Origin of the sequence: Streptomyces xiamenensis, from assembly GCF_000993785.3 — a bacterium.
In the GTDB taxonomy this organism is placed as follows: domain Bacteria; phylum Actinomycetota; class Actinomycetes; order Streptomycetales; family Streptomycetaceae; genus Streptomyces; species Streptomyces xiamenensis.
In genome coordinates this window covers 1591700-1707042 of the sequence record NZ_CP009922.3, presented here as the reverse complement: position 1 = coordinate 1707042, position 115343 = coordinate 1591700, and the positions used below count along the sequence as shown (strand labels likewise).

At 72.1% G+C, this 115343-nt stretch carries 93 protein-coding genes and 3 tRNA genes (2 of these 96 running past the window's edge); 75 read left to right on the top strand and 21 right to left on the bottom strand.

What is annotated here, in order from left to right; translation table 11 throughout:
- The 9 genes from SXIM_RS07760 to SXIM_RS07720 all read left to right on the top strand — a co-directional run.
- On the top strand, positions 1-22 hold the 3' end of the coding sequence (locus SXIM_RS07760) for a hypothetical protein (RefSeq protein WP_030725551.1). 302 nt of this gene lie to the left of the window's left edge; the window shows 22 of its 324 coding nt (coding positions 303-324); its start codon lies off the left edge, out of view; it ends in the stop codon at positions 20-22.
- A 93-nt stretch (positions 23-115) separates the two neighbouring features.
- Positions 116-430, top strand: a complete 315-nt coding sequence (locus SXIM_RS07755; RefSeq protein ID WP_030725553.1) for a pore-forming ESAT-6 family protein — start codon at positions 116-118, stop codon at positions 428-430.
- A 20-nt stretch (positions 431-450) separates the two neighbouring features.
- Positions 451-831: a DUF6507 family protein gene (locus tag SXIM_RS07750; protein ID WP_052384968.1), complete on the top strand. Its 381-nt coding sequence runs from the start codon at positions 451-453 to the stop codon at positions 829-831.
- Between the two features lie 28 nt (positions 832-859).
- Positions 860-2407: a hypothetical protein gene (locus SXIM_RS07745; RefSeq protein ID WP_046723398.1), complete on the top strand. Its 1548-nt coding sequence runs from the start codon at positions 860-862 to the stop codon at positions 2405-2407.
- 64 nt (positions 2408-2471) lie between these two features.
- Positions 2472-3494, top strand: coding sequence for a hypothetical protein (locus SXIM_RS07740; protein WP_030725562.1), 1023 nt, complete (start codon positions 2472-2474; stop codon positions 3492-3494).
- Positions 3495-3497: 3 nt separating this feature from the next.
- Entirely contained in the window at positions 3498-3755 is a 258-nt protein-coding gene (locus SXIM_RS07735; RefSeq protein WP_046723397.1) for a hypothetical protein, read from the top strand.
- Positions 3752-5107 carry a type VII secretion integral membrane protein EccD gene (eccD, locus tag SXIM_RS07730; RefSeq protein WP_046723396.1) on the top strand — a complete coding sequence of 452 codons (1356 nt, stop codon included), beginning with the start codon at positions 3752-3754 and terminating at the stop codon, positions 5105-5107. The genes SXIM_RS07735 and eccD overlap by 4 nt, the downstream gene beginning before the upstream one ends.
- Positions 5108-6234: 1127 nt before the next feature.
- Entirely contained in the window at positions 6235-10536 is a 4302-nt protein-coding gene (eccCa, locus tag SXIM_RS07725) for a type VII secretion protein EccCa (protein ID WP_246156851.1), read from the top strand.
- Complete coding sequence (locus tag SXIM_RS07720) at positions 10533-11993, top strand: DUF6177 family protein (RefSeq protein WP_046723392.1); 1461 nt, start codon at positions 10533-10535, stop codon at positions 11991-11993. The genes eccCa and SXIM_RS07720 overlap by 4 nt, the downstream gene beginning before the upstream one ends.
- 103 nt (positions 11994-12096) lie before the next feature.
- Here the strand turns inward: SXIM_RS07720 and SXIM_RS07715 are convergent, their stop codons facing one another.
- On the bottom strand, positions 12097-13185 hold the full coding sequence (locus SXIM_RS07715; RefSeq protein WP_234306719.1) for an acyltransferase family protein: 1089 nt from the start codon (positions 13183-13185) through the stop codon (positions 12097-12099).
- Between the two features lie 296 nt (positions 13186-13481).
- Between SXIM_RS07715 and SXIM_RS07710 the strand changes: the two genes are divergently transcribed.
- Positions 13482-13697, top strand: coding sequence for a hypothetical protein (locus SXIM_RS07710; RefSeq protein WP_030725579.1), 216 nt, complete (start codon positions 13482-13484; stop codon positions 13695-13697).
- Between the two features lie 47 nt (positions 13698-13744).
- Here SXIM_RS07710 and SXIM_RS07705 read toward each other — a convergent pair.
- Positions 13745-13815 (bottom strand) — tRNA-Gly (locus SXIM_RS07705).
- Between the two features lie 147 nt (positions 13816-13962).
- Here SXIM_RS07705 and SXIM_RS07700 point away from each other — a divergent pair.
- The 5 genes from SXIM_RS07700 to clpX all read left to right on the top strand — a co-directional run bounded on the left by SXIM_RS07700 (position 13963) and on the right by clpX (position 18711).
- Positions 13963-14039 (top strand) — tRNA-Pro (locus tag SXIM_RS07700).
- 145 nt (positions 14040-14184) lie between these two features.
- Positions 14185-15591 carry a trigger factor gene (gene tig / locus SXIM_RS07695; protein ID WP_030725582.1) on the top strand — a complete coding sequence of 469 codons (1407 nt, stop codon included), beginning with the start codon at positions 14185-14187 and terminating at the stop codon, positions 15589-15591.
- A 252-nt stretch (positions 15592-15843) separates the two neighbouring features.
- Positions 15844-16446, top strand: coding sequence for an ATP-dependent Clp protease proteolytic subunit (locus SXIM_RS07690; protein WP_030725585.1), 603 nt, complete (start codon positions 15844-15846; stop codon positions 16444-16446).
- A gap of 76 nt (positions 16447-16522) precedes the next feature.
- Positions 16523-17182, top strand: coding sequence for an ATP-dependent Clp protease proteolytic subunit (locus SXIM_RS07685; RefSeq protein ID WP_030725588.1), 660 nt, complete (start codon positions 16523-16525; stop codon positions 17180-17182).
- A gap of 224 nt (positions 17183-17406) precedes the next feature.
- A complete protein-coding gene (gene clpX / locus SXIM_RS07680) occupies positions 17407-18711 on the top strand; it encodes an ATP-dependent Clp protease ATP-binding subunit ClpX (RefSeq protein ID WP_030725591.1) in 1305 nt (434 codons plus the stop codon).
- Between the two features lie 105 nt (positions 18712-18816).
- Here the strand turns inward: clpX and SXIM_RS07675 are convergent, their stop codons facing one another.
- A complete protein-coding gene (locus SXIM_RS07675; RefSeq protein WP_030725603.1) occupies positions 18817-19872 on the bottom strand; it encodes a hypothetical protein in 1056 nt (351 codons plus the stop codon).
- Positions 19873-19970: 98 nt separating this feature from the next.
- Positions 19971-20831, bottom strand: coding sequence for a hypothetical protein (locus SXIM_RS07670; RefSeq protein WP_030725605.1), 861 nt, complete (start codon positions 20829-20831; stop codon positions 19971-19973).
- A gap of 169 nt (positions 20832-21000) precedes the next feature.
- Here SXIM_RS07670 and SXIM_RS07665 point away from each other — a divergent pair, with 169 nt between their 5' ends.
- Positions 21001-23634 (top strand): valine--tRNA ligase, encoded by a 2634-nt coding sequence (locus SXIM_RS07665; protein WP_046723388.1) that lies wholly within the window; start codon positions 21001-21003, stop codon positions 23632-23634.
- On the opposite strand, the gene SXIM_RS07660 is transcribed toward SXIM_RS07665, so the two are convergent.
- From SXIM_RS07660 to SXIM_RS07640, 5 genes are all read right to left on the bottom strand, one after another.
- The gene (locus SXIM_RS07660; RefSeq protein ID WP_030725612.1) at positions 23594-24058 is read right to left on the bottom strand and encodes a S26 family signal peptidase; all 465 of its coding nucleotides are present in this window, start codon (positions 24056-24058) and stop codon (positions 23594-23596) included. The two genes, SXIM_RS07665 and SXIM_RS07660, sit on opposite strands and share 41 nt — an antisense overlap.
- A 68-nt stretch (positions 24059-24126) precedes the next feature.
- Positions 24127-25914, bottom strand: a complete 1788-nt coding sequence (locus SXIM_RS07655) for an ABC transporter ATP-binding protein (protein WP_046723386.1) — start codon at positions 25912-25914, stop codon at positions 24127-24129.
- Entirely contained in the window at positions 25911-26408 is a 498-nt protein-coding gene (locus SXIM_RS07650) for a TlpA family protein disulfide reductase (RefSeq protein ID WP_046723384.1), read from the bottom strand. Before SXIM_RS07650 ends, SXIM_RS07655 begins: the two co-directional genes overlap by 4 nt.
- Entirely contained in the window at positions 26405-26935 is a 531-nt protein-coding gene (locus tag SXIM_RS07645) for a MauE/DoxX family redox-associated membrane protein (RefSeq protein ID WP_046723383.1), read from the bottom strand. Before SXIM_RS07645 ends, SXIM_RS07650 begins: the two co-directional genes overlap by 4 nt.
- A gap of 54 nt (positions 26936-26989) precedes the next feature.
- Complete coding sequence (locus SXIM_RS07640) at positions 26990-27763, bottom strand: AfsR/SARP family transcriptional regulator (RefSeq protein ID WP_158707961.1); 774 nt, start codon at positions 27761-27763, stop codon at positions 26990-26992.
- A 280-nt stretch (positions 27764-28043) separates the two neighbouring features.
- Between SXIM_RS07640 and SXIM_RS27305 the strand changes: the two genes are divergently transcribed.
- From SXIM_RS27305 to SXIM_RS07535, 22 genes are all read left to right on the top strand, one after another.
- Positions 28044-28244, top strand: a complete 201-nt coding sequence (locus tag SXIM_RS27305) for a hypothetical protein (RefSeq protein WP_030725627.1) — start codon at positions 28044-28046, stop codon at positions 28242-28244.
- Between the two features lie 30 nt (positions 28245-28274).
- The gene (locus tag SXIM_RS07635; RefSeq protein ID WP_046723381.1) at positions 28275-31082 is read left to right on the top strand and encodes an FtsX-like permease family protein; all 2808 of its coding nucleotides are present in this window, start codon (positions 28275-28277) and stop codon (positions 31080-31082) included.
- A gap of 46 nt (positions 31083-31128) precedes the next feature.
- On the top strand, positions 31129-31896 hold the full coding sequence (locus SXIM_RS07630) for an ABC transporter ATP-binding protein (protein ID WP_046723380.1): 768 nt from the start codon (positions 31129-31131) through the stop codon (positions 31894-31896).
- Between the two features lie 29 nt (positions 31897-31925).
- On the top strand, positions 31926-33521 hold the full coding sequence (folC, locus tag SXIM_RS07625; RefSeq protein WP_046723377.1) for a bifunctional tetrahydrofolate synthase/dihydrofolate synthase: 1596 nt from the start codon (positions 31926-31928) through the stop codon (positions 33519-33521).
- The gene (locus tag SXIM_RS07620) at positions 33521-33868 is read left to right on the top strand and encodes a DUF4233 domain-containing protein (RefSeq protein ID WP_030725643.1); all 348 of its coding nucleotides are present in this window, start codon (positions 33521-33523) and stop codon (positions 33866-33868) included. Before folC ends, SXIM_RS07620 begins: the two co-directional genes overlap by 1 nt.
- 83 nt (positions 33869-33951) lie before the next feature.
- A complete protein-coding gene (gene ndk / locus SXIM_RS07615) occupies positions 33952-34365 on the top strand; it encodes a nucleoside-diphosphate kinase (RefSeq protein WP_030725646.1) in 414 nt (137 codons plus the stop codon).
- A 349-nt stretch (positions 34366-34714) separates the two neighbouring features.
- Complete coding sequence (locus tag SXIM_RS07610; RefSeq protein WP_030725649.1) at positions 34715-35734, top strand: rod shape-determining protein; 1020 nt, start codon at positions 34715-34717, stop codon at positions 35732-35734.
- Between the two features lie 168 nt (positions 35735-35902).
- Positions 35903-36991 (top strand): rod shape-determining protein MreC, encoded by a 1089-nt coding sequence (mreC, locus tag SXIM_RS07605; protein WP_046723375.1) that lies wholly within the window; start codon positions 35903-35905, stop codon positions 36989-36991.
- A gap of 7 nt (positions 36992-36998) precedes the next feature.
- Positions 36999-37712 (top strand): rod shape-determining protein MreD, encoded by a 714-nt coding sequence (gene mreD / locus SXIM_RS07600; RefSeq protein WP_030725655.1) that lies wholly within the window; start codon positions 36999-37001, stop codon positions 37710-37712.
- Positions 37709-40027 (top strand): penicillin-binding protein 2, encoded by a 2319-nt coding sequence (gene mrdA, locus SXIM_RS07595; RefSeq protein WP_078846864.1) that lies wholly within the window; start codon positions 37709-37711, stop codon positions 40025-40027. Before mreD ends, mrdA begins: the two co-directional genes overlap by 4 nt.
- 61 nt (positions 40028-40088) lie before the next feature.
- Positions 40089-41219, top strand: a complete 1131-nt coding sequence (rodA, locus tag SXIM_RS07590) for a rod shape-determining protein RodA (RefSeq protein WP_425473483.1) — start codon at positions 40089-40091, stop codon at positions 41217-41219.
- 34 nt (positions 41220-41253) lie between these two features.
- Positions 41254-42690 (top strand): CYTH and CHAD domain-containing protein, encoded by a 1437-nt coding sequence (locus SXIM_RS07585; protein WP_046725507.1) that lies wholly within the window; start codon positions 41254-41256, stop codon positions 42688-42690.
- A gap of 43 nt (positions 42691-42733) precedes the next feature.
- Positions 42734-44662 (top strand): TIGR03960 family B12-binding radical SAM protein, encoded by a 1929-nt coding sequence (locus SXIM_RS07580; protein ID WP_030725666.1) that lies wholly within the window; start codon positions 42734-42736, stop codon positions 44660-44662.
- 3 nt (positions 44663-44665) lie between these two features.
- Positions 44666-45220, top strand: coding sequence for a GNAT family N-acetyltransferase (locus SXIM_RS07575; protein ID WP_046723372.1), 555 nt, complete (start codon positions 44666-44668; stop codon positions 45218-45220).
- Between the two features lie 139 nt (positions 45221-45359).
- Entirely contained in the window at positions 45360-46163 is an 804-nt protein-coding gene (locus SXIM_RS07570; protein WP_046723370.1) for a TIGR03936 family radical SAM-associated protein, read from the top strand.
- A gap of 207 nt (positions 46164-46370) precedes the next feature.
- Entirely contained in the window at positions 46371-51200 is a 4830-nt protein-coding gene (locus SXIM_RS07565) for an Rne/Rng family ribonuclease (RefSeq protein ID WP_078846863.1), read from the top strand.
- Between the two features lie 284 nt (positions 51201-51484).
- Positions 51485-51808 carry a 50S ribosomal protein L21 gene (gene rplU, locus SXIM_RS07560; protein WP_030725678.1) on the top strand — a complete coding sequence of 108 codons (324 nt, stop codon included), beginning with the start codon at positions 51485-51487 and terminating at the stop codon, positions 51806-51808.
- Between the two features lie 14 nt (positions 51809-51822).
- Positions 51823-52086 (top strand): 50S ribosomal protein L27, encoded by a 264-nt coding sequence (rpmA, locus tag SXIM_RS07555; protein ID WP_030725681.1) that lies wholly within the window; start codon positions 51823-51825, stop codon positions 52084-52086.
- A 163-nt stretch (positions 52087-52249) separates the two neighbouring features.
- Positions 52250-53707, top strand: a complete 1458-nt coding sequence (obgE, locus tag SXIM_RS07550; RefSeq protein ID WP_030725684.1) for a GTPase ObgE — start codon at positions 52250-52252, stop codon at positions 53705-53707.
- Between the two features lie 211 nt (positions 53708-53918).
- Complete coding sequence (locus SXIM_RS07545) at positions 53919-55424, top strand: bifunctional cytidylyltransferase/SDR family oxidoreductase (protein WP_107046925.1); 1506 nt, start codon at positions 53919-53921, stop codon at positions 55422-55424.
- 49 nt (positions 55425-55473) lie between these two features.
- Entirely contained in the window at positions 55474-57555 is a 2082-nt protein-coding gene (locus SXIM_RS07540; protein WP_046723368.1) for a hypothetical protein, read from the top strand.
- Between the two features lie 149 nt (positions 57556-57704).
- On the top strand, positions 57705-58334 hold the full coding sequence (locus SXIM_RS07535; protein ID WP_046723366.1) for an alpha/beta hydrolase family protein: 630 nt from the start codon (positions 57705-57707) through the stop codon (positions 58332-58334).
- A gap of 4 nt (positions 58335-58338) precedes the next feature.
- On the opposite strand, the gene SXIM_RS07530 is transcribed toward SXIM_RS07535, so the two are convergent.
- Complete coding sequence (locus SXIM_RS07530; RefSeq protein WP_046723365.1) at positions 58339-59850, bottom strand: cryptochrome/photolyase family protein; 1512 nt, start codon at positions 59848-59850, stop codon at positions 58339-58341.
- Between the two features lie 218 nt (positions 59851-60068).
- Between SXIM_RS07530 and SXIM_RS07525 the strand changes: the two genes are divergently transcribed.
- On the top strand, positions 60069-60425 hold the full coding sequence (locus SXIM_RS07525) for a hypothetical protein (RefSeq protein ID WP_030725699.1): 357 nt from the start codon (positions 60069-60071) through the stop codon (positions 60423-60425).
- 10 nt (positions 60426-60435) lie between these two features.
- Complete coding sequence (locus tag SXIM_RS07520; RefSeq protein ID WP_046723362.1) at positions 60436-61944, top strand: bifunctional phosphatase PAP2/diacylglycerol kinase family protein; 1509 nt, start codon at positions 60436-60438, stop codon at positions 61942-61944.
- 69 nt (positions 61945-62013) lie between these two features.
- Here the strand turns inward: SXIM_RS07520 and SXIM_RS07515 are convergent, their stop codons facing one another.
- Positions 62014-63945, bottom strand: coding sequence for a glycosyltransferase family 2 protein (locus tag SXIM_RS07515; RefSeq protein ID WP_053116128.1), 1932 nt, complete (start codon positions 63943-63945; stop codon positions 62014-62016).
- Positions 63946-64238: 293 nt separating this feature from the next.
- On the opposite strand from SXIM_RS07515, the gene SXIM_RS07510 reads away from it, so the two are divergent.
- From SXIM_RS07510 to SXIM_RS07485, 6 genes are all read left to right on the top strand, one after another.
- Positions 64239-67217 (top strand): RHS repeat domain-containing protein, encoded by a 2979-nt coding sequence (locus SXIM_RS07510; RefSeq protein WP_053116127.1) that lies wholly within the window; start codon positions 64239-64241, stop codon positions 67215-67217.
- Between the two features lie 368 nt (positions 67218-67585).
- The gene (proB, locus tag SXIM_RS07505; RefSeq protein WP_078846861.1) at positions 67586-68704 is read left to right on the top strand and encodes a glutamate 5-kinase; all 1119 of its coding nucleotides are present in this window, start codon (positions 67586-67588) and stop codon (positions 68702-68704) included.
- A 128-nt stretch (positions 68705-68832) separates the two neighbouring features.
- Positions 68833-69237, top strand: a complete 405-nt coding sequence (locus SXIM_RS07500; RefSeq protein ID WP_078847071.1) for a hypothetical protein — start codon at positions 68833-68835, stop codon at positions 69235-69237.
- A 54-nt stretch (positions 69238-69291) separates the two neighbouring features.
- The gene (locus tag SXIM_RS07495; protein ID WP_046723356.1) at positions 69292-70566 is read left to right on the top strand and encodes a glutamate-5-semialdehyde dehydrogenase; all 1275 of its coding nucleotides are present in this window, start codon (positions 69292-69294) and stop codon (positions 70564-70566) included.
- A gap of 50 nt (positions 70567-70616) precedes the next feature.
- Positions 70617-71171 (top strand): SCO2584 family spore wall biosynthesis protein, encoded by a 555-nt coding sequence (locus SXIM_RS07490; RefSeq protein ID WP_046723354.1) that lies wholly within the window; start codon positions 70617-70619, stop codon positions 71169-71171.
- Positions 71172-71220: 49 nt separating this feature from the next.
- On the top strand, positions 71221-72306 hold the full coding sequence (locus tag SXIM_RS07485; RefSeq protein WP_046723352.1) for an SCO2583 family membrane protein: 1086 nt from the start codon (positions 71221-71223) through the stop codon (positions 72304-72306).
- Here the strand turns inward: SXIM_RS07485 and SXIM_RS07480 are convergent.
- Positions 72275-73471 (bottom strand): M48 family metallopeptidase, encoded by a 1197-nt coding sequence (locus SXIM_RS07480; protein ID WP_234389892.1) that lies wholly within the window; start codon positions 73469-73471, stop codon positions 72275-72277. The two genes, SXIM_RS07485 and SXIM_RS07480, sit on opposite strands and share 32 nt — an antisense overlap.
- A 152-nt stretch (positions 73472-73623) precedes the next feature.
- On the opposite strand from SXIM_RS07480, the gene SXIM_RS27300 reads away from it, so the two are divergent.
- The 13 genes from SXIM_RS27300 (at position 73624) to SXIM_RS07420 (ending at position 87857) form a co-directional block, all read left to right on the top strand.
- Complete coding sequence (locus SXIM_RS27300) at positions 73624-73779, top strand: hypothetical protein (RefSeq protein WP_168222754.1); 156 nt, start codon at positions 73624-73626, stop codon at positions 73777-73779.
- 33 nt (positions 73780-73812) lie between these two features.
- On the top strand, positions 73813-74448 hold the full coding sequence (nadD, locus tag SXIM_RS07475) for a nicotinate-nucleotide adenylyltransferase (protein WP_078846860.1): 636 nt from the start codon (positions 73813-73815) through the stop codon (positions 74446-74448).
- Positions 74449-74478: 30 nt separating this feature from the next.
- A complete protein-coding gene (locus SXIM_RS07470; protein WP_046723349.1) occupies positions 74479-76263 on the top strand; it encodes an LCP family protein in 1785 nt (594 codons plus the stop codon).
- A 146-nt stretch (positions 76264-76409) separates the two neighbouring features.
- Positions 76410-76859, top strand: a complete 450-nt coding sequence (rsfS, locus tag SXIM_RS07465; RefSeq protein WP_030725733.1) for a ribosome silencing factor — start codon at positions 76410-76412, stop codon at positions 76857-76859.
- Positions 76856-77506, top strand: coding sequence for a histidine phosphatase family protein (locus tag SXIM_RS07460; RefSeq protein ID WP_030725736.1), 651 nt, complete (start codon positions 76856-76858; stop codon positions 77504-77506). Before rsfS ends, SXIM_RS07460 begins: the two co-directional genes overlap by 4 nt.
- Before the next feature lie 281 nt (positions 77507-77787).
- A complete protein-coding gene (locus SXIM_RS07455) occupies positions 77788-78021 on the top strand; it encodes a hypothetical protein (protein WP_030725739.1) in 234 nt (77 codons plus the stop codon).
- Positions 78022-78151: 130 nt separating this feature from the next.
- A tRNA-Ala gene (locus SXIM_RS07450) sits at positions 78152-78224 on the top strand.
- A 224-nt stretch (positions 78225-78448) separates the two neighbouring features.
- Positions 78449-81310 carry a leucine--tRNA ligase gene (gene leuS, locus SXIM_RS07445; protein WP_030725742.1) on the top strand — a complete coding sequence of 954 codons (2862 nt, stop codon included), beginning with the start codon at positions 78449-78451 and terminating at the stop codon, positions 81308-81310.
- A 134-nt stretch (positions 81311-81444) separates the two neighbouring features.
- Positions 81445-82044, top strand: coding sequence for a hypothetical protein (locus SXIM_RS07440; protein ID WP_030725745.1), 600 nt, complete (start codon positions 81445-81447; stop codon positions 82042-82044).
- A gap of 23 nt (positions 82045-82067) precedes the next feature.
- Positions 82068-82913 carry a DegV family protein gene (locus SXIM_RS07435; RefSeq protein WP_030725748.1) on the top strand — a complete coding sequence of 282 codons (846 nt, stop codon included), beginning with the start codon at positions 82068-82070 and terminating at the stop codon, positions 82911-82913.
- 141 nt (positions 82914-83054) lie between these two features.
- Complete coding sequence (locus tag SXIM_RS07430) at positions 83055-84014, top strand: ComEA family DNA-binding protein (protein ID WP_107073911.1); 960 nt, start codon at positions 83055-83057, stop codon at positions 84012-84014.
- Complete coding sequence (locus SXIM_RS07425; protein ID WP_246156849.1) at positions 84001-86724, top strand: ComEC/Rec2 family competence protein; 2724 nt, start codon at positions 84001-84003, stop codon at positions 86722-86724. The genes SXIM_RS07430 and SXIM_RS07425 overlap by 14 nt, the downstream gene beginning before the upstream one ends.
- Before the next feature lie 89 nt (positions 86725-86813).
- On the top strand, positions 86814-87857 hold the full coding sequence (locus tag SXIM_RS07420; RefSeq protein WP_030725760.1) for a zinc-dependent alcohol dehydrogenase: 1044 nt from the start codon (positions 86814-86816) through the stop codon (positions 87855-87857).
- 102 nt (positions 87858-87959) lie between these two features.
- On the opposite strand, the gene SXIM_RS07415 is transcribed toward SXIM_RS07420, so the two are convergent.
- Complete coding sequence (locus SXIM_RS07415; protein WP_030725762.1) at positions 87960-88187, bottom strand: hypothetical protein; 228 nt, start codon at positions 88185-88187, stop codon at positions 87960-87962.
- 74 nt (positions 88188-88261) lie between these two features.
- Here SXIM_RS07415 and holA point away from each other — a divergent pair, with 74 nt between their 5' ends.
- A complete protein-coding gene (gene holA / locus SXIM_RS07410) occupies positions 88262-89251 on the top strand; it encodes a DNA polymerase III subunit delta (protein WP_148236079.1) in 990 nt (329 codons plus the stop codon).
- A 129-nt stretch (positions 89252-89380) separates the two neighbouring features.
- Here the strand turns inward: holA and SXIM_RS07405 are convergent, their stop codons facing one another.
- On the bottom strand, positions 89381-90124 hold the full coding sequence (locus SXIM_RS07405) for a hypothetical protein (protein WP_053116125.1): 744 nt from the start codon (positions 90122-90124) through the stop codon (positions 89381-89383).
- 235 nt (positions 90125-90359) lie between these two features.
- On the bottom strand, positions 90360-90626 hold the full coding sequence (gene rpsT / locus SXIM_RS07400; RefSeq protein ID WP_030725771.1) for a 30S ribosomal protein S20: 267 nt from the start codon (positions 90624-90626) through the stop codon (positions 90360-90362).
- A 252-nt stretch (positions 90627-90878) separates the two neighbouring features.
- Here rpsT and lepA point away from each other — a divergent pair, with 252 nt between their 5' ends.
- Together lepA and SXIM_RS07390 are read left to right on the top strand one after the other, a co-directional pair.
- On the top strand, positions 90879-92735 hold the full coding sequence (gene lepA / locus SXIM_RS07395) for a translation elongation factor 4 (RefSeq protein WP_030725774.1): 1857 nt from the start codon (positions 90879-90881) through the stop codon (positions 92733-92735).
- Between the two features lie 106 nt (positions 92736-92841).
- The gene (locus SXIM_RS07390; RefSeq protein ID WP_375877879.1) at positions 92842-94755 is read left to right on the top strand and encodes an AMP-dependent synthetase/ligase; all 1914 of its coding nucleotides are present in this window, start codon (positions 92842-92844) and stop codon (positions 94753-94755) included.
- A 26-nt stretch (positions 94756-94781) separates the two neighbouring features.
- Here the strand turns inward: SXIM_RS07390 and hemW are convergent, their stop codons facing one another.
- Genes hemW through SXIM_RS07375 form a run of 3 tightly spaced genes read right to left on the bottom strand, consistent with a single transcriptional unit; the run spans position 94782 to position 97568 of the window.
- Positions 94782-96023 (bottom strand): radical SAM family heme chaperone HemW, encoded by a 1242-nt coding sequence (gene hemW, locus SXIM_RS07385; protein ID WP_030725780.1) that lies wholly within the window; start codon positions 96021-96023, stop codon positions 94782-94784.
- A 16-nt stretch (positions 96024-96039) separates the two neighbouring features.
- The gene (locus SXIM_RS07380) at positions 96040-96882 is read right to left on the bottom strand and encodes a DUF3097 domain-containing protein (RefSeq protein ID WP_046723344.1); all 843 of its coding nucleotides are present in this window, start codon (positions 96880-96882) and stop codon (positions 96040-96042) included.
- A 5-nt stretch (positions 96883-96887) separates the two neighbouring features.
- Positions 96888-97568, bottom strand: a complete 681-nt coding sequence (locus tag SXIM_RS07375; protein ID WP_030725784.1) for an MBL fold metallo-hydrolase — start codon at positions 97566-97568, stop codon at positions 96888-96890.
- 189 nt (positions 97569-97757) lie between these two features.
- Between SXIM_RS07375 and hrcA the strand changes: the two genes are divergently transcribed.
- Genes hrcA through SXIM_RS07360 form a run of 3 tightly spaced genes read left to right on the top strand, consistent with a single transcriptional unit; the run spans position 97758 to position 100685 of the window.
- A complete protein-coding gene (gene hrcA, locus SXIM_RS07370; RefSeq protein WP_030725787.1) occupies positions 97758-98774 on the top strand; it encodes a heat-inducible transcriptional repressor HrcA in 1017 nt (338 codons plus the stop codon).
- Positions 98775-99917, top strand: a complete 1143-nt coding sequence (dnaJ, locus tag SXIM_RS07365; protein ID WP_030725791.1) for a molecular chaperone DnaJ — start codon at positions 98775-98777, stop codon at positions 99915-99917. It abuts the gene before it with no gap.
- Positions 99918-99938: 21 nt separating this feature from the next.
- Complete coding sequence (locus tag SXIM_RS07360; RefSeq protein ID WP_046723342.1) at positions 99939-100685, top strand: 16S rRNA (uracil(1498)-N(3))-methyltransferase; 747 nt, start codon at positions 99939-99941, stop codon at positions 100683-100685.
- 66 nt (positions 100686-100751) lie between these two features.
- Here the strand turns inward: SXIM_RS07360 and SXIM_RS07355 are convergent, their stop codons facing one another.
- Positions 100752-100862, bottom strand: a complete 111-nt coding sequence (locus tag SXIM_RS07355; protein WP_078846859.1) for a methionine/alanine import family NSS transporter small subunit — start codon at positions 100860-100862, stop codon at positions 100752-100754.
- Positions 100859-102394, bottom strand: coding sequence for a sodium-dependent transporter (locus SXIM_RS07350; RefSeq protein WP_046723340.1), 1536 nt, complete (start codon positions 102392-102394; stop codon positions 100859-100861). The genes SXIM_RS07355 and SXIM_RS07350 overlap by 4 nt, the downstream gene beginning before the upstream one ends.
- 133 nt (positions 102395-102527) lie before the next feature.
- Between SXIM_RS07350 and SXIM_RS07345 the strand changes: the two genes are divergently transcribed.
- From SXIM_RS07345 to SXIM_RS07330, 4 genes are read left to right on the top strand one after another with little or no spacing between them, the layout of a single operon-like run.
- Positions 102528-105695 (top strand): S41 family peptidase, encoded by a 3168-nt coding sequence (locus tag SXIM_RS07345; protein WP_046723338.1) that lies wholly within the window; start codon positions 102528-102530, stop codon positions 105693-105695.
- 44 nt (positions 105696-105739) lie between these two features.
- The gene (locus SXIM_RS07340; RefSeq protein ID WP_046723336.1) at positions 105740-106120 is read left to right on the top strand and encodes a histidine triad nucleotide-binding protein; all 381 of its coding nucleotides are present in this window, start codon (positions 105740-105742) and stop codon (positions 106118-106120) included.
- Complete coding sequence (locus SXIM_RS07335; protein WP_030725806.1) at positions 106107-107012, top strand: ribonuclease Z; 906 nt, start codon at positions 106107-106109, stop codon at positions 107010-107012. Before SXIM_RS07340 ends, SXIM_RS07335 begins: the two co-directional genes overlap by 14 nt.
- A 19-nt stretch (positions 107013-107031) precedes the next feature.
- Positions 107032-108558: a glycoside hydrolase family 43 protein gene (locus SXIM_RS07330; RefSeq protein WP_030725809.1), complete on the top strand. Its 1527-nt coding sequence runs from the start codon at positions 107032-107034 to the stop codon at positions 108556-108558.
- 110 nt (positions 108559-108668) lie between these two features.
- On the opposite strand, the gene SXIM_RS07325 is transcribed toward SXIM_RS07330, so the two are convergent.
- A complete protein-coding gene (locus SXIM_RS07325; RefSeq protein ID WP_046723335.1) occupies positions 108669-109994 on the bottom strand; it encodes a 6-phospho-beta-glucosidase in 1326 nt (441 codons plus the stop codon).
- A gap of 51 nt (positions 109995-110045) precedes the next feature.
- Between SXIM_RS07325 and SXIM_RS07320 the strand changes: the two genes are divergently transcribed.
- The 6 genes from SXIM_RS07320 to SXIM_RS07295 form a co-directional block, all read left to right on the top strand.
- Positions 110046-111218 carry a carbohydrate kinase family protein gene (locus SXIM_RS07320; RefSeq protein ID WP_078635111.1) on the top strand — a complete coding sequence of 391 codons (1173 nt, stop codon included), beginning with the start codon at positions 110046-110048 and terminating at the stop codon, positions 111216-111218.
- An 89-nt stretch (positions 111219-111307) separates the two neighbouring features.
- Positions 111308-112354, top strand: a complete 1047-nt coding sequence (locus tag SXIM_RS07315) for a PhoH family protein (protein ID WP_030725818.1) — start codon at positions 111308-111310, stop codon at positions 112352-112354.
- A 13-nt stretch (positions 112355-112367) separates the two neighbouring features.
- Complete coding sequence (gene ybeY / locus SXIM_RS07310; protein WP_030725821.1) at positions 112368-112865, top strand: rRNA maturation RNase YbeY; 498 nt, start codon at positions 112368-112370, stop codon at positions 112863-112865.
- A gap of 20 nt (positions 112866-112885) precedes the next feature.
- Positions 112886-114205: a hemolysin family protein gene (locus tag SXIM_RS07305; protein ID WP_030725830.1), complete on the top strand. Its 1320-nt coding sequence runs from the start codon at positions 112886-112888 to the stop codon at positions 114203-114205.
- A gap of 289 nt (positions 114206-114494) precedes the next feature.
- Positions 114495-115145, top strand: a complete 651-nt coding sequence (locus SXIM_RS07300) for a hypothetical protein (RefSeq protein WP_148236078.1) — start codon at positions 114495-114497, stop codon at positions 115143-115145.
- Positions 115146-115173: 28 nt separating this feature from the next.
- A protein-coding gene (locus tag SXIM_RS07295; RefSeq protein WP_030725836.1) for a cytidine/deoxycytidylate deaminase family protein crosses the window boundary here: on the top strand, positions 115174-115343 show its 5' portion. 175 nt of this gene lie beyond the right edge of the window; the window shows 170 of its 345 coding nt (coding positions 1-170); its start codon is at positions 115174-115176; its stop codon lies beyond the right edge, outside the window.

The following is a 115343-nucleotide window of genomic DNA, read 5'->3' as shown; positions in this document are numbered from 1 at the left end:
CTTCGACGCCGCGAAGTTCTGAGGCCCGGAGCATCCACACACCATCAGGCGTCGCGCGTCCGCACGCGCCGACGCGGCAGCACAGCACGGACCACAGGGGAGAGGACACACAGCGATGAGTGGATTTCTGGACCGGCGCAGCTACGACTCGGCCGCCTCGGCGGAGGCCGAACTGAACATCAGCACCATCGTGGGGCTGCTGGAGACGCTCACCACGGACCGCACCGGGTCCGTCAACCAGGCGATGTCCAACTTCCAGGCGGACGGGGTCTCCGAGGAGTACCACGGCCTGGAGATCGACTGGGAGCAGGTCTCCGTCAACGTACGGATCATCGTCGACGAACTGCGCCGGGTGCTGGAGGAGAACGACAGCATCGCCCAGTCCACCGGCCAGCGCGCCGCGGCGGCCGTCGCCGCGATCCGCCGCTGACCGGGGCGGCACACCACACCATGAGCACATGGGACATCGACATCGGCGAGGTCGCCCGCATCCAGGAACTGGCCACTCCCATCGCCGAGGACCTCGCGGAGCACGCGTCGGATCTGGGCGAGAGCCTGGGCACGGCCATCCCGAACTCCGGGGCCCTGGCCTGGGACGGCGATGACGGCGGGCCGGGGCTGGTCGGCGCGGCACTGACCGCGTTCGTCCAGCACGCCGCCGACCGGCTGGAGTCCGTGGCCGAACGCCACGGACGGTCCTGGCAGGGGGCGGCCGGCGCCACCAGCGCGTACGCCGCCGGCGACCTGGACATGGCGGCGGCGGCCCAGCGCGCCGGGACGCTCGGCATCGACTTCGACAGCACGCCCTTCGAGAAACCAGGGCGACGGTGAGCGGCCCGGCGGGAAAGGAGGACACGCCATGGCCACCCTGAACGTCCTGAAGATCCCCCGGTTCACCGGCAACCTGGAGGGCCTCACCGACGACTACCTGTCCATCACCGCGCTGGCCGGGTCGATCAGCACCACGGCCAAGTCGCTGCACGACAACTTCCAGCTGCTGCGCGCGTACTACCAGGCGCCCGAGGGGGAGGACCTCTTCCTCAGCACGCTGGAGGTGACCACCGAGGGCGACGAGTTCAAGGAGGAACTGAGCGAGGTCAGCAACGCCCTGTCCGAGTACGTGTGTTCGGTGCAGGGCGTGGTGGCGCGGCTGGCGAGCGTACGCGAGCGCGCCGCCCCGTTCCTGGTCTGCTCGGTGGACGACGACACGAGCGGGGAGCAGGAGCTCAAGGACGAACTGGTCCGCGAGATCAACTCCATCGTCTCCGAGTTCCAGCGCGCGGAGATGGCGGCCTACAACCGCATCGCCGTGCTGTACGGCGGCCCGATGGCCATCCCGTACGGCGCGGACAAGGCGCTCATCCCGGCCGGACACCAGGGGCAGCCCTTCGAGTACGGGCTGAGCGCCGACCAGCTCAACGCGATGGAGGACGTGCCCTGGGGCACCCCGAGCGAGCCCAGCCGGGCCTGGTACGAACATGCCGGGAGCTTCTTCTCCGGCTTCTTCTACACCGGGCTGTGGGGCACGGTCGACAGCTTCTTCACCCTCATCCCCCTCAACCCGCTGATCGGGCGCGCCGAATGGAGCGACACGGGGGCGGCGTGGAAGCAACTGGGCCTGGTGGGCGTGGGCGCGGCGACGTACATCCCGCCGTTCGGCTTCCTGCCGGACGACTGGATCGCCCCGCTGGGGCAGGACGGCCGGCAGGCGTTCCGCAACTTCGGCAAGGAGTTCCTGGCCTGGGACACCTGGAGCGATGAGCCGGGCCGGGCGGTGGGCGTCGTGCTGTTCAACGGCCTGACCATCGGCTCCGGCACCCTGCTCAAGCTGGGCAAGGGCGGCACGACCGTCTCCGGCGCCTCCAAGGGCGCCCGTGGCGCGCTGACCGCGCTCGGCACCATCGGCAAGTTCTCCGACCCGATGCTGTACGTCGGCAAGGGCATGACCGGGGCCACCAACCTGGGCGGCAACCTGGCCAGGCTCGGTGAACTCAACGCCGGCTCCCGGATGCTGCCGGACGGCTCGATCCGGCTGCACGACGGCACCACCCACCGGATCGACGGCACCGTGGAGCACGCCAACGGCACCACCGTCCTGCCGGACAACACCATCCGGATGCCCCAGGGTTCCGGCCCGATCCAGGAGATCAAGCCGGACGGCACGATGAAGATCGACGGCACCGAGATACGGCCCGACCCGCCGCTCTCCGCCGCCGAACTCGACCGGCTCTTCAGCAGCCCGCGGGAATTCCGCGACCGTTACCCGACCATGTCGCCCACCGAGGTGGAACGCGCCCTGGGCACGGCCGCGGACAACCTGGGCAAGGTTCCCTGGGGCCAGATCAACGATTCCAAGTACAAGGCGGACGCCCCGGCCCCCGAGCCGGAACCGGCGCTGCCCCGATAAGGAGAGAAGGGACGCACGGCCGGTTTCCGGGCTCCGGCCCGGGAACCGGCCGGCCGGCGCTTCCATGACCGATCTCACCAACGGGCCACCACCGCCACCCGAACCCGAACCCGAACCGCGACCGACACCGCCCACACCGCTGCCCGGCGCCGTCCGTGCCCTGCGGGTCCTGCTCTGGATCCAGACCGGCTACGCGGCGCTGGCCATCCTGCTGCTGACATCCCAGGTCCGCCCCGTGGACGGCGCCCTCACGCTCACGCTGGCCCTGCTCGCGCTCTCCGGGCTGATGGCCGGCCTGCTGGCGGCCGGCCCGGTGGTCCTCGGCGGCCCCTGGACGCGCTGGGTCCTCGTCGCGTCCGCGCTGCTCGGCCTGGTGGCCGCACTCGCGGGCCTCACCCACGAACAGGCCGTCCCCCAGCACGGGATCATCCCCGCCCTGGTCAGCTCCGCGCTGCTGTTGCTGCCCTGGGCGCCGACCGCCGAGAGCTGGTACGGGCGTGGCGACCCGGACCGCGAGCCCCAGAGCCCACCGGCCGCCGACCCGCGCTGGGTGGAATGGCAGGCCCGGCGCGCCGGTGTCTGCGCCTCCTGCGAGGCGGGCCCCGTCGCGGACCGCCAGCTGCACGCGGTCAAGGGATTCCTGCTGTTCCACGCCACCACGCGCAGCCCGGCCCCGCTGTGCCGTGACTGCGGGCTGGCGCACTACCGCCGCCACACGCTGCGCACCCTGGGACAGGGCTGGTGGGGATTCGTCTCCTTCCCGCTCACGGTCGTCGCCCTCGTACGGAACCTCGCCGCCTACCTGACCTACCGGCGGCTCCCCGCACCGCCCCCGCATCCCGAACGGGACGTGGCACCGCGCGGGGCCGGGCTGGTCGCGGTCGGATCGGTGCTGCTGATCGCCGTGATGGTGACCGCACTCGCGGCGGGAATCCGGTACGCCGCCGCCGAGGCCGACCGGCAGCGCGACCAGCCACCGTCCCCCACCGCCCCGCCCGGCCCCGGCACCACCGTGCCCGGCTCCGGTACCGACCTCGACGACAACCTCGGCCGGCTGGACGACCTCAACGGCGCGGGAGAGGGCTGACCCATGGCCAAGGACTACGACAGCCAACTGCTGGAATCCGTCACCGTGCGCCGCCGCCGGCTGCGGGACGCCCTGCTGTTCGGGCCCGGCCGGCTGCGGCGCGAAGCCGAGGAGAACACCAAGGTGCTGCTGGGCAGCATCGTCATCGCCGCCCTGCTGTGCGCCGGATGCGTCGGCTGGGCCTACATCTCGGACGTGATCGCGGACGGCGGCTTCGGCCGCTCCCACCGCAGCGCCGCCGTGGAGGAACCCGCCCCATGAGCGTGGAGTTGCAGACCCGAGGCCCGGCCAACACCCGCCGCGTCACCCTCGTCGGCGAGTACCGCCGCGTCGATGTGGTGCTGTCCGCCGACGAACCCGTCGGCGTCCTGCTGCCCGAGATCCTGCGGCTGCTCGGCGACCGGCCCGGCCCGTACCCGCTGGCCCGGCGGCTCACCACCCCCAGCGGGCGGGTCCTCGCGCCGGAGAGCAGCCTGGCCTTCGCCGCCGTGCAGGACGGCACCGTCCTGCGGCTCATCAAGGAGACCGAGGCCCCCGTCGCACCGGTCGTGCACGACGTCACCGACGAGGTCGCCGACGACCTGCCGCCCCGCGCCTGGCGATGGGGCGACCGCAGCCGCGTGTGGACCTCCACCGCCGCCCTCGCCGTCCTGGTGCTCACCGCCGCCCTGCTCACCCAGCGGACGTACGGCGTCGAACCCGCCGCGCCCTATCTGGCCGGCGCCGCCCTGCTGGCGATGGCGCTCGGCGCCGTCGCCTCACTGGCCCGCGCCGAGGCCACCGGCGGGGCGCTGATCGGCACCGGCGCGGCGCTCGGCGTGCTGCTCGCCGGGCGGATGGGCGCCGCGGGACTGTGGCAGGAGGGCCAGGTGCTCGCCCTGTCCGCCGCCGTCGTCGCCGTGGCGCTGCTGCTGCTCGGCCTCGTCACCCCACTCGGCAGGGGCGGCTGGATCGGCGCGGCGGCGGTGGCCGTCACGGCCGGGATCTGGCTCGCCAACGGCGCGCTGATCGGCACCACCGACAGCACCGGCCAGGCGCGGCTCGGCGCGGTCATGATCGCCGTCACCGTCTGCGCGCTCGGACTGCTGCCCCGGCTCGCCCTGATGACCGCAGGACTGACCCGGCTGGACGACCAGCACGCGGCGGGCCGGCCCACCGCCCGCCGGGAGGTGACGGCGGCGATCACCGCCGCGCACCGCGGACTCGCCCTGACCACGGTGGTGATGGCGGCCTCGGCGGTGGCGGCCGGGTTCTTCGCGCTGCGGGTGTGGGGACCGTGGAGCGTGGCGCTGACCTGCGCGCTGATGGCCGTCCTGCTCTCCCGCTCGCGCGAGACGCCGCTCGCCGTCTCGGCCATCGCCCTCCAGACGGCGGCCGGCGCGCTGGCGCTGCGGCTGGCCTGGGAGTGGGACACCGATGGCCCGGCGGCGGTCGCGGCGCTGCTGCTCGCCGCGCTGATCCCGGTCCTGGCCCTGTCCGTACGCCCCGCCGAACACGTACGGGTCCGCACCCGGCGTGCCGTCGCCGCACTGGAATCCCTCGCGGTCCTGGCCACGCTGCCCCTGGTGGTGGGCGCCTTCGGCGTCTACGGGCAGCTGCTCAACACCTTCTGACCCCCCATCGGGCCCCGGTCCGATGCACCCGAACTCAAGCACGGAGGCCCCCCGGTGACGGGCGAGGACTGGCAACAGGAGATCCTGCGGCAGATACGGGAGGCCGAACGGTCCGCCCCGGTGGCGGACGCGGCGGACGCGGCGGCGCCGGCCGAACCCGCCGACGCGGCGCCGGCCGAACCCGTCCAACCCGCCGAACCCGTCCCGAACGCCGCGCCCACGGCCGTGGACGAGCCGCGACACGGGCGGAACGAACCGGCTCCGCCGGTGCCCCGCCCCGACCCACGGCTGACCGTGGCCAGACCCCTCGACGGCACCGCCTCGCCGGCCACCCGACCCGGGACGGATGCCCCGCGCCGTCCCGGACGGGGTTCCTCCGACGCCGCGCCCCCGGCGCCGGGCTCCCCGGCGGTGCCCGCCCGCGAACCGGACCGCGCCGGTGCGGCAGCACCGCCCGACGCGGGCCCACCGGCGACGCGCCCCACCGCCGCGGGGGACATCCCGCCCGTGGCTCCCGCCCCGGGCCGGGGCACCGTTCCGGGGGAGTCCGGCGGCCCGGTGCCGGGCGCTGCGGATGCCCCCGCCGCACCGGCCGGATCTCCCGTCTCCCCGGTGCGACCCGGCACCGACGATCCGCGCCGTCCGGGGCCGGGCACCTCCGACACCGGGCCCGGTGCGACGGATACGGCGCCGCCCGCACGCCGCACCGCCGGGACGGCCGGCCCGTACCCGGCTGTCCCCGGACCGCAGGGTGCGAGCACCACCGGAACCCCCCGGCCGCCGTCCGGGTGCTCCGCCGCGTCTGCCGCGTCCGGAGTTGCGCCCGAGTCCTCCGGTGCGGCACCGGCGGCGCCGCCCGCACGCCCCGCCGCCGGGGCGGCCAGCCCGCCCCTGGCCCCCGGCCGCAGAACCGGAACGCGCCCGGGCCCGGGGGCGCGCACCGGCCGGGGGACGGCCCGCCCGGTACGGGGGCCGCGCCGGCGGCGGGAACGCCCACCGGCGCGCCGGCCGCACCCGCCGCCGGCTCCCCGGCCGCCTCGGCGCCCCGGCCCCCCGCCGGGGACGGCGGCCACGACGGGACCGTCGAACTGCGGTCCGGCACCGCCTCCGCGGCCTGGCCGTCCGCCGTGGAGAGCACCCACGACGGCACCATCCAGTTGCGCTCCGGTGGCGCCCCCGACTCCTTCGGGGGAACGCTCGAACTGCGCCACCGCGGCGCCGTCGTGGCCGGGATGGTGGGGCTCGCCCAGGCGGCCGACCCCTCGCTCACCGTCGAACTGCGCCGCGCCGACCTGCCGCACCCCGACGCACCGGCCGTGGCAGCGGCCCCCGCACCGCCTCCGGCACCAGGAGCGACAGCGACCCCCGTACCGCCCCCGGGCCCCGCCGGGACCCACGAGCCCGTCTCGCCCGCCGCCCCCCTCAACAGCCCGCACCTCGTGCACCGCCCGGCCCGCACCACCCGCCCGCTCGCCGAACCCGCCCCGCGCGGGATCGAGGCACCGCCCAACCTCCCCGACGGGGAGACCGGTTCGGCCGCCACCGCCATGCTCCCCATGGCCGGCATCGCCGGCTCCGTGCTGATGATGACCCTGCTGCGCGGCAGCCAGTTCGCCGTCATCGGCGTCGCCGTCCTCACCATCTCCCTGCTCGGCGGCGCCGCCCTGTTCTTCTCGCAGCGCGGCCGGGCCCGCCGCACGCGCCGCACCCAGCGCCGCCGCTACCTCGAATACCTGGAGGCCCAGCGCGAGGAACTCGACCGCGAGGACACCGCCGACCGCGACACCGCCCGGCTGCTGCACCCGCCGCCCGACGCGCTGTACGACCTGGTCGCCGACCCCGCCCGGCTGTGGGAACGCCGCCGCACCGACGCCGACTTCCTCACGGTGCGGCTCGGCTCCGGCGCCGTCCCGCGCCGCCTGCTGCGCATGGACCGCGACCAGTCCACCGCCGTCTCCCCGCCGGACCCCTTCATGGTCAACGAGGCGGCCGAACTGCGCCGCCGCTTCGCCCGTACCGCCGGGATGCCGCTCACCGCACCACTGGACCGGGCCGGACACGTCAGCGTCATCGGCCCGCGCGCCGACACCCTGCGCGTCATCCGCGCCCTGCTCGCCCAGGCGGCCGTCGCCCACGCCCCCGACGACCTCGGCATCGCCGTCGCCGCCCCGCCCCACCGGCTGCCCGAGTGGGAATGGGCCAAGTGGCTGCCGCACACCGCCGACCCCGAGCAGTGGGACGCCGTCGCCCCGGCCCGCCGCGTGGCCACCGACCCCTCCGCGCTCGCCGCGATCCTCGGACCGCTGCTGCGCGCCCGAGCCACCCGCGCCTCCGAGAGCCGGCGCGGCCACGCCACCCGCGACGCCGCGCAGCGCGCCGCCCGCCTCCTCGTCGTCCTCGACACCGCGGACGGCCCGGCCTCCGAACTCCCGCTCCCGGACCGTACGGTTCCCCTGGCCGAACTCGGGCTCACCGTCCTGCACCCCGTCACCCGGCGGCTCGACGAGCCCGGCCAGGTCGGCGTGCGCATCACGGTGGACGGCGACACCGTCACCGTCGAGGACCTGCGCAACACCACCGCGCCCACCGTCCTCACCGGCACCCCCGACGCCTGCCCGCTCGCCTGGAGCGAGGGCCTCGCCCGGCTGCTGGCCCCGCTGCGGCTCTCCCTCGAACCCGGCGCCGCCGCCGACACCGACGGCGACCGGCAGGGCTTCCCCGAACTCCTCGGCCTCACCGACCGGAACGGCCTCGCCGCCGACTGGTCCCCGCGCGGCATCCGCGACTTCCTGCGCGTCCCCATCGGCACCGACGACTCCGGCGAACCCGTGCTGCTCGACCTCAAGGAATCCGCCGAACTCGGCATGGGCCCCCACGGCCTGTGCGTCGGCGCCACCGGCTCCGGCAAGAGCGAACTGCTGCGCACCCTGGTACTGGGCCTGGTCGCCACCCACCCGCCGCAGGACCTCGCGATGGTGCTGGTGGACTACAAGGGCGGCGCCACCTTCGCCCCGTTCGGCGCCCTCCCGCACGTCGCCGGGATCATCACCAACCTGGAGAACAAGGCGGGACTGGTCGAACGCGTCCACGCCAGCCTCGCCGGGGAGGTCAAACGCCGCCAGCAGGTCCTCAAGGACGCCGGCCATCTGCCCGGCATCGCCGAGTACGCCGTCGCCCGCGCCACCCGCCCGGACCTCGAACCCCTGCCCCACCTGTTCGTCGTGATCGACGAGTTCGGCGAACTCCTCACCGCGAAGCCCGACTTCATCGACCTCTTCCTGTCCATCGGGCGCATCGGCCGCTCCATCGGCGTCCATCTGCTGCTCGCCAGCCAGCGCATCGAGAGCGGCAAGCTGCGCGGCCTGGAGACGTACCTCTCCTACCGCCTGGGCCTGCGCACCTTCTCCGCCGACGAGTCCCGCACCGTGCTCGACAGCAAGGACGCCTTCGAACTGCCGCCCGTCCCCGGCTTCGGCTACCTCAAGGTCGACACCAGCGTCTACCAGCGGTTCAAGGCCGCCTACGTCTCCGGCCGCCACCACGGCCCCACCCCGCCCCGCGAGGAGACCGCCACCACCGGCGACCGGCCCCTCGTCGCCCCGTTCCCCGCCCTCAACACCGCCCCGGAGCCCGCCCCCGGCACCGACCTCGCCACCACCGCACCCGCCCCGCGCACCGCGGGCAGCGGCGGCCCCACCCTCCTGTCCACCCTCGTCGACGGCATCAGCGACGCCGCCGAACCCGTCCGCCAGATCTGGCTGCCCCCGCTCCCCGAAGCCGTCCCCCTCGACCGGGTCGCCGCCCCCGCCGGCCAACTGCGCGTCCCCATCGGCGTGCTGGACGACCCCGCCACCCAGTGGCAGGGCCCGTGGATCCTCGACCTCACCCGGGCCGGCGGCCACGCCGCCGTCGTCGGCGGACCCCAGTCCGGCAAGACCACCCTGCTGCGCACGCTCATGCTCTCCCTCGCAGTCACCCACACCCCGAACGACGTGGCGCTGTACGGCATGGACCTGGTCGGCGGCGGACTGCGTGTCATGGACGGACTCCCGCACACCGGCGGCATCGCCCCGCGCACCGACCCCGAACGCGTCGCCCGCACCGTCGAGGAACTGCGCGGCATGCTCGCCGAACGCGAGGACCTCTTCCGCGCCCACGGCATCGACTCCCTCGAAGCGCTGCGCACCGCCCGCGCCGCCGGTCGCCACCCGCAGCTCGGCTCCACCGAGATCGTCCTCGTCATCGACGGATTCGGCGCCCTGCGCGAGGAGTTCACCGACGTGGACGACAAGGTCGCCGACCTGCTGCGGCGCGGCGGCGGCTACGGCATCCACGTGGTGGCGGCCATGAGCCGCTGGAACGACGTCCGCATGAACCTCCAGTCCACCTTCGGCACCCGCGTCGAACTGCGGCACACCGACCCGCACGACAGCGCCATCGACCGCAAACTCATGGAGACCGTCGGCGACGACGAGCCCGGCCGCGTCCTCACCACCGACAAGCTCTTCGCCCACACCGCCCTGCCCCGCCTCGACGGCCTGGCAACCGCCGACGGGCTCCCCGAGGCGCTCACCGCCGCCGTCGACCGCGTCCGCGCCGAACGCCCCGGCGAAGCGGTCCGGCGCATCCGCGTCCTGCCCGCCCGCCTCACCGCCGACCGGCTGCCCACCCCGGCCACCGAACCGCTCCGGGTCCCCTACGGCCTGGAGGAGACCGCCCTGGACCCCGCGCTGCTCGACCTCGCCGCCCGCGACCAGCACCTCCTCGTCCTCGGCGACAGCGAATGCGGCAAGACCAACCTCCTCACCCTCATCGCCCAGGGCCTGCTCGCCCGCCACACCCCCCAGGACCTGGTCTTCGCCGTCATGGACCCGCGCCGCGGGCTGCGCACCGCCATCCCCGAGGCGTACCGCGGCGGCTACGCCCACACCCCCGACCTCGCCCAGCGCCTGGCCACCGGCATCGCCGGCAAGCTCGCGGACCGGCTGCCCAAGGAGATCATCGACCCGGACGCGCCCGCCCCCGAGGGCTTCACCGGGCCACGCGTCGTCCTGCTCGTCGACGACTACGACATCCTCGCCACCGCCGGCCAGCGCCCCCTGGCCCCGCTGCTGCCGCTGATCCCCTCCGCCCCCGACATCGGGCTGCACGTCATCCTCACCCGCCGGGTGGCCGGCGCCTCGCGCGCCATGTACGAGCCGTTCGTCCAGGCCCTCAAGGAGAACGGCGCCACCGCCCTGCTGATGACCGGCGACCGCATGGAGGGCCAGCTCTTCCCCGGCCTGTACCCGCGCGCCCAGCCGCCAGGCCGCGGCACCCTCGTACGGCGCGGCGAGCCGTACCGGCTGGTGCAGACGGCCCTGCACACCGGCCACCGCACCACGACCGACGCGACCGGCACGACACCAGAACGGCGGGACCGACCATGACCACCGACGCGACAGCCCTCACCGAGCGCCGCCCCGACGACGACGCCCTGCGGTACGCCCTGTCCGCCGCCGGGCCGGGCCGGGCCCTGGACGCCACCGAGGGCGGCGGGCTGCTGCGGGTCCGCGACGCCGCCGGGCACCCGCTGCTCGCGATCGGGGCCCCCACCGAGATCGCCGTCCCCGGCGAAGCGCGCCGCCTGCTGGGCCCCGGCGCCCCCACCGGCCCGGTGTGGTGGACGGAGGTACGCACCACGCTGCCCGGCGCCCGGGGCGCGGCGCTGGCCGGCCGCTTCACCGCCCGCCTCGCCGAACGCCTGGGCGGCACCGCCTGGCCCGACCCCACCCGCCACGACCCGGGCGGGCCGGCGGACACCGGCGCGGCCCCAGTCCCGGCCGCCGCGCACCCCGCCATCGACGCGCTCACGGCCACCTCCGCCGTCCTCCTCCAGGACCGTCCCGTCGTCGGCGTATCGCCCTGGCTCCAGGACGCCCTGCGCGCCGTGCACAAGACCGGACGCACGCTGTATCTCGTCACCCCCGAACACACCCGGCTGACCCTGCCGCTGTACGAGCTGCTGCCGACCCAGCCGCTGCGCTGGGTGGTGCGGTACGGCGAGACGTTCTACGACGGGTTCACCGGCGCCGCCCTCACCTGGCGCGACGGCGGGTACGCCGAGCGCACCGGGCCCGACGGGCAGCCGGTGCTCGCCGCCGCCTGGCACGACTCGCGGCTGCCGTACCTGGACGACCCGCACGGCCCGGAGCCGGTCTCCAGGCACAAGGCGCTGGCCGGCAGCGCGGAGCGCCGGATCACCTTCCACGTCCGCACCCGGCACGCCGCCCGGGAGGATCTGGTGCTGGGCGGGGCGCTGGAGGCGGTGTGGCGGGCGGTCACCGGCGGCCCGCCGGCCGGCTGGGGCCCGGCCGAGCCCGCCGGGCGGCCCTGGTCACGGGCGGAGCTGACGGCGATGGCGCGCGAGCGGGCCCCGGAACCGAGCTATCTGCTGGTGACCGGGGGCGACGCCGCCGCCTCGGCCGCGCTGCGGATCGCCCGCACCACGGCGGGGGTGGAGGAGGAAGCCACGCTGACCTTCGGTTTCGCGTCGGCCGACGCCGTACCGCTTCAGGCGCTGCCCGGGATCGCGGCGGAGCTGGCGGCGGGCCACGGCCTGCGGACGCTGCGGGTCACCTGGCGGGCGACGGACGCCGCGCCCGCCTGCGCGCCGCTGTTCCCTGGGCTGCCGGCCCCGCTCGGCTTCGCGCTGGGCGCGGGTGAGCCGACCGCGCCGCGCGGCGGCGAGCCGCTGCCGGTCACCGCGCTCCCGCTGGGCCCGGCGGGCCGGGACGGCCAGTGGTATCCGTTCGGCGGGGGAGTGGAGCACTGGCGGGACTTCCGCACGCTCATCGGCCGGCTCTCCCGTCCGATGACCGACTGGAGTGACGGGATGACCGGCTGACCCGGCCCCGCCCGGTCCCGCCCCGCGCGGCCCTGGAAGGGCAAAGGCGGAGGGGGACGGCCGCCCGGCCGTCCCCCTCCGCCCTCGTCCTCCGCGCGGTCCGCTACTTGGCCGCCGGCACCCGTTCCGGCTTGGCCGCCGGGTCGTCCTTCTTGAACGCCCAGTCCATGGGCGGTTCGACCACCCAGCGGAACATCTTCTGCACCGGGGTGGTGCACAGCAGCGTGACCACGGCGGCGCCGATCAGGGTGATGGCCACGTACCCGGCCGGGGTCTGCACCCAGTCCAGGTCGTACCAGCCCCACCAGCGCGAGCCCTTGGCCAGAAAGCCGTGCAGCAGGTAGCCGTAGATGGAGCCGGCGCCCAGCGCCGTGAACCACAGGTGGCGCCGGGGCACGAACGCCAGGAAGCAGGCGGTCAGCACCAGGCCGCAGCCGAACAGCGCCAGCGACATGATCACGCCATAATCCCAGGTGAATCCGAGACCCTGGGCGCTGTGGCTGCGGTAGAACCAGTGGTAGTCCATCCGCGGCGCCACCCAGTACGTGAAGACCAGCGTGACCGGCGCGATCACCGCCGCCGCGATCCTGGCCTCGCGCCGCACCAGCAGCGTGAAATGCTCACGCCGCAGCAGCATCCCGAGCACGAAGAACGGCAGGAACTGCAACACCCGCATGATGTTGAAGTCGTTGCCCAGATCGGGGGAGACCGAGGCGATCGCCGCGATCGCCAGCGAGATCGGCAGCGGCCAGCGCAGCACCCGCCACAGCGGCGCGGAGAGCCGCCAGCAGAAGAGCGCGATCAGGAACCAGGTGAGGTAGTACGGGTCGAGCAGGCTGAACGGCTCCAGCAGCGGCTTGTCCGTGTTGTTCACCCAGCGGTCGAACAGGGTGTACCCGACGACGAAGATCAGGTACGGCACCAGCACACCGGAGATCAACCGCCCTATCTGGGCGGGTTTGCCGGTGAAGCTGCGCGAGAAGTATCCGGCCAGCATGATGAAGGCCGGCATGTGAAAGGCGTACACGAACATGTACAGCGCGGTGGCGGCCCGGGAGTCGGGCATCAGCGGGGCCCAGACGTGCCCCATCGCCACCAGCACGATCGCCAGGTACTTGGCGTTGTCGAAATAGGGATCGCGGGGCTTGCCCTTCGGTGGGCCGTCCGTGGCCTCCGGTGGGGGATCAGCCATCCGCGCCCGGGCAGTGGGCAAGGGGGCTTGTGGATTACGGACGCGCAACATTGACCGCACGATAGCGCCTCCGGGTCCGGGTTGTCCGGTAGGGGGGTGGGGTTCCGGCCCGGCCGCGGCACGTACGGACACCCGGGGTGGACGGAGCGAACAAGTCAACGCCCCGAACCTGTCGCTCATCAACCCCCATGTGCCACCCGGTTGATGGCACGATAGGTGCCCAGCGGGGGTAGGACAGCCGTGGTCAAGCTCCCGCTGGAGCGCAGGCGTACCGTCCGAAGGTGATGTGATCAGTCGTGGTTATCTCGTTCTCTCTGACGCTGCTGCTGGGTGTCGTGCTGTTCTTTCTCGCCCGCAGCGGCAACCTCAAGTGGGGACCGGCCATCGTGGCCATCCTCTTCGGCTTCTCACTCGCCTCCACCGGCGCCGCCGACCCCATACGGGACTTCCTGGAGTCGATCTCCAACTCCGTCAGCTCCGTGGACGATTCCATCAATTCGAGCGGTCCCTGAGCAACGCGGCGGCCCGGCCCCCGAGGGAGCCGGGCCGGGCCTCACGGAGCGGGCGACGGGAATCGAACCCGCGTAGCTGGTTTGGAAGACCAGGGCTCTACCATTGAGCTACGCCCGCGCGCCGGGGATACGGGCCACCCGGTCGTTCCCGACCGCGGCGACGATCACCGTGCGGACAGCATCGTACCAGCGCCGCGCCGCCCGGAGGCGGGGGAGCCGGGAGGCGACCGGACCTGTACGCTACGTGTCGCGTCATGAGCGACCACGGGGTGTGGCGCAGCTTGGTAGCGCGTCCGCTTTGGGAGCGGAAGGCCGTCGGTTCGAATCCGGCCACCCCGACCACGTACTATGAAGAGATCGTGCGCCTGTGGCGTGCCCGCAACCGGGTACCGGGTACCAGCGGCCAGACCGGCACCCATAGGCTCGGCCACGCAGCATCACAGCAGCACCGCATACCTCCCAGAAGTCAGCCCCAAGGAGACCGACCGTGAAGAGCGCCGTGGAGACCCTGAACCCCACCCGGGTTCGGCTCACTGTCGAGGTGCCCTTCGAGGAGCTCAAGCCCAGCCTCGACGCGGCGTACCGGAAGATCAACCAGCAGGTCACGGTGCCCGGATTCCGCAAGGGCAAGATCCCGGCCCGCATCATCGACCAGCGTTTCGGCCGTGGCGCCGTGCTGGAGGAGGCCGTCAACGACGCGCTGCCGAAGTTCTACAGCGAGGCCGTCTCCGAGGGCGATCTGAACCCGCTGGGTCAGCCCGAGGTGGACATCACCGAGCTGAAGGACAACGAGCTGCTCACGTTCACCGCCGAGGTGGACATCCGGCCCGAGATCACGATCCCCGACTACACGGGCATCGAGGTCACCGTCGAGGCCGCCGAGGTCACCGACGAGGACGTGGCCGAGGCCGTCGAGCAGCTGCGTGAGCGCTTCGCCTCGACCTCCGTCGTCGAGCGCGCCGCCGCCGAGGGCGATGTCCTCAAGCTCGACCTGGAGGCCAAGGTCGACGGCGAGGTGCTGGAGGACGGCGTCGCCGAGGGCCTGGACTACACCGTGGGCTCGGGCCAGCTGCTCGACGGCATCGACGAGGCCGTCACCGGCCTGGAGGCCGGCGGCACCGCCACCTTCACCAGCACGCTCAAGGGCGGCTCGGCCGCCGGCCAGGAGTCCGAGGTCACCGTCAAGGTGATCAGCGTCTCGGCCCGTGAGCTGCCCGAGGCGGACGACGAGTTCGCGCAGCTCGCCAGCGAGTTCGACACCTTCGAGGAGCTCCAGGCGGACAGCCGCCGCCGGCTCGCCGACCAGAAGAAGTACCAGCAGGCCACCGAGGCGCAGGAGAAGGTCCTCGACGCGCTGCTGGAGCTGGTCGAGGTCCCGATGCCGGAGAAGCTGCTCAAGGACGAGGTCGAGACCCGCAAGCACAACCTGGAGCACCACCAGCTGGGCCAGCTCGGCATGGACCTCGAGGCGTACCTGAAGATCCAGGACAAGACGGTCGAGGAGTTCGAGGACGAGCTGAAGGAGCAGGCCGAGAAGGGCATCCGCACCCAGTTCGTCCTGGACCAGATCGCCAAGTCGGAGAACCTCACCGTCAGCCAGGAGGAGCTCACCGAGCACCTGGTGCGCCGGGCGCAGTCCTCCGGCATGTCCCCCGACCAGTTCGCGAAGGCGGTCGTCGAGGGCGGTCAGGTGCCGATGCTGGTCGGCGAGGTCAGCCGCGGCAAGGCGCTGGCGACCGTCGTGGAGTCGGTGAAGGTGACCGACACCAACGGTGAGCCGGTCCACCTCGACGACGAGGACGAGGAGGGCGCCGAGGCGGCCGCCGAGGTCGTCGAGGAGACCACCGAGGCCGGCAAGGGCGAGGACAAGGCCGAGAAGGCCGAGAACGCCTGATTCACCCTCCCGCGCGGGTCAGCGCGGAAGCGTCAAGGACGGGGCCGGATATGACAATGTCCGGCCCCGTCGCGCACCCCGGCCGCCCCACCCCGCGGGCACCCTGCGCTCACAGCGAACAGTTCCCTGGCCGGGACGGGTCCGGCGGCGCCGCGCGTTAGGGTCCGTAAGAAGTACAACGCTTAAGCCATGCGACGGCCTGGCGACAGTGCCGCCGTCCCACAACGAGCAGGTGGATACGTGACGCTCCCGATGCCTTCCGCCGCCGCTGAACCCTCCAACGGCGGTCTCGGCGACCAGGTCTACAACCGGCTGCTCAACGAGCGCATCATCTTCCTCGGCCAGCCGGTCGATGACGACATCGCCAACAAGATCACCGCGCAGCTGCTGCTGCTCGCCGCGGATCCCGACAAGGACATCTTCCTTTACATCAACAGCCCCGGCGGCTCGATCACGGCTGGCATGGCGATCTACGACACCATGCAGTACGTGAAGAACGACGTGGTGACCATCGCCATGGGCATGGCCGCCTCGATGGGTCAGTTCCTGCTCACCGCCGGTGCACCCGGCAAGCGCTTCGCGCTTCCGAACGCGGAGATCCTGATCCACCAGCCGTCCGCGGGCCTGGCCGGCTCCGCCTCGGACATCAAGATCCACGCCGAGCAGCTGCTGCGCACCAAGCGCAAGATGGCGAAGCTCTCGGCCCTGCACTCGGGCCAGTCCGAGGAGCAGTGGGACCGCGACGCGGACCGCGACCGCTGGTTCAACGCCGAGGAGGCCCGCGACTACGGCCTGCTGGACCGGGTCATCACCAGCGCGGCCGACATCGAAGGCGGCGGCGGCACGGGCGCCTGAGCCGGTCTCTTACGCCCTCCCTCGAACGTTCAGGCAGGCCGGCTCAGCGGGCCCTTCCCAAGGCGGTAGACACCACATGACTTCATCCCAGCGGTTCCCCGGCTCCGGCATCTACGACCGGCTCCCGGCCGAGTCCCGTTACATCGTCCCGCGCTTCGTGGAGCGCACCTCGCAGGGCGTGCGCGAGTACGACCCGTACGCGAAGCTCTTCGAGGAGCGGGTCATCTTCCTCGGCGTGCAGATCGACGACGCGTCGGCCAACGACGTCATGGCGCAGCTGCTGTGCCTGGAGTCGATGGACCCGGACCGGGACATCCAGATCTACATCAACAGCCCCGGTGGCTCCTTCACGGCGCTGACCGCCATCTACGACACGATGGACTTCGTCAAGCCGGAGATCCAGACCGTGTGCATGGGCCAGGCCGCCTCGGCCGCGGCCGTGCTGCTGGCGGCGGGCACCCCGGGCAAGCGGCTGGCGCTGCCCAACGCCCGGGTGCTGATCCACCAGCCGTACTCCGAGACCGGTCGCGGTCAGGTCTCCGACCTGGAGATCGCCGCCCGTGAGGTGCAGCGGATGCGTGACCAGCTGGAGGAGATGCTGGCCAAGCACTCCACCCGGCCGATCGAGCAGATCCGTGACGACATCGAGCGGGACAAGATCCTCACCGCCAAGGAGGCGGTGGACTACGGTCTCATCGACCAGATCGTCACCACCCGTTCCACCGTCTCGGTCTGAGCCGGCCGGGACCGGGCAGCAGTACCCAGCAACATCCAGCAGTAGCCAGGCAGGCAAGAGGCAGTACAAGGCTGTAACTGGCCGCCCCTTTTGGACGGGAAGGCCCCCGAGCCGGGGGATTCCCGCCAAGGGGGGCCATTCCGTCGGGGCGACAAGGTACCGTCGTCTAAGCAAGCACCAGGCACCGTCTCCCCGGCGGTGCGCAGGCGAAGGGGAAGCACCTCGTGGCACGCATCGGTGATGGCGGCGATCTGCTCAAGTGCTCGTTCTGCGGCAAGAGCCAGAAACAGGTGAAGAAGCTCATCGCGGGTCCGGGGGTCTATATCTGCGATGAATGCATCGACCTGTGCAACGAGATCATCGAGGAAGAGCTGGCGGAATCGCCCGGTTCGGAGCTGAGTGAGCTTCCGAAGCCGCGCGAGATCTACGACTTCCTGGAAAGCTATGTGGTCGGCCAGGACGACGCCAAGCGCGCCCTGTCGGTGGCCGTCTACAACCATTACAAGCGGGTGCGGGCCAGCGAGACCGAGGCGGGCGCGGCGCGCGACGAGGAGATCGAGCTCGGCAAGTCCAACATCCTGCTGCTGGGCCCGACCGGCTCCGGCAAGACACTGCTGGCGCAGACGCTGGCCCGGATGCTGAATGTGCCGTTCGCCATCACCGACGCCACGGCGCTCACCGAGGCGGGATATGTCGGCGAGGACGTCGAGAACATCCTGCTGAAGCTGATCCAGGCCGCCGACTACGACATCAAGAAGGCCGAACAGGGCATCATCTACATCGACGAGATCGACAAGGTCGCCCGCAAGAGCGAGAATCCGTCGATCACCCGCGATGTGTCCGGTGAGGGCGTGCAGCAGGCGCTGCTGAAAATCCTGGAGGGGACGACCGCGGCGGTGCCGCCGCAGGGCGGGCGCAAGCACCCGCACCAGGAGTTCCTCCAGATCGACACCTCGAATGTGCTCTTCATCGTGGGCGGCGCGTTCGCGGGTCTCGACGAGATCATCCGGGCCCGTTCGGGCGGCCGCGGCATCGGCTTCGGCGCCGACATCCGTTCCAAGCGGGAACGGGACACGGCGGAGCTGCTGTCGGACGCGCTGCCCGAGGATCTGGTGAAGTACGGGATGATCCCCGAGTTCATCGGCCGGCTGCCGATCATCACCTCGGTGCACAACCTCGACCGCGAGGCGCTGCTGCGGATCCTGGTGGAGCCGCGCAACGCGCTGGTCAAGCAGTACCAGCGGCTGTTCGAACTGGACGGCGTCGAGCTGGAGTTCGACCTCCCCGCGCTGGAGGCGATCGCCGACCAGGCGATCCTGCGCGGCACCGGGGCGCGCGGGCTGCGCGCCATCATGGAGGAGGTCCTGATGTCGGTGATGTACGAGGTCCCGTCCCGCCAGGACGTGGGCCGCGTGGTGATCACCGAGGACGTGGTCCGCTCCAACGTGAACCCGACGCTGGTGCCGCGCTCGCGCCTGGCGAAGCAGCGGGGCGGCAGCGGCGTTCCGCCGCAGGAGAAGACGGCCTGAGCACCCGTACCCGGCACGCACGGATACGACAGCGGCACGCACGACGGCGGGGCCCGGACACCGAGTGATGTGGTGTCCGGGCCCCGCCGTTCGACGCGTGAACCGTCAGCTCTCGCTGGGGGCGACGAGCGAGTCGGAACGCAGCTGGGCGGTGGCGTTGGCCGCTTCGTCGATGGGCATCTCCATCGCGGTCTCCGGCCCCTGCTGCTTCTGGAAGGCGGCGAAGCCCATGGTGCTGTTGTCCGCCCAGACACAGACCGGGACCTGTACGGTCTCGCCGATGAAGGCGTCCTCGACCTCCGCGTACTGGCACTTCATCGTGGCGCCGTTCAGGCCACTGGGTGTGACCTTCTCCGGGCTGCCCACCAGCTCGCCGTCCTCGCTGTTGGTCGCCTCTTCGGCGGCGTAGGCGAGCAGGGCGTCGACGGTGGCCTCGGGGTTCTCGATCTCGCCCCACAGCCCCACGCCGACCATGGAGGTCAGGACCGTGTTGCTCAGTTCGGTGGGGTCCATGCTCTCCAGCTGGGTGGGATCGGCGCCGGCGAGGTAGTTGGCGCTGGCACCCTGGGCATCCGGGCCGAGCCCGAACTGGGCCAGCTCCTCCTCCGTCATGCCGGAGCTTTCCTGGGACTCGATCTGGACGAACTCACCGGACAGCTCGGGGAAGCTCAGCGAGTACCCGACGAGCGTCTCGCTCTTCTCGTCGTCACCGCCGAGCAGCACCACACCGCCGACCGCCAGCGCGGCGACCACGGCCAGGGCGCCCACGATGATCCCGGCCTTCTTGCCGTTGCCGCCGCCGGAGGGCGGGGGCGGCATCTGGCCGTAGGGCGGCTGGCCCGGGTACTGGCCGGGCGGGCCCTGCGGGGGCTGCTGGCCGTACGGGCCCGGTGCCTGGGGCTGGCCGTAGGGGGCACCCTGCGGCTGACCCGGCTGCCCGGGGTACGCGCCGGGCGGCGGGGGCGGGCCCGGCTGTCCCGGCTGCTGCTGCGGGTAGCCGTAGCCCGGCCCGCTGGGAGCTCCCGGAGCGCCGCCCTGCGCGTACGGGTTGGGCGCGCCACCGGGCGGACCCGGCGGCGGCGGTGCCCCGTACGGGCCGGGCTGGCCGGGCTGGCCCTGCGGGGGCTGCTGCCCGTACGGGCCCGGCTGGTACTGACTCATGGGTTTTTCCCCTTATCACTGCGACAAGCGTTACCGCTCATCCTGTCCGACGAAATGCCCCCGTGTACATCCGCCCCCGTGCGCTCTTGCGGCGGCGATCAGTCCTCGCCCGGAGCGCCGTCCCCGGCCGGAACCTCGACCAGCGCGAAAGCGCGCAGCTCGGAGGCGAGTTCCGCAGTCCGTTCCAGATTCAGCGGGACGGTGCCCTCGGCGGTGCCGGGAATGCCGTACACCACACCGATCGTGCTGTAGTCGCTCCAGATGCAGACGAAGGAGACCTCGGGCTCGCCGGATTGCGGCTGGACCGGCCTCATCTCCTGGCAGGAGAGCGCCGCGTTGTGCAGGCCGCCGGGGCTCATGGAAGAGGGCGAGCCGACGAGTTCCACCCGGTCGTCCTCGTCCGCGTCCTCGTTCAGGTCCTCGGCGATCATCGCGAACATCTCGCCGGGGGCGTTCGCCGGATCCGTCACCGTGCCCCAGGAACCCTGGAAGAAGAGGACGTTGGAGTCCTCGGACGACTCGTCCTGGGCGTAGGCGGCCATGGCCGCGCCCTCCTCCGTGAAGCCCACCCGGCGCGCTTCCTCCGAGGTGAAGAAGTCCTCGGTCTCGTCGCCGTACGTCAGCGTGTAGCCGCCGACCTCCTCGGGGGTGGCCAGCGTGTACCGCGTGCCGTCGTCCTTGAGCGAGGGGCCGTCGTCGCCGTTCAGGACCAGCACCAGCCCGACGCCGAGCGCGGCGGCGAGGGTGAGCACACCCGCGGTGATGCCGATCAGCTTGCCGTTGCCGCCGCCGGAAGCGGGTCCGGCGGGCTGCGGCGGGACCTGCCCGTACGGCGCGCCCCCATACTGCGGACCTCCGTACTGCGGGCCCCCGTACGGTGCGGAGGGTGGCTGCGGCGTGCCGTACCCGTGCGGGGGCGGCGGCTGCGATCCGTACGGTCCGGGCGGTGGCTGCGTCATGGTGATCCCCGTGTGGCCGGCATCTCATCTGACCGGATGCCTCATGTACCCGGCATTGTGCCGCAGATGGGGAGGCGGCCCGCGCCCGTGCCGTCCGCCACCGGCGCCCCGGCCCACCGCCCCGCAACCGATTCGAGGAGCGGCCCACCCCGCCCGTAGACTGGGCTCCGTGACCGAGAACACTCAGCCGCCCGCCACCCCCGGGCCCCACAGCGCCGCCACCGAACTCCCGACGCAGTACGCGCCGGCCGAGGTAGAGGGGCCGTTGTACGAGCGCTGGGTAGAGCGCGGTTACTTCGAGGCGGATGCCTCCAGCGACAAGCCCCCGTACACCATCGTCATCCCGCCGCCGAATGTCACCGGCACGCTCCACCTGGGCCACGCCTTCCAGCACACCCTCATGGACGCCCTCACCCGCCGCAAGCGGATGCAGGGGTACGAGGCGCTGTGGCTGCCCGGCATGGACCACGCCGGCATCGCCACCCAGAACAAGGTCGAGCAGCAGCTCGCCGAGGAGGGCAAGTCCCGCCACGACGTGGGGCGCGAGGAGTTCGTCGAGCGGGTCTGGAAGTGGAAGCAGGAGTACGGCGGGCGCATCCTGGGCCAGATGCGGCGGCTCGGCGACGGCGTCGACTGGTCCCGTGAACGCTTCACCATGGACGACGGGCTCTCCCGCGCCGTCCTCACCATCTTCAAGCGGCTGTTCGACGACGGGCTGATCTACCGCGCCGAGCGCATCATCAACTGGTGCCCGCGCTGCATGACGGCGATCTCCGACATCGAGGTCGACTACCAGGAGGACGCCGGCGAGCTGGTCTCCATCCGCTACGGCGACGGCGAGGACTCCCTCGTGGTGGCCACCACCCGCGCCGAGACGATGCTGGGCGACACCGCCGTGGCCGTCCACCCGGACGACGAGCGGTACGCCCACCTCATCGGGCGGCGGATCAAGCTGCCGCTGACCGACCGCAGCATCCCGGTCGTCGCCGACGCCCACGTCGACCCGGAGTTCGGCACCGGCGCGGTCAAGGTCACCCCGGCCCACGACCCCAACGACTTCGCCATCGGCCAGCGCCACGGCCTGCCCTCGTTCACCGTCATGGACGAGCGCGGTGTGATCACCGTGCGCGGCCCGTTCGAGGGTCTGGACCGCTTCGAGGCGCGCTCCACGATCGTGGCGGCGCTGCGTGAACAGGGCCGGATCGTCGCGGAGAAGCGCCCCTACATGCACTCCGTGGGCCACTGCTCGCGCTGCAAGACCACGGTCGAGCCGCGGCTGTCCATGCAGTGGTGGGTCAAGGTCGAGCCGCTGGCCAAGGCCGCCGGTGACGCGGTGCGCGACGGCCGGGTCGCCATCCACCCGCCGGAGCTGTCGAAGCGCTACTTCGACTGGGTCGACAACATGCACGACTGGTGCATCTCGCGCCAGCTGTGGTGGGGCCACCGCATCCCCGTCTGGTACGGCCCCGACGGCGAGACGGTGTGTGTCGGGCCCGACGAGCAGCCGCCGAGCGGCGAGGGCTGGACCCAGGACAGCGACGTCCTGGACACCTGGTTCTCCTCCGGCCTGTGGCCGTTCTCCACCCTGGGCTGGCCCGAGCAGACGCCGGACCTGGAGAAGTTCTACTCCACCGACGTCCTGCTGACCGGCCACGACATCATCTTCTTCTGGGTCGCCCGGATGATGATGTTCGGCCTGTACGCGATGGACGGCAAGGAGCCGTTCCACACCATCGCGCTGACCGGGCTCGTGCGCGACGAGTTCGGCAAGAAGATGTCCAAGTCCAACCCCAACTCGGTGGACCCGCTGGACTGGATGGACAAGTACGGTGCCGACGCCGTCCGCTTCACCCTGGCCCGCGGCGCCAACCCCGGCGCGGACGTGCCGATCGGCGAGGACTGGGTCCAGGCCTCCCGCAACTTCGCCAACAAGATCTGGAACGCCACCCGGTTCGCGCTCATCAACGGCGCCACCGTGGAGGGCCCGCTGCCGGAGACCGCCGAACTGTCGGCCACCGACCGCTGGATCCTGTCCCGGCTGAACACCGTCATCGCCGAGGCCGACGCCGCCTACGAGAGCTACGAGTTCGCCAAGGCCAGCGATCTGCTGTTCCACTTCGCGTGGGACGAGGTCTTCGACTGGTACGTCGAACTGTCCAAGACCGTCTTCGCGGCCGGCGGCCGCCCCGCCGAGGCATCCCGGCGGGTGCTCGGCGAGGTCCTGGACGCCACGCTCCGGCTGCTCCACCCGGTGATCCCGTTCGTCACCGAGGAGCTGTGGACCACCCTCACCGGCGGCGAGTCGCTGGTCATCGCCTCCTGGCCGCAGGACAGCGGCTTCCGCGACGCGGCGGCCGAGGACGAACTCGCCACTGTCCGCAAGCTGGTCACCGAGGTCCGCCGGTTCCGCGCGGACCAGGGTCTCCAGCCGGGGCAGCGGGTGCCGGCCACCCTGGACCTGTCCGGCACCGGCCTGACCGCGCACGAGGAGGCCGTGCGGGCGCTGCTGCGCCTCAACCCGGCAGGCGAGGGCTTCGCGGCCACCGCCTCGCTGCCGGTTGCGGGCGCCGTCGTGTCCCTGGACCTGTCCGGTGCCATCGACTTCGAGGCCGAGCGCAAGCGGCTGACGAAGGACCTGGGCGTGGCCGAGAAGGAGCTGAAGCAGGCCACGGCCAAGCTGGGCAACGAGGGCTTCCTGGCCAAGGCTCCGGCCGAGGTGGTCGAGAAGATCAAGACCCGCAAGGCGGCGGCCGAGGCCGACATCACCCGCCTGACCGCGCAGCTGGCGAACCTCCCCGGCTGACCCCGGCCCGCCACACCACCCGTCCCAGCACCGGCCCCAGGGGGACGGGGCCCACGGCCCGCGAGTCGGTACTGGCCGCCGGGTTGTCGCCGAGCAGCACGGCGGCACCCGGCGGTACCGTCCCGTTGTATCCGGCGGCCACCATGCCCGGCGGCATCGGATCACCGGCCAGCGCGGCCAGCCGCTTCACCCACAGCCGGGGGAGGGTCTCCCTGGGCGGGGCAAGGAACACGGCGCCACCGGGCAACTGCACGGGGCACACCACGAGATCACCCACCCGCAGCCGCTTCGCCGACACCCGCCGCACCAGCAGCCGGTCACCGGCGTACAGGGTGGGCTCCATGCTGTGCCCCTCGACGGTGCTGTACAGGAACGCCCGGCGTGCCCACACGACCAGTGCGCCGCCGGCGATGACCGCGGGCACAGCAGCCTTCCCCGGACGTCGTCCGCGGGTACCCCCAGCCCACCGTCCCCGCCTGCCCCGGCGCCCGGTCACACGCCGTCCAGCTGGAAACCGGCGGCCTGGCTGCGGAAGGCCGCCGCGTAATGGCCGCCGACCGCCAGCAAGTGCTCGTGGGTGCCGAGTTCGGCGATCCGGCCGTCCGCCAGCACCGCGATCCGGTCGGCGTCGCGGATCTCGCTCAGCCGGTGCGAGACGAGCACCCGGGTGCGCCCCGCGCCGTGGTGGTGGATCAGCCGGCCGACCTCCGCCTGGGCGAGCGGGTCGAGGCCGGACGTCGGCTCGTCCAGGACGAACAGGTCCCGGTCCTCGCGCATCATGGACCGGGCCAGGGCCAGGCGCTGGAACTGCCCGCCCGACAGCACCACGCCGTCGTCCTTGCCGCTCTCCCCGAAGTAGCCGCGGCTGAGCATGGTCCGGTACCCGGCCGGCAGCGCCGCCAGCACGTCGTGGATGCCCGCCCGGCGTGCCGCCTCCGCCACGCGCCGCTGGTCGTGGGCGCGCTCCGGGTCGCCGAGCCCGATGTTCTCGGCCGCCGTCATCTCGTAGCTCATGTGGTCCTGGTAGACGACGCTCAGCCGCTCGCGCAGCGCCTCCGGCCGGATGTCGCGCAGATCGGTGCCGTCCCAGCGGACACTACCGCGCTCCGGGTCGTAGAACCGGCACAGCAGCTTGATCAGCGTGCTCTTGCCCGCGCCGTTCACCCCGACCAGGCCCAGGGACTCGCCGGCCGCGATGCGCAGGTTCACGCCCCGGAGAATCCACGGGTGGTCCGGCCCGTACCGGAACCACACGTCGCGCAGTTCCACGGCCCCGCGCAACGGGCCGATCGGCCGGGCCGGTTCGCGCGTCGTGAGGACGGGCGGCGCCGTCACCAGCTCCGTGTAGGCGCGGAAGACCAGCAGGTGCTGGTGCCCGTTCGCGACGGCCCCGACGAGGGTGCCCAGCGTGCTCTGCACGGCGGCGATCGCCGTGACGACCAGCGTCAGTTCGCCGACACTCAGCGCTCCGTCCCGGACCCGGCCCACCGCCCACAGCAGGCCACCCGCCGCCACGCCCGCCGTGATCACCGTCGGCAGCCCGTTCAGCAGCAACGCGCGCACATCGAGCCGCAGCCGCTCCCGGTCGGCGGCGTGCCGCTGCGCCATCATCCGGCGACGCAGCAGATCGCCGATGCCGAACAGCCGAACCTCCTTGGCGCCCGGTGCGTCCGCCAGCAGCATCATGTAGAAGACCTCGCGCCGCTGGTGCGCGGTCAGTCCATGTACGGCGCCCGCCCTGGCCCGGGCCACCCGGATTTCGGCGAGCAGCTTGGGTACGGTGCCCACTGCCACCAGCACGGCCAGCAGCGGATGGATGCCGATCAGCACGGCGGCGAAGCCGAGCAGCGTGAGTGCCGAGCGCACCAGCGCCATCGCGCAGTCCAGCAGATCGGTCGGGGCGTGCTGACCGCAATCCTGGGCCTGGCGCAGCTGGGTGAGCCGGTCGGGGTTCTCGTACCAGGCGAGGCCGGGCTGGGCGGTGACGGCGCGGAAGAGGCGGTTCTGCGCCTGCCGGGCGACGGCGCGCGCGAGTTCGCCCTGGGCGAGCCGCTGGAGGTACGGCAGCAGGGCGGCCAGGATCCCGCAGGCGGCGAGTGCGGACGCGTACCCGGTCAGGGTGCTCTCGCCGCGCGTCAGCCCGTCCACGAGGCGTGCGGTGAGCCAGGCGGCGGCCACCGGGATCAGCGCCTCCACGACCGTGAGGAAGAGGGTCGCGGCGAGCACCGCGGGGCGGGCGCGCAGTGCCAGCGAGAACGCGGTACGGGCGGACTCCCTCATCCCGTGAGCCGCCGTTCGAGGTCGGACGGGCCCACGGCGGACCAGCGCAGCGCGCCGTCCTCGGTAAGGGCGTGCACACGGGGAAAGCCGTCCACGCCGAAAGCGGAGACCCAGGGTGAGTTCAGTGGGACCCGTAGCACCTCGGCGACGGGTGACAGCACGTCCAGGTAGGTCCGGCTGTCGGAGTCCGGGTCCACCTCGACGACCACGGCGGTGACCTTCTTCGTACCGCCCGGATGCGCCTCGGCGGCCCGGGTGAACGCCGGCAGCAGGTCCTCACAGGCGCCGCAGCCCGGGGAGAAGAAGCCGACGAGGGTGGGTGACCCGGCGGGCAGCACGATGGGGACGCCGACGGGTGGGCCGGTGACCGTGTCATCGGTGGCAGACGGGCCGTGGGCCGGTTCGGCGCGCAGCCGGCGGATGATGCCGTAGCACAGCAGCAGATTGAGCGCGGTGACAGCCAGCGCGAGGACGGACAGCACCAGGGCGATCACGTGCGCCTCCTGATCGTGGACGGGAAGAACAGCTCCGTGATGTCGTCCAGCCCGATGAGCACCAGCGCGGCCACCGAGCCGACCGCGACCGCCACGGCCAGTACCTCGGCGTTCGCCGGCCCGGCGGCGGGCAGCAGCACCAGGCCGCACCCGGCGGCGAGCAGCAGCAGCCCGTTGCGCACCAGATGGACGCCGCGCAGCGGCCGGACACTCGGCCCGAAACAGGCGCAGCTGACCGCACGCCGCCCGATCACCACCCGGGCCACTCCGGCGGTGAGAGCCGCCAGCAGCAGCGCGGCGAGTACCAGGCCGTAGGGGGCGGTGGGGGTCGGCAGCACCAGCAGACCGGCGGCGGCCTCGGCGGTGATGACAGCGGTGGCGGTGAGCGGGATCAGGCGGGCTGGCAGGCCGAGTTCGCGCAGGGTACGACGCAGGGCGCGGACCCCGGCCGGGCGCAGCTTGCCGGTCGCGGACACCAGGAAGACCACGGCCAGCAACACCTGGCAGCTCAGCAGGACATACGCCATCGGCCCGCCTCCACACCTCGACCTCCGGCCGCTCCGGCCGGCCGGGCCCGTACGTTAGGAGGCCCCCGCATATGGCCGATACATCAAGCGCTCGCAGAGCTGTGCGAGTTCGGCATCCGGATCGCGGCCCAGCCCGTCCCGGAAGGCGGCGCGGGCCAGGGCGTACGACTCGGTGAGTCGGCCGTGCTCGCCGAGCCGGTGGTGGGCGCGCAGCACGTACTGCCAGCCGCGGGTGCGCAGCGGGTCGGCGGTCACGGCCTGCCAGGCTGTGTCCAGCGCGCGGCGCGGTTCGCCTAGTTCGAGCCAGATGCCAGCCAGATCCTCCAGGGCGCGCAGCCGCTTGATGTCGAGGTGGGCGAGTTCGGCGGCGAGCGGCCCGCGCCGGTCAAGGCCGGTGGCGGCGTGCTCGGAGCGCCACAGCTCCAGCGAACGGCGCAGGGCGACGGCGGCTCCGCGCGGGTCAGCGGCGGCGAGCAGATTGCGGCCCCGGTGCACGAGCCGGCCGAAGACCAGATGGTCGCTGTCGTGCGGGGACAGGCGTAACTCGTAGCCGCCGCCCGGATGGCTGAGCAGGATGTCGGCGCCGTCGCCGGGCAGGGCCCGGCGCAGCCGGTGGACGTAGGTGCGCAGGTTCGACAGCGCGGACCGCGGCGGTTCGCCGTCCCACAGCGCCTCGCACAGGGTGTCGAAGGACACCGCCTGGTTTGGCCGCAGCAGCAGCACGGCGAGCACGGCCTGCGGCTTCCCGACCCGCGGCGGTGGCTTCCCCTCCCCGGTACAGATCTCCACAGGACCCAACAGCCGGAACACGAGTCGTGGTTCGGGCATCATCGAAGACTTCTCCCACCCCTGGGGAACTACGGAACGAATGTTGCCGGTGACGCAAGGTCCGACCATAGAGGTGAAGCGCTTCACCTGTGAACCGGTGTGTGTGGGCAGGATGCGGCTCCCCGTTTCCGGCCGGTCGACGGGCCCGTGCTGTCGAAGCGTTTCGAGGGACGGAGCGGTGTCCGGTGTACCGACTGTGTGCGCGGGGTCTCTACGGTGTCCGCCACGAGGAACGGCGGCCCGCCGGTCCGCCGTCCGGAACACAGGAAGGGTGAGAACGATGAAGTTGCTGAACCAGCTCGCCGACGCCGCCCTGCGGCGCGTACTGCCATCGGCCACGACAGAGGCCGCGGCGCAGTACGACTGCCAGGTGGGCACCGCGTGCCCCGGGTACCCGGGGGCCAACATCTGGAACAACCGCAAGCGGGAGTGCCCCACCTGCCCGTGGATACCGTCCGGCTGCTGCTACAAGACTCCGTGACCGCCTGGTCATCCCACCCCTGAGGATCCCGTGCTCGCCCTGATCACCCAACAACTGCGCCGCCGTTCCGCACGGGCGGTGACGCTACTCGCCGGCGTGTTGGTGGCGAGCATGGGGTTCGTCCTGCTCACCGGCTCCGTCGACACCTCCCGGCTGCGGGTGCAGGCCACGGCGGACGCCAACTTCCGGGCCGCGTACGACATCCTGGTCCGCCCGGTGGACGCCACCAGCGAACTGGAAGCGCAGGCGGGTGAGGTGCGGCCGAACTTTCTGTCCGCCCAGTTCGGCGGGATCACCCTGGAGGAGTGGGAGCGCATAGCCGCCCTTGACGGAGTGGAGGTAGCGGCCCCGATCGCCATGCTGGGCTACCACAGGACGGATCTGTGGATCGACGTGGACATCACGGAGTCGCTGGATCCCGCTCTGGACCAGCAGTTGCTCAGACTGGACCGCACCTGGACCGCCGATCGTGGGCTGACCCAGGCGCTGGATCCCGGGCCGGACTTCGTGTACGTCACCAAGAATCGCGTCCTGGAGCCCCGTAAGGTTCCGTTCTCGGATGGAGTGATGCTGGAGGACGGCTATCTGCTCGACGGCGAAGTGCTGCGCATCGACACAGGCGGCTGCCAGGACAGTCGTCCGGCCGCGGAAATCCTGCCCCTTGGGGATGTGCTGCCTCTGTGCCGACTCGACCACTACGCTCACCGTGCCGATCCACTGACGTCCGAAGGCCGGGACCGGCTGATCGTGGTCGAGTGGCGGGAGGACGGATCCTTCTCCACCACCGGTACGGGCGAGGTCGACCACCCGAAGGTCGGCGAACGGGCCGTCATGCGGATCCCCTGGCCCACGACGCTGCTGGCGGCTGCCATCGATCCGGCGTCCGAGGCAGCTCTGGTCGGACTCGACTCGGCCATGGTGAAGGGTGACTATCTCACCGCCGACCCACCGCAGGTGACGGACGGGCACCCCGGGATGGATCGGGTCGACATACCGATGCTGGTGTCATCACAGCCGCAGACCGAGGAGTCCGTACGCGTCGATGTCGGCCGCCTCACCATGGACGCCGCCGACCTGCCCGGCAGAACATCCGCCGACATGGAACAACAACTGCCGCAGGTGCCGGTCGAGTCGCTCGGATCGGAGATCAGGGACTACGCGACCGCCTATGCCGGCGTGGTGGAACGGGATGACTTCGGAGTGTGGTTCAACAGACTCCAACAGGCTGACCCGCCGGTGTACCGGCCCGGTACCGATGTCCTGCGGCCCGGCACCACCGACCAGAACACCCGGAACAGCTGGACGACGGAAGTGTTTCTTGGGGAGGGCGTGCCGCCGTGGCTCACCCGGGACACCGGATTCCGTCAGTTGTATGGCACCACCGAGCTCCTGGCGAGCGTCGGCGGAAACGCCGTCGGCACCTTCGACCCCGGCAACGTCCAGGAGTTCTCCGAACTCTCCGAGGTCCCCCTGGAGTCCTACCGCCCCGCCGCCGCCTCCGGGGCGGACGAGCGGTCGCGGGAGCTGCTGGGGGAACGGCCCTGGCTGCCCAACAGCAACCCGACCGGGTATCTCGCCACCCCGCCCCAGCTGCTCACCAACCTCGCCTCCCTCGACTACCTGCTGCACCCCGCCTCCCCGCAGGCCGCCGCACCGCTGTCCGCCGTGCGGGTCCGCGTGGAGGGGGTGACCGGACTGGACGACGCCTCCCAGGAGCGGGTACGGCAGGTCGCCGAACGCATCGCCACCGGCACCGGGCTCACCGTGGACATCACCGTCGGCTCCTCGCCCGCGCCGCGCCAGGTGGAGGTCGCCGCCGGACAGTTCGGCCGCCCCGACCTGCTGATCGAGGAGCACTGGACCCGCAAGGGCGCCGCTGTGACCCTCGTCCAGGAGGCGGACCGCAAGAGCGTGCTGCTGTCCGGCCTGGTGCTCCTGGTGTGCGCGCTGTTCACCGGCAACCTGGTCGCCGCCTCCGTCCGCACCCGGCGTGCCGAACTCGGCATGCTGGCCTGCCTGGGCTGGTCCGGGCGCCGGCTCGCCGCCCTCGTACTCGGCGAGGTCGCCGCCGTCGCGGCCACCGCCGCCGTGCTCGCGGCCGTCCTGGCCCCTTCGCTGGCCGGGCTCACCGGGCTGACGGTACGGCCCGCCCTCGTCCTGCTGACCGTGCCGCTCGTCGTCGCCCTCGCCCTGCTCGCCGCGCTCGGACCGGCCCTGCGCGCCGCCCGGATCGGGCCCGCCGGGGTGCTGCGCCCGCCGGTGCTGGCCGGGCGGCGGGCACGGGCCCGCCGTTCGGTGGCCGCGCTGGCTCTCGCGAACGTGACCCGGGTGCCGGTACGCGCTGCCCTCGCCGTGCTCTCCCTCGCCGTCGGCATCGCCGCCCTCACCTTTGTCACCGCGGTGCTGTGGCACTTCCAGGGCGCCGCCGCCGGCACCCTGCTCGGGGCGGCGGTGACGCTGGAGATCCGCGCCGTGGACATCGCCGCCGTCGCGCTCACCGTGCTGCTGGGCGCCTTCGCGCTCGCCGACGTCCTGTACGTCGGTATGCGTGAACGCGACGCCGAACTCGCCGTGCTGCGCGCCACCGGCTGGAGCGACCGCGCGCTGACCCGGCTGGTGCTGGCCGAGGGCGCGCTGCTGGGCGCGGCCGGCGCGATCCTGGGGGCCGCCGCCGGGGCCGGCCTGGTGGCGTGGGTGGTGGGCGCACTGCCCACCGGCGTACTGGCCACCGCGCTGGGCGCCGCGGCCGGCGGGGTGGGGCTCGCGATGGCCGCCTCGCTTTTCCCGGTCCGGCTGGTACGGGGCCTGCCGCTGGCCGCCCTGCTCAGCCGTCAGTGACATCCGTGACCGTCCACGACCCGCACATCCCACGAGAGGCCGCCCGATGAACATCCCAGGACCCGGGGGCGTCCCGGTGACCGTCAAGGACCTGCGCCGGACGTTCGGCTCCGGCCCCGAGAACCGGATCACGGCCGTGGACGGGGTGCACCTGGACATCGGGGCCGGCGAGTCGGTGGCGCTGACCGGCCCCTCCGGCTCGGGGAAGTCCACCCTGCTGCACCTCGTCGGCGCCGTGGAGCGCGCCGACGAGGGCGTGATCCGGGTGGGGGAGGATGAGATCACCGCACTCGGCCGCCGCGAGCTGGCCCGCTACCGGGGGCGGGTCGGGTTCGTCTTCCAGCGCTTCCATCTGCTGCCCGCGCTCACCGCGCTGGACAACGTGCTGGCCCCGCTGCTGCCGCGTCGCAGGGCCGACACGCCGTTCGACCGTGTCGAGCGCGCCACCGGTCTGTTGGCGGCGGTCGGCCTGGCGGGCCGGGAGAAGGCGCTGCCCTCCCAGCTCTCCGGCGGCCAGCAGCAGAGAGTGGCGATCGCCCGCGCGTTGATCGCCGGGCCCCGGCTGCTGCTCGCCGACGAGCCCACCGGCAATCTCGACTCCGCCACCGGCACCCGCGTCATGGACCTGATCGAGCGGCTGGCCGCCGAGCACGGCTGCACCCTGCTGATCGCCACCCACGAGGAGGCGGTGGCCGGGCGCTGCTCCCGGGTGCTGACGCTGCGGGACGGGCAGCTCGTCGCGGACGTCCGCACCGGCCGTGCGGAGCCCGCCGCCACCTCTCACCCGGGTACCGATCCGGACAAGGGGCGGTGAGTGTCGGTGGGGGTTCGTAGACTGGCATCGTGACTGAGCACTCCCGCCCCGAGCCCCCCGACTCCGGCGAATCCGGCGATGCCGGCACTCCCGAGAATCTCGACGCCGCCGCCTTCGAGGAGCTGATCGGCGCCGAGACACAGCGGGACCCCGATCTCGCGGTGATCGAGGCCGGCAGCCGCACGCTGCGCACCCAGGCCGGCCCGCCCACCGGGGACGGCGTGCCGGAGCGGCCCGCCGACCCGGAGGTGGACCGGGCGCTGCGCGAGGTCGAGACGGAGCTGTCCAAGCGCTGGGGCGAGACGAAGCTCGACCCCTCCGTCGAGCGGATCAAGGCGCTGATGGACGTGCTGGGCGAGCCCCAGCACGCGTACCCCTCGATCCACATCACCGGCACCAACGGGAAGACCAGCACGGCCCGGATGATCGAGGCGCTGCTGGGCGGTTTCGAGCTGCGCACCGGCCGGTACAGCAGCCCGCACGTGCAGTCCATCACCGAGCGCATCAGCCTGGACGGCGCCCCGATGTCCGCCGAGCGGTTCATCGCCGCCTACGAGGACATCAAGCCGTACGTGGAGCTGGTGGACGCCCGCCAGGAGTACCGGCTGTCGTTCTTCGAGGTGCTGACCGCCATGGCGTACGCGTCGTTCGCCGACGCCCCGGTGGATGTGGCGGTCGTCGAGGTCGGCATGGGCGGCACCTGGGACGCGACCAACGTGCTGGACGCCGGGGTCTCCGTCATCACCCCGATCAGCCTGGACCACACCGACCGGCTCGGCCCCACGCCGGAGCGGATCGCGGTGGAGAAGTCCGGGATCGTCAAGCAGGACGCCACCGTGGTGCTGGCCCAGCAGCAGATCGAGGCGGCCTCGGTGATCCTGCGCCGGGCCGTCGAGGTGGACGCCACCGTGGCCCGTGAGGGCATGGAGTTCGGCGTGGTCTCCCGCGAGATCGCGGTGGGCGGCCAGTTGCTGACGCTGCGCGGGCTGGGCGGCGAGTACCCGGACATCTTCCTCCCGCTGCACGGTGAGCACATGGCGCACAACGCGGTGGTGGCGCTGGCGGCGGTGGAGGCGTTCTTCGGCATCGGCGCCACCCAGGCGTCCGCGACGCTGGACATCGACGTGGTGCGCGCCGCGTTCGCCGCCGTCACCTCGCCGGGGCGCCTTGAGGTGGTGCGCTCCAGCCCCACGGTGCTGCTGGACGCCGCGCACAACCCGGGCGGCGCGCAGGCGGCGGCCGCGGCCGTGACGGAGGCGTTCGGCTTCAGCCGGCTCATCGGCGTGGTCGGCCCCAGCGCCGACAAGGACGTCACCGGGCTGCTGGAGGCCTTCGAGCCGATCTTCACGGAGGTCGTGGTCACCCGGAACGCCAGTCACCGTGCCATGGACGTGGACGCGCTGGCGGCCGTCGCGGTGGAGGTCTTCGGCGAGGACCGGGTACAGGTCGAGCCGCGCCTGGACGACGCCCTGGAGGCGGCCATCTCGCTGGCCGAGGAGGAGGACGAGTACGCGGGCGCCGGGGTGCTGATCACCGGATCCGTCATCACGGTCGGGGAAGCCAGAATGCTGTTGCGCGGCCCGGAGCGGCCCGGCGGCGCGGGCCGGGAAGCGGGGGACCGCTGATGCGTACGCTGTGTTCCTCCACGCTGATCTCCGAGGTGCTGGTCATCGGGCTCGCGGCGCTGGTCGCGGTCCGGCTGACCGACACCTCCGCGACCACGATCTGGGCGGTGAGCGGGACGGCCATGGTGCTGTGCCTGCTGCTGTGCGGCCTGGTCACCCGGCCCGGTGGGGTGCAGTTCGGCTGGGCCCTGCAGATAGCGCTGATCGCCAGCGGTGTCGTCGTGCCGGCGATGTTCGTGCTCGGCGTGATCTTCGCGGGCCTGTGGTGGGCATCGGTCCATTTCGGCCGGAAGGTGGACGAGATCAAGGCCGCGCACGCCGCGGGGGCCGCCGCTGCGGCCCCGTAGCCCCGGGCCGGGTGCGGGAGGGCGGTGATATCCCGGGTAAGGTGCCGGTACTTCCCCGGATTCGTTTCCCCAGGAGCCACCCCATGTCCCAGCGCACCCTTGTCCTTCTGAAGCCGGACGCGGTCAGGAGGGGCCTGATCGGTGAGATCGTCGGCCGCATCGAGAAGAAGGCGGGCTGGACCATCACCGCGCTGGAACTGCGCACCCTGGACCGGGCCACGCTGGAGACGCATTACGCGGAGCACAAGGGCCGGCCGTTCTACGAGCCGCTGCTGGAGTTCATGACGTCCGGCCCGTCGGTGGCGCTGACCGTCGAGGGCGAGCGGGTCATCGAGGGGCTGCGGACGCTGTCCGGCCCCACCGACCCGATCACCGCCACCCCCGGCTCCATTCGCGGTGACTTCGGGACGATCGTCCGGGAGAACCTCATCCACGCGTCGGACTCGGAAGAATCCGCCGAACGCGAGCTGAAAATCTTCTTCCCCGGGCGCTCCTGAATCACCGCTGAATCCCCGTCAGTCCGACACGGGGTCCGATCAGCGGCACCAGCCTGAACGCATTCCGCCTTTGTGGTATGTACAGTCGAACGAGGGAACCCGTCACCCGAACACGACGTCACCATGATGGAGGGCGGGCACGGTTCCCGCGACAATGGCGAAAGCGGCGCTCCGGCGCTCCGTGTTCGACCGGCCGTGGATACGATGGCATCAGCCGCCACACTCTCCCCCGGACTCCGTCCGGGCGAGGGAGTACCCCCAGGCGTGCCTCGTTCATCGCACCCCCGTGCCGACCTCCCGCCCACATCGCTCCAGCTGGAAGGCCAGATGTATCCCTATGGCGAACAATATGTCGTTCATCGGACGTGACATGGCAGTCGACCTCGGGACGGCCAATACGCTGGTGTACGTCAGGGGTCGCGGGATCGTACTCAATGAGCCATCGGTCGTCGCCATCAACACCAACACCGGTGGCATTCTCGCGGTCGGCGCCGAGGCGAAGAAGATGATCGGCCGGACCCCCGGCAACATCGTCGCGGTCCGCCCCCTGAAAGACGGGGTCATCGCCGATTTCGAGATCACGGAGCGAATGCTCCGCTACTTCATTCTCAAGATCCACAAGCGGCGTTATCTCGCCCGCCCCCGGGTCGTCGTCTGTGTGCCCTCGGGTATCACGGGAGTCGAGCGGCGCGCGGTCATCGAGGCGTCCACCCAGGCCGGTGCCCGCCAGGTGCACATCATCGAGGAGCCGATGGCGGCCGCGATCGGCTCCGGGCTCCCGGTCCACGAGGCCACCGGCAACATGGTGGTGGACATCGGCGGCGGTACGACCGAGGTCGCGGTCATCTCGCTGGGCGGCATCGTGACCGCGCAGTCCATCCGGGTGGCCGGCGATGAGCTGGACAACGCGATCATCCAGCACATCAAGAAGGAGTACAGCCTCCTGCTGGGCGAGCGCACCGCCGAGAGCATCAAGATCACCATCGGTTCGGCCTACGAGATGGACGAGGACGAGCACACCGAGATCCGGGGCCGCGACCTCGTCAGCGGGCTGCCCAAGACCGTGGTGATCTCCTCGGCCGAGGTCCGCAAGGCCATAGAGGAGCCGGTCAACTCCATCGTCGACGCCGTCAAGACGACGCTGGACAAGTGCCCCCCCGAGCTGTCCGGCGACGTCATGGACCGCGGCATCGTCCTGACCGGCGGCGGTGCCCTGCTGCGCGGCCTGGACGAACGGCTGCGCCGGGAGACCGGCATGCCGATCCACATCGCCGAGGACCCGCTGGACTCGGTGGCGCTGGGATCCGGCAAGTGCGTCGAGGAGTTCGAGGCGCTCCAGCAGGTGCTGGACGCCCAACCCCGCCGCTGATCGCGGCCACAGCCCGGCCGGACGACCATCCCCGGCCGGGAGGTGCCCCCAGACGGGGGTGATCCGCAGCCGCGATCCGCCGCGTGGACCACACGAGTCCACGCGGCGGACCGTCGGCGGCGCAGGACCTGAACGACTACCTGTTCCAGAAAGGCACGGCCGCCGCACGTGAGGGACACACGAGAGAGCCGACTGCTTCTCGTCCTGCTGGTATCCATCGCCTTCGCGCTGATCACGATGGACATCAGGGGTGGGGACAACTCCCCGCTCAACGGGCCCAGAGAGGCCACCGCGGCCTTCTTCGGACCCGTGGAGAACGGCGTCGCCTCGGCGGTCGACCCGGTCGGGAACGCGATCGCCGCGGTCCGGGAATCCGGCGGCCGGCACGACCGCATCAGTGAACTGGAGCGGGAGAACGCCGAACTGCGCCAGCAACTGGGCAGCGAGGCGCACCGCGACTCCCGCATACAGCAGCTCGATGATCTGCTCCAGACCGCCGGGGCCGGCCAGTACGGCATTGTCGGCGCGCAGGTCATCGCCATCGGCGCCACCCAGGGCTTCTCCTGGACGGTGACGATCGACGCGGGCAGCAGGGACGGCATCGCCCGCGACATGACGGTCCTCAACGGTGACGGCCTGGTGGGCCGGGTCACCACCGTGGGCCCCAGCACCTCTACCGTGCTGCTCGCCAACGACCCCGGCTTCACGGTCGGCACCCGTCTGGAGGGCGGCGACGAACTCGGCTTCGCCACCGGGCGCGGCGACAACGCGCTCGACGTACAACTGCTCAACCAGGCCGCGCAGGTGAAGAAGGGCGACCGGCTGGTGACCTTCGGCTCGGCCGAGGACAAGCCGTTCGTGCCGGGCGTCCCGGTCGGTGAGGTCATCAACGTGGACCGCACGGCGGGCGACCTGACCCGTACCGTCCAGGTCCGCCCGTACGTGGCCTTCACCCGGCTCGACCTGGTCGGCGTCGTCGTCGAACCGCCGCGCGACAACCCGCGTGACACGGTGCTGCCGCCCCGGCCCGAGGACGAGAAGAAGTCCGCGGAGGACGAGGGCGACAAGACCGACAAGACCGACCAGGGCGACGGGTCGGGCACCGGCGACGAGGGTGAGGACGGCACCGAGGAGGGCGGCGAGGACGGCGGCGTGCAGAACCGCACCACACCGGGCGAGTCCCCGGGCCCCGGCGACAGCAACGCCCGCCGCGAGCAGGACGCCGACCAGGACGACGACCCCGCCACCAGGAATTGAGCTGACCATGCGCGTCTCCCGCACGATCCTCGCGGTGATCCTCGTCGTCGTGGCGCTGGTCCTCCAGGTCACGATCCTGGCCCGGCTGCAACTGCCCGGCGCCGTCCCCGATCTGCTGCTGCTCACCGTGCTCGGCCTCGCTCTGGTGTACGGCCACGTCGGCGGCGCCCTGGTGGGCTTCGGCGCCGGGCTGCTCGCCGACCTGGCCCCGCCGGCCGACCACGCGGTGGGCCGCTACGCCCTGGTGCTGTGCGTCATCGGCTACGCGGCCGGCCTCACCAAGCCCGAGACCGGCCAGCACCGTTCGGCGACCGTGCCGATGCTGGTGGTGGCGGGCGGCGCGCTGTCCTCCACGCTGCTGTACGCGGGTGTCGGCGCGCTGGTCGGCGACACCGCGGCCCGCCATGTCGGGCTCACCGGGCTGCTGCTGACGGCCACGCTCTACGATCTGCTGCTCGCCCCGTTCACCGTGCCGCTGGTGATGGCGATGGCCCGGCGGCTGGAGAACGACCCGCTCAAGGGCGACGGCTCCGGCGGCCCCTCGTCGGGCGGCGACAACCTGTCCGGCTGGTTCGGGGGCGGCACCGGGCTCAGCACCCGCGGGGGCGGCCGGCGTACCCGCTACGGCAAGGCCGCCCGCATCGGTGGCCAGCGCAGCACGTTGCTCAGTCGCTCGGCCCGTAACCGGGCGGGGCGCATCAAGGGGGTCAAGCGACTGTGAGTAACATCCCGGAGACCGGGCGGACCTCGCGCGTCACCATCCGGCTGATCATCATCCAGATACTGGTTTTCTCGCTGCTGCTGACCCTCGGCGGCCGGCTGTGGTACCTCCAGATCCGGCAGGGCGACGAGTTCGCCGCCGCCGCGGCCGGCAACCACGTGCAGCAGGTCGTCCAGCCCGCCGTGCGCGGCGCCATCCTCGACGCCCGCGGCGTGCCCATCGCCGACAACGAGACCCGTCTCGTCGTCTCCGCCGACCGCTCCCAGCTCACCCGGATGAAGGACGACGGCGAAGCCGTCCTCACCCGGCTGGCCGAACTCCTCGGCATGGAGTACGAGGAGATCGCACAGCGCATCCGGCTGTGCGACGCGCAGACCCCGCAGCCGTGCTGGAACGGCTCCCCGTACCAGCCGATCCCCATCACCGACGAGGCCACCCCGCAGCAGGCGCTGCAGATCCGCGAGCGCTCCGAGGACTTCCCCGGCGTCAGCGCCGAGCCCACCGCCGTACGCCGCTACCCCGCCCCGTACGGCTCGCACTCCGCGCAGGTGCTCGGCTACCTCTCCCCGGTCACCGACGACGAGGTGGCGGACGCGAAGGACACCGACGCGCCGCTGCTGCGCTCGGACCAGATCGGCCGCGCCGGCCTCGAACGCACCTACGACAGCTATCTGCGGGGCCAGCCCGGCGTCACCCGCTACGAGGTGGACAAGTTCGGCCGCGTCATCGGCGAGGCCGAGGGCGAGGCCGCGGCGGCCGGCTCCAACGTGGTCACCAGCATCGACTCGCGGGTGCAGGCGGTCGCCGAGCAGGAACTCATCGGCGCGATGGAGGAGGCCCGGGCCCAGACCGACGAGATCACCGGCCGCCCCTACGAGGCGGACTCCGGCGCCGTGGTCGTCCTGGAGAACGCCACCGGCCGCGTCGTCGCCATGGCCTCCGCCCCCGACTACGACCCCAACGTGTGGGTGGGCGGCATCAGCACCGAGAACTACCAGGCACTGACCGGCGACGACTCCAACTACCCGCTGCTCAACCGGGCCATCCAGGGCCAGAGCCCGCCCGGATCGACGTTCAAGGTGGTCACCTCGACCGCCGCCGTCAACGCCGGCTACGACTTCGACGGCCGCTACGAGTGCGGCTCCTCGTACAGCATCGGCAACCAGACGTTCAAGAACTTCGAGTCGCAGGGCTACGGCATGATCAGCCTGCACCGCGCGATCGAGGTGTCCTGCAACACCGTCTTCTACGGCATCGCGCACCGCGAGTGGGAGCGGGACGGCGGCATCAACCCCAAGGACGACCCCAACGACACCCTGTTCACCACCGCCCACGGCTTCGGCCTCGGCGCCCGCACCGGCATCGACCTGCCCGACGAGGCCAGTGGCCGCGTCCCGGACCGGCAGTGGAAGCAGGACTACTGGGAGGCGAACAAGGACAACTGGTGCGAGGTGGCCGAGACCGACCGCGAGGACTACGGCGCCCGGATCGCCCGCGAGAACTGCACCGAGGGCATGAAGATGCGCGCCGGTGACATGCTCAACTTCTCCATCGGACAGGGCGACGTGCTGGTCACCCCCATCCAGATGGCCTCCGTCTACGCGGCCATCGCCAACGGCGGCACTCTGTACGAGCCGTCCGTCGGCAAGGCCATCATCGGCGCGGACGGCACCGTCCTGGAGGAGATCGATCCCGTGGTCAGCGGTGAACTGCCCGCCGACGCCCAGACCGTCGCGGACCTCCAGTCCGCCACCGAGTCCGTGATCACCACCGGAAGCGCCAGCTGGCGCTTCATGGGCTGGCCGCAGGGCGAGATCCCGCTGCACGCCAAGACGGGTACCGCGGAGGCGTCCGGCGACAAGCAGACCACCTCCTGGCTGGCCACCTTCTCCCCGGACTACACGATCGTGATGACCATCTCCCAGGCCGGCACCGGCTCGGGGGCCTCCGGCCCGGCCGTGCGCAACATCTACGAGGCGATCTACGGGGTCGGCGAGGACGGTTCCGTCAACGCGGACCTGGCGCTGCTGCCCACCCCGCAGGCGGCGCTGCCGGAGATCGACGAGAACGGCACCATCATCGCCCAGCGCGACGAGCCCCGGGGCGAGGACGCGGAAGAGGGCGAAGAGGGCGAAGAGAGCGGCGAACCGGGCGAGGACGGCCAGGAGGAGGACCCGGGCGACCGGGAACTGCCCGACGGCCTCGAACCGGGCGGCGACCAGGACGGCGGACAGCAGCCACCGGGCGACGACCCGGCCGGCGAGCAGTGGAACGCGGGCAATGTGGCCGGGCGGGACGAGAGGTCGAACGACTGACGTGGGCGACTACTCCCTGAGCATCGGGCGGTTCGCACCCCGCAAGAGCGCCTGGCGGCGGATGACCGCCCGGGACTCGCTCGCCCGGCGCGTCGACTGGATCATGCTGCTGGCGGCCGGCGCGCTGTCGGTCATCGGCTGCGTCCTGGTGTGGTCCGCCACCCGCAACCGCACCGAGATCAACAACGGCGATCCGCAGTACTTCCTCATCCGGCAGTCCATCAACCTCGCCGTGGGCATAGCCCTGGCGGTGGCCGTCATGTGGCTGGGGCACCACCGGCTGCGCAGCGCGGTCCCCGTCTACTTCGGATTCACCCTCGTGGTGATGCTGCTGGTGTTCACCCCGCTGGGCACTGAGATCAACGGCCAGCGCAACTGGCTGTCGATCGGCAGCTACACGATCCAGCCCGGCGAGTTCGCCAAGGTCGCCGTCGTCCTGGCGATGGCCATGGTGCTCGCCGCCCAGGTCGACGCGGGCGACAGCGAACACCCGCGGCGCCGCGCCGTCCTCCAGGCGCTGGCCATCGCCATGGTCCCGGTGACCATCGTCCTCATCGACGACATGGGCACCGCGATGGTGCTGTGCGTCATCGTCCTGGGCATGCTGCTGGCCTCCGGCGCCTCCCTGTGGTGGACCTCCGGGCTGCTGGCGGCGGCCGTGGTCGGCGCCGTCCTGGTGTGGATGCTCGACATACTGGACGAGTACCAGATCAACCGCTTCGCGGCCTTCGCCAACCCGGCGCTCGATCCGGCCGGCGTCGGCTACAACACCAACCAGGCCAGGATCGCCATCGGCGGCGGCGGACTGTACGGCAAGGGCCTGTTCGAGGGCACCCAGACCACCGGGCAGTTCGTGCCCGAGCAGCAGACCGACTTCATCTTCACCGTCGCCGGCGAGGAACTCGGCTTCGTGGGGGCCGGCGGGATAATCCTGCTGATCGGGGTCGTGCTGTGGCGGGCGCTGCGCATCGCCAGGGAAGCCACCGACCTGTACAGCACGCTGATCGCGGCGGGCGTCGTCGCCTGGTTCGCGTTCCAGTCCTTCGAGAACATCGGCATGGCGCTGGGCATCATGCCGGTCGCCGGCATCCCGCTGCCGTTCCTGTCCTACGGCGGCACCTCCATGTTCGTGGGCTGGATCGCCATAGGGCTGCTCCAGTCGATCCGGATGAAACGCCCGCTGTCGGCCTGAGCGGTACGCCCCTACCGTGGAAGCGGAGGGCACCATGGCTGTCACCAGCGCGACGGAGACCGAGCGGAAGTACGAGGCCACCGGGCCGCTGCCGGAGCTGACCGGCACCGGACCGGTGGCCGCCGTGCGCGGGCCCGACGCAGCGCCGGCGGTGCTGGAGGCGCGCTACTACGACACCGAGGACCGCCGGCTTACGGCCGACGGCATCACCCTGCGCCGCCGCACCGGGGGCGATGACCCCGGCTGGCACCTGAAACTGCCGGTGGACGGCGACACCCGCGAGGAGATCAGGGCACCGCACAGCGAACACCCGCCCGACGGGCTGACCGACCTGATCCGCTCACGGACCCGCGGCGCCCCCCTCGTACCCCTGGTGGAACTGCGCACCGAGCGCGAAACGCGGCTGCTGCTGGACGCCGCCGGGCAGCCGCTGGCGGAGGTGGTACGGGACCGGGTCGACGCGCTGCGCGGGCCGCGCGCCGCGCACTGGGTGGAGTACGAGGTGGAACTGCGCCCGGCGGCCGGAGCCGGGCTGCTCGACCTCATCGAGGAACGGCTGACGGCCGCCGGACTGCCCCGCTCCCAGGCACCGTCCAAGGCGGCCCGCGCGCTCGCCGCCACCGCCACTCCGCCGCCGGCACCGCGCCCGGGGCCCGCACTGCCGGCGGGCAGCGCGGGGGAGCGGGTCATGGCGTACGTACGGCGGCAGGTGCGGCTGATCGTGGAGCTCGACCCGGCGGTACGGCGCGGGGTCCCCGACTCCGTGCACCGGATGCGGGTGGCCACCCGGCGGCTGCGCAGCGCGCTGCGCTCCCAGTGGGCGGTGCTGGACCGCGAACGCACCGGGCCGATCGCCGGGGAACTGCGCCGCCTGGGGGCAGAGCTCGGCGTGGACCGGGACCGTGAGGTGCTGGCCGGGCGGCTTCGCCGGCGGCTGTCACAGCTGGAGCCCGAGCTGCGCCGGGGGCCGCTGGAACAGCGGGTGGCCGCGTACACCGACCGTCCGCGCGCCGACACCTCGGTGCGCGCCCTGGACAGCGCACGCCACCTGGACCTGCTGACCTCCCTGGACGCGCTGCTGACCGACCCGCCGCTGCTGCCCGACGCGTACTGGCCCGCCGGGCCCGTGCTGACCCTGGCGGTACGGCACGACGTCCGGCGTATGGAACGGCGGCTGCGGGCCGCCCGCCGCACCCCGCCGGGCCCGGACCGGGACGCCGCCTGGCACGCGGCGCGCAAGGCCGCCAAACGGGCCCGATACGCGGCCGAGACGGCGGGGAAGCGCAAACGGGCCAAGAAGCTCGCCCAGGTGCAGCGGGTGCTGGGCCAACACCAGGACAGCGTGCAGGCGCGGGCCGCGCTGCTCCGGATCGCGGCGGCGGCCGAGGCGGCCGGGGAAGCGTCGTTCAGCTACGGGGTGGTGTACGAGCGCGAGCACGGGCTGGCGGAAGGCTACGAGCGGGAGCTGTAACCTGGGCAGCCGGTTTCAGCCCCCTTCCGAAAGACACGAGTTCATGCCTGTCGAGTCGGTGTTCCCGCGCCTGGAGGCCCTGCTTCCGCATGTCCAGAAGCCGATCCAGTACGTGGGCGGTGAGCTGAACTCCACCGTCAAGGACTGGGACGCCTGCGACGTGCGCTGGGCGCTGATGTACCCGGACGCGTACGAGGTCGGGCTGCCCAACCAGGGCGTCATGATCCTCTACGAGGTGCTCAACGAGCGCGAGGGCGTGCTCGCGGAGCGCACCTACAGCGTGTGGCCGGATCTGGAGGAGCTCATGCGCAAGCACGGGGTCCCGCAGTTCACGGTCGACGGGCACCGGCCGGTGGGCGCCTTCGACGTGTTCGGGGTGTCCTTCTCCACGGAGCTGGGCTACACGAACCTGCTGACCGCGCTGGACCTGGCGGACATCCCGCTGCGCGCCGCCGACCGCACCGAGGACCACCCGGTGGTCGTGGCCGGCGGGCACGCCGCGTTCAACCCCGAGCCGATCGCGGAGTTCATCGACTGCGCGGTGATCGGGGACGGCGAGCAGGCCGTGCTGGAGATCAGCGACATCGTGCGGGCCTGGAAGGCGGCGGGCCGCCCCGGCGGGCGCGAGGAACTGCTGCTGCGGCTGGCGAAGACCGGCGGCGTGTACGTCCCCGGCTTCTACGACGTGGAGTACCTGCCGGACGGCCGCATCGGCCGCGTGGTGCCCAACCGCTCCGGGGTGCCGTGGAGGGTGTCCAAGCACACCGTCATGGACCTGGACGAGTGGCCCTACCCCAAGCAGCCGCTGGTGCCGCTGGCGGAGACCGTGCACGAGCGGATGTCGGTGGAGATCTTCCGGGGCTGCACGCGCGGCTGCCGGTTTTGCCAGGCCGGGATGATTACCCGGCCGGTGCGCGAGCGGTCGATCACCGGCATCGGCGAGATGGTGGACAAGGGCCTGAAGGCGACCGGCTTCGAGGAGGTCGGGCTGCTGTCGCTCTCCTCCGCCGACCACAGCGAGATCGCCGATGTCGCGGGCGGGCTCGCCGACCGCTACGAAGAGGACAAGATCGGTCTGTCGCTGCCCTCCACCCGGGTGGACGCCTTCAACATCGATCTGGCGAACGAGCTGACGCGCAACGGGCGCCGCTCGGGCCTGACCTTCGCGCCGGAGGGCGGCAGCGAGCGGATCCGTAAGGTCATCAACAAGATGGTCTCCGAGGACGACCTGATCAGGACCGTCTCCACCGCCTACGGGAACGGCTGGCGGCAGGTCAAGCTCTACTTCATGTGCGGGCTGCCGACCGAGACCGACGAGGACGTGCTGCAGATCGCCGACATGGCCACCCGCGTCATCGCGGAGGGCCGCAAGGTGACCGGCTCCAACGACATCCGCTGCACCGTGTCCATCGGCGGCTTCGTCCCCAAGCCGCACACCCCGTTCCAGTGGGCGCCGCAGCTGTCCGCGCAGGAGACGGACGCGCGGCTGGCGAAGCTGCGCGAGAAGATCCGCGGCGACAAGAAGTACGGCCGCTCCATCGGTTTCCGCTACCACGACGGCAAGCCCGGAATCGTCGAGGGCCTGCTGTCGCGCGGCGACCGGCGGATCGGGGCCGTCATCCGCGCCGTGTACGAGGCGGGCGGCCGGTTCGACGGCTGGCGCGAGTACTTCTCCTACGACCAGTGGATGGAGTGCGCCGAGCGTGCGCTGCCCCAGTACGGGGTGGACGTGGCCTGGTACACCACGCGCGAGCGCTCCTACGAGGAGGTCCTGCCCTGGGACCACCTGGACTCGGGCCTGGACAAGGACTGGCTCTGGGAGGACTGGCAGGACGCGCTCGACGAGACCGAGGTCGAGGACTGCCGCTGGACTCCGTGCTTCGATTGCGGGGTGTGCCCCCAGATGGATACGAGCATTCAGATCGGCCCGACCGGCAAGAAGCTGCTGCCGCTGAGCGTGGTCGGGAAGTAGCCGGTGCCCGCGCTGGTGCGCCCGACCGAGACCGTACGGGAGTCCTTTCTCGCCGCGGTCGAGGAGTTCCGCGCCGAAGGGCGCGGCGCGGTGGACGACAACTCGATGCTGGGGCGGGACATCGCCCGGTGGGCGCCGCGCTGGCAGGAAGCTGCCGTGTTCGCCGCCTATGTCGAGGAGACGCTGGCCGACGCGCGCGAGGACGCGCGCCGGCCGCGCGGGTTCGTACCGTCCACCGTGCTGTGGTGGGTGGACGGCCCCGAGTTCCTGGGGCGGCTGTCCATCCGGCACCGCATGACCCCCCGGCTGCTGGAGTGGGGCGGGCTGATCGGGTACGACGTCCGCCCCTCGGCGCGGCGGCTCGGGCACGGCACGGCCATGCTGCGGGCCTCGCTGCCCAGGGCGCGGGCGCTGGGCATCGACGAGGCGCTGGTGACCTGCGATTTCGACAATGTCGGCTCGCGGAAGGTGATCGAGGGGGCCGGCGGGGTCTTCGAGGACCGCCGCGCGGAGAAGCTGCGGTACTGGGTCCCCACCGGTCCGCCGGACGAGGGGTAACGGGGCGCGCGCGGGTGGCGCGTAACCTGGAGGGCGGACAACGGTCCGCCCCGCCAGGGCGGCCGGGCAGCAATGACCGAACGAGGGACTGACGACACTGGGCAAGCGACAGCCCGTAGGCCCGCCGCCGGCGCCCGCCGTGCAGCGTGTACGACTGCGCTACACCAAGCGCGGCCGCCTGCGATTCACCAGCCACCGCGACTTCCAGCGCGCTTTCGAGCGCGCGTTGCGCCGGGCCGCAGTGCCCATGGCGTACTCCGCGGGATTCACCCCCCATCCCAAGGTCAGCTACGCGAACGCGGCGCCGACCGGGACGGCCAGCGAGGCCGAGTATCTGGAGATCGCGCTGGCCGCGCCGCGTGAGGTGGCATGGTTGAAGGAGCGGCTCGACGAGTCGCTGCCGGCCGGCCTGGACATCGTCGACGCGGTCGACGCCCGGGTTTCCGGCTTCGCCGAACGGCTGGAGGCCTCGTGCTGGGAGCTGCGCCTGGAGGGCGTGGAACCGGCGGACGCCGAGCGGGCCGTAAAAGTATTTCTCGCCACTTCGTCCGTCGAGGTGTCGCGGGAAACAAAGAAGGGCATCAGAACTTTTGACGCCAGAGCCGCGGTGACCGCACTGGAAGCCACGGACGCGTACGCCTCCCCTTCGCCCTCCGGCGGGTCCGATGCGCTCGCGTCCGTACCTTGTGCGATACTGCGCCTGGTAGTACGGCATCTCACACCTGCCGTACGACCCGATGACGTTCTGTCCGGTCTTCGTATTGTGGCCGACCTGGCGCCGCCGGTCCCCCCTGGGGTGACGAGGCTGGCGCAGGGGCCGCTCGATGAGGAGTCCGGGACGGTGACCGACCCGTTTGCGCCTGACCGCGACGCTGCCATGGCCGCCCTTTCCACGGCCGCCGGGCAGCAGGCCGCGGCGGCGCCGGAGATCACCGGACAGTGACGTCGTCACCGCGCCGCCCAACCGCATGGTGCCAGGGAGCCACTCGGGCCCGGCTGTTACCGGCAGGCGCACCGACCAGCAGACTTTCGCCGTAGCCGGACCGCAGGGAACGGGGCCGGAACCGGCGAGCGACACGACAGCTCCTGAGCGGCGCTGCCCGCCGCCCATCGGCGAGGCGCCCGGGAGCGTGACGGGAGAACCGCCCGCATGCACGCATCACACGAGTCCGCCGAAGCGGACGTGACGACAGAACGCGACCGCGACGACACGAACACCCCGAGCGGCACGCTGCCCCCGCGGCGGCGGCGCCGGGCCGCGAGCCGGCCGGCGGGTCCGCCGGCCGGTACGGACAACGAGACGACGGCCCCCCAGGTGGCGGCCGCATCGGGTGAACGTCCCGAACGCACTTCCGGGAGTGAGGGCTCCGCCGGTACCGCGGTGAGCGGTGCGACCGCCGCTTCTACTTCTGCTTCCGCCGCTGAGGAGCCCGCCGCACCGCGCAAGCGGCGCCGCGCGACGCGGCCGGCCGCCGCCACGGACACGGCGCCGACCGCTGAGACCGGCGACACCGCCGGTGCCGACGCGGTGGGTGACACCGAGACCGCCGCGCCCCGTGCGCGCCGGCGTGCCACCCGTTCGGCGACCGCGCCGGAGGCCGCCGCCGAGAACACCACGACCCCCGAGACCGGCCCCGAGGCCGCCGCAGAACCCGTGGCCGCCGGGGGGCAGCGCCGGGCCGGCGCCAAGAGCGACGAGGAGACAGCCGCGCCGCGTGCCCGTCGCCGCACCACGCGTGCGGCCACCGAGACCGCCGGGAGCGAGGTGACCGAGGCCACGCCCGCCGCCGACGGCGAGAGCGAGCCCGCGGCGCCGCGCCGGCGGGGCCGTACGAGCCGCGCCGCATCCGCGACCGAGTCCCAGGCGGAGACGGCCCCGGTGGAGACGGCTGCGGCGGAGGAAGCCGCCGAGCAGGCCCCCGAGCCGCGCAAGCGGCGTCGTGCGACGCGCGTCGCGTCCGCCCCGGCGGTCGCCGAGGCCGGTGCCCGGGAGAGCCAGGCCCCCGCGCCGGCGGACAGCGACACCGCCGCGACCGGGACGAGCCCCGCGTCCGGCAGCGCCGCAGATGAGACGAGCGCGCCGCGTGGCCGCCGCCGTGCGGGCGGCTCCGGTGAGAGCACCCCGGACGCCGGTGCCGCCGAGGAGAAGGCCGCCGCCCCGCGTCAGCGTCGCCGTGCGACGCGCGTCGCGTCGGCGCCGGCGGTCCCCGCCGAGGAGACGCACCGGACCGATGCCGAGGACAGCGCCGCCGAGCCCGCGCCCACCCCGGCGCCGGAAGCACAGCCCGTGACCGGGACCGACAGCCAGGACGAGCCGGCCGCCGCGCCGCGCCGCCGCCGCCGTGCCACCCGCCCCGCGTCCGCTCCCGAGGCGACCTTCGCGTCCCCCGCCGGTGCGCAGGACGCTCCGGCGGCGTCGGGTGACAGCGCCGACGAGGCCGCCGCGCCGCGTGGGCGCCGGCGTGCGACCGCGCCCGCCGACGTACCGGCCGAGTCCGCTGCCGCCGCCGAGGAGGCGCCCGCGCCGCGTCAGCGTCGGCGTGCGACGCGTGCCGCGTCGGCCCCTGAGGCGACGTTCGAGGCCGCCGCGCAGGAGACTCCGGTGGAGTCCGGTGAGGCCGTGGCCGAGGAGGCGTCCGCGCCGCGTCAGCGTCGCCGCGCCACCCGTACCGCCGCCGCCGACATGCCGGCCGACACCGCTGCCGCCGCCGCTGACGAGACCGCGGCTCCCCGTGGACGCCGACGGGCGACGCGTGCCGCGGCTGCACCTGAGGCGACGTTCGAGGCCGCCGCGCAGGACGCTCCGGTCGAGTCGGGTGACAGCGCCGCCGAGGAGACCTCCGGCCCGCGTCAGCGGCGCCGCGCCACCCGTGCCGCCACCGCGCCGGCCGCCCCCGCCGTCGCGGACGCGGCGAACCAGGGCGAGGACGAGGCCGCCCGCCCGCGTCGCCGTGCGACGCGTGGCACTTCGGAAGAGGCTGACGTGAACCGGCCCGACGAGGACGCCACCGCGCCGCGACGGCGCCGGCGGGCCACCCGGGCCGCTTCCACCTCCACTGACGAAGGAAAGGCCAGGAAGTCTGTGACTGAGGACCGAGCGGGGAGCGAGTCGGAGCCGATGCCGCCGGCCGTGCCGGTGCCGGCGACCGCCGTGTTCCAGCCGCCGGTCTTCCAGCCGCCGATGTTCCAGACGCCCGAGCGGGCCGCCGCCGAGGCGGCGGCGGCGCTGGCCGAGGCCGACGCCGAACCCGAGGACGAGCTGGATGCCGTCGGCGAGGAGAACGAGGAGGTCGAGACCTCCGAGGAGAGCGAGCGGCCCTCGCGCCGTCGGCGTCGTGGTGGGCGCCGCAGGCGGCGGGGCGAGAGCGCCGAGCGTGCCGCCGAGACCGAGGACGACACCGAGGAGGCCCCGGCGGAGCCCGCCGAGACCCCCCGGGCCGAGCGGGAGACCGAGCCCGAGGTCCCGGCCGAGCCCGAGCGCGAGGCTGAGACCGAAGCGGAGGAGGACGAGTCCGGTTCCGGTTCCGGGTCCTCCCGTCGCCGCCGCCGTCGCCGTCGCCGCACCGAGGAGTCCGGCGAGGCCGGCGGTTCGGGCGCCGACGACCCCGAGCGCACGGTGATCAAGGTCCGCGAGCCCCGCAAGAAGAAGGACCACGAGCCCACCGAGAGCGGCGACGGCGTGCAGTCCATCAAGGGCTCCACCCGTCTGGAGGCCAAGAAGCAGCGCCGCCGCGAAGGCCGTGAGCAGGGCCGTCGGCGGGTGCCGATCATCACCGAGGCCGAGTTCCTGGCGCGCCGCGAGGCCGTCGAACGGGTCATGGTGGTGCGCCAGCAGGGCGACCGCACCCAGATCGGGGTGCTGGAGGACAACGTCCTCGTCGAGCACTTCGTGAACAAGGAGCAGTCCTCCAGCTACGTCGGCAACGTCTACCTCGGCAAGGTGCAGAACGTGCTGCCCTCGATGGAGGCGGCGTTCGTCGACATCGGCAAGGGCCGCAACGCGGTGCTGTACGCCGGTGAGGTCAACTTCGAGTCCCTGGGGCTCGGCAACGGCCCGCGCCGCATCGAGGCCGCCCTGAAGTCGGGCCAGCCCGTCCTCGTCCAGGTCACCAAGGACCCGATCGGGCACAAGGGAGCCCGGCTGACCAGCCAGATCTCCCTGCCCGGCCGGTACCTGGTGTACGTGCCCGAGGGGTCGATGACCGGGATCAGCCGCAAGCTGCCGGACACCGAGCGGGCGCGGCTGAAGCAGATCCTCAAGAAGATCCTTCCCGAGGACGCGGGCGTCATCGTGCGCACCGCCGCCGAGGGCGCCAGCGAGGAGGAGCTGACCCGCGATGTCGAGCGGCTCCAGGCGCAGTGGGAGGAGATCCAGCAGCGGGCGAAGAAGGGCAACGCCCCGACCCTGCTGTACGGCGAGCCCGACATGACCGTGCGGGTGGTCCGCGACATCTTCAACGAGGACTTCTCGAAGGTGATCGTCAGCGGTGACGAGGCGTGGGGGACCATCCACGGCTACGTCTCGCAGGTGGCGCCGGACCTGTCCGAGCGGCTGCAGCGGTGGACCTCGGAGGTGGATGTCTTCGCCACCTACCGGATCGACGAGCAGCTGATGAAGGCGCTGGACCGCAAGGTCTGGCTGCCCAGCGGTGGTTCGCTGGTGATCGACCGCACCGAGGCCATGATCGTCATCGACGTGAACACCGGCCGGTTCACCGGTCAGGGCGGCAACCTCGAGGAGACCGTCACCAGGAACAACCTGGAGGCGGCCGAGGAGATCGTGCGGCAGCTGCGGCTGCGGGACCTCGGCGGCATCATCGTGATCGACTTCATCGACATGGTGCTGGAGTCGAACCGGGATCTGGTGCTGCGGCGGCTGCTGGAGTGCCTGGGCCGGGACCGTACCAAGCACCAGGTGGCCGAGGTCACTTCGCTGGGGCTCGTGCAGATGACCCGCAAGCGGGTCGGGCAGGGGCTGCTGGAGTCCTTCTCCGAGCAGTGCGTTCACTGCAACGGCCGCGGTGTCATCGTCCACATGGAGCAGCCGCACACGCACGCGGCGTCCGGTGGCGGCGGCAAGAAGGGCAAGGGCGGCAAGGCCGGGCGCAAGGAGAAGGCGGCGGCCGCCGCGGCTCCCGAGGCCGAGGTCGAGGCCGCTCCGGTGCCCGAGGCGGTGCCCGCTCCGCTGCCGGAGGCCGGCGAGGAGAAGGTGCCCGAGGTCGTTCCGGTGGTCGAGCCGGCCGCCGCGTTCACCCCGGACGAGGAGCTGTACGGGAGTGTGGCCGAGGCCGAGGAGGCGGCGCGGCGTGGTCCGCGCGGCCGTCGGCGGGCCAGCCGCAAGGCGAGCGCTCCCGCCGGTGCCCCCAAGCCGGTGGCGGAGGCCGCCGAGGAGGCGGTGACCGTCGTCCCGGCGTCCGAGGCTCCGCGGCAGCCCGAGCCCGCGCCCGAGGTGGAGGCCGCACCGGCTCCGGTGACGGAGGAGCCCGCGCCGCGGCGCCGTACCCGTAAGGCGTCGGCTCCGGCCGGTTCGCCGAAGGTGGCGGACGAGGCGCCGGCCCTGGTGGTCGTGGCCTCCGAGCCGGTCGCCGAGGCGCCGGCCCAGGAGCAGCCGGCTGCCGAGCCGGCCGTGGCCGAGGAGCCCGCGCCCAAGCGGCGCCGGGCGGTACGCCGGGCGTCCGCGCCGGCCGGGTCGCCCGAGGGCGGTACGGAGGCGGCGGTGACGGTCATCGCGTCGGCGGGCGGGTCCGAGGAGCCGGAGCACACGGCACCGGCGAAGAAGACCACCAAGAAGGCCGCCGCGAAGAAGACCACGGCGAAGAAGACCGCCGCGGCCAAGAAGACGACGGCGAAGAAGACGGCGACGGCGAAGAAGACCGCGGCGAAGAAGAGCGGTACGGCGAAGAAGTCCTCCACCGCGAAGAAGACCGCGGCGGCGGAGCAGCAGGCGCCGCCGTCGGTGTCGGCCTCCGCGGAGGACTGATCCGGCGGGTGTCGCACCCGTACGGCCCACCGCCCCGTACCCGCTCCGGCGGGTGCGGGGCGGTGGGCCGTCGGGGTTCCCGGGGCCGGTTCCCGGGGATTTGACCCGGTCATCGGGTCACACATAAAGTTGATTCTCGGCGTGTCAGCAGACCCGTCGTGCTTCTGAGCAAACACCTCCCGTGCTGTGCGCGTCAGCGCCCCGGGAGAGGCCGGGCAGGCCGCTTCACCGTCGCCGCCCGGCTGGCATCAGGGGTTCCGAAACGAGCGAGAGAAGAGTTCCGCGTGTACGCGATCGTGCGCACCGGCGGCCGTCAGCAGAAGGTTGCTGTCGGCGATGTCATCGAGGTTGACCGTCTTTCCAGCAGCAAGGTCGGCGACAGCGTCGAGCTCTCCACGCTGCTCGTTGTCGATGGTGAGACCGTCACCAGCGACCCGTGGGTGCTGGCCGGCGTCAAGGTGACCGCCGAGGTCGTCGACCACCACAAGGGCGACAAGATCCGGATCCAGAAGTACAAGAACAAGACCGGCTACCGGAAGCGGATCGGTCACCGTCAGCTGCACACCCAGCTGAAGATCACCGGCATCCCCGCCCCGGCTGCGAAGTAAGGGACTGAGCTGACATGGCACACAAGAAGGGCGCGTCGTCCACTCGGAACGGCCGCGACTCGAACCCCCAGTTTCTCGGCGTGAAGCGCTTCGGCGGTCAGGTCGTGAGCGCCGGTGAGATCCTGGTCCGCCAGCGGGGCACCCACTTCCACCCCGGCAAGGGCGTCGGCCGTGGCAAGGACGACACGCTGTTCGCGCTGCAGGCCGGTTCGGTGGAGTTCGGCCGCTACCGTGACCGCAAGGTCGTGAACATCGTTCCGGCCGCGGTCGCCGAGTAACCACGGGGACGATTTCAGTACTCCCGAGGGCGGATCAGCTTTACCGGCGTACAGCCGGGAAGCGGATCCGCCCTCGTCGTGTTGGCACCTTCGGGGTCCGGCATCCGACTGTCCGACATCCGACACCTGATCCATACGTATTGATCGCCGGGAGGCATCCGTCATGACCACCTTCGTGGACCGCGTCGAACTGCACATCGCCGCGGGTAACGGGGGCCACGGCTGCGCCTCCGTGCACCGGGAGAAGTTCAAGCCGCTGGGGGGCCCGGACGGTGGCGACGGCGGCCACGGTGGAGATGTGGTGCTGGTTGTCGACCACGAGGTCACCACACTCCTGGACTATCACTACAGTCCGCACCGCAAGGCCACCAACGGCAAGCCGGGCGGCGGCGGGAACCGTACCGGCGCCAACGGCCAGGAGCTGGTGCTGCGGGTGCCGGACGGCACGGTGGTGATGGACAAGAGTGGTGAGGTGCTGGCCGACCTGGTCGGCGAGGGCACCACCTTCGTGGCGGGGGCCGGCGGACGCGGCGGTCTGGGCAACGCGGCGCTGGCGTCGGCGCGGCGCAAGGCGCCCGGGTTCGCGCTGCTGGGTGAGCCCGGTGAGTCCCGGGACATCGTCCTGGAATTGAAGTCGGTGGCGGATGTGGCGCTGGTGGGATATCCCAGTGCCGGTAAATCGTCGCTGATCTCGGTGCTTTCGGCGGCCAAGCCGAAGATCGCTGATTATCCGTTCACCACACTGGTGCCGAATCTGGGTGTGGTGACCGCCGGGTCGACCGTGTACACGATCGCGGATGTGCCGGGACTTATCCCGGGCGCGAGCGAGGGCAAGGGTCTCGGCCTGGAGTTTCTGCGGCATGTGGAGCGCTGCTCGGTGCTCGTGCATGTGCTGGACTGCGCCACACTGGAGTCGGAGCGGGAGCCGCTGTCCGATCTCGACGTGATCGAGGCGGAGCTGGCCAGTTATGGCGGCCTCGCGGACCGGCCGCGGGTGGTCGTGCTCAATAAGACCGATATCCCCGACGGCCAGGATCTCGCGGACATCGTCCGGCCTGACCTGGAGGCCCGCGGGCTGAGGGTGTTCGAGGTGTCCGCGGTGTCCCGCAAGGGGCTGCGGGAGTTGTCGTTCGCGCTGGCCGAGCTGGTGGCGGGGGCCCGGGCGGCCCAGCCCAAGGAGGAGTCGACCCGGATCGTCATCCGTCCCAAGGCGGTCGACGAGGCCGGGTTCACCGTACGGCGGGAGGGCGATGCCCTGTTCCGGGTGCGGGGCGAGAAGCCCGAGCGCTGGGTGCGTCAGACGGACTTCAGCAACGACGAGGCGGTCGGCTATCTCGCGGACCGGCTGGAGCGGCTCGGGGTGGAGCAGGCGCTGCTCAAGGCCGGTGCGCGGCAGGGCGACGGGGTCGCGATCGGTCCCGAGGAGAACGCGGTGGTGTTCGACTGGGAGCCCACCATGGCAGGCGGCGCCGAACTGCTGGGACGGCGCGGCGAGGACCGGCGCATGGAGGACCCGCAGCGGCCGGCGGTGCAGCGGCGCCGTGACCGGGAGGCGGAACGCGAGGACAAGGACGCCGGGGACATTCAGCGTGAATATGATGAATTCCGCCCCTTCGGCTGATATTGCCGAAACTGCGGGACGAGCGGCGTGATGACGGCCGGCTTCGTGAGGAACAGTGAAGCGAGCGAAGCCGGCCAGAGTACATGATTGTCGTCACAAGCCGGTAACGGGCGACAACGCTTCATCCGTATGACAAGTCAGTCTTCCGCAGGGGTTAACCTTCTACTCGCGTACGCGACACTTCTTCAAACCGGCGGGAGCGGTTTTGTCTATGCATGCCAACGGGGCTCGCCCTCGTACCACCGCGGTCGTTCTTGCGGGTGGCACCGGTCAGCGAGTGGGTCTTTCCATACCCAAGCAGCTCATCAAGATCGCCGGTAAGGCCGTCATCGAGCACACCCTGGCCATCTTCGAGGAGTCGTCGGACATCGACGACATCATCGTGCTGATGACCCCGGGGTATGTGGCGGACATCGAGAAGATCGTCGCCAAGGCGGGCCTGACCAAGGTGACGCAGGTCATCGAGGGCGGCTCCACCCGCAACGAGACCACCGAGCGCGCCATCGCCGCCGTGGGCGCCTCGCTGGCCGAGGGCGAGAGCGCGGACGAGCGCAACCTCCTGTTCCACGACGCGGTGCGCCCGCTGCTGTCGCAGCGCGTCATCAGCGATTGCGTGGCCGCCCTGGAGCGCTACCGGGCGGTGGACGTGGCCATTCCGTCCGCCGACACCATCATCGTGACGCGGACGCACGGGGAGGACGGTGAGTTCATCACCGAGGTCCCCGACCGCTCCCGGCTGCGCCGCGGGCAGACCCCGCAGGCGTTCAAGCTCTCCACCATCCGCCGCGCCTACGAGATAGCCGCCGGTGACCCGAATTTCCAGGCCACCGACGACTGCTCGGTGGTGCTGAAGTACCTGCCGGACGTGCCGATCCACGTGGTGCCCGGTGACGAGTACAACATGAAGGTCACCCAGCCGGTCGACGTCTTCATCGCCGACAAGCTGTTCCAGCTGGCCACCACCGCCGTCCCGCAGGTCGCGGACGAGGCGGCGTACCGCGAGCGGCTGGCCGGCAAGACCGTGGTGATCTTCGGCGGCTCGTACGGCATCGGCAAGGACATCGCCGATCTTGCGGCCGGCTACGGCGCCGTGACCTACCCGCTGGGGCGCTCGACGACCGGCACCCACGTGGAGAACCCGGCGGACATCGAGGCGGCGCTGGCGAAGGCGCACGCCGAGACCGGCCGCATCGACTACGTCGTGAACACGGCCGGCGTGCTGCGGATCGGGAAGCTCGCCGAGACCGACGACTCGGTCATCGAGGAAGCGCTCACCGTCAACTACCTGGCGCCGGTTCGGATCGCCAGGGCCGCGCACCAGTACCTCGCGCAGACCGGCGGACAGCTGCTGCTGTACACCTCCAGCAGCTACACGCGCGGTCGCGCCGAGTACAGCCTGTACTCGTCGACGAAGGCCGCCATGGTGAACCTCACCCAGGCACTGGCCGACGAGTGGGCGGGCGACGGGGTGCGGGTGAACTGCGTGAACCCGGAGCGTACGGCCACCCCGATGCGTACCAAGGCGTTCGGGCAGGAGCCCGCCGGTACGCTGCTGTCCTCGGAGGCGGTGGCCCGTACCTCCCTGGACGTGCTGCTGTCGGGGCTGACCGGGCACGTCATCGATGTGCGGCAGCAGGACCCGACGGCCGACGCGACCGCGGCGGGCTCTTTCGACCGGGCGCTGGCGGCCGCCTTGCAGGGTGGCGGCACCGCGTGAGCGGACGCAATCACCTGATCACACCATCTACTCCGAGGTGATAACCCGAATGCTGGCCGGACTGATCGGGCGCGGTGGCCGTTGGCCAAGCATCCTGCTCGTGGTCTACGTGGTGAGCGCCGCGGCGCTCTCCGCGACCGTTGTCGACGGCAACGAGGCGGTCTTCTTCACCGCGCTGGTGCTCAACTACGCGGCCGACTGGGCCCTGCGCAAGCGCGGACGCTACTTCAACCGTCTGATGCGGCGGTTCGGGTTCGGCGAGCGGATACGGGAGCTGTACCGGCTGCTGCTGCTGGTCGCCCTGGCGCTCTCCCAGGAGCTCCCCGGGGTGCGGATCCTGGCGGTGTGCGCCGCCGTGCTGTTCCTGGCGAACAGCTGCCAGCAGCCGCTGGTCAGCTTCCGGGTACGGCGGCGGAACCTGCCGGTGGCCGCGCTCAACATGGACATGGGCGCGCTGGCACGGCGGATCCCGGACCTGCCCAGCAGCTCGCTGCTGAGCCCGCGCGGCCTCAGTCGCATCCCGGGCCCCGAGCTGCTGCTCGCGGCCGGCGCGGCGGCCGTCGTGGCCGGCGCCGACGAGGCCTGGATGCTCCTGGCCGCGCTCGCGCCGCTGCCGGTGCTGATATCGCTGGTGCACGCCGCGTGGCACGCCTTCCGCAACCTGCGGCTGCCCGACCCGGCCGAGGTGCTGGACGTCGTCAACCGCAATCTGGCCGAGTACCGGCCCGAGGTGGCGCTGTACTTCACCTTCGCGGCCGGCGGCCAGGACTTCATGTACCAGGTCAACATGTGGGTCGACGCGATGGAGAAGATGGACCGTCGCGGCGTGATCATCCTGCGCGAGACGGCGGCCATGCGGGGCCTTGAGCAGACCCGGCTGCCGGTGGTGTGCGTGCGCAAGGCCGACGACCTGGCGCAGCTCGACCTCTCCGACGTGCGGGTGGCGTTCTACCCCGGCAACGCCGGCAAGAACGTGCACATGCTCCAGCGGGCCGAGATCCAGCACGTCTTCATCGGGCACGGCGACAGCGACAAGCTGGCCAGCAGCAACCGGGTCAGCCGGGTGTTCGACGAGATATGGGTGGCCGGCAAGGCCGGGCGCGACCGCTACCAGCGGGTGCGCCACGCGATCAGCGACTCCTCGATCGTGGAGGTGGGACGCCCGCAGCTGTCGGAGGTCCGGCCCGCGGGGGAGCGGCTGGTCGGCGAGCGCGGTACGGGCGAGGGCCTGACCGTGCTGTACGGCCCGACGTGGGAGGGCTGGACGGACGACGCCTGCCACACGTCGGTGATCCCGATGGGCGAGGCCATCATCGGCGGCCTGCTGGAACAGGGCGATGTGCGCGTCATCTACAAGCCGCACCCGCTGACCGGCAAGCGCTCCGCCGAGGCCGCGGCGGCCGACGCGCTCATCGAGCGGCTGCTGACCGAGGACAACGTCCGGCGGGCCGCCCGGCGCGATCCGGCGCGGGTCGCCGAGACCGAGCGGGAGCTGGCACGGCTGGAGGCGCGGATGGCCGAGCTGTCCGGCGCGGTGATCGATGGCGACCGGCTGCAGCGCACCCGCGACGCGCGGGTGCCCGAGCGGGACCTGCGGGCCGAGATCGAGGTGATCCGGCAGGCGTGGAGCGAGCTGTTCTGGAGCGATGACTACCAGGGCGGACAGCACTTGATCGTCAAGGGCCGGCTGCCCTCGCTGTACGACTGCTTCAACCACGCGGACCTGCTGATCAGCGACATGTCCAGCGTCATCTCGGACTTCGTGGCCAGCCGCAAGCCGTACGTGGTGACCAACGCCGAGGACATGGACCCGCAGGAGTACCGGCTCCAGAACCCGACGGCCGGTGCGGCGTACCTGCTGGGCAGCGAGTGCGAGGAGCTCTCGGAGATCCTGGGCCGGGTGCGCGGACCGGTCGGCGCGGATCCGATGGCGCGGCGGCGTACCCAGCTCAAGGAGTACCTGCTGGGCGCGGACGAGCCGTCCTCCACGGAGCGGTTCAACGGCGCGGTCGAGGCGCTGTACCAGAAGGGCCTGCGGGCCTTCCCGCTGGGCACGACGGCGGAGCCGGTGCCGGCCTCCCCGGACTACACGGACGTGCTGCCCGGTGCCCGGGTGGGGACGACGCGGTAGGACGAGCGGACGGCGTACACGGAAGGGCCCGGATCGAGAGACGATCCGGGCCCTTCCGGCGTCCCCGGCAGTGGTTCCGCCGTGACCCGGGACCCGCGTCGGCGCGTGCCGGTCGGGGTCGCGCGCCGCTCTGCCGCACACTGAACGGCATGATCGAGACAGTGCACACCCCGGCGGGGGAGGCCCGTATCACCTGGCACCGGGCGGCGAAGGCCCGTACGGTGCTGGCCCTCGGGCACGGCGCGGGCGGCGGGATCGAGGCCCAGGACCTGGTGGCGCTGGCGGCGGAGCTGCCCGCCCGGGGCGTGACCGTCGCACTGGTGGAGCAGCCCTGGCGGGTGGCGGGCAAGCGGGTCGCCCCGGCGCCCAAGACCCTGGACGCGGCCTGGCGGGCGCTGTGGCCCGCGCTGGAAGGCATGGAGCTGCCGATCATCGCCGGCGGACGCAGCGCGGGGGCCCGGGTGGCCTGCCGCACGGCCGCCGAACTGGGCGCGCACGCGGTGCTGGCGCTGGCCTTCCCCCTGCACCCGCCCGGGCGGCCCGAACGCTCGCGGGCGGACGAACTCGCGGCGGTGAGGGCACCCCTGCTGGTCGTGCAGGGCGAGAGGGACCCCTTCGGCACGCCCGAGGAGTTTCCGTCGAAGGTGAAGGTGGTTCCTGTGCCGCACGCCAACCACACCTTCGGCACGCCGAAGTCGGCGCCGGTGAGCCAGGAGGAGACGCTGCGGCTGCTCACCTCGGGCACGCTGCGGTGGCTGGACGGGCTGAAGCTGGTCTGACGCCTCAGGGAGCCGCCGTACCGCGCCGCGCCGCCAGGTCGAGCACCTCGGGCAGGTCCGTCAGCCGGTCCAGGGTGTGGATCGCGCGGGCCATCCGCGGATGGTGGGCGAAGCGGTCGCGGTGGCGGTGGAGAAAGGCCCAGTAGCCGGTGGTGTACGGGCAGGCGCGGTCGCCCGTACGGTCCGAGGGGCGGTACGCGCAGCCGTCGCACAGATCGCTCATCCGGTGGATGTAGGCGCCGCCCGAGGTGTACGGCTTGCTGGTCATCGCGCCGCCGTCCGCGTACTGGGACATGCCCACCACGTTCGGCAGCATCACCCAGTCGTAGCCGTCCACGAAGCAGCGGTGGAACCAGTCGGTGACCGCGGCCGGGTCCCAGCCGTCCTGGAGCGCGCGGCTGCCCAGCACCATGAGCCGGGGGATGTGGTGCGTCCAGCCGGTGTCGCGTACCTGGGCCAGCACGGTGGACAGGCAGCGGGCGTCGGGGGCGTCCGCGTCCAGTTCGAGGAACCAGTCGGGCAGCGGGGCCCGGTGGCCGAGCTCGTTGCGGTGCCGGTAGTCGGGGCCGAAGTGCCAGTACAGCTGCCACACGAACTCGCGCCAGCCGGCGATCTGCCGTACGAAGCCCTCCACGCTGTTCAGCGGGGCGCTCCCGGACCGCCAGGCGAGCTCCGCGCGGCCCACGCACTCGGCCGGGTCCAGCAGGCCGAGGTTGAGCGAGCTGGACAGCAGGCTGTGGCTCAGCACCCCGTCGTCGGCCAGCATGGCGTCCTCGTGCGCGCCGAAGGTGGGCAGCCGGTGCTCGATGAAGTGCCGCAGCGCCGCCAGGGCCTGCCGCCGGGTGGCCGGGAAGCGGCGCGGACCGTCCCGTCCCACGAAGGACACCGAGCCCTCGCGTTCCCAGCGGTCCAGGTCGCGCCGTACCTCCTCGTCGATCGCGTCCTCCTTCGCCCGCCAGGGCGGGGGCACCGGCAGCCGGGAGCGGTCGCGGGGCGGGGGCTCGCGGTTCTCGTGGTCCAGGTTCCAGTGCCCGCCGGCCGGGTCGGCACCGTCCATCAGCAGGGTGTGGGACCTGCGGACCCGCCGGTAGAAGTCCTCCAGCCGCAGGCCGTGCTCCTCGCGTCCCTGCGCCCAGGACCGGAAATCCTCCCGGGACGTCAGGAAGCCGCGCGCCGGCAGCACCTCCACCCCGTCCAGTGCGGCGACGAACGCGGCGGCGGCCCGGGAGGTGGGGGCGTGGACGGTCAGCCGCTCTCCCTTCCGCAGGGCTTCGCGCAGCCCCTCGCGGTAGGTGTCGGCCCGTACGTAGCGCACCCGGTCGCCCAGTTCGGCGGCGCGGTGCCGCATCGCCGAGAGCACCAGATGGGCCTTGGCGCGGTGGAAGCGGCGGCGGCCCAGGACCGAGCGGGCCTCGATCATCAGCAGGGGCGCGCCGCGGTCCGGGCCGCCGTGGCGCGGGTCGATGAAGCGGGGGCCCAGCTGATCCCCGAAGAGCCAGTGTGTCCGTGCCGCCATGTCCGTCCTCGGCTTTCGGGCGGGGCCGGTGGGTGGGTGCGGGATGGGGTGCGGGAGCACGCTCAGCGTAGGGCGGACCGGGCTGCGCCGCCCGCGCTGCGCCGCCGGTGTGCTCCGGTTGCCGTGTCCGGCGTACCTGTGTGGGGTAGGCGGGTGCACAGTGGGCTGACGACAGTGCGCTGATGACAGGACCGGCGGATCAGGAGGGGCGGGCGCGTATGGACAGCACGGCGTTGCGGGTGATCGGGGCGGCGACCGCGGTGTACGGAGTGGCGGTCGCGGTGCGGCCGCGGCTGCTGGCGCGGCCCTCCGGGCTGGGGCAGGACGCACGGGTGGACGCCGCCCTGCGACCGGTGGGGCTGCGGGACGCCGTCTCGGGCGCGGCCCTCGTCCTCGCACCCGAGGGGCCGGCGCTGACGACGGCGGCCCTGGTACGGATCGGTGCGGACCTCGGGGACGCGGTGGTGCTGGGGCGGACGCTGGACGGTGTCTGGCGGCGGCGCGGGGCGGTGGCGGTGTCGCTGGCCTGGGGAGCTTTGTCGATCGGTGCGTTGCTCGCGCCGCGACGCGGGTAGGCGGGACGGCATGACCGCATTCGGCAGTACCTTCATTCCGCGAAATCTCGACCGTGCGCTGTTCGCCCGGATGGCGGCGGCCCGGCCACGGGGTGTGCAGAGTGTGCTGCCGCGGCTCAGCCGGGCAGCGGATCACGGCGTGCTGTGGGCCGGGGCGGCGGCGGCACTGGGGGTGTTCGGCGGCCGGAGCGCGCGGCGGGCGGCGCTGCGCGGGCTGGGATCGCTGGCCATCGCCTCCACCGTCAGCAATCTCGTGGCCAAGCCGACCACCCGGCGTACCCGGCCCGTCATCGACCAGGTGCCGGTCGCCCGGCGGCTGTCCAGGACACCGCACACCACCTCCTTCCCCTCCGGCCACTCCGCCTCGGCCGCCGCGTTCACCTTCGGCGTGGCGCTGGAGTCGCCCCGGGCCGCGCTGCTGATCGCCCCGCTGGCCGGGGCCGTGGCGCTGTCCCGGATCTATGTCGGCGTGCACTACCCCAGCGACGTGCTGGCGGGCGTGGCGATCGGCGCCGCCGCCGCCGCACTGACCTCGCACTGGTGGCCGACGCGTCCGGAAGCGCCCGCCACCGCCGTACAGCCCCGGCTTCCGGCGCCCGAGCTGGCGGACGGGGCCGGGCTCTCGCTGGTCGTCAACCCCGGCTCCGGGCTCACCGGCCAGGTGGACGACTCGCTGCGGGACCTGCTGCCCCAGGCCGACATCCGCACCCTGAAGCCGGAGGACGACCTGGTCGGGCTGCTGGACGAGGCGGCGGAACACGCCGCCCGCGCCGGGGGAGCGCTGGGGGTGTGCGGGGGCGACGGCACCGTCAACGCGGCGGCCGGGGCCGCCGTACGGCACGGGGTTCCGCTCGCCGTCTTCCCCGGCGGGACCTTCAACCACTTCGCCGCCGACCTGGGTATCGAGACGATGGAGCAGGTGGCGCAGGCGGTCCGGGCGGGAGACGCGGTCCGGGTCGATCTGGGCCGGGTGGCCTCGGCCGACGGGGCCCGCGAGAAGATCTTCCTCAACACCTTCAGCCTGGGCGTCTACCCCGAACTGGTGCATCTGCGCGAGCGGCTGGGGAAGTGGATCGGCAAGTGGCCCGCGCTGGCGGTCTCGCTGGCTGCCGTCCTGGCCACCAGCCGCCCCACCACGGTCACGATCAACGGGGTGGAGCGGCGGCTGTGGCTGCTGTTCGCGGGCAACGGGGTTTACCACCCGGCCGGGTTCACCCCCAGCTACCGGCCGAGCCTCGACGACGGGCTGCTGGACATCCGCACGGTCGACGGCTCGCTGCCGCTGGCCAGGACGCGGCTGCTGCTGGCGGTGCTCACCGGGACGCTGCACAACTCGCGGGTGCTGGTGACCGGGCAGGTGTCCCGGCTGCGGCTGGAGACGGCGGAGCGGCAGGTGCTGTTCGCGTACGACGGCGAGGTCACCGAACTCACCAGCGGCTCCCTGGTGCTGGGCAAGCGCCGGCAGGCCGTCACGGTCTACCGTCCGGCGGGGCCGGTGGACGGTGTCTCCTCCCTCTGAGAGAGGTCCCGTGGTGGCGAGTCGAGGGGCCCGGATCGGTGGCGATCCGGGCCCCTCGCCCGTGGGCGACTACTTCCGCAGGAGACCCTTGACGAGGCTCTTGCGGCCGACCCGGAGCGTGAGGATCTTGGTCTTGCCGGCGGGCAGCGGCTTGGCGTACCAGAACTGGAGGAGCCGACGGCGCCACTGGGTGACGCCCAGGTCCTCGGGGACGGAGACGGCGCGGGTGGCACGGCGCGGGGTGGCACCCGGCACATCGAGCAGCCACTGAACCCGCCAGTCGCCGGGGGCTGTGAGGGGGACGGCCTGCTCGAAGCGACCGGTCTGCGGGTCGACGGCGATGGTGAACTCCTGACGGCTGCCCGAGATGTCGGTGAGCCGGATCAGCAGGTGTTCCGCGTCGGGGGCCAGGCCGCGCATCGTCCCACCGACGAGGAGACGTGAGGGGTCCTCGGGGGACCAGCGGACGGCGTCCGGCTTGAGCTCGCGCTTGAGGCGGGCGGCGGGCGCCCCGATCTTGAGGCTGAGGTTGCCGCGCGGGGTGAAGTAGGCGCGGACCGGGCGGAGCTGGGTGCCGTCGCGCAGCTCGTGGTCGGCCGGGGCGGTGTCCAGGTCCTCGGAACGGCTGCCGAGGCGGGCTTCCTTGGTGACCCCGGCGACGGTGAGGGCGACGAAGACGTCCCAGGTTCCGGCGGGCAGCGGCTGGTTGGCGGCGGCACCGAGGAGCGGGACGGCGAGGCGGGAGGGGCCGTCCAGGGATATCCGGTGCTCGTCCTTGCTCTCCCGCTCCCGCAGGATGAGGGCCGCCTGCTGCTCCTGCTCCACGCGGTGCAGGGCGACCTCGCCCTCGATGTGCAGGGTGGCGGTGGCCTCGTCGAGGTGGAGGCGGCCGAGGTCCTGGCGGACGGTGAGCTGGTCGGTGTAGTCGTAGACGCGGTCCGGGATGCTGACGGTCGCGTCGCGGAAGTAGGGATAGTGCGCGTAGGCCCGGCCGTCCTCGACGGTGACGTCGAAGACGCGGTCGGCGGCGGGGACTTCGTTGAAGCTGCGGACGGCGAGGAGCTCGTCGAGCATGCCGTGCCGGAGGAGATGGCACTGGAGCCGGAGCATGGCGGGCAGCCGCGCGGCCAGGGCGTCGCTGTAGTAGGTCTCGAAGAGCGGCCGCAGGTCGGCGACGAGCTGTTCCTGCTGGGCGCGGGTCTCGACCTGCGGCAGCCGGCGCAGCACCCAGGGCAGTTCGGTGTCCAGGTGCCGGTGGAGCAGGTGGTCGCGCTGCGGGCCCTCCGGTACTTCGGCGGCGACCAGCGGCATCATGTGCTGCAGCACGCGGACGCGGGAGTCGAGGTCCTTGACGGACTTGGTGGTGTTGCCGCCGTCCTCGCGGTGGACCCAGTAGACGCAGTCGTAATCGGCGACGACCGATATTCCGGCGGCGCGCAGATACGCGAGCGCGGTGAACGGCTGGTCCTCGCCGACTTTCAGATCGTGACCGAAGCGGAGCTGGTGCTTTTCGATGAGCTCGCGGCGGTAGAGCTTCATCGGATTGAGCGTCCAGTAGACGCGCGAGGAGAAGACGTCGGTCTTCTCCTCGCTCTTTTTGTACATGGTCGGGGACTTCCGTCCGCCGACTCCTATGGTCTTGCCGAGGACGACATCCGTGTCATTGCGGTCGGCGGCGCCGACCATGCGTTCCAGGGCCTCGGTGCCGAGGTAGTCGTCGGCGTCCAGGAAGAAGACGAACCGGCCGGTGGCGTGGTCCAGGGCCCGGTTGCGGGGCCCGGCGGCACTGCCCGAGTTCTCCTGATGGAGGACGGTGATGGTGGCGGGGTTCTCGGCCGCCAGCCGGTCGAGCTCCGCGCCGGTGCTGTCGGTGGAGCCGTCGTTGACAGCGATGATCTCCAGCCGCTCGCGGCCGATGCTCTGCTCAAGAGCGGAGGTGATGCTCTTGGTCAGGTACGGCATCGCGTTGTAGGCGGCGATGATGACGCTGACGTCCGGCATGTGACCGGTTTGTGTGCTCATCGTAGGCCCATCAGGGTTTGAATGAATAACATCTGAAAAGGTGAAGACCGTTCGGTGAAAGATTACCGGGCGCAGTTGTGCCGCGACGCCTCGGGCGACCTATGCCTGGATTTGCCTTTCCTTGCGCGTCTTGTCGATCGGGAGTGGAGGGCGAGCCCTATGGCCCCTGACATGACCTCGTAAACGTGGACTTCATCACGCGAACGTTTCACCCCCTTCCGTAACGGCTGGCACCACTTGCCCCAATCGTTCATCTGTTCACCTTGCGCTGGGTGGGGCGCCAGGACACCTCGTACGTTCTGTACGACGGCTTCCTGCGGGAACGGCAGACCCAGGCACCCGGCCCGCAGGGCGGCCGACTGCTGACGGACACGTTCTACGACGAGCGCGGCTTGGTGGCGAAGTCTTTCGCTCCCTACTTCAACGACAGGGCACCGGCACAGAGCTTCTTCCTGCCGGGTCAGGATGCCTCGGGGGTCGAGACCCAGTTCCGCTATCGCTACGACGGGCTGGGACGTGAGACCGAGAACCGGATGATGGCCGGGGACGGCGACGGCGGCAGCGTGCTCGCCGTCACCCAGACCTCCTACCGGGGCGATCGCACGACGGTCATTCCACCGGAGGGCGCGACGGCAACGACCACGCTCACCGATGCCCGCGGGCAGCTCACCGAGTTGCGCCAGCACCACCAGCGTTCGGCGGGTGCAGCCTTCGACAGCACGCGTTACGAGTTCACCCCACGCGGCGAACTGGCGAAGGTGACCGACCCGGCCGGGAACGAGTGGACGTACACGTACGACCAACTGGGCCGGCGCGTTTCCACCACCGACCCGGACGCGGGCACGACGGTGTCCGTCTTCGACGACCGCGACCTGCTGACCCATCGCACCGATGCGCGTGATGTGACGCTGGCCTACGAGTACGACGGTCTGGGTCGCAAGATCCGGCTGCGGGAGACCGACCTCCAGGGCCCGGTGCGTGCGGAGTGGGAGTACGACACGCTCCCCGGTGCACAGGGACTCCTGACCTCGTCCACCCGTTATGAGGAGGACAGTGCCTACACCAGCCGGGTCATCGAGGTCGATGCCCTGTATCGGCCGGTGCGTACTGAGGTCGAGATCCCCGAGAGCGAAGGCGCACTCGCGGGACGCTACGAGTCGGGCACGACGTACGCGGGATCCGGAAAGCCGGAACAGATCCGTTACCCGGCGGCTGGTCGCCTGCCGGCCCTCACCCTTCAGCCGACGTACGAGGACGGAACGCTCCGGCTGACCCATCTGCGGACGCCGCAGCGACTGCATGTGGAAACGACATATACACACACCGGAAAGCCGTCCATGTTCCGCCTCCGGGCGAACGAGTTCGCAGATGAATCGGTCTCAGTTGGCAGCACGTACGAGAGGGGGACCCAGCGACTCAAGTCCGTACAGGCAGTGGCATTCAGTGTTCCCGGCAATCAGCTCATGGAGGAATACCAGTACGACCAGGCGGGCAATGTCCTGTCTCTCTCCAGTAGGACAGCCACCGGTGCAGAGGTCCAGTGCTTCCAGTACGACTACCTCCGAAGGTTGACCGAGGCCTGGACGCAGGGGACCAACACGGACTGCGTGGCGGCACCGACGGCGAACCTGCTGGCCGGTCCGGCCCCTTACTGGCACTCCTACACGTACGACAAGACGGGCAACCGCCTCACTGAAACGCGCCATGAGCAGAGTGTTGAGCGCACCTACCACTACCCGGAGGCGGGTGAGCCCCAGTCGCACGCGGTGACCTCCGTCATCCAGGAGGCCCCGGGCATCCGGTCACTGGAGGAGTACGCCTACGACGAGGCCGGCAACACGATCTCCCGGCAGATCGGCGGCGATACCCAGGAGCTGACCTGGAGCGCCGAAGGCGGCCTGGAGAAGGTCGAGGAGGCCGATGGCGCGGTCACGGACTACCTCTACGATGCGGACGGCCAGCGCCTGATCGGACGGACGCCGACGGAGACGACGCTCTACCTGGGACACACAGAGGTCACCGTAGCCAAGGGCTCGGCGACAGCCCGGGGCACCCGCTATGTGGACGCCGGCGGCGGCCACATGGTGATCTTCGAGGACAGCGGCGACATCTCCTTCAGCCTGGCCGACCACCACGGCACGGGCCAAGTCTCGGTCGACGGCTACACCATGGAGGTCAACCACCGCCGCACACTCCCCTTCGGCGGGGACCGCGGCCCGGCCCCCGCATACTGGCCCGGTACCCGGGGCTTCGTCGGCGGAACGAAGGACACGTCCACCGGCCTCACCCATCTGGGGGCCAGAGAATATGACCCGAGCCTGGGACGTTTTATCTCCCTCGATCCGGTCATGGATTTGACCGATCCTCAACAAATTCACGGATACGCCTACGGGAACAACAATCCCCTGGCCTTCAGTGACCCAACTGGTTTGCTGTCAAGTTCGTGTCCTGGAGGGCCGGCGTCACCATGTAATCAATATAACAACTACCTCCAGGGGTTGCAGAGTAGAGGGGGGATAACAAAGAAAAAGCGAGAGCAGGCGATAGCGCAGTACGTTGCCCGGTCACCAGTGAAGTCGCCAGTCGGCGGTTATTGTAGCTGCATTAATGCCAATCGGATTACTGAGCGCAGGTCGTCGGCGTCGGCCAGTCCGGCGACGCGGGTTGTTGATGCGAGTAGTATTAGCTACTACGGGGCCCCATTGGATGAGCGTACTTACGAATGGTTCCAGGGAATGGGGTATGAGGGAAGTAGGGAATTTACGCTGAATGAAGCAGCCAACTTTGCCGCCGCGGATGAATATGGCGCCATCGTTCAGCTCATATGCCTGACTGGTGGAGGCGCTCCTGATGTGTGTCAACGCAGGCAGTTGGACTTCCTCGCAGAGGAGAGTGAAACTCTCCTTTCAAGGGGTGGTGAGTGGATCAAGGACCATGCCAATGCTCTGGGAGCGGGCGGAATTCTGATTGCGGGGAGCGTTGCAGCCGGGGGCTGTGCTGCTGCGGGTGGCCCGATCGGCGTAGCTGCTTGCGTAGTAGGGGTTGGGGCCGTTACGGGTGCAGCTTCCTACACTGTCGGCGTCTATGGAACTGGTGCATGGGATGCTGGCGACATGTTTATTGCTGCTGCGGTTGGCGGAGTGACGGGCCGTATGGCGGGACCGCACATCAGATACGTTGTGCGAGATGCTGACGGCGAACGCGTGGGTTGGGCCGTAATTAATCTCTACCGAGATTCCTTCAAAGAGTGATGTGGAATTTTGCTGAAATGGTAATATGGGGTTCAATATGCCACTAGGGGAAAAGATGATGATTTTTGGTCGATTTTCGGTCATGCTGGCTCGAATTCCGATAGGGATTCGCATACTTGCTTTGCCTATTGCTGTCGGAGGTATATATACGCTCGTCCGGGTGTCTCCGTTCTGGGAGCCATACGGCATGTTTTTCGTGATTGGAGTGGCCTGCTTCCTGGGTGGATCCTTCGCCGCATCCCGGGTTCTGGAGCGGGAGGCCGCTGCGAGGGAGAAGCCCGGAGAGGAGAATCCCGGAGGCCGGTGAAGGGCCAGGTGGCATAGGTTGGGAGGGCAAAGCTGGAGCTAGTCGGTGAGGGTGTACGTCGGTGGGTGTGGTGCGGCAGGGGGTTGCTGGGGCTCGGCGGGTCGTGGTCAAGGTGGGGTCGTCGTCGCTCACGACGGCGGCCGGAGGGCTTGATGCCGATCGGGTGGACGCGCTCGTCGATGTGCTGGTGAAGCAGGAGGACCGGCAGATCGTGCTGGTGTCCTCGGGGGCCATCGCCGCCGGGCTCGCGCCGCTGGGGTTCGCGCGGCGGCCCTCCGACCTGGCGCGGCAGCAGGCCGCCGCCAGTGTCGGGCAGGGGCTGCTGCTCGCCCGGTACACCGCCTCCTTCGCCCGGTACGGGCGGCGCGTCGGGCAGGTGCTGCTCACCTCCGACGACACCAGCCGGCGCGCGCACTACCGCAACGCCTACCGGACCCTGGACCAGCTGCTGGAGCTGGGCGCGGTCCCGGTGGTCAACGAGAACGACACCGTGGCCACGGACGAGATCCGGTTCGGTGACAACGACCGGCTCGCCGCCCTGGTCGCCCACCTGGTGCGCGCCGATCTGCTCGTGCTGCTCTCCGATGTGGACGGGCTCTACGACGGCGACCCCCGCAAGCCCGGAACCCGCCGCATCGAGGAGGTCGCAGGGCCCGAGGACCTCGTGGGCGTGGAGATCGGGAAGGCCGGGAAGTCCGGGGTGGGCACCGGCGGGATGGTCACCAAGGTCGAGGCCGCCTCCATCGCCACCGAGGCCGGGATTCCGGTGGTGCTGACCTCCGCCGGCCACGCCGGGGAGGCGCTGGCCGGGGCGCCCACCGGGACCTTCTTCCATGCCACCGGGCGGCGCTCCGCCGGCCGGCTGCTGTGGCTCGCCCACGCCTCCGTCCCCCGCGGCGCCGTCGTGCTGGACGACGGAGCGGTGCGCGCCGTCACCGAGCGGGGCAGCTCGCTGCTGCCCGCCGGGATCACCGCGGTCGAAGGGGAGTTCACGGCGGGCGAACCGATCGAACTGCGGGACGGCGCCGGGCAGGCCGTCGCCCGGGGCCTGGTCAACTTCGACGCCCGCGAGATTCCCCAGCTCATCGGGCGGTCCACCCACGAACTGGCCCGTGAACTGGGCCCCGCCTACGAAAGAGAGGTCGTCCATCGCGATGACCTTGTGCTGATGCGGGCATAAGCCTTTCCGGCAAGGATCCAGGAAACGGCCCCACGGCCGCGCATGAGCTGGTCAACTTTGAGACGCGGTCCTTGCGCGTCGGACCGGCGTCATGTCAGTACCACGTCAGGAGGCTGCCGGTGAGACGACTGGCCAGCGTCGGAGAGCAGCGCCAGCAAACCGCCACCCGCACCATCGCGGGAGAGCGGGAGGCGGCCCGGCTGTGGCACATCACGCTCAGCGTCGCCGGGAGCGCGGTCGCGCTGAGCGAAGTGCGCCGGGGGCTCGAACGGCTGGCGCACGACCACCCGTTCCTGCTCACCAGTCGCTACGCCTGCGATCACGCGGAGATCCGGTACTGGGAGGAGGCCCGTGATCTGCACGACGCCGCCGCCGTGGCGCTGCGGCTGTGGGGCGAGCACCGCCTTACCGCGCAGCTGCCGCCGTGGGAGATCGTCGGGCTCGAGGTGATCGGGCGGGAGACGTACCACCAGCGCGTAGCCGAGGGCAGCGGGCCGCCACGGGCGGTCCCGGTCGGGGTGCACCCCTTCTGACCGCACTGTGGACAGCGGGGAGGGGGTCGGTGAGCGCGCGGTTACGCTGGTCCTATGAGCAGCGTCGTGGATTCTCCAGTCATCGCCACCGCCCGGCGGGCGCGGGAGGCCGCCGCCGAGCTGGCCCCGCTGCCGCGCTCCGTGCGTGACGCGGCGCTGCTGGCCGTGGCGGACGCCCTGGAGGCGCGGGCCGATGAGATCGTCACCGCCAACCGCGTGGATGTCGAGCGGGCCCGGGAAGCCGGTACGCCGGCCGGCATCGTCGACCGGCTGACGCTGACCCCGCAGCGGGTGGCCGCCATCGCCTCCGACGTACGCGATGTGGTGGCGCTGCCCGACCCGGTCGGGGAGGTCGTGCGCGGCTCGACGCTGCCGAACGGCCTGGAGCTGCGCCAGGTGCGCGTTCCGCTCGGGGTGGTCGGGATCATCTACGAGGCCCGGCCGAACGTGACCGTGGACGCCGCCGCCCTGTGTCTGAAGTCGGGGAACGCCGTGCTGCTGCGGGGTTCCTCCTCCGCCTACGCCTCGAACACGGCCATCGTGGCCGTGCTGCGCGACGCCGTCGCCTCGGCGGGGGTGCCCGCCGACGCCGTCCAGCTCGTGCCGGGCGAGAGCCGCGACTCCGTACGGGAGCTCATGACCGCCCGCGGCCTGGTCGACGTGCTCATCCCGCGCGGCGGTGCCTCGCTCATCCGGACCGTGGTGAACGAGTCGACCGTGCCCGTCATCGAGACGGGCGTCGGCAACTGCCACGTGTACGTGGACGAGAGCGCCGATCTGGAGACGGCGGTCAAGATCCTGGTGAATTCCAAGGCGCAGCGGCCCTCGGTTTGCAACTCCGCCGAGACCGTGCTCGTGCACGCCGCGATCGCGGACCGTTTCCTGCCCCTGGCCCTGGAGGCGCTGACCGCGGCCGGGGTCACCGTGCACGGCGACGAGCGGTGGCGCAAGACCGGTGAGCAGGCCGGGGTCGACGTGCTGGAGGCGGGCGACGAGGACTGGGCGGACGAGTATCTGAGCCTGGACATCGCCGCCGCCGTCGTGGAGGACCTGGACGCGGCCGTGGCGCACATCCGGCGCTGGACCAGCGGCCACACCGAGGCGATCGTCGCCCGGGACGCCGGTGCCATCCGCCGGTTCACGGCCCGGATGGATTCGGCGGCCGTCATGGTCAACGCGTCGACGCGGTTCACGGATGGCGGACAGTTCGGCTTCGGCGCCGAGATCGGGATCTCCACCCAGAAACTGCACTCCAGGGGCCCGATGGGGCTGCCCGAGCTGACCTCGACCACCTATGTCGTCACCGGGGACGGTCACACCCGCGAGTGAATTCACGGCGACCCTCCCCCCACGCCGCCAATCCGCCTACGCTGGGACGCGTGCCGGATGACGTGGGGGGCCTGCCGTTCCCGGACGGAGACAGGCCAGACAGCCAGGAACGCCGCACCGCCGATGAGGTCTTCGCCTCGGTGGTGCTCGACGACGATTTTGTCCAAGCCGCCGAGATCCATGAACCGACCGCCGCCGAGCGCATTCTGTACGCCGCTCTGGAACGCGCCGAGTCGGAGGCCGCCGAGGCCCAGGGCCTGTACGGCGAACACGATGACGACGAGGGGCGCTTCGACCGCTCCGACTATCTGCGCTACCTCCCGCCCGAGGAGGAGGACGAGGACGAGGCCCTCGGCAGCGACTACTCCGTGCCGCCGCCCGCCCCCGGCCCCGCCATCGCCGGGCCCGCGCACAGCGGTCCGCCGGCCGCCTGGCGTCCGCTGCGCTGGCAACGGCCGGTGGCCTGCGTACTCGCCGTGGTGATGGGGATCAGCGTGATCGCCTTCGCCCTCATAGCCGTTCAGCGTTCCGGTGGTGCGGGTGAGCACGGGCAGGACCGTCCGCCCCCGGCCACCGAGCACGACGAGCCGGAGGACGGGCTGTAAGGCGCGATCGGGGGTGCCGGGGCTTCGCCGGTGACCGTACTCTGGTCGGGTGGCCGGGAGTTCGGACCCCGGGGGTGTCCCGGGCAGTGGGGACGAGGAGTACGCGTCGACCGTCTTCGACGAGTCGTTCGTCAATGCGGCACGTCTCCAGGAGTATTCGGCGCGGGAGCGGCTTCAGGACCACAGCACGGCGGTCCGCGATCGCGCGCCGCACCGTACGGTGCCCCGGCAGGGGCTGGCGCTCGGCGTGATCATCCTGCTGGCGTTCGCCGCGGCCGTGTACCTGGGCAACAACAACCCGTACGGCCAGGACGGCGGGCACGCCGTTCAGCCGCCGCTGACCACCCTGGTGCCGCTGGCACCCGCCGGCGTGGTGCCGGGCGCGGCGGAGCCGGCGGAGCTGTTCGAGGCCAGTCCGGCGCAGGGGTTCGGCTCCGGTGCGGCCGGGGTGCTGCTGCCCGACGCGCGGGCGACCGCGCACTTCTCGCGCGATCAGGTGTTCACCGCGCTCACGCTGGCCAAGGAGTACATCGTGGCCAGCGCGCTCACCCAGGACGTGCTGACCGGGGTCTCGGCCGTGCCGGTACGCGAGTTGCTGGATCCGCAGCAGCGGCGGCAGCTGGACCGGGCGGTGAGCGGCGGGATCGCCGCCGCGCCGCTGACCGCGTGGCTGGTGAGCTTCGATCCGCTGGAGGTGGAACTCGCCGATCCGCAGGTGCGGATCGAGGGCACGTTCGCCTTCACCGAGATCGCCGACGACATGCTCCAGGTGACCGCGCGCCACGTCGCCGTGTACGCGGTGCGGGAGGCCGGTGCCACGCCGCGCGAACCCGGCGAGGAGCCGGGGGAGACGACACTGTTCACGGTGCGGCGCGAGGTGGTCATGCTGTTCGCCGAGGAAGGGCTTCAGGAGCGGACCGTCATCCTGCGCCAGACGGATCTGCTGGCCGGCCCGATGGACTGCGGGGTGGACCCGGACGGTCCGCTGCGGCCGTTGCTGGCGGGGGAGCGGGCCGGGGACTCGCGGCCGGCCGGCACCGATCCGTACACCACCGATGCCGACCACATTCCGCTGTGCGGGGCGCTGGACGCCAAGGCGTTGCCTAACCCGGAGTCTGCGGCCCGGGATCTTTAGGGCTCCCCGAGGTTCCGCCCCCGGCCGTGCCGCCGCCTCCGGTACCGCTGGCACCGTTGCCGCGGCCGGTGGCGAAGTCGCGGAGCCTGCCGCCCAGATCGCTGGCCCCGCCCGCCACGTCCGAGACCAGCTTCATGAGCGGGTCCTTGCTGGACTTGACCGACTGGGCGTAGTGGCCCGCCGATTCCCGGATGGAGCCGCTGACGGAGGCGTCGGCATCCGTGTCGCGGCGCGGGTAGTGCCCGTCCATGATCCGCTGGTAGTCGCGGGTGGCCGCCCACCGGTGCAGCTCGGCGGCCCGGACGGCGGCGAAGGGGTGGGTGCGCGGCAGCACGTTGAGGATCTTGAGCACCGAGTCGCGCAGATCGCCGCCCGCCTCGTACTCCTTGGCCTGTTCGAGGAAGGCGTCGACGTTCATGTGGTGCAGGTGGTTGCCGCCGGCCAGTTTCATCAGGCCGCGCAGTGAGGCCTGCGGGTCCTGGCCGACGAGCAGTCCGGCGCGGTCGGCGGAGAGTTCGGACTTGCGGAACCATTCGCGCAGCGCCGTGATGATGCCCATGATCGCGATGTTGCCGAGCGGGATCCAGGCCACCCGGACGGCGATGCTGGTGAGGAAGAGCAGGATGGTGCGGTAGACGGCGTGCCCGGACAGGGCGTGGCCCACCTCGTGGCCGATGACGGCGCGCATCTCGTCCTCGTCGAGGAGTTCGACGAGCCCGGTGGTGACCACGATGATCGGCTGCTGCAGGCCGATGCACATGGCGTTCGGCCTGGGGTCCTGGGTGACGTACATCGGCGGGACCGTTTCCAGGTCCAGGATGTCGCAGGCCTCCAGGAGGAGTTGGTGCAGGTGGGCGAACTGCCGCTCGTCGACGCGGACCGAGTCGGACAGGAACATCAGGCGCAGGCTGCGCTCGGGGAGCATGCCGCTCAGCGCCTTGAAGACCGTGTCGAAGCCGGTCAGTTTGCGCAGCGCGACCAGGGCCGAGCGGTCGGCGGGGTGTTCGTAGGCGCGGGACGATATGCCGGGGAAGCGGCGGCGGTTGCGGCCGGGGAGCCGCTCGCGGTTGAGGGCCGCGGGGTCGGGCGTCGCTGCCCCGTGGCCGTCGCCGCCGTCACTCCCCTGGCCGTCGTTCCCGTTGTTCGAGCCGGTGTCGTCGCTCATCGGGCCCCCTTGTGAAGTCTGTGTTCGTCGGCTCCGGACGTGGCTGTGTCCACCGCATCGCATCGGGAGCGGTGGGGGCAAGAGGCCGCCACGGACGCGTCCGCTTACGATGAGCCTACGTCCCAGCCGTCTCGTTCCGGATAGGTCCGTTCATGAACCTGCCCAGCAGCACCGCCGAAGCCCTCACTACGCTCGCGAGCGAAGGCGGCCCGCACGACAGCCTCAACGCGTACTTCATCGGTGGTGGCGCGCTCGCGGCGCTGCTGCTGCTCCTGTGGATCACCACCCGCCTCAACCGCGACCGCTGAGCCTCACGGCCCCGAAGCAGTTAAGGTCCGCTCATGGCAGACGGGATAACCCCCGGGAGGCGGCGGCTCGGCGTGATGGGCGGGACGTTCGATCCGGTCCATCACGGCCACCTGGTCGCCGCCAGTGAGGTGGCGGCCCGGTTCCACCTCGATGAGGTCATCTTCGTGCCGACCGGGCAGCCGTGGCAGAAGGAGCACCGGCAGGTCTCGGCCGCCGAGGACCGGTATCTGATGACGGTCATCGCGACCGCGTCCAATCCGCAGTTCTCGGTCAGCCGCATCGACATCGACCGCGGCGGCAAGACGTACACCATCGACACGCTGCGCGACCTGCGGGCACAGCACCAGGACGCGGATCTCTTCTTCATCACCGGCGCGGACGCGCTCGCCCAGATCCTGACCTGGCGGGACGCCCCCGAGCTGTTCTCGCTCGCCCACTTCATCGGCGTCACCCGGCCGGGGCACACCCTCACCGATCCGGGGCTGCCGAACGGCGGGGTCTCCCTGGTGGAGGTGCCCGCCCTGGCGATCTCCTCCACCGATTGCCGCGAGCGGGTCGCCCGTGGCGATCCGGTCTGGTATCTCGTGCCGGACGGGGTGGTGCGCTACATCGACAAGCGCGCCCTCTACCGGGACGGGGACTCCGAGCTTCCGGAGCGGACAGGCTGAACCGGCTGAGGGACTGAAGGGGCGGCACGGGTGAACGACCGACAGGATCCGTACGGGCAGATCTACGGCTATGACGAGTACGGGCGCCCCCTGTACCAGCCGGCCCCCGGATCCCCGGGGCAGCAGCAGGAACCGCAGCAGGAGCAGTACTACCCGCAGCAGTACCAGCAGCCGCAGCAGGACCAGTCGGGTTATCAGCAGGCGGACTACCAGCAGTCCGGTTACCAGCAGTCGGGTTATCCCTCGTCGGACTACCAGCAGCCGGGCTACGGGTACGACCCGTACCAGCAGCAGTACCCGGGGTACGACGGCTATCAGCAGGACTCCTACGACTGGGGGAGCGGGCAGCAGCCGCGGGTCACCGACGCGCCCGGCTACCCGGAGTACGGGACCGGCGAACAGCCGGCCGTCGACGCGGCGCCGGCGGGCGCGGTGCCCCAGCAGCGGCAGCCGGAGACCGGGGCGGGGGCCGGTGCCGACCCGGAGCCGTCTTCCGGCGCGGACGGCGGGCCGGAACCGCGGGCCGGGTCGGATGACCGGGCCGGGGGCGATGACACCGAGGTCAAGGAGTACGCCACCGAGCAGTTCGCCTTCATCGAGGAGGAGGACGCCGGCTCGGAAGACGTCATCGACTGGCTGAAGTTCAGCGAGAGCCGCACCGAGCGCCGCGAGGAGGCCAAGCGGCGCGGCAGGGGCCGGGTGCGGCTGCTGGTGATCGTCCTGGTGCTGGCGCTGATCGGCTCGGTCGGGGCGCTGTGGGCGACCGACCGGCTGCCGTTCCTGTCGGGCCCCGGCGGGGACGACGGGGGGTCGGCGGTGGCCGAGAAGCGCGATGTGATCATCGTGCATCTGCGGGAGCTGGACGGGGAGACCGCGTCCACCGCGCTGCTGGTCGCCAACGAGACGACGGGCGGCGGGTACACCGTGCTGCTGCCCGGCGATCTGACCATCACCCCGGACGGCGGCACGACCACGCTGGGCCAGGCCGTGACCCAGGAGGCCGCCGGATCGGTCCGGGAGGCGGCGGGCGATCTGCTCGGCGCCGACATCAAGGGGACCTGGCGGCTCGGCAGCCCGTATCTGGAGACGCTCGTCGACCTGCTGGGCGGGATCACCATCACCACCGACACCGAGGTGCCGGGCAAGAAGGACGACGAGCCGCTGGTGCCGCTGGGCGAGAACGTGTCGCTGAGCGGCGAGGCCGCGGTCGCCTACGTGACCTACCGGGAGCCCGAGGAGCCGGAGAACGCGCGCCTGGAACGGTTCGGGCAGGTGCTGGCCGGAATGCTGGCCAAGATGCCGACGGGGGCCGAGGGCGCCACCCGGACCATTCACGCGGTCGGGCTGATCGCGGACCCCTCGCTGTCCGAGGAGGAGCTGGCGCTGAGCCTGGCCCAGCTCGGCGGATACGCGCAGGACGACGCGTACGAGACCCTGCTGCTGCCGGTGGAGAGCGACGGCACGCTGAGCACCGAGACGGCCGAGGGCCTGGTGATGGACGTGCTGGGCGGCACGGTCGTCAACGCCGACCCGGGCGCGGCGCTGCGGATCTCGGTCACCGACGCGACCGGCAGCGAGGCGGGCGGGGAAACCGCCCGGGTGGCCCTGATCAACGGTGGTTTCTCGGTCGTCGACAGCCGTACGGCGCCGGAGCCGGGGGAGACCTCGCGGATCACGTACCGGTCGGAGGAGCACCGGGAGACGGCGGTGGAGGCCGCCAGGACGCTGGGGCTGCCGGAGGACGTGGTGGAGGCGGGCGACGGCGCGCCCAACGCCGATGTGACGATCGTGCTGGGCGAGGACTACGGGGAGTAGGCGCGGTAGCGGTGGGTGACAGGCTCAGGGGTAAACCGGGCTGAGCCTGTCAGTGGGCCGTGAGACCCTTGGGGGGACATCGTCGGAGAAATCCGCTGACGCTGCCGAACCACCACTGCCGCCGTAACGATGGAGAAGCTTCGCCTGTGACCGCAACGGATCGCGCCACCGAGCTGATCGAGGCCGCCGCCCAGGCCGCGGCCGACAAGCTGGCGCACGACATCATCGCCTACGACGTCAGTGACGTCCTCGCCATCACCGACGCCTTCCTGCTCGCCTCCGCGCCCAACGACCGGCAGGTCAAGGCCATCGTCGAGGGCATCGAGGAGACGCTGAACAAGGAGCTGGGCGCCAAGCCGGTGCGCCGCGAGGGCGAGCGCGACGGCCGCTGGGTGCTGCTGGACTACGTCGACATCGTGGTGCACGTGCAGCACGCCGAGGAGCGCGTCTTCTACGCGCTGGAGCGGCTGTGGAAGGACTGCCCGCAGCTGGAGCTGCCCGAGGACGCCAAGGCGACCCGGGGCAAGGCAGCCGCGCACGCCGGAGAGGCGGGCCCGGCGGACGAGGGCCTGGCACCCGGCGGTGAGTTCAGCTGAGCGCCGCGCGGAGCCACGGACGGCGGATCGTCCTGTGGCGGCACGGCCAGACCGCCTGGAACCTGGAGAACCGCTTCCAGGGCACCTTGGACATCGAGCTGACCGAGACCGGCGTGGCCCAGGCCAAGCGGGCCGCGCGGCTGCTGGCCGGGCTGTCGCCGCACACGATCATCGGCTCCGACCTGCGGCGTACGGTGGCCACCGCCGCCGAGCTCTCGGCCGTCACCGGATTGCCGGTCACCCATGACGAGGCGCTGCGCGAGACGTACGCCGGCGAGTGGCAGGGGCTGACGCACGAGGAGATCAAGGCCCGCTTCGGCGAGCAGTACGCGGCGTGGAAGCGCGGCGAGCCGGTGCGGCGCGGCGGCGGCGAGCTGGAGACCGAGGTCGCCGACCGGGCGGCGCCCCTGGTGGAGCGCACGGCGGAGAAGCTGCCGCCGGGCGGGGTCCTGGTGGTCGTCAGCCATGGCGGGACGATCCGGACCACCATCGGCCGGCTGCTCGGCCTCGCGCCGGCCACCTGGGAGGCGCTGGGCGGGCTCGCCAACTGCTCCTGGTCGGTGCTGGGCGAGAGCGAGCGCGGCTGGCGGCTGCTGGAGCACAACGCGGGTTCGCTGCCGGAGCCGGTCATCGGCGACGACGTCTGAGACGACGTCTGACAGGCGGCGGGACCCGAGGGGGAGCGGCAGCGCCGGGGTGACCCGGCGGCGGGGTGTGGCACGGGCGTCGGCGGGTAGCCGACGCCCGTACGGCTTGGTGGGCACGTGCGGCGCGGGCGGCGAGGGTGACGCCGATCTCGAAAGCGTCTCCCTTCGCTCACGACGTGTGACGCGGGACTTATTCGCCGGGGTCCCGCGTGGCACAATCGGAAGGCGTCGGGCGAGGGGTCCCCGGCTTGGCCTGTCCGGCGTTGACGGAGGCGTTTCCCTTGGGTGCCCACAGCAGGAAGTGCGACTGGTGCGGCTGCGGTACGCCCATCGTCCGTGATCTCCAGCCCGTGAACACGGACTATCAGTACTGGTGCGTGGAGTGCGCGCGGGCGCTCATCATCAAGGGCGACCCGATCGAGGTGTACCGGGAGCTGGAGGGCGAGCCGATCTATGGCCGGCTGCTGGACGAGCACTGTGCGCTGAAGCGGTTCTACTCCTTCGCGAGTGCCTGATGAACCCCCGGACGGCGGGCCGCCGCAGCCGATTTGGCAAACCACCCCGGTGAGTGTGTAGAGTAAGGGCATCGCCGCAAGGGGCCGGAAGGGAAACCGGAAGGAAGCCCGGCGGGGAACAACAGAACAAGGGGCTATAGCTCAGTTGGTAGAGCGCTTGCATGGCATGCAAGAGGTCAGGAGTTCAATTCTCCTTAGCTCCACAATCACCAAGCGGGTCATCCAGTTGATGGATGGCCCGCTTTCGGTTTGTCCCCGTGCGGTATTCTGAGGCCATGCGTGCCGTACGCCTTCTGCTTAGCCGGCCGCGCTGAGTCACCGCCGGTCCCGCCGCTGAGCCGGGCCCGGAATCGGCGCGGCGACCCCCTCCTGTGCGAGGGGTTTTTTCATGGCGCGGCAGAGACGACCCGATGGAGCTTCGAGGACCATGAGCGAGACACAGAAGTACGACGCCGCCCTGGCAGCGGACATCGAGGCACGCTGGCAGGACTGGTGGGAGCAGCACGGCACGTACCGCACGCCCAACCCTTCGGGTGACCTGGCGGATGACCCGGCGCAGGCGGCCCGGCCCAAGAAGTTCATCATGGACATGTTTCCGTACCCCTCGGGCGCGGGCCTGCACGTGGGACATCCGCTGGGCTACATCGCCACCGACGTGTACGCCCGCTTCCTGCGGATGAGCGGCCACAACGTCCTGCACACGCTGGGGTACGACGCGTTCGGCCTGCCCGCCGAGCAGTACGCCGTGCAGACCGGCACCCACCCGCGGGTGTCCACCGAGACGAACATCGAGAAGTACGAGGCGCAGCTGCGGCGGCTGGGCCTGGGCTACGACAAGCGGCGCACCGTCGCCACCATCGACCCGGAGTACTACCGCTGGACGCAGTGGATCTTCCTGCAGATCTTCAACTCCTGGTACGACACCGGCGCCGGCCGGGCCCGGCCCATCGCCGAGCTGGTCGCCGAGTTCGAGGCCGGCACCCGCGAGACCCCGGACGGGCAGCCGTGGAGTGAGCTGACGGCGGCGCAGCGGGCCGACGTGCTGACCGGGTACCGGCTGGCGTACGCCTCCGACGCGCCCGTCAACTGGTGCCCCGGCCTGGGCACGGTGCTGGCCAACGAGGAGGTGACCGCCGACGGTCGCTCCGAGCGCGGCAACTTCCCGGTCTTCAAGTCCAAGCTGCGCCAGTGGAACATGCGGATCACCGCCTACGCCGACCGGCTGGCGGACGACCTGGACACGGTGGACTGGCCCGAGGCCATCAAGCTGCAGCAGCGCAACTGGATCGGCCGCTCGGAGGGCGCGCGGGTCGACTTCCAGGTGGGCGAGCCGGGCGACGGAGGCGCGGTCACGGTCTTCACGACGCGTCAGGACACGCTGTTCGGCGCCACCTACATGGTGCTGGCGCCCGAGCACCACCTGGTCGACGCGATCGTGCCGGCCGCGTGGCCGCAGGGCACCCACGCGGTGTGGACGGGTGGGCACGCCACGCCTGGCGCGGCGGTGGCCGCGTACCGCAAGCAGGCGGCGGCCAAGTCGGACGTGGAGCGGCAGGCGGACGCCAAGGTCAAGACCGGGGTGTTCACCGGCGCGTACGCCACCAACCCGGTCAACGGCGAGCGCGTTCCCGTGTTCATCGCCGACTACGTGCTGATGGGCTACGGCACCGGCGCGATCATGGCGGTGCCGGCGCACGACAGCCGGGACTTCGCCTTCGCGCGTGCCTTCGAGCTGCCGATGCGCTGCGTGGTGGAGCCCACGGACGGGCGGGGCACGGACCCGGCCGCGTGGGACGACGCGTTCAACGCCAAGGACGCGCGGCTGATCAACTCGGCCTCCTCCGAGGTGTCGCTGGACGGGCTGGGGGTCGAGGACGCCAAGGCGGCGATCACGGCGTGGCTGGCGGACCGCGGCCTGGGCGAGGGCACCGTCAACTACCGGCTGCGTGACTGGCTGTTCAGCCGGCAGCGGTACTGGGGCGAGCCGTTCCCCATCGTGTACGACGAGGACGGCATCGCGCACGCGCTGCCCGCCTCCCAGCTGCCGCTGGAACTGCCGGAGGTGGACGACTACACGCCGCGCACCTTCGACCCGCAGGACGCCGACACCCAGCCCGAGACGCCGCTGTCCCGCAATGAGGAGTGGGTGCACGTCACCCTGGACCTGGGGGACGGGCGCGGCCCCCAGCGCTACCGGCGCGAGACCAACACCATGCCCAACTGGGCCGGCTCCTGCTGGTACCACCTGCGCTACCTGGACCCGCACAACAGCGAGCGGCTGGTGGACCCGGAGATCGAGCGCTACTGGATGGGCCCGCGCGAGGGCATGCCCACCGGGGGCGTGGACCTGTACGTGGGCGGCGCCGAGCACGCGGTGCTGCACCTGCTGTACGCGCGGTTCTGGCACAAGGTGCTGTTCGACCTGGGACACGTGTCCTCGGCCGAGCCGTACCACAAGCTGTTCAACCAGGGCATGATCCAGGCGTACGTCTACCGTGACGCGCGCGGCTTCCCGGTGCCCGCCGCCGAGGTGGAGGAGCGCGAGGGCGGCACGTACTGGTGGGGCGGCGAGCAGGTCACCCGCGAGCTGGGCAAGATCGGCAAGTCGCTGAAGAACGCCATCTCGCCCGACGACATCGCCGCGCAGTACGGCGCGGACACGCTGCGCCTGTACGAGATGGCGATGGGTCCGCTGGACGTCTCGCGGCCGTGGGAGACACGGGCGGTCGTCGGGCAGTACCGGCTGCTGCAGCGGCTGTGGCGCAACGTGCTGGACGAGACCACCGGCGACGTGACGGTGACGGAGGACGCGCCGGACGAGGAGATGCTGCGGGCCGTGCACCGGGCGATCGACGGGGTGACCCGCGATCTGCAGGGGCTGCGCTTCAACACCGCCATCGCCAAGATCACCGAGCTGAACAACTACGTGACCAAGCGGGGCGGGGCCGTTCCGCGCCAGGTCGCGGAGACCCTGGTGCTGCTGACGGCGCCGCTGGCCCCGCACATCGCCGAGGAGCTGTGGCACCGGCTGGGGCACGAGGGTGGCAGCGTCGCGCACGCGGACTTCCCGGTCGCCGATCCGGCGTACGTGGTCGAGGAGACGGTCACGTGCGTGGTGCAGGTGAAGGGGAAGGTGAAGGCGCGGCTGGAGGTGCCGCCGGGGATCGACGACGCCGAGCTGGAGGCGCTGGCGCTGGGCGATCCCGGTGTCGTCGCGGCGCTGGGCGGGGCCGGGGTGCGCAAGGTGATCGTGCGCGCGCCGAAGCTGGTGAACATCGTTCCCGCGTGAGCGGCTGAGCGGCTGAGCGACGGGTGCGGGGCGGGATCCGGGTTTCTTCCGGGTCCGGCCCCGTCCCCATTCGGGGGCGGTCCGCCTACGCTGGTGGCCAGGACTGTGTGTGGCACGGATGTGTGGAGGGCGGGATGGAGATCGCTGTCGCGGTGATGGTGCTGACCTTCCTGGTGTTCGTGGCGCTGGCGGTCCGCACGGTGCGGTCGGTGAAACGGCGGGCCGAGCGGGCGGGGCGCGAGCTGCGCCAGAAGGTGAACCGCACGGTCTCGGAGGCCACTCTGGCGGCCCGCGCGGTGCAGCCCGGGGTGATCGGGGAGGCCGCGCGGACCCGCAGGGAACTGCGCTCGGCGCTGGACGGCACCCGGGGCGTGCTGCGGGCGGGGGCGGCCGACGATCCGGCGCTGCGCGAGTCGCTGGCGCTGCTGGACCAGCTGTACGGGCACGCACGGCAGCTGGACGGCGAGCTGGAGACGCTGGTGGCGGGCGACCCGGACCGGGGGTGGGTGGCGTCCCGGCTGCCCGCGCTGCGGGAGCGGGCCCAGCGCATCGTACGGTCGGCCGACTCGCTGCGGCAGGCGGCCCTGGAACGGGCGCACCGGCACGACGCGGACGCGCTGAACGCGCTGCACGAACAGATCGCGGTGGAGGCCAGCGCGCTGCGCCACTGGGCGCCCGCCGCGCAGCCGGAGCCCGGTATCGAGGGCGGCAAGGGGCCGCAGGAGCGCCGGTAGGGACGTCCGCTAATCTCCGGACCATGCCCCGATCTGTCGCCATCGTCACCGATTCCACCGCCTATCTGCCGCCGGCGGAGCTGACGCGGCACGCGATCACCTCCGTCCCGTTGACGGTGGTGCTGGGCGGCGAGGCCGTGCCGGACGGTACGCCGGACGCGGCGCGGCGGCTGGAGCGGGCGCTGCGGGAGCGGCTGCCGGTGACCACCTCCCGGCCCAGCCCCGAGACGTTCGCGGCGGCGTACCGGCGGGCGGCCGAGGAGGGCGCGGAGGCCGTGGTCTCGCTGCACCTGTCGGCGGAGATCTCCGGGACGTACGACGCGGCGGTGCTGGCGGGCCGGGACGCGCCGCTGCCGGTGCGGGTGGTGGACAGCGGGATGGCCACCATGGCGCTGGGGTTCAGCGTGCTGGCGGCCGCCGAGACGGCGGAGGCGGGCGGCTCGGCGGACGAGGCGGTGGCGGCGGCGGTCAAGCGGGCCCAGTCGACGCGGGCGTACTTCTACGTGGACACCCTGGAGCATCTGCGCAGGGGCGGGCGGATCGGTGCGGCGCAGGCGCTGCTGGGGTCCGCGCTGGCGGTGAAGCCGCTGCTGGAGCTGGTGGAGGGGCGGATCGAGCCGCTGGAGAAGGTCCGCACGGCGGGGAAGGCGATCGCGCGGCTGGAGGAACTGGCCGTCGGTCACGCGGGTCTTGGCCCGGTGGAGGTCGCGGTGCACCATCTCGCGGCGGAGGAACGGGCGGTGGCGCTCGCCGAGCGGCTGCGGGAGCGGATTCCGGGGGTGGAGGACGTGCAGGTGAGTGAGGTGGGCGCGGTGATCGGTGCGCACACCGGGCCGGGGCTGCTGGGGGCTGTGATCGCCCCGAAGTAGGCGGGCGGATGGGCGCTGGTCGGGGTGAGGGGCCGGCGGTCGTCACTCACATGAGTGACGGAGTTATCCACAGGTGCCGGGTTGTCCACAAAATCCGGCGCTGTTCCCCGCTGCTGGGGGAATGTCCGTACGGTCCTGCCCATGGAGATCGACAGCGGGAAGACGAGCAGGTCCGGGGCCGGTAGGGCGATCCGGGGCGGCAAGCGGGCGGCCACCGGCAGGCGGCCGGGCGCGGACCGGCCGCCGAACGCGGAGGCACCGGGCGCCCGGCGGCGGGCGGGGGAGCTGTTCCCCCGGGAGGTGAGCCGGGCCACCGGGGCGGCGGGGCCTCCGCTGCCGGATGTCGGGGCGGCGGGCGCGCGGGTGCTGTCCAGGGCACCGGCGGAGCCCGATCCGCCGCCGCCACGGGAGGCGGCGGGCGGGGCGCCGCTGCCGTGGCGGGTGCGGTTACGGCTGGCCCTGCTGGACCGCTGCGCCGTGGAACCGCGAACGCTGGCGGCCCTGGCCGTGGTGCTGGTGGTGGCGGCCGGATTCGCCGCGCACCACTACTGGAGCGGCCGGCCGAGTACGGTCACGGCGAGCACGGAGCTGGTCGCCCTGCCGTCTCCGGCCGCGTCCGCGGCCGGGGTGGGGGAGAACACCGGGGCGGGGGAGGCAGCCGGCCAGGAGAGCGAGCCGGCCACGCTCGTCGTCGACGTGGCGGGTGAGGTACGCAGCCCCGGGCTGCAGACCCTGGCCGCCGACGCGCGGGTGGCGGACGCGGTCGAGGCGGCCGGCGGGGTGCTGCCCGGCACGGACACGGACGGTCTCAACCGGGCCAGGGCACTGAGCGACGGCGAACAGGTCCTCGTCGGCGTCACGCCCGAGCCGTTCGCCGCCGACGGAGCGGCGGTGGTTGCCGGGGTGGGCGGGCCGGTGAGTCTCAACACCGCCACCTCGGAGCAGTTGCAGACGCTGCCGGGCGTCGGCCCGGTCCTCGCCGGCAACATCATCGGCTACCGCGAACAGCACGGCGGCTTCAGCTCCGTCGACCAACTGCTCGACGTCTCCGGCATCGGCGAACGCCGGCTGAGCGATCTGGAATCCCGTGTCACCCTCTGAGCTCCCCGCCCTGCGGAAGGCGCCCGCCACGGGGCAGGACGGCCGGGAGACCTCGGGAGCGGAGGACGTGTGCAAGGCGGCCGGCACGGAACAGGCCGGTTCCCGTGGCGGCTTCCTGCCCTCCGGAGCGCTGGCGGCCGTCGGCGGCGACGGCGGGGACCGGACGGCGGACCTGCGGTTGGTGGCCCCGGCCGTCGCCGCGTGGGCGGCCGCCGCGCTCGCCCTCGGCGGGCCGCTGCCGTGGGCCCTGGGCGGGGCGGCCGGCGCGGTCGGGCTGGCCCTGGCGGTGCTGCTGTGCCTCCGTTCGGGGGTGTGGGTGGCGGTGGCCATGGCGCTGCTCTCGGCCGGAGCCGGGGCGGTGGTGGCCGCGCTGCACGGCGCGGCGGTACGGGGCAGCCCGCTCGCGCAGTCGATCGGGGAACGGACCACCGTCGAGGTGGAGATCAGCGGCGACCCGAAGGTGGCCGCGAACCGACGGGGGGAGGTGATCGTGATGACGGGCGAGGCGGAAGGCGGCGGCCCCGTCGTGCTGGTGGCCGCCCCGGGGGCCGAACACCGGGCGGAGTGGGCCGCGTTGCTGCCCTCCACCCGCGTGCTGGTCGAGGCCAGGACGGGTGAGCCGATGCCCGGCCGGGAGAGCGAGTTCGCGGCCGTGCTGAAAGTCCTGGGGGACGGGCCGCCCCTGCTCACGGCCTCGCCGAGCGGCCCTCAGCGGTTCGCCGGAGCGCTGCGTCAGTCGCTGCGCGAGGCCACGGACGGCCTGCCGCCCGACGCCCGGGCCCTGGTACCGGCACTGGTCATCGGGGACGCCTCCCGGATCACCCCGGAACTGCGGGAAGCCGTCCAGGCGACCGACCTGACGCACATCATCGTCGTCAGCGGCGCCCATCTGGCGATTGTGCTGTTCGTCCTGATCGGGCCCGCGGGGACGGCCGGGCGGGCCGAGCGAGGCGGTCTGGCCGGGCGGCTGGGGATCGGGCTGCGGACCACCGCCGTGCTGGGCGGCGGGCTGCTCGTGGGGTTCGTTCTCATCTGCCGGCCGGGCCCCAGCGTGCTGCGGGCCGCCGTCTGCGGCGGGATCGCGCTGCTCGCCATCGCCACCGGCCGGCGCCGCTCACTGCTGCCCGCACTGGCCGCCGCCGCCCTGCTGCTGATCCTCTATGACCCCACCCTGTCCCGCTCCTTCGGCTTTCTGCTGTCGGTGCTGGCCACCGGCGCGCTGCTCGTCCTCGCACCCCGGTGGAGCGCGGCCCTGCGGCGGCGTGGGGTGCCCGGGAGGCTGGCGGAAGGGCTGGCGGCGGCCGGGGCCGCGCAGGCGGTGTGCGCGCCGGTGGTCGTCGTGTTCACGGAGCGGATGAGCCTGGTGGCGGTGCCGGCGAACCTGCTGGCCGAACTCGCCTTCGCTCCCGCCCTGGTGGCGGGCTGGGCAGCCCTGGTGTGCGCGCCGGTGGCCATGCCCCTCGCCCAGTCGCTGGCCTGGCTGGCGGGCTGGCCCGCCGGGGCGATCGCCCTGATCGCCCGCACCGGGGCCGGGCTGCCGGGCGCTGAACTGGCCTGGCCGGGCGGCTGGGCCGGGGCAGCGCTCCTTGGGGTGCTCACCGTGGCGGTGGTGGCGCTGCTGCGCCGGGCCCTGCGGCGGCCGGCGCTGGGGGCGGGTTGTGCCCTGCTGTTGCTGGCGGCGGTGCTGCGGCCCGCCCCGGTGGAGGGGCTGACCCGGGCCCTGAGTGGCTGGCCGCCGGCGGGCTGGCGGCTGGTGGTGTGCGACGTGGGGCAGGGCGACGCGCTGGTGCTCGCGGCCGGGGCGGGGTCTGCGGTGGTGGTGGACGCGGGTCCTGACCCGGTGGCGGTGGACCGCTGTCTGCGTGAGCTGGGTGTGCGGTACATCCCGCTGCTGGTGCTCAGCCACTTCCACGCCGACCATGTCGCCGGACTGCCGGGGGTGTTGCGGGGCCGCACGGTGGACGCGATCCACACCTCACCGGTATGGCGGGACGCCGACCAGGCGGAGTTCGTGGTGCGTACCGCCGCCGAGGAGGGCATTCCGGTGCTGCCGGTGGCCGTGGGCGCCGGGGCGGCGGTGGGGGAGGAGCTGAGCTGGGAGGTGCTGTGGCCGCCGGCGGACGCGGCCGAACAGGGGTACGGGGCCAACGACGCGAGCGTGACGCTGTGGGTACGGACCGGCGGGCTGACCGTTCTGCTGCCGGGCGACCTGGAGCCACCGGCCCAACGGCGGCTGCTCGCCGCGCATCCGGGACTGGGCGAGGTGGCGGTGCTCAAGGTCGCGCACCATGGTTCGGGCGAACAGTACGGGCCGCTGCTGGAGCGGCTGCGGCCCCGGCTGGCGCTGATCCCGGTGGGCGCGGACAACGGCTACGGCCATCCGGCTGCGCGCACCCTCGACGCTCTTGATGCCGTCGGCGCGATGGTCCTGCGCACGGATCTGCACGGCGCACTGGCCGTGGTCGAGGGCCGGTCAGGGCCCGTGGGCATCATCCGGCGCGGTCGGTGTCCCCGGGGTGCCGAGGGGAGGCGTACGCGAGAGGGGCTGCCGGTCCCGGAGGTCGCCTCGCGGCATGGCGCCGTGAGAGCGGGCGTGGCGGGGGCCTCTCGCGTCGGAGTGAACGCTTCCGGCGACCGCACCGGAGCCAGCCGGGCCTGGCGTTCCTCGCCCGGGTCGATGATCCCGCAGGTCAAACGGGTAGTGGGGTGAGAGGCTCGTCCTCCGGAGGTGTTGTACTGGGTCCGATGTGCCGGACTCATTCCCTGGTGCGGCACCTGGACCGAAGGAACACGAGTGTCATGAATGCAGAACAGCGCTATGTGAGGGTGTCGGGGCCGCGGCAGTTGGAGGAGTTGGCCGGGGACGAGCAGCGACCCGCGCCGGACGGCGTGGTCGTTGACATCACGTACAGCGGGATCTGCGGGACGGATGTCCACGGATACACCGACGGGCACATGCTGCCGCCCGCCGTTTTCGGTCACGAGTGGACGGGGACCGTCCGCGCGATCGGGGACGAGGTGTCCCACGTGCGGGTCGGCCAGCGCGTGATCGGCGGCGTCGGGCCCGCCTGCGGTGCGTGTCGGCAGTGCCTGGCCGGTCACTATAGGCAGTGCGACACGGCGTTTGCCGAGGCCAACGGCGTGGACGAGGCCGCTCCCGCCCACGGGGCCTTCGCGACGCGCGTCCGGGTGTCGGCGCGTCGGGTGATCCCCGTGCCCGAGGGCATCTCGGATGTCGAAGCCGCACTGGTGGAGCCGGCGACCGTGACCTTCCACGCGGTGCGGCGCACCGCACTGGAGCCCGGGTCCGTGGTCGTGGTGCAGGGCGCGGGGCCGATCGGCCTGCTCACCGCCCAGCACGCGCGCAACGCGGGCGCCGGCCAGGTCATCGTCTCGGAACCCTCGCCGGCCCGCCGGAACGCCGCTGAGAAGCTGGGCTTCAGTGAGGTGGTGGCGCCCCAGGACCTGCCTGGTCTCCTCTCGGAGGCCACCGGCGGACTCGGGGCCGACGTGTTGTTCGAGTGCGCGGGTGTCGCGTCCCTGTTGCAGCCGTCCGCCGAGCTGGTCCGGCGCGGCGGAGTCCTCGCGCTGCTCGGCTTCCCCCTGACCGAGTCGACGGTCAGTTACGGGGACTGGCAGAGCAGGGAACTGACGGTCATCGGCTCGCTCGCCTACAACCACGAGGATTTCATGGGAACGATGCGCGCCATCACCCAGAAGCGGATCGATGTCGCCTCCCTGCACACCGGCACCGTCGGCCTGTCACAGCTCGGCGACATGCTGGAGGAGCTCGACTCGGGCAAGAGTGCTCACGCCAAGGTGCTGGTCGATCCGCGCGCCTGATTCCGCGCACTGATTCCGGGCACGGCGAGGTCGGCGTCCGCCGCGCGGGCGGACGCCCCGGCCGAGCGGACCCCGGGACCCGCCGGGAGATGACGACAGCTCCTAGGACCGCTCCAGCCAGCCCTCGTGCGCCTCCGCCAGCGCGGCGAGCGCCGCCACGTCCAGGGTGGCCGGGGCCGGCTCCAGGACGACCAGCCACTGGGCGTCCTCCGCGTCGTCCTCGCCGGCCAGGGCCTCCCGCACCAGCCGGGGTTCGCTCGGCAGCGGGAAGCGTTCGGTCAGTTCGCCCGCCACCTCCTCCGCAGCGTCGCGGTCGGGCAGTACCAGGATCAGGGTGGTCGCTTCGGTCACCGGCCCATTGTCGCCGCCCGTGCGTGTCAGTGGCGCGTGGGATGCTGGGGGCGATGGCCAGGAAGACGCAGAACACCGCCGACGACCCGCTCGCCGCCCTCACGCTCGCCGTGGGGCAGGAGGAGCTGCTGCTGGACCGCGCCGTGCGGGAGGTCACCGCCGCCGCCAGGGCCGTGGACCCCGACACCGACGTGCGGGACCTGGCGCCCGGCGAGTTGCAGCCGGGCACCCTGGCCGAGCTGACCAGCCCTTCGCTGTTCTCCGAGCGCAAGGTGATCGTCGTCCGGGGGGCGCAGGACCTGGGCGCGGATTCGGTCAAGGAACTGAAGGCCTATCTCGCCGACCCCGCCGAGGAGATCACCCTCGTGCTGCTGCACGCCGGTGGGGCCAAGGGCAAAGGGCTGCTGGACGCCGCGCGCAAGGCCGGGGCGCGGGAGGTGCTGTGCCCGAAGATGACCAAGCCCGCCGACCGGTTGACCTTCGTGCGCGGGGAGTTCCGGTCGGCCGGTCGCAGCGCCACCCCCGGCGCCTGCCAGGCACTGGTGGACGCCATCGGCAGTGACCTGCGCGAACTGGCTTCGGCGGTCGCTCAGTTGACCGCCGACGTGGAGGGGGCCATCGACGAGGCGGTGGTGGCCCGCTACTACACCGGCCGGGCCGAGGCGTCCAGCTTCACCGTCGCCGACCGGGCGGTGGAGGGGCGGGCGGCCGACGCGCTGGAGGCGCTGCGCTGGGCGCTGTCCACCGGGGTGGCGCCGGTCCTGGTGACCAGCGCGCTGGCCCAGGGGGTGCGCGCGATCGGCAAGCTGGCCTCGGCCCCCGGCGGCATGCGGCCCGGCGATCTGGCCCGCGAACTGGGCATGCCGCCGTGGAAGATCGACCGGGTGCGGCAGCAGATGCGCGGCTGGTCGGCGGACGGGGTCGGGGTCGCGCTGCGCGCGGTCGCCGAGGCCGACGCCGCTGTCAAGGGCGGCGGCCAGGACCCCGGTTACGCCCTGGAGAAGGCCGTCGTCACCATCGCCAGGGCCGCCCGCACCCGCTGAGCGCCGGGCCCCGGTCCCGGGCAGCGGTCCGTTCCGCCCGGGCCCGTTCCCTGTCGGTCTCCGTGGAGCAGGCCGTTCCCGGCCGGGCCCGGGGGAGGCGCGGCCCCGCGAAGATCCACCGCGGACGGCCTACTCCCTGAGCGCGGCCAGCGTGCTCTCGGTGGCGGAGCGCAGCATCCCGGTGACCCGGCGGGGATCCACCAGCTCCGCGTACTCCGGGGTGTCCAGGTAGGCGTTCCAGGTCACGCTGGCCTGGAACCAGCCGTCCCGCACGGCCAGGATCACCCAGTCGAGTTCGTCCGCGTCATTGGTGCGGGTGACGAGGTACGCCTCCTGGCCGAGCCCCGACAGCTCCTCCACGGTGTACGCGAAGCCGTCGTCGCCGTACTGCTCGAAGAACCGGTAGGAGTCGGCGAACTCGGGCGCGGGGTCGCTTCCCCGGTGCCAGCTCGCGTCGTAGGTCACATACGCGGAGTTGTAGTCGTCGTCGCCGATCGGGGCGAGGGTGAAGTCGCACGTCCCGATCGCGAGCGTGTCGCCGTCGAAGGAGCGGGCCAGCGGCTCGGAGTCCAGCTCGTAGTCGTCCTCGAAGGCCGAGATGTCCGCCGCCGCGCACAGGTCGTCGGCGAAGGCGTAGCCGGCCAGATCGGGCTTGTCGTCGCCGCCGAGCGCACCGGTGGCGAACAGCACACCGCCCCAGGCGGCCGAGGCGAGCAGCACGCCGCCGATCCCCCACAGCCAGCCGGGGACGCCACCGCTCCTGCCGCCCGGCGCGGGAGCGGGCGGCGGCGGATACGGGGAGTACCCCGCGCCGTACGGGTTCGGCTGCTGCGGCTGCATGTAGGGATGGGGCGAGCCCCCCGGTATGGACATGAGCGGTAACCTACCGCCTCCATGCCGAAGGCCCCAGACCGTTCCCGGGGAAGGGGAGGATCCAGGGCCTTCGGAACGCTGCCGCTGTACATGTGCCGTACAGGCCGTACGTCGGGCGCCGCGTCCGCGTGGCGAACGTTGGACAACGCGGCGCTCGGGACCGTCCGGGGCGGAGAGAGGGGCCGCCTTGCCCGGGAGCCGGTGGGGACGTACGAGAAGCGGAGAGGTGAAGGGGTCAGCCCTTGAGCGCGTTGACCTGGGTGGCCAGCGCGGACTTCTTGTTGGCCGCGTTGTTCTTGTGCAGCACGCCCTTGCTGACGGCCTTGTCGAGCTTGCGGGAGGCGACCTTGTACGAGGCCTCCGCCTTCTCGACGTCGCCGCTGGCGACGGCCTCACGGGCGGCGCGGACGGCGGTCTTCAGCTCGGACTTGACCGCCTTGTTGCGCAGCCGCGCCTTCTCGTTGGTCGTGATCCGCTTGATCTGGGACTTGATGTTCGCCACGAAGGAGCCTCTACAGATTCGCTACAGGTTTTGATGTGCTTTCCGTGTCCGCCGGGTCCGCCAGCAGACACAGTGGGCCAGCTTACCAGCGCCCCCGTACGGTCCCGTAGGCTTCCATGGGCTGCCTCCGGGCCGGACGAAGGACAATGGCCCGGCCCCCCGCGCCGCGGCGGTCACCGCGTGCGGCTCCCGCAGGGCGCCAAGAGCATCACGACATCACCGAGACATTGAAGAAAGTGCAGGTCAGAGTACGTGCATCTGCCCGGTAACACGGATTCGGCACTGATCCGCAACTTCTGCATCATCGCCCACATCGACCACGGCAAGTCGACGCTCGCCGACCGGATGCTACAGCTGACCGGGGTCGTCGAGCAGCGGCAGATGCGCGCCCAGTACCTCGACCGGATGGACATCGAGCGCGAGCGCGGCATCACGATCAAATCACAGGCCGTCCGGATGCCCTGGAGTTCGGAGAACACCGGCGGCACCTCGCACGTCCTGAACATGATCGACACCCCGGGGCACGTGGACTTCACCTACGAGGTCTCCCGTTCCCTGGCCGCCTGTGAGGGCTGTGTCCTGCTGGTGGACGCCGCGCAGGGCATCGAGGCGCAGACGCTCGCCAACCTCTACCTGGCGATGGAGAACGACCTCACCATCATCCCGGTGCTCAACAAGATCGACCTGCCGGCCGCCCAGCCCGAGAAGTTCGCCGCCGAGCTGGCCCATCTCATCGGCTGCGAGCCCTCCGACGTGCTGAAGGTCTCCGCCAAGACCGGCGAGGGCGTGACCGAACTGCTGGACGAGGTGGTGCGCCAGGTGCCCGCCCCCGTCGGGCAACTCGACGCCCCGGCCCGCGCGATGATCTTCGACTCGGTGTACGACGCGTACCGGGGCGTCGTCACCTACGTCAAGGTCGTCGACGGCCGGCTCGGCAAGCGTGAGCGCATCGCCATGATGTCCACCGGCGCCACCCACGAACTGCTGGAGATCGGTACCAACTCGCCGGAGATGACCGCCTCCGACGGGCTCGCGGTCGGCGAGGTCGGCTACCTCATCACCGGGGTGAAGGACGTCCGCCAGTCGAAGGTCGGCGACACCGTCACCCAGCAGCGCGGCGGTGCCACCGAGGCGCTGGGCGGCTACAAGGACCCCAAGCCGATGGTGTTCTCCGGGCTGTATCCGCTGGACGGCTCCGACTACCCCGATCTGCGCGACGCCCTCGACAAGCTCCAGCTGAACGACGCCGCCCTGGTGTACGAGCCGGAGACCTCCGCCGCCCTGGGCTTCGGCTTCCGGGTCGGTTTCCTGGGGCTGCTGCACCTGGAGGTCATCCGTGAGCGCCTGGAGCGCGAGTTCGATCTCTCCCTGATCGCGACCGCCCCCAGCGTCGTCTACCAGGTGACCATGGAGGACGGCTCGCAGCACACGGTCACCAACCCCAGCGAGTACCCCACCGGCAAGGTCGCCGAGGTGCGCGAGCCGGTGGTCCGCGCCACCCTCATCGCCCCGAACGAGTTCGTCGGCGCGATCATGGAGCTGTGCCAGAGCCGGCGCGGCGCGATGCAGGGCATGGACTACCTCTCCGAGGACCGGGTCGAACTGCGCTACACCCTCCCGCTGGCCGAGATCGTCTTCGACTTCTTCGACGCGCTGAAGTCCAAGACCCGCGGCTACGCCTCGCTGGACTACGAGCCCACCGGGGAGCAGCCCTCCCAGCTGGTGAAGGTCGACATCCTGCTGCACGGTGACCCGGTCGACGCGTTCTCGGCGATCGTGCACAAGGACAAGGCGTACGCGTACGGCGTCAAGATGGCCTCCAAGCTGCGCGAGCTCATCCCGCGCCAGCAGTTCGAGGTGCCCATCCAGGCCGCCATCGGCTCGCGCGTGATCGCGCGCGAGACGGTGCGCGCGATCCGCAAGGACGTGCTCTCCAAGTGCTACGGCGGTGACATCTCGCGCAAGCGCAAGCTGCTGGAGAAGCAGAAGGAGGGCAAGAAGCGCATGAAGATGGTGGGCCGGGTGGAGGTTCCGCAGGACGCCTTCATCGCCGCGCTGTCCTCCGACTCCGACGGCGCGGGCGGCGCCGACGGGAAGAACAAGAAGTAAAGCGAGGTGTGGGCGTTACGGGCCTTACGCCCGGGAGGGTTGGCCCGTAATCTGATCGTCCCAAGTTACCCATGAGTTACTCATCAGTCACCCATGTGTCGCCCGCATGGGCGCGGGACCGGAGGAAGCCGTGAGCGAGCAGCAGCACCAGTCGATCGAGAACCGTCCACCGTCCCTGGCGCAGCTGTTCCTCGACCGTGTGGCCGCCACCCCGGACCGGGAGGCGTACCGCTACCCCGTCCCGCCGGCCTCCGGCACCGGACCGGCCGACTGGGCCTCCTACACCTGGGCCCAGGCCGCCGACCGGGTCTTCGCCATCTCCGCCGGGCTGATGGACCTCGGGGTGCGCCCGCAGGAGCGCGTCGCCATCGCCTCCACCACCCGCGTGGACTGGATCCTGTCCGACCTGGGCGTGATGTGCGCCGGGGCGGCCACCACCACCATCTACACGCAGACCAACGCCGACGAGACCGCGTACATCCTCGCCGACTCCGGCAGCAAAATCCTGATCGCGGAGGACGCCGAGCAACTGGCCAAGGCGCGCGAGCGCCGCGCCGAGCTGACCGCCCTCGAACACGTCGTGGTGATCGAGGACGCCGACGCGGTGCCCGCCGAGGGCGACCCCGAGGGCTGGGTGCTCTCCCTGTCGGACCTCGCCGAGCGCGGCGCCGCCTACCTCGACAAGCACCCCGAGGCCGTCAAGGAGGCCGTGGCCGCGCTGCGCCCCGAGCAGCTGGCCACCCTCATCTACACCTCGGGCACCACCGGCAGACCCAAGGGCGTCCGGCTCAGGCAGGACACCTGGTCGTACATGGGGTACGCGATCGAGGCCATCAACCTGCTGCGCTCCGACGACGTGCAGTACCTGTGGCTGCCGCTGGCGCACATCTTCGGCAAGGTGCTGATCTCGGCCCACGTGAAGGTCGGCCATGTCAGCGCGGTGGACGGCCGCGCCGACAAGATCGTGGAGAACCTGCCGGTGGTCCGGCCCACCTACATGGCCGCCGTGCCCCGCATCTTCGAGCGGGTCTACAACGGCGCGCAGGCCAAGGCGCGCGCGGGCGGCGCCGCCAAGCTGAAGATCTTCGAGTGGGCGGCGCGCACGGCCGTGGAGTACGCGAAGGTCTCGCAGGAGAACTACCGGCGCACCGGCTCCGCGTCCGTGCCCTTCGCCCTGTCGGCGCGGCACAAGGTGGCCGACACCCTCGTCTACGCGAAGCTGCGCACCGCCATGGGCGGCAACCTGCGCGGTACGGTCTCGGGCTCGGCCGCGCTGGCCCCCGACATCGGCTACTTCTTCTCCGGCGCCGGGATCCACATCCTGGAGGGCTACGGGCTGACCGAGTCCGCCGCGGCGAGCTTCGTGAACCCCGAGGTCGGCTACCGCACCGGGACGGTCGGCAAGGCGCTGCCCGGCTGCGAGGTGCGCATCGCGGAGGAGGACGGCGAGATCCTGCTGCGCGGCCCGGGGATCATGGAGGGCTACCACGGCAAGCCGGAGCTGACCGCGGAGGTCCTGGAGGAGGACGGCTGGTTCCACACCGGGGACATCGGTGAGCTGTCCGACGACGGCTATCTGAAGATCACCGACCGCAAGAAGGACCTGTTCAAGACCTCGGTCGGCAAGTACGTGGCGCCCACCGAGATCGAGGGGCGCTTCAAGGCGGTCTGTCCCTACGTCTCCAACGTGCTCGTCATCGGCGCGGACCGGAAGTTCTGCTCCGCGCTGATCGGCCTGGACGAGGCGATGATCCTGGGCTGGGCGGCCGAGAACGGCATGGCCGGCACGACGTACGCCCAGGTCATGGCCGACCCGCGCACCCGTGAGCTCATCGACGGGTACGTGGGGCAGCTCAACGAGGGCCTCCAGCGCTGGCAGACCATCCGGCAGTTCCGGCTGCTGCCCCGCGACCTCGATGTGGAGCACGGGGAGCTGACGCCGAGCCTGAAGATGAAGCGGCCGGTCGTCGAGGGCGAGTACAAGGAACTGATCGACGAGATGTACGCCCCGCGCACCTGAGGCGCGGGGCGCCGCGAGGCGGTGCGTCAGTCGATCAGGTCGCGGACCAGCGCGTCGGCCAGCAGGCGGCCCTTGAGGGTGAGGGCCGCCCGGCCGGCGTCGTGGGCCGCCGGGTCCAGCAGGCCGTCCGCCAGCGCGCGGGCGGCCGCCGCCGTTCCGGCCTCGCGCAGCAGCGTCAGCTCGCAGCCGGCCACCAGGCGCAGCTCCAGCAGGATGCGCTCCACGCGCCGGTCCTCCGCAGACAGCAGCTCGCGCCCGGCACCGGGGGAGCGGCCGGCGGCCAGCGCCCGCGTGTACGCGGCGGGGTGCTTCACGTTCCACCAGCGGACCCCGCCCACGTGGCTGTGGGCGCCGGGCCCGGCGCCCCACCAGTCGGCGCCCGTCCAGTACAGCTCGTTGTGCCGGCAGCGCGCGGCCTCCGAAGTGGCCCAGTTGGACACCTCGTACCAGCCGAATCCGGCCGCCGAAAGGGTCTCCTCGGCGATCAGGTAGCGGTCCGCGTGCACGTCGTCGTCCGTCATCGGGATCTCGCCGCGCCGCACCCGCCCGGCGAGCCGGGTGCCCTCCTCGACGATGAGCGAGTACGCCGAGACGTGGTCGGGCCCGGCGGCCACCGCCGCCTCCAGCGTGCCGCGCCAGTCCGCGTCGGACTCGCCGGGGGTGCCGTAGATCAGGTCGAGATTGACGTGCGCGAACCCGGCGGCGCGGGCCTCGGCCACGCACGCCTCGGGGCGGCCGGGGGTGTGGGTGCGCTCCAGGATGTTCAGTACGTGAGGGCTGGCGCTCTGCATGCCGAAGGAGATCCTGTTGAAGCCGGCCGCGCGCAGCTCCGCCAGGTAGGCGGGGTCCACCGAGTCCGGGTTGGCCTCGGTGGTCACCTCGGCGTCCGGCGCCAGTCCGAACTCCTCGCGCACGGCGCCCAGCATCGCGCCGAGATCGGCGGCCGGCAGCAGGGTGGGGGTGCCGCCGCCGACGAAGACCGTCGACACCGGGCGCGGGTCGTCGCCCAGCACCTTGCGGGCCAGCCGGATCTCCTCGGCGAGGGTCGCCGCGTAGTTCTCCCGGGAGGCGATCGCCCCGTCCGCGCCGCGCAGCTCGGCGGCGGTGTAGGTGTTGAAGTCGCAGTAGCCGCAGCGGGTGGCGCAGTACGGCACGTGCAGGTAGAACGCGAGCGGCCGGCCGGCGGCCCCGGTCAGGGCGGCGGCGGGCAGCGAGCCGTCCTCGGGGACGGGCTCGCCATCGGGCAGGACGGAGGGCATGCCCTCCATTGTCCGGCATCCGTGCTCAGGGCACCGGGCCGCCCACCGTGACGTGGTCGATCAGGTGTTCCACCGGGCCCAGCAGGGTGGGCTCCAGGTCGCGGAAGCTGTGCACCTTCCCCAGGATGTGCTGCCAGGCGGCGCCGGTGTTGGCCGGCCAGCCCAGGGCGCGGCACACCCCCGTCTTCCAGTCCTGGCCGCGCGGCACCCGCGGCCAGGCGGCGATGCCCACCGAGGACGGCTTGACCGCCTCCCAGATGTCGATGAACGGGTGGCCCACGATCAGCACGTTCGGGTCCGTCACGCTGGCCGCGATCCGGGACTCCTTGGACCCCGGCACCAGATGGTCCACCAGCACCCCGAGCCGGGCGTCGGCACTCGGCCCGAACTCCCGGACGATCGCCGGGAGGTCGTCGATGCCCTCCAGATACTCGACGACCACCCCCTCGATCCGCAGGTCATCGCCCCAGACCTTCTCCACCAGCTCCGCGTCGTGGCGCCCCTCCACATAGATCCGCCCGGCGCGCGCCACCCGGGCCCGCGCCCCGGGGACCGCCACCGAGCCGGAGGCGGTCCGCGCCGGCCCCGACGCGGGACGGGAGCCGGCCGGCCTGGGCAGGGTCAGCGTCACCGGATTGCCCTCCAGCAGGAAGCCGCGCGGCTCCAGCGGGAACACCCGCCGCTTGCCGAACCGGTCCTCCAGCGTCACCGTCGGCCCCTGCGCCGTCTTCTCGCAGCGGATCACCGCCCCGCAGTACCCGGTGCCGGCCTCCTCCACCACGAGACCGGGCTCGGCCGGCACCTCGGGGACGGGGGCGGACCGCTTCCACGGCGGGGTCAGGTCGGGGCCGTACTCTCTGCTGCGCATGGCCGTCATTGTGCCCCGGCGCGTGCGGCGAGAAAGGCGCGCTGGGCGCGTACGAACGCGGCGTCCACCACCGCGCCGTGCCCCGGAACGTACCGGGCCCGCGGGCCGCCCAGCTCCAGCAGCCGGTCCAGCGCGGCGGGCCAGGCGGCCGGGTCGGCGTCGGGCCCGGCCTGCGGCTCGCCCGACTCCTCCACCAGGTCGCCGCAGAAGACGATGTCGTCCACCTTCACCACCATGTCGTGGGGGGTGTGCGCGGGGCCCAGCCGCGCCACCGACACGGTGCGCCCGCCCCCCAGGTACAGAGACAGCCGCGATTCCACCGGCTGAGTCCGTACCTCCGCCAGCGCCGCCGCGCCCTGCGCCGCCTCCGCCTCCGGCATCCCGTGCCGTACCGCGTCCGCCGCCAGCTCCGCCGGATCGCCCAGCTCCCCGTACACCCGTGCCCCGGGGTAACCGCCGGCCCCGAGGACGTGATCGAAGTGCGGATGGGTCAGCACCACCCAGCGCACCGGCAGTCCCAGCAGGCCGCGCAGCTCCGCCCGGATCGCCCCGGCCGCGTCCGGGGAGGGGCCCGCGTCCACCAGCAGCACCCCGCGCGCGCCCGCGATCGCGCCCACCGTCTCGTCCCAGCCGGGCAGCCGGATCCGCAGTACGCCCGGGGCAAGCTCTTCCCAAGAGGTCTCCACAGTGCGAAGTTAACGTCACGGAGCGGGGCATGCTCTGCCTTACGGGGCTACTCCCGCGATACCGTCGGGCGGTCGCGCTTTCCCTGGCCTTGCTACCCGGCCGTACACTGGACCAGGGATTGGCACTCGGAGTGGATGAGTGCCAGGACGGTACTGACGGGAATGCGGCCGGACGGGAGGTGTCGCTGCATGCTCAGTGAACGCAGACTGGAAGTGCTGCGGGCCATCGTCCAGGACTATGTCGGCACCGAGGAGCCGGTGGGTTCCAAGGCGCTGACGGAGCGGCACAACCTCCAGGTGTCCCCGGCGACGGTGCGCAACGACATGGCGGCGCTGGAGGAGGAGGGCTACATCGCCCAGCCCCACACCAGCGCCGGACGGGTGCCCACCGACAAGGGCTACCGGCTGTTCGTCGACAAGCTCGCCGACGTCAAGCCGCTGACCACCGCCGAGCGGCGCGCCATCTCCAGCTTCCTGGAGGGCGCCGTCGACCTCGACGACGTCGTGGGCCGTACGGTGCGGCTGCTGGCCACGCTCACCCGGCAGGTCGCCGTGGTGCAGTACCCCTCGCTGAGCCGCTCCACGGTGCGGCACGTCGAACTGCTCTCGCTGGCCCCGGCCCGGGTGATGCTGGTGCTGATCACCGACACCGGGCGGGTCGAGCAGCGCATGGTGGACTGCCCCGCGCCGTTCGGGGAGACCTCGCTGGCCGACCTGCGGGCCCGGCTGAACAGCCGGATCGTGGGCGAGCGCTTCGCCGAGGTGCCCCGGCTGGTGCAGGACCTGCCCGAGTCCTTCGACAGTGAGGACCGGGGCACGGTGTCCACGGTGCTGTCCACCCTGCTGGAAACCCTGGTCGAGGAGACCGAGGAACGCCTGGTCATCGGCGGCACCGCCAATCTGACCCGGTTCGGCCAGGACTTCCCGCTGACGATCCGGCCGGTGCTGGAGGCGCTGGAGGAGCACGTGGTGCTGCTCCGGCTGCTCGGCGAGGCCAAGGACACGGGTATGACCGTGCGCATCGGGCATGAGAACGCTCATGAGGGGCTGACCTCCACATCGGTCGTGGCGGTCGGCTACGGTTCCGGTAACGAGGCGGTCGCGAAACTCGGCGTGGTCGGACCGACCCGCATGGACTACCCCGGAACGATGGGAGCGGTGCGCGCAGTGGCACGGTACGTCGGACAGATCCTCGCGGAGAATTAGGTGGCGACGGACTACTACGCGATCCTGGGCGTGCAGCGTGATGCCTCACAGGACGAGATCAAGAAGGCCTTCCGCAGACTGGCGAGGGAGCTGCACCCGGATGTGAATCCGGACCCCAAGACCCAGGAGCGGTTCAAGGAGATCAACACCGCCTACGAGGTGCTCTCCGACCCGCAGAAGAAACAGATGTACGACCTCGGCGGGGACCCGATGGGTCCCGGCGGCGGGGCGGGCGCTGCGGGATTCGGCGGGGCGGCCGGGTTCGGGAACTTCTCGGACATCATGGACGCCTTCTTCGGCACCGCCCAGCAGCGGGGCCCGAAGTCGCGCACCCGGCGCGGCCAGGACGCCATGATCCGGCTGGAGATCGACCTCAAGGAGGCGGCCTTCGGCACGACCAAGGAGATCCAGGTCGACACCGCCACCGTGTGCAACACGTGCAACGGTGAGGGCGCCGCGCCCGGTACCTCCGCTCAGACGTGTGACATGTGCCGGGGCCGGGGCGAGGTCTCGCAGGTCACCCGCTCCTTCCTGGGGCAGGTCATGACCTCGCGGCCGTGTCCGCAGTGCCAGGGCTTCGGCACGGTCGTCCCGACCCCGTGCCCCGAGTGCGCGGGCGACGGCCGGGTACGGTCGCGGCGCACGCTCACGGTGAAGATCCCGGCCGGTGTCGACAACGGCACCCGCATCCAGCTGGCGGGCGAGGGCGAGGTCGGTCCCGGTGGCGGCCCGGCCGGCGACCTGTACGTGGAGATCCGCGAGAGCGCGCATCCGGTCTTCCAGCGGCGCGGAGACGATCTGCACTGCACGGTCACCATCCCGATGACGGCCGCCTCGCTCGGCACCAAGGTGCCGCTGGAGACGCTGGACGGCACGGAGGAGGTCGACATCCGGCCCGGGACGCAGTCCGGCCAGTCGATCCCGCTGCACGGCCGGGGTGTGACGCATCTGCGCAGCAACGGGCGCGGTGATCTGGTGGTCCATGTCGAGGTGCAGACTCCGTCGAAGCTCGACCCCGAGCAGGAGGAGCTGCTGCGGCGGCTGGCGAAGCTCCGGGGTGAGGAGCGGCCGCTCGGTCAGTTTCAGCCGGGGCAGCAGGGCCTCTTCTCGCGGCTGAAGGACGCCTTCAACGGCCGTACCTAGGAAAGGCGTTACGGAAGAACGATGACGGCTCCGGTCTTTGTGACGGACGGACCGCTGACGGGGGCACGGGCGGGTTCCTCGCTGACCCTGGACGGCGCCGAGGGCCGGCACGCGGTGTCGGTGCGGCGGCTGCGGGTGGGCGAGGAGGTCGTCCTCACCGACGGCGCGGGCACCGGCGCCGCCGGCACGGTCGCCGCCGTCGAGGGCAAGGACCGGCTGGTGGTGACGGTGGACGCGGTCCGCTCCGAGCCGCCGGCCGCCCCCCGGATCACGGTGGTGCAGGCCCTGCCGAAGGGTGACCGCGGCGAAGTGGCCGTGGAGACCATGACCGAGACGGGTGTGGACGCGATCGTGCCCTGGGCCGCCGCCCGCTGCATCACGCAGTGGAAGGCCGAGCGGGGCGCGAAGTCCCTGGGCAAGTGGCGGGCGACCGCCCGCGAGGCCGCCAAGCAGTCCCGGCGGCTGTGGATCCCGGAGGTCGGCGAGCCGATGGGGACGGCGGCGGTGGCGAAGCTGCTGGCGGGCGCGGCGTTCGCCGGGGTGCTGCACGAGTCGGGCACCGAACCGCTGGCCGCCGTGCCGCTGCCTGTCGAGGGGGACATTGTCCTGGTGGTGGGCCCCGAGGGCGGGGTCGCGCCGCAGGAGCTGGAGGCGTTCGCGGCGGCCGGGGCGCGGCCGTATCGGCTGGGGCCGACCGTGCTGCGCACCTCCACGGCCGGGACGGCGGCGGCGGCGCTGCTGCTGACCAGGACCGGCCGCTGGGGCTGAATCCTCTTCACACGCCGGAGGCCGCCGTCCTTCTCGGGACGGCGGCCTCCGGCGTGTGTACGGGTGTCAGTCCTCCGGGTGCTCCGGGTGCCGGACCAGCTTGACGACGGCGCCGATCAGGCCGCCCCAGACGATGATCATCGCGACGGTCATCATGATGATGGCTCCGGTGCTCATCGCGGATCTCCCTTCGTCAGCAGGTCATGGTCATCGGTGAGAGCCGGGCTCGGCCGCCGCCACGGGATGAGGGAGAGCACGATGCCGACGACGAGTGCCGCCAGGGCCACACCCCAGCCCGCGTAGAGCAGGAACGAGGTGGGGAGCTCGCCGTAGTTCTCCTGGAACTCGTGCACCAGGCTGTCGATCATCATCCAGCCGAGCACCACGGGGGTGACGACGCCCAGGCAGATCTTCCACCAGCGGCCCAGCAGGATGGAGGAGGTGCCGTCCGCGTTCCGCTGGAGGGCGGGAAGTTTGCGGCTGATCCAGCTCACCATGATCAGCAGCACCAGAGCGGCCAGCGCGATGCCGTACTGGTTGATGAAGTGATCGGCGGCGTCCAGGAAGTACAGGCCCCCGTTGGTGGAGAACAGGGCGATCGACACCACGCCGGTGGCGCCGCCGACCGTGAGGACCGCCTGGGTGCGGCTGATCCCGGTACGGTCCTCCACCGCCGCGACGATCACCTGGACGATGCTGATGAGCGAGGTCAGTCCGGCGATCACCAGCGAGCCGAAGAACAGCACGCCGAACGCCTGGCCGAACCACATCTCGGAGATCACCTGCGGGAAGGCGATGAAGGCCAGTCCGACGCCTTGGCTGGCCACCTCGTTGACTCCGACGCCCGACTGGGCCGCCATGAAGCCGAGCGTCGCGAAGACGCCGATGCCGGCCAGGATCTCGAAGGAGCTGTTGGCGAAGCCGGCCACCATCGCGGACCCGGTGAGGTCGGAGCGGCGGTTGAGGTACGAGGCGTAGGTGATCATGATGCCGAACCCGATGGACAGCGAGAAGAAGATCTGTCCGTAGGCCGCGACCCAGACACTGCCGTTGGTGAGCGCTCCCCAGTCGGGTGCGAACAGGGCGTTCAGCCCGTCCGCGGCGCCCTCCAGCGTCACGGCACGGATCACCAGCACGACGAAGAAGGCCACCAGCAGCGGGATGAAGATCTTGTTGGCGCGCTCGATCCCGCGCCGGACCCCGAGGGCCAGGATGATCAGCGTGATGATCCAGATGCCGATCAGCGGGACGGCCACCCCGGGCACGAAGGCGCTGATGGTCCCCGGCTCGTCGGCGATCTTCAGGAAGTCGTTGAAGAAGAAACCGTTCGGGTCGTCTCCCCACGCCCTGGTGAAGGAGAAGCCGACATAGCGCACCGACCAGGCCAGGATCACGGCGTAGTAGGTGGCGATCACGAAACAGATCGCCACCTGCCACCAGCCGATCGCCTGGGTGGGGCGGTACAGCGCGCGCAGTGCGGCGGGTGGTGAGGCGCGGTATTTGCGGCCGATCGTGTATTCGAGGATCAGCAGCGGAATTCCGGCGGTGAGCAGCGCGATGAGATAGGGCAGCAGAAAAGAGCCGCCACCATTGTCAAAGGCGACTTTGGGGAATCGCCAGATGTTCCCCAGTCCGATGGCTGACCCGATCGCGGCCATGAGGAACCCGGCTCGGGTTCCCCATTGTTCGCGAGGCGGCTGGTCGGTCATGTGTCGAGCGTCCTTATCGTCCCGGTACAACTGCGCGAACCGTACCAGTGTGATGAAAGTACGGCATCAGGAGTCCAGTCAGAGGACGGAAGAGGTGGTGACACCAGGGGTGCGGGCGACTACGGTCCGGTGAATGACCCTGCCTTTCTACGCACGATTTCCGCATGTGTACGGAGAACTGGTGGCCTTCGTCGCCGAGGACGATGTGTGGGTCGCCCCGCTGAGCGCCGGCGGGACGGCCAGAGCCCGGCGGATCAGCACCGACCACGCCCCCGCCAACCACCCCCGGATATCCCCGGACGGCAGCCGGGTCGCCTGGACCTCGTGGCGGGACGGCACCCCCGAGATCTATGTGGCGCCGGTCGACGGCGGCCCGGCCAACCGCCTCACCTGGTGGGGCCACCCCGAGACCTCGGTACGCGGCTGGTGCGGCCCCGACGAGGTACTGGCGATCAGCGGCGTGGGTCAGCCCGACTTCCGCTGGACCTGGGCCCGGGCGGTGCCACTGGCCGGCGGACCGGCCCGCACCCTCCCGTACGGCTCGGTGGGCGCCGTGGCGTACGGAGCCGACGGCGGCGTCCTGCTGCGCTCCGGGCGCATGGGGCGCGGCCGCGACGCATCGGCGTGGAAGCGCTACCGGGGCGGCGCGGCCGGCAAGCTGTGGATCGACCGCACCGGGGACGGCGACTTCGAGCGGATCCACGCGGACCTCGACGGCGCCATCGAATACCCGCTGTGGCAGGGCGAGCGCATCGCCTTCCTCTCCGACCACGAGGGCACCGGCGCCCTGTACTCCTCCCTCCCCGACGGCACCGGACTGCGCCGGCACACCCCGCTGGGCGGGGCCTATGCCCGGCACGCGGCGGGCGACGGCGTCCGGGTGAGCTACGCCGCGCACGGCGAGCTGTGGCTGCTGGACGACCTGGAGCCGGGCACCGAGCCGTACCGCCCGGACATCACCCTCGGCGGCCCGCGCACCGGCCGCCGCCCCCACCACCCGGCCGCTGCCGACCACCTCGCGGCCGCCGCCCCCGACCACACCGGTGACGCCAGCCTGGTGGAGACCCGGGGCACCCTCCATCTGCTGCCGCACGGCCGGGGCCCCGCCCGGGCGCTGGCCGCCGAGCCGGGCGTCCGGGCCAGGCTGCCGCTGATCACCGGGGACCGCGCGCTGTGGATCACCGACGCCGACGGCGCGGAAGCACTGGCCGTCCGCCCCACCGGACCCGGGGCGGACGGCACCGCGCCCACCCTCATCGGCGCGGGCGAACTCGGCCACGTCCTCGAACTCGCCGCCTCACCGGACGGGCGGCTCGCCGCCCTCGCCCTCCTGGACGGCCGGCTGCTCCTGGCCGACCTGGACCGGGAGACCGTGCGCGAACTGGACAGCGGCCCGCACGGCCCCGTCACCGGCCCGGTGTTCTCACCCGACTCGGCCTGGCTGGCCTGGTCCCACCCGGGCAAGGAGCCGCTGCGGCAGCTCAGGCTGGCCCGGCTCGCCGACGCCACCGTCATCGAGGCCACGCCGCTGCGGTTCCGCGACTACGCGCCCGCCTTCACCCGCGACGGCCGGCACCTCGCCTTCCTGTCCGAGCGCAGCTTCGAGCCGGTCTACGACGCCCATGTCTTCGAGGTGTCCTTCCCGGTGGCCGCCCGGCCCCACCTGCTCACCCTGGCCGCCGACATCCCCTCGCCGCTCGGACCGGTCCCCCCGGCACCCGCCCTGGGCACCCACGAGGTCCAGGTGGACCCCGAGGGCCTGGACCAGCGCGTGGAGCCGTTTCCGGTACCGGCCGGACGCTACAGCGGACTGTGCGCGTACGACGGCGGCGTGCTGTGGCTCGCCCACCCCGTCACCGGCTTCGACGGCACCTGGATCTCCCTCGGCGAACCGCCCGAGCCCCGGCAGACGCTGCACCGCTTCCCGCTCGACGGCGCGGACGACGCGACGGCCGAGGAGATCGCCACCGGCGTCGCCTCCGCCACCGTCAGCGGCGACGGACGGCACGCCGTCCTGCACACCGGGGACGGGCTGTGCGTCCTGCCGCTCACCGGCGACGGCGGACCCGAGCGCGCCCCCGACCTGAACCGCATCCGGCTCACCGTCGACCCCGCCGCCGAATGGCGCCAGATGTACGACGAAGCCGGCCGGCTCATGCGCCTGCGGTTCTGGCGCACCGACATGTCGGGCGTCGACTACGCCGCCCAACTGGCCCGCTACCGGCCTCTGCTGGAGCGGATCGGCAGCCACGACGACCTGATGGACGTGCTGTGGGAGGTGCAGGGCGAACTCGGCACCTCGCACGCCTACGTCATCCCCGCCGCCCCCAAGCCCGTCCGCCCCCAGGGCTGGCTGGGCGCCGACCTGGCACGGGGGGAGGACGGCCGCTGGCGGGTGACGCGCGTGCTGCCCGCCGAGCCCTCCGACCCGCGCGCCCGCTCCCCGCTGGCCGCGCCCGGAGTGGCGGTCCGCGCGGGCGACGCCGTCACCGCCGTCGACGGCCGTCCCGTGGACCCGGTGACGGGCCCGGCACCGCTGCTGGAAGGCACGGCGGGGCGGCCCGTCCAGCTGACCGTGGCGCCGGCGGACGGCGGTCCCGTACGCCATCCCGTGGTCGTCCCGCTGCCCGACGAGGAGCCGCTGAGGTACCACGACTGGGTGGCCGGGCGGCGCGCCGAGGTGGCCGAACGCTCCGGCGGCCGGCTCGGCTATCTGCACATCCCCGACATGATGGAGGGCGGCTGGGCCCAGCTCCACCGCGACCTGCGGCTGGAGACCGCACGCGAGGGCCTGGTGGTGGACGTCCGGGGCAACCGCGGCGGCCACACCTCCCAGCTCGTGGTGGAACGGCTGGCCCGCCGGGTGCTGGGCTGGGAGTTCCCGCGCGGCCGGGAGAGCCACACCTATCCGGCGCACGCCCCGCGCGGGCCGCTGGCGGTGCTCGCCGACGAGTACTCCGGCTCGGACGGCGACAAGATCAACGCGGCGGTGCGGCTGCTGGGCCTCGGGCCCGTGATCGGCGTCCGCACCTGGGGCGGGCTGATCGGCCTGGGCGGGCGCCCCCGGCTCGCCGACGGCACCGGCGTCACCCAGCCCTCGTTCGCCTCCTGGCTGGAGGACGGCATCGGCTTCGGCGTGGAGAATCACGGCGTGGACCCCGATATCGAGGTGGTGCGCCGCCCGCAGGACTGGGCCACCGGTGCCGACCCGCAGCTGGCCGAAGCCGTACGGCACCTCCTGGCCGCACTCGCCGAGCGGCCCGCCTCCGTACCGCCCCAGGTCCCCGGCCGCGCCCGGTAGCATCCCGGGGAACGCACGACCAACGCACCGAGGAGAGCCCGGCGATGGCGGGAGAAGCCCAGGCGGACTGCCTGTTCTGCAAGATCGTGGCCGGGGAGGTGCCGGCGACCGTCGTCCGTGAGACACCGACGACGGTCGCCTTCCGGGACATCAACCCCCAGGCGCCCACCCACGTGCTCGTGGTGCCGCGCGCCCACCACCCCAACGCGGGCGCGCTGGCCGCCGCCGATCCCCAGCTGACGGCCGATGTGCTGCGCGAGACGGCGGAGGTCGCCGCGCAGGAGAAGATCGACGCCAGCGGCTACCGCGTGGTGCTCAACACCGGCGCGGGCGCCGGACAGACCGTCTTCCACGTGCACGCCCACGTGCTGGGCGGGCGCGGCTTCGAGTGGCCCCCGGGTAACCGGCACCATGTCCGTACGTGAACTGGTGGTGCTGGGCACCGCCAGCCAGGTGCCCACCCGGCGCCGCAACCACAACGGCTATCTGCTGCGCTGGGACGGCGAAGGGCTGCTGTTCGATCCGGGGGAGGGTACCCAGCGGCAGATGACGCACGCCGGGGTCTCCGCCACCGAGATCACCCGCATCTGTGTCAGCCACTTCCACGGCGACCACTCGCTCGGCCTGGCCGGGGTGATCCAGCGGATCAACGGCGACGGGGTGCCGCACCCGGTGCGCGCGCACTATCCCGCCAGTGGCCAGGTGTACTTCGAGCGGCTGCGGTACGCGACGGCCTATCAGGAGCGGGCCGTCATCGAGGAGCACCCGGTGCGCGAGGACGGCGTCCTGGACGCCGGGGAGCGCTTCACCCTGTCGGCGGCACGGCTCTCCCATCCGGTGGAGTCCTTCGGCTACCGGCTGGTGGAGCCGGACGGCCGCCGCATGCTGCCGCACCGGCTGGCGGCCGCCGGCATCCGCGGGGCCGAGGTACGGCGGTTGCAGCAGGAGGGCGAACTGCGCGGGGTGCGCCTTGAGGAGATGAGCGAGGAACGGCCGGGACAGCGGTTCGCGTTCGTCATGGACACCCGGCTGTGCGACGGGGTGTACACCCTCGCCCAGGGCTGCGACCTGCTGGTCATCGAGGCCACGTTCCTCGACGAGGACGCCGCTCTCGCCGAGAGGTACGGCCATCTGACGGCCGGTGAGGCGGGCGCCGTGGCGGCGCGGTGCGGCGTACGGCACCTGGTGCTGACGCACTTCTCGCAGCGCTACCCCGACCCGGCCCCGCTCGGGGCGCAGGCCCGCGCGGCGGGGTTCACGGGCGAACTGACGGTGGCCGAGGACCTGGACCGGATCCCGGTTCCCAGACGGCCGTGACCCATGAGAAAGGTGCCCCATGAAGGCGACGGCTGACGGTTGGGCAGGCGGCACGTTCAGCAATCCGGTGATCCCCGGGTTCCATCCCGACCCCAGCATCTGCCGGGTCGGCGAGGACTACTACCTCGTCTGCTCCAGCTTCGAGTACTTCCCCGGGGTGCCGGTCTTCCACAGCAAGGACCTGGTGCACTGGGAGCAGATAGGCAACGTCATGGAGCGCCCGGCCCAGCTGCGGCTGCCGGACACCGCGCCCTCCTCCGGAGGCGTGTACGCGCCGACGCTCCGGCACCACGACGGCCGGTTCTGGCTGATCACCACGGATGTCTCGCACGACGGCAATGTGCTCTTCAGCGCCACCGACCCGGCCGGGCCCTGGTCGGACCCGGTGCGGCTGCCCGGAGTGAAGGGCATCGACCCCGACCTGGCGTGGGACGAGGACGGCCGCTGCTGGGTCACCACGGCCGGGATCAGCCAGATCTGCATCGACCCCGGCACCGGGCAGACGATCGGCGCGCCGCGGCGGCTGTGGTCCGGCACGCCCGGGGCCAAGGCCCCCGAGGCGCCGCACCTGTACCGCATCGGTGACCACTGGTACCTGCTGATCGCCGAGGGCGGTACGGAACGGGGCCACGGCATCTCGATCGCCCGCGGGCCCGCGCCGTACGGGCCGTTCGAGCCCTGCCCGGACAACCCGGTGCTCAGCCACCGCAGCACCGATCTGGAGATCCAGAACACCGGGCACGGGGATCTCGTCCAGGCCCCGGACGGGTCGTGGTGGCTGGTGTTCCTGGGGGTGCGGCCCGGCGGCGGCAGCCCCGGCTGGCACGTGCTGGGCCGCGAGACCTTCCTGGCGCCGGTGACCTGGACGGATGGGGGTTGGCCGGTGATCGGCGCGGCCACCCCGGCGATGGCGGCACCGCCGTGGCCGCCGCGGCCGGTGCCCGCGCCGCCGGCCAGGGACGACTTCGACGCCGCGCGGCTGCACCCGCACTGGCTGTCGGTGCGCTCCCGGCCCGAGGGGTACTTCTCGACCACGGAGCGGCCGGGCTGGCTGACGCTGCGGGCGCGCGGCGCGTCGCTGGACGACCAGGCCGTGACGTTCGCGGGCCGCCGTCAGCAGGATCGTTCCTGCCGGGCGCGCACGCTCATCGATCCGGGGGTCGGGCTCGGCGGGCTCGCGGTGCGGCTGGACGAGCGGCACCACTACGCGGTCGAGGCGGCGGGCACCGGCACGGTACGCGTGGTCGCGCGGATCGGGCCGCTGCGGCAGACGCTGGGCGAGCGGCGGGTGCCGGCCGGCCCGGTCACCCTGCGGATCGACATCAGCGCGCCGACGGAGACCTGGGACCCCCGGCAGGGCCCCGACGTGCTGCGGCTCGGGGTGGAGGGGCCGGACGGCGAGCTGGAGGTGCTGGCCGAGCTGGACGGCCGCTATCTGTCCACCGAGGTGGCGGGCGGCTTCACCGGCCGGGTGATCGGTATGTACGCGGCGGAGGGCACGGTGCGCTTCGACTGGTTCGCACTCGAGGCCGGGGACAAGGAGTAGCCACCGGCCCCCGCGGGGTCGGTGATCACCGGGGCGGCGGTGCCCGCCGCCCCGGGGCGCCCGCGCACCCCGGGGTGGCGCCGGGTGCCGGGGCCGTCCGCGACCGGGCGTCAGCCGGACACCGGCCACCCGGCCGCCGCCAGGATGTGCCCGGCCGTGGCCGGGGAGTCCACCAGCGGGTGCAGCGCCAGGGCGCGCAGTGCGGCCTCCGGCGACCCGGTGGTGGCGGCGTCGATGGTGGCGCGCTCGACCGCCTTCAGCTGGAGCATCAGCCCGGTCTCCGCGAGCCCCGGGGAGATGACCGGCACCGGGTGGGCACCCTGGGCGTTCACCTCGCAGACCGTCTCGATGACGGCGTCCGGCGGCAGCCCGGGCAGCGTGCCGGCGTTGCGGACGTTGAGGATGAGACGGGTGGCGCGGTCGGTGGCGATGGCGCGCATCAGCGCCAGGGCCACCTGCTCGTAGCCGCCGCCGTCCAGGTCGCAGCTGTCGCGGGGTGCCGCGTCGCCGGCCGCCGCGCGGGCGTCGGCCCCGTAGGTCTCCTCTCGCTCCAGCCGGGTCCGCTCCCACCGGGCGTGCACTCTTTCCGGTGAATCCACCTCGGCCAGCGCCGCCTCGAAGAAGCCGTCCTGCTGCCGGGCCAGGAACGCGCCCCTGGTCTCCCGCGCGTCCCGCGCCGCGGCCAGGGTCTCGCGGCGGAAGTAGTAGTAGTGCAGGTACTCGTTGGGCAGCGTCCCCAGCGCGCGCAGCCAGCGGGCCCCGAACAGCCGGCCCTCCTCGAACGAGGCGAGCGCCGCCTCGTCCGCCAGCAGCCCCGGCAGCAGTTCCCGGCCGTGCAGGGTGAGCGAGTGCAGCCAGCCCAGGTGGTTGAGCCCGGTGTACCCGAAGCCGACCTCCGCCGGGTCGGCGCCCGCCGCCCGCGCCGCGCGCCGCACCAGGCCCACCGGCGAGTCGCAGATGCCGATCACCCGGTGGCCCAGCACCGCGGACATCGCCTCGGTGACCATCCCGGCCGGATTGGTGAAGTTGATGACCCACGCGCCGGGCGCCACCGCCGCGACCCGCTCGGCGATCCGCAGCGCCACGGGGACCGAGCGCAGCCCGTACAGCACCCCGCCGGCCCCGACCGTCTCCTGGCCCAGCACACCGGCCGCCAGCGGCACCCGCTCGTCCTCCACCCGGCCCCGCACCCCGCCCACCCGGATCGCCGAGAAGACGAAGTCGGCGCCGGCCAGGGCCTGGTCGAGATCGGTGGTCGCACGGACCCGTACGGAGGAGCCCTGCGCCGCCAGCACGGCCGCGATCACCCGCAGCCTCCCCGGGTCGGTGTCGTGCAGCGTCACCTCCGTGACCCGCGCCGGTCCGTCGTCGCCCAGCAGCGCACGGTATACCAGGGGGACGCGGAATCCGCCGCCGCCAATGATCGCCAGCCTCATGCACGGCAACGTACACGTACCGTGGAGGCACGTCCGTACCAGGAGCAGCAGGTGACCACCGACGACCAGACCCCACGACCGGGACCCCTGGGGCACGCGCTCGACCCGCTGGCGGGGCTGCGCCGGCCCGGTGATCCGGGCTGCGACGTGTATCTGACCGGGACCGTGTTCCTGGACATCATCTTCACCGGCCTGGACTCGGCGCCGGTGCGCGGCACCGAGTCCTGGGCGCGGGGCATGGGCTCCAGCCCGGGCGGGGTCGCCAACATGGCCACCGCGCTGGCCCGCCTGGGCCTGCGGACCTCGCTGGCGGCGGCGTTCGGGGACGACAAGTACGGCGAGTACTGCTGGGAGACGCTGGAGCGGGGCGAGGGCATCGACCTGGACGCCTCGTGGACGGTGCCGGGCTGGCACTCGCCGGTGACGGTGTCCATGGCGTACGAGGGCGAGCGCACGATGGTCTCGCACGGCCACGAGGCGCCGCTGCCCGGGGGAGGGGCCCCCGGGGTGCGCGGGGCACCGGCCGCCCGCTCCGCCGTCGCCTCGCTCAGCCCCGGGCAGCCGCAGGAGTGGATCGCCGCGGCGGCGGGCGGCGGCAGCCTGGTCTTCGCCGATGTGGGCTGGGACGACACCGGCGCCTGGGATCTGGCGGCACTGCCCGAGCTGGCGCACTGCGAGGCGTTCCTGCCCAACGCGCAGGAGGCCATGCGCTACACCCGCACCGAGTGCCCGCGCGCGGCGGCCAGGGCGCTGACCGAGCGGGTGCCGCTGGCCGTGGTCACGATGGGCGCCGAGGGCGCGTACGCGGCCGACGGCAGGACGGGGGAGACCGCCGAGGTCCCGGCGATCGTCGTGGAGGCGCTGGACACCACCGGGGCCGGGGACGTCTTCGTGGCCGGGTTCGTGACCGGGACGCTGGCCCGCTGGCCGCTCGCGGACCGTCTCGCGTTCGCGGGGCTGACCGCCGCGCTGTCGGTGCAGGAGTTCGGCGGCTCGCTGTCGGCGCCCGGCTGGGGCGAGATCGCGGCGTGGTGGCAGCGGCTGTGCTCGCTCACCCCGGCCGGCACCCCGATGGAGCGGGCGATGGAGCGGTACGCGTTCCTGGAGCGGCTGCTGCCCTGTTCCGCCCCGCCGTGGCCGCGCGCCCGCGCGGTGCCCACGCTGGGCTTCCGCGGCACGCCGGGCGCCGCCACCGTGGCGCAACGGGACGATCGCACTGCGTAATTCTCTAGGGTCTGTCCGCGCCGCGTCGTACCCTGGGATCCCGGAAGCCGAGGACTAGAGAGGGATGAGCTGGCCCATCCGGGCCGCCCATGACACAGACACCCACGCACCAGCCAGTGGCCCCGGCCACTGAGGCGACCGCCCGGTTCGCCGTTCCCGCCAAGCACCCGATGGTCACGGTGCTGGGCTCCGGCGACTCCCTGCTGCGGGTCATCGAGAAGTCGTTCCCCGCCACCGACATCCACGTCCGCGGCAACGAGATCACCGCCACCGGCGAGGCCACCGAGGTGGCGCTGATCCAGCGCCTGTTCGACGAGATGATGCTGGTGCTGCGCACCGGCCAGCCGCTGAGCGAGGACGCCGTGGAGCGCTCCATCGCGATGCTGCGCTCGGCGGACAACGGCGCCTCCGACGCCGCGGAGAGCCCCGCCGAGGTGCTCACCCAGAACATCCTGTCCAACCGGGGCAAGACCATCCGGCCCAAGACGCTGAACCAGAAGCGGTACGTGGACGCCATCGACCGGCACACGATCGTCTTCGGGATCGGCCCGGCCGGTACCGGCAAGACCTACCTCGCCATGGCCAAGGCGGTGCAGGCGCTCCAGTCCAAGCAGGTCAACCGGATCATCCTGACCCGCCCCGCCGTGGAGGCGGGCGAGCGGCTCGGGTTCCTGCCCGGCACGCTCTACGAGAAGATCGACCCGTATCTGCGCCCGCTGTACGACGCGCTGCACGACATGCTCGACCCCGACTCGATCCCGCGGCTGCTGAGCGCGGGCACGATCGAGGTCGCGCCGCTGGCGTACATGCGCGGCCGGACGCTGAACGACGCGTTCATCATCCTGGACGAGGCGCAGAACACCAGCCCCGAGCAGATGAAGATGTTCCTCACCCGGCTCGGGTTCGAATCCAAGATCGTCATCACGGGCGACGTCACCCAGGTGGACCTGCCCGGCACCAGCAAGAGCGGACTGCGGCAGGTGCAGGAGATCCTGGACGGGGTGCCGGACGTGCACTTCTCCCGGCTCACCAGCACCGACGTCGTACGGCACAAGCTGGTCGGCCGGATCGTGGACGCCTACGAGCGGTTCGACGAGCGCACGGGCGACAGCAGAAGCAACGGACAGGGAAAGTAGCCGCGACACCACCATGGCGATCGAGGTCAACAATGAATCCGGCCTGGAGATCGACGTGGCGGCGGTGCACGACATCGCCCGCTACGCGCTGAGCAGGATGCGGATCCACCCGCTGTCCGAACTGTCGGTCATCGCGATCGACGAGGAGGCCATGGAGGCCCTCCACATCCAGTGGATGGACCTCCCCGGCCCCACCGATGTGATGTCCTTCCCGATGGACGAACTGCGTCCGCCGGCCAAGGACGAGGAGGAGCCCGTCAAGGGGCTGCTCGGCGACATCGTGCTGTGCCCCCAGGTGGCGAAGACCCAGGGGGCCGCCGCGCCCACCGGGCACTCCATGGACGACGAGCTGCAACTGCTCACCGTCCACGGCGTGCTGCATCTGCTGGGATACGACCACGAGGTGCCCGACGAGCGGGCCGAGATGTTCGGCCTCCAGAAGGCCATCGTGGACGGCTGGCGCGCCGAGGCGGGGCTCTCCGGCCCCTCCCCGGCCCCGACGATCACCTGAGCGGGCGGGCAGACGCGACGATGGACGCCACACTGTGGACCTTTCTGCTGACTCTGCTGGTCATCGCCTGGCTGGCCTCCTGCGCCGAGGCCGGGCTGACCCGGATCACCGCCTTCCGCGCCGAACAGGCGGCCCGCGAGGGCCGGCGCGGCGCGAGCCGGCTGGTGACGGTGGCCGCCGACCCGACCCGCTATCTGAACCTGGCGCTGCTGCTGCGCGTCGCCGGCGAGATGGGTGTGGCCGTCCTGGTCACCTACGCCTGTCTCAAGAGCTTCGACGAGGTGTGGCAGGCGCTGCTCGTCGCCGTCCCCGTGACGGTGGTGCTCTCGTTCGTCGTCATCGGGGTCTCGCCGCGCACCATCGGCCGCCAGCACCCGGTGGCCGTCTCCGGCGCGGCGGCGCTGATCCTCATCCCGCTGTCGCGGGTGCTGGGGCCGCTCGCCCAGCTGCTGATCATCGTCGGTAACGCGCTGACGCCGGGCGAGGGCTTCCGCAAGGGGCCCTTCGCCTCGGAGGCGGAGCTGCGGGCGATGGTGGACCTGGCCGAGCGGGAGTCGCTGATCGAGGACGAGGAACGCCGCATGGTGCACTCGGTCTTCGAACTGGGCGACACCCTGGTGCGCGAGGTGATGGTGCCGCGCACCGACCTCATCTCCATAGACCGGGGCAAGACGCTGCGGCAGGGGCTCTCGCTGGCGCTGCGGTCCGGGTTCTCCCGGATCCCCGTGACGGGGGAGAGCGACGACGACATCGTCGGCATCGTCTACCTCAAGGACCTGGCGCGCGCCGTGCACATCAGCCGGGAGGCGGAGGCCGACCCGGTGGAGTCGCTCATGCGGCCCGCGACCTTCGTGCCCGACACGAAGAACGCCGGTGACCTGCTGCGCGAGATGCAGCGCGACCACATCCACGTGGCCGTGGCGATCGACGAGTACGGCGGCACGGCCGGGGTCGTCACGATCGAGGACATCCTGGAGGAGATCGTCGGCGAGATCGCCGACGAGTACGACCAGGAGCTGCCTCCGGTCGCCGAACTCGCGGACGGTGCCTACCGGGTGACCTCGCGGCTGGACCTGGGCGACCTGGGCGAGCTGTTCGGGGTGGACCTGGAGGACGAGGACGTCGAGACGGTCGGCGGGCTGCTGGCGAAGTCCCTGGGCCGGGTCCCGATCGCGGGAGCCACCACTCTGGTGGATCTGACGGGAGAGCGCGCCCATCCGGAACTGGCGGGCCTGCGGCTGACGGCCGAGCCGCCGACCGGACGCCGCAACCGCATCGACCGGGTGGTGGTCGAGCCGATCCGCCACGAAGCCGACGCCCCGACGGAGGACGCGGCCTGACAGCGGCGACACCGGCCGCCGGTCACCCCGACCGGCGGCCGACCGCCGCCAGCACCCGGCGCATGCCCACCGCGTGCCCGCGGGCAGCCCCCCTCACCCGAACGGGCCTGCGGCGGTGGCCGGGGGGCCGTTCGGGTGGCGCCATGGGAGGCATGGAGCTTTCGCAGCGCACCGCCGCCGTCGCCTCCCTCGCCTCGATCGCCGCCCTCGGCCTGCTCGCCGGGTCGGCACTGCCCCGGGCGCCCCCGCCGGTTCCTCCACAGGCCCGGCGACCTCGGCCGCCTCCGTCGTGGCCGGACCCCAGGTGCTCGACGAGGAGGGGTTGCGAGCCGCTCTGCTCGACCACACCGACTTCCCGATGGGCTGGGCCGGCGACAGCGACGAACAGGCCGAACGGCGCGGCATCGGCGTCCCGCGTCCCACCGAGGACGGCTGCCGGGAACTGTTCGAACCCGCCGCGGGTCAGCCCGCCGTACGGGCCGGGTTCGCCCGTACCCACACCGGGCCCTTCGTGGTCACCGTCGCCGCCGCGCACGGCGACGAGGCCGGGGCGCGGGCCGCCATGGAGGGGTTCGCGCGGGCCGCGGGAGAGTGCGCCACCTTCCACGCCGAGGAGGGCCCCGAGCAGAACAGCGCCACCGTCTCCTACACCGCCGGGGAGAGCGCGAGCGGCACCGACGGCGCGGGACTCGGCGAGGAGGCCGCGGCGCTGCGCTTCGAACGGGAGGCCGGGGACGCGGAGGAGGCCGGGATCGTCGCCGAGGTGGTGATCGCCCGGATCGGCGCCCACACCGTACGGATCGCCCAGGCCGGCCGGGACGACGCCGCCGCGGGCGGGCTCGGCGACCTCGCCGAACGCGCCGTGGAGAAGCTGCGGCAGGTCACCGACGGCCACACCCCCCGCCCCCAGCCGGACCAGCCGGGGACCACGGAACTGTAGGCCACGCCCAGCCCGTAAGCTCCTGGGTATGAGTGACGCCGAGGACCGCAAGATCATCACCCTGGCGCGCAGCGCCCGCGCCCGCAACGGGGTGCCGCAGGGTGCGGCGGTACGGGACGAGACGGGCCGTACGTACGTGGCGGCCACCGTCGAACTGCCCTCGCTGCGGCTGAGTGCCCTGCGCACGGCGGTGGCGAT

Bases quoted from the DNA above. Each gene is read 5' to 3' on its own strand.
- SXIM_RS07720 (WP_046723392.1), top strand. From the start codon at position 10,533: ATGACCACCGACGCGACAGCCCTCACCGAGCGCCGCCCCGACGACGAC.
- SXIM_RS07670 (WP_030725605.1), bottom strand. From the start codon at position 20,831: ATGACGCAGCCACCGCCCGGACCGTACGGATCGCAGCCGCCGCCCCCG.
- SXIM_RS07495 (WP_046723356.1), top strand. From the start codon at position 69,292: ATGAGCAGCGTCGTGGATTCTCCAGTCATCGCCACCGCCCGGCGGGCG.
- SXIM_RS07520 (WP_046723362.1), top strand. From the start codon at position 60,436: ATGACCGCATTCGGCAGTACCTTCATTCCGCGAAATCTCGACCGTGCG.
- SXIM_RS07740 (WP_030725562.1), top strand. From the start codon at position 2,472: ATGACCGATCTCACCAACGGGCCACCACCGCCACCCGAACCCGAACCC.
- rpmA (WP_030725681.1), top strand. From the start codon at position 51,823: ATGGCACACAAGAAGGGCGCGTCGTCCACTCGGAACGGCCGCGACTCG.
- SXIM_RS07330 (WP_030725809.1), top strand. From the start codon at position 107,032: ATGAAGGCGACGGCTGACGGTTGGGCAGGCGGCACGTTCAGCAATCCG.
- ndk (WP_030725646.1), top strand. From the start codon at position 33,952: ATGTCCCAGCGCACCCTTGTCCTTCTGAAGCCGGACGCGGTCAGGAGG.
- SXIM_RS07620 (WP_030725643.1), top strand. From the start codon at position 33,521: ATGCGTACGCTGTGTTCCTCCACGCTGATCTCCGAGGTGCTGGTCATC.
- obgE (WP_030725684.1), top strand. From the start codon at position 52,250: ATGACCACCTTCGTGGACCGCGTCGAACTGCACATCGCCGCGGGTAAC.
- SXIM_RS07325 (WP_046723335.1), bottom strand. From the start codon at position 109,994: ATGAGGCTGGCGATCATTGGCGGCGGCGGATTCCGCGTCCCCCTGGTA.
- SXIM_RS07540 (WP_046723368.1), top strand. From the start codon at position 55,474: ATGCTGGCCGGACTGATCGGGCGCGGTGGCCGTTGGCCAAGCATCCTG.
- SXIM_RS07530 (WP_046723365.1), bottom strand. From the start codon at position 59,850: ATGGCGGCACGGACACACTGGCTCTTCGGGGATCAGCTGGGCCCCCGC.
- SXIM_RS07340 (WP_046723336.1), top strand. From the start codon at position 105,740: ATGGCGGGAGAAGCCCAGGCGGACTGCCTGTTCTGCAAGATCGTGGCC.
- SXIM_RS07305 (WP_030725830.1), top strand. From the start codon at position 112,886: ATGGACGCCACACTGTGGACCTTTCTGCTGACTCTGCTGGTCATCGCC.
- SXIM_RS07515 (WP_053116128.1), bottom strand. From the start codon at position 63,945: ATGCCGGACGTCAGCGTCATCATCGCCGCCTACAACGCGATGCCGTAC.
- eccD (WP_046723396.1), top strand. From the start codon at position 3,752: ATGAGCGTGGAGTTGCAGACCCGAGGCCCGGCCAACACCCGCCGCGTC.
- hemW (WP_030725780.1), bottom strand. From the start codon at position 96,023: ATGGAGGGCATGCCCTCCGTCCTGCCCGATGGCGAGCCCGTCCCCGAG.
- SXIM_RS07745 (WP_046723398.1), top strand. From the start codon at position 860: ATGGCCACCCTGAACGTCCTGAAGATCCCCCGGTTCACCGGCAACCTG.
- SXIM_RS07690 (WP_030725585.1), top strand. From the start codon at position 15,844: ATGCCTTCCGCCGCCGCTGAACCCTCCAACGGCGGTCTCGGCGACCAG.
- nadD (WP_078846860.1), top strand. From the start codon at position 73,813: ATGGCAGACGGGATAACCCCCGGGAGGCGGCGGCTCGGCGTGATGGGC.
- ybeY (WP_030725821.1), top strand. From the start codon at position 112,368: ATGGCGATCGAGGTCAACAATGAATCCGGCCTGGAGATCGACGTGGCG.
- SXIM_RS07405 (WP_053116125.1), bottom strand. From the start codon at position 90,124: ATGTCCATACCGGGGGGCTCGCCCCATCCCTACATGCAGCCGCAGCAG.
- SXIM_RS07675 (WP_030725603.1), bottom strand. From the start codon at position 19,872: ATGAGTCAGTACCAGCCGGGCCCGTACGGGCAGCAGCCCCCGCAGGGC.
- SXIM_RS07685 (WP_030725588.1), top strand. From the start codon at position 16,523: ATGACTTCATCCCAGCGGTTCCCCGGCTCCGGCATCTACGACCGGCTC.
- SXIM_RS07755 (WP_030725553.1), top strand. From the start codon at position 116: ATGAGTGGATTTCTGGACCGGCGCAGCTACGACTCGGCCGCCTCGGCG.
- SXIM_RS07380 (WP_046723344.1), bottom strand. From the start codon at position 96,882: ATGCGCAGCAGAGAGTACGGCCCCGACCTGACCCCGCCGTGGAAGCGG.
- SXIM_RS07565 (WP_078846863.1), top strand. From the start codon at position 46,371: ATGCACGCATCACACGAGTCCGCCGAAGCGGACGTGACGACAGAACGC.
- SXIM_RS27305 (WP_030725627.1), top strand. From the start codon at position 28,044: ATGAAGTTGCTGAACCAGCTCGCCGACGCCGCCCTGCGGCGCGTACTG.
- SXIM_RS07345 (WP_046723338.1), top strand. From the start codon at position 102,528: ATGACCCTGCCTTTCTACGCACGATTTCCGCATGTGTACGGAGAACTG.
- SXIM_RS07440 (WP_030725745.1), top strand. From the start codon at position 81,445: ATGGAGATCGCTGTCGCGGTGATGGTGCTGACCTTCCTGGTGTTCGTG.
- SXIM_RS07350 (WP_046723340.1), bottom strand. From the start codon at position 102,394: ATGACCGACCAGCCGCCTCGCGAACAATGGGGAACCCGAGCCGGGTTC.
- SXIM_RS07645 (WP_046723383.1), bottom strand. From the start codon at position 26,935: ATGGCGTATGTCCTGCTGAGCTGCCAGGTGTTGCTGGCCGTGGTCTTC.
- SXIM_RS07610 (WP_030725649.1), top strand. From the start codon at position 34,715: ATGTCGTTCATCGGACGTGACATGGCAGTCGACCTCGGGACGGCCAAT.
- SXIM_RS07390 (WP_375877879.1), top strand. From the start codon at position 92,842: ATGGGCGCGGGACCGGAGGAAGCCGTGAGCGAGCAGCAGCACCAGTCG.
- SXIM_RS07355 (WP_078846859.1), bottom strand. From the start codon at position 100,862: ATGAGCACCGGAGCCATCATCATGATGACCGTCGCGATGATCATCGTC.
- rodA (WP_425473483.1), top strand. From the start codon at position 40,089: ATGACCGCCCGGGACTCGCTCGCCCGGCGCGTCGACTGGATCATGCTG.
- SXIM_RS07640 (WP_158707961.1), bottom strand. From the start codon at position 27,763: ATGCCCGAACCACGACTCGTGTTCCGGCTGTTGGGTCCTGTGGAGATC.
- mreD (WP_030725655.1), top strand. From the start codon at position 36,999: ATGCGCGTCTCCCGCACGATCCTCGCGGTGATCCTCGTCGTCGTGGCG.
- leuS (WP_030725742.1), top strand. From the start codon at position 78,449: ATGAGCGAGACACAGAAGTACGACGCCGCCCTGGCAGCGGACATCGAG.
- SXIM_RS07655 (WP_046723386.1), bottom strand. From the start codon at position 25,914: ATGAGGGAGTCCGCCCGTACCGCGTTCTCGCTGGCACTGCGCGCCCGC.
- holA (WP_148236079.1), top strand. From the start codon at position 88,262: ATGGCCAGGAAGACGCAGAACACCGCCGACGACCCGCTCGCCGCCCTC.
- SXIM_RS07715 (WP_234306719.1), bottom strand. From the start codon at position 13,185: ATGGCTGATCCCCCACCGGAGGCCACGGACGGCCCACCGAAGGGCAAG.
- SXIM_RS07480 (WP_234389892.1), bottom strand. From the start codon at position 73,471: ATGAGCGACGACACCGGCTCGAACAACGGGAACGACGGCCAGGGGAGT.
- SXIM_RS07630 (WP_046723380.1), top strand. From the start codon at position 31,129: ATGAACATCCCAGGACCCGGGGGCGTCCCGGTGACCGTCAAGGACCTG.
- SXIM_RS27300 (WP_168222754.1), top strand. From the start codon at position 73,624: ATGAACCTGCCCAGCAGCACCGCCGAAGCCCTCACTACGCTCGCGAGC.
- SXIM_RS07585 (WP_046725507.1), top strand. From the start codon at position 41,254: ATGGCTGTCACCAGCGCGACGGAGACCGAGCGGAAGTACGAGGCCACC.
- SXIM_RS07545 (WP_107046925.1), top strand. From the start codon at position 53,919: ATGCATGCCAACGGGGCTCGCCCTCGTACCACCGCGGTCGTTCTTGCG.
- hrcA (WP_030725787.1), top strand. From the start codon at position 97,758: ATGCTCAGTGAACGCAGACTGGAAGTGCTGCGGGCCATCGTCCAGGAC.
- SXIM_RS07525 (WP_030725699.1), top strand. From the start codon at position 60,069: ATGGACAGCACGGCGTTGCGGGTGATCGGGGCGGCGACCGCGGTGTAC.
- SXIM_RS07430 (WP_107073911.1), top strand. From the start codon at position 83,055: ATGGAGATCGACAGCGGGAAGACGAGCAGGTCCGGGGCCGGTAGGGCG.
- SXIM_RS07360 (WP_046723342.1), top strand. From the start codon at position 99,939: ATGACGGCTCCGGTCTTTGTGACGGACGGACCGCTGACGGGGGCACGG.
- SXIM_RS07315 (WP_030725818.1), top strand. From the start codon at position 111,308: ATGACACAGACACCCACGCACCAGCCAGTGGCCCCGGCCACTGAGGCG.
- SXIM_RS07535 (WP_046723366.1), top strand. From the start codon at position 57,705: ATGATCGAGACAGTGCACACCCCGGCGGGGGAGGCCCGTATCACCTGG.
- SXIM_RS07420 (WP_030725760.1), top strand. From the start codon at position 86,814: ATGAATGCAGAACAGCGCTATGTGAGGGTGTCGGGGCCGCGGCAGTTG.
- SXIM_RS07435 (WP_030725748.1), top strand. From the start codon at position 82,068: ATGCCCCGATCTGTCGCCATCGTCACCGATTCCACCGCCTATCTGCCG.
- SXIM_RS07335 (WP_030725806.1), top strand. From the start codon at position 106,107: ATGTCCGTACGTGAACTGGTGGTGCTGGGCACCGCCAGCCAGGTGCCC.
- SXIM_RS07735 (WP_046723397.1), top strand. From the start codon at position 3,498: ATGGCCAAGGACTACGACAGCCAACTGCTGGAATCCGTCACCGTGCGC.
- SXIM_RS07580 (WP_030725666.1), top strand. From the start codon at position 42,734: ATGCCTGTCGAGTCGGTGTTCCCGCGCCTGGAGGCCCTGCTTCCGCAT.
- SXIM_RS07750 (WP_052384968.1), top strand. From the start codon at position 451: ATGAGCACATGGGACATCGACATCGGCGAGGTCGCCCGCATCCAGGAA.